A 100,701-nucleotide genomic window follows, 5' to 3' on the forward strand; every position below is an offset into this window, starting at 1 on the left:
CCCCTGTGAGAGTAGGACGTCGCTAGGCATTTATTCCGCAGTAGCTCAGTGGTAGAGCTATCGGCTGTTAACCGATCGGTCGTAGGTTCGAGTCCTACCTGCGGAGCCATTGCTTCCATAGCTCAGCTGGTAGAGCACTTCCATGGTAAGGAAGAGGTCAGCGGTTCGAGCCCGCTTGGAAGCTTAAAAAAGAGAAATTGTAAATTGGCCCGTTGGTCAAGCGGTTAAGACACCGCCCTTTCACGGCGGTAACACGGGTTCGAATCCCGTACGGGTCACCATTTTCGGAGGATTAGCTCAGCTGGGAGAGCACCTGCCTTACAAGCAGGGGGTCGGCGGTTCGATCCCGTCATCCTCCACCATTTTAAAATATATATATTTGCCGGTGTAGCTCAGTTGGTAGAGCAACTGACTTGTAATCAGTAGGTCGTGGGTTCGACTCCTATCGCCGGCACCATCTTCATTTAATGATGGAGGGGTAGCGAAGTGGCTAAACGCGGCGGACTGTAAATCCGCTCCCTCCGGGTTCGGCGGTTCGAATCCGTCCCCCTCCACCATTTACATATGCTCATAAGCCTTTATTCTTTCTTTGGACAAGTTCAAAAGGTTGAAGTAGGCTATTTTTATGAAGTTACTTATTTATTTCCTTAGATTACACATAATTTATGTGCTAACTGAGCAAGATACTAGGGTAATAAAATAAATATAATTCCGTGTTTTGATAACATTTGAAGATTATGAAGTTTAATTAATGGGCTATAGCCAAGCGGTAAGGCAACGGACTTTGACTCCGTCATTCGTAGGTTCGAATCCTGCTAGCCCAGCCATTTTCGAGCCATTAGCTCAGTTGGTAGAGCATCTGACTTTTAATCAGAGGGTCGAAGGTTCGAGTCCTTCATGGCTCATCTCAAGCGGAAGTAGTTCAGTGGTAGAACACCACCTTGCCAAGGTGGGGGTCGCGGGTTCGAATCCCGTCTTCCGCTCCATGAACTACTTCTTTTTCATATGTGGGGCCTTAGCTCAGCTGGGAGAGCGCCTGCCTTGCACGCAGGAGGTCAGCGGTTCGATCCCGCTAGGCTCCACCAATTACATATAAGTAATAATAAACCTATCGAGGTTTATTTTTTTTTGCATAAACCCCACATTTGGGTCTATTCTGTTCCCTTTATTCCTGCATATATATACATGATTTTGTTGAGTTGAGTCATTCTATTAAAAGTAGGTACAATAGTGTATGGGAGAAGGAGGTTCATAAAAAATGAAGAAGGATATTTCCATTATTGGTGTACCCATGGACTTAGGCCAAATGCGCAGAGGCGTTGACATGGGGCCAAGTGCCATCCGTTATGCGGGTGTAGTTGAACGATTAGAGAGACTTGATTATGATATAGATGATTTAGGTGATATTGAGATTAAACGCCCTACCCGTGAAGAAATTGCTAACGATGAAAATCTGAAGAACCTTGAGAAAGTATCTGAGGCGAACGAAAAGCTTGCTGCAACAGTAGATGAAGTCATTCAAGGTGGAAGGTTCCCACTTGTCCTAGGTGGTGACCATAGTATTGCGATCGGTACACTCGCGGGTGTAGCGAAGCATTATCAAAACCTGGGGGTTATTTGGTACGATGCTCATGGAGATTTAAATACAGCAGATACTTCACCAACCGGTAATATACACGGAATGCCGCTTGCTGCAAGCCTGGGAATTGGTCATAAGAGATTAACAGAGATCGCTGGCTATGGTCCTAAAGTAAAGCCTGAAAACATTGTCATTATTGGTGCAAGATCACTTGATGATGGTGAAAAGGAGTTAATTAAAAAGTTAGGAATCAAAGTATATACCATGCATGAGATTGATCGTTTAGGTATGACAAAGGTCATGGAAGAAACCATTGCTTATCTAAAAGAAAAAACAGATGGTGTTCACTTATCGTTGGATTTAGATGGACTGGATCCTCATGATGCACCAGGTGTAGGAACTCCAGTTCTTGGGGGTATTAGTTATCGCGAGAGCCATCTAGCAATGGAAATGTTAGAGGAATCAAAATTGATTACTTCTGCTGAAGTTGTAGAAGTTAATCCAATTTTAGATGATAAAAATAAAACGGCTTCTGTAGCGGTAGCTTTAATGGGGTCTTTATTCGGAGAAAAACTATTATAATACCATACAGTATCTCAAAACAAGGGATACTGTTTTTTTATTTTAAAGATTTGAATTTCTTAGCACATAAACCAACCAAAATTTGTTAAAATGAAAATTATGGAGAAAATGAAACCTTTTAAGAAATGAATCGTAAATAATGATACCCGCGAGTAGAGCGGAGGTATACAAAATGGAGACAATCATTAAAAACAGAATAAGACAGTTAAAAAATGGAGATCAGAATGCATTTGCGGAAATAGTAGAATTTTACAAAGACAAGGTTTTTCAGATATGCTATCGTATGCTTGGGAATCGACATGAGGCAGAGGATATTGCACAGGAAGCCTTTATTCGGGCATATGTGAATATCCATAGCTATGATTTGAATAAAAAGTTTTCGACATGGCTATACCGAATTGCAACGAATCTGTCGATTGACCGCATTCGAAAGAAAAAACCCGATTATTACTTGGATGCCGAGCTTGCAGGGTCAGATGGACTAACTATGTATTCCCAAATTGCTGCAGATGTAACACTACCAGAGGACGAGCTTGAGACGATGGAGCTACAAGAATTAATCCAAGCGGAGATACTGAAGCTTCCAGATAAGTATCGTTCGGTTATTGTTTTAAAATACATCGAGGAGTTTTCACTAAAGGAAATTGGTGAAATTCTTGACCTGCCAGTGGGTACGGTAAAAACAAGAATTCATAGGGGCCGAGAAGCTCTACGAAACCAACTTCGACATGTATAGGGGTGAGAAAAAATGAACTGTTCAGAAAAACACATGGTTACGTTAATGCATAATTACCTAGATGAAGACATTTCTGAAGAGGAAGAGAAGCTACTACGTGAGCATTTGCATGCCTGCGAATCCTGTAATCAACATTTTCATGAGCTAAAGAAGACAATTGCGTTGGTACAAAGTACTTCTCATATTTCTGCACCTGATGATTTTACATTAAAGGTCATGCAAAATCTGCCGAAGGAAAAACGCACTGTAAGCTTTAGACGTTGGTTCAGGGAGCACCCAATGCTATCAGCTGCTGCTCTCTTTCTTGTATTAATGGCAGGGAGTCTCTTTTCCGTCTGGAATGAAAGTGAGCAATTCTCTGTATCAAAACAACCTAACTTAATTGTTGAAAACAATACCGTCATTGTTCCTGAAGGTGAAACAGTGAAGGGGGATGTTGTTGTCAAGAATGGTAAGCTTGTGATAGAGGGAGACGTAGACGGAAATGTCACTGTGATAAACGGTGAGAATTATATGGCTTCTGCTGGAAATGTTACAGGGGAGGTCAAGGTAGTCAATCAAATGTTTGAGTGGCTTTGGTACCACATAAAAAAGGTAGGTATAGATGCCATCCACATTTTTGATAATGAAGAATAGGCCATCGGACGCGGTGGTCTTTTTTTTGAGGGTAAAATTAAGCTTATTCACCTACCGATTTGTAATCGGTTAAGGAAAGATATATGATATAATATTATAGCTAACTATGCATGTTTGGATTATTTCATAGAGGAAGTGTGAGAATGTCATTTAATGAACTCCCATTACTAGGTTACCTTGGCATTTTTCTAGATGTTCTCCTTGTCTGGTATGTGATATATAAAATCTTATCCCTTATCCGCGGAACAAAGGCTGTACAGCTTTTGCAGGGGATTATTGTTATCGTTTTTATCCGCTTATTAAGTAGCCTGTTAGAGTTACATACTTTGTTTTGGTTAGTAGACCAGGTAATGGACTGGGGATTCTTAGCGATTATCGTTATTTTCCAGCCTGAATTACGAAGGGCACTGGAACAGCTTGGCCGTGGTAAAATATTTTCAAGAAGTGGTAATGATGAAGAAGATCATCAGGTAAAATTAATTGAGGCAATTACAAAAGCCACTGATTATATGGCCAAACGCCGCATTGGTGCACTCATCTCGATTGAACGACAAACGGGGATGGGGGACTATGTGGAAACAGGGATTCCATTAAACTCAGCCATATCATCTGAGTTACTAATCAATATCTTTATTCCAAATACGCCTTTACATGATGGAGCTGTGATTATACAACGAAACCAAGTAGCGGCTGCTGCATGTTATTTGCCACTATCAGAGAGCCCATTTATATCAAAGGAATTGGGAACTCGACACAGAGCAGCACTTGGAATTAGTGAGGTAACAGACAGCATTACGATTGTTGTATCAGAAGAAACAGGAAGTGTGTCTTTAACAAAGAACGGCGAACTACACCGTGATTTGAAACCTGATGCATTTCGAGATTTACTAAAACAAGAACTAATAACAAATGAAAGCATTACCTCTCATTCACTATGGCAATGGAGGGGGAAAAAGAATGGATAGATTAATCGATAACCGTTGGGTTACACGGATTATTGCATTGTTCCTTGCGCTACTCTTATTTGCATCTGTCAGCTTTGAGAACCAACCTGCTACAAAGAGTCCTGCAGGGTTGCCATTATTTTCAAATTATACGGAAACATTAACGGAGATTCCGGTAAATACATACTATGACGATCAAAATCTAGTTGTATCTGGAGTTCCCCAATATGTAAACGTAACGATAGAAGGTCCATCAGGCGTAACTAAAAGAGAAGGTCTCCAAAAGGAAATTGAAGTATATGCAGACCTAACTCAGTTATCAGTTGGTACCCATAAGGTAAAACTACAATATAGGAATATCTCTGAAAAAATAAAAGTAAAAATTGATCCTGCTGAAATTACCGTTGTCATTCAGGAAAAAGTAACAAAGGAATTCCCGGTTGAAGTTGACTTTGTCAACCGTGACCAAGTAGTTGAAGGGTATACAATCGAAGAGCCAGTGGTCTCACCTCGAGTAGTCAAAATAACTGGAGCTTTAGAGGAAATTGAAAGAGTAGCTATCGTAAAAGCTGTGGTCGATCTAAAGGGAGTAACGAAAGATTTTACACAGGAATCAAGGGTAGCTGTTTATGATAAAAATCAAAATGTATTGTCGGTAACAGTGGAACCAAATGTTGTGGAAATTGCGGTTCCGATTGTCAGCCCTAATAAAACAGTATCTTTTACCCTTAAGCAAAAAGGAAAACTTCCGGATGGGTTAAGCTTAGTCAATATTACACCAACGCCAAATCAAGTTACGATATTTGGTCCGAAAGATGTGATTGACGAAATTTCATCTATTGAAGCTGAAATTGACCTAGATAATATAAGAGAAGACTCTACGATTGAAGTGAAGGTTCCGGTACCAAAAGGGGTTTTCCAAGTATCACCTGAAAAAATTGAAGTAGCAGTTGATATCGAAGAAGAGATATCGGAAACCTTCTCGGATTTATCAATTAGAAGTTTAGGCTTAGGAACCCAATTTGCACTTGCGTTTTTAGACCCTGAAGCAGGGACACTCAATTTAGATGTGCAAGGTGCACCAAGTGTCTTAGAAGGGACAAGCCCTACAAATTTTGATGTGTTTATTGATGTGACCAATCTCGGGGTTGGTGAGCATGATATAGATATAGAAGTCAAAGGCCCAGACAATGTTACGTGGGCATTACCTCAAGAAAAGGCAAAGATACGAATTACGGAAATTGAAGAGTAATTGAAGTATCAGCAAAAGGAGAGATCATTTAAAATGGGAAAATATTTTGGTACAGATGGTGTACGAGGTGTTGCAAATAGTGAACTAACTCCAGAGCTTGCATTTAAGGTTGGAAGATTTGGAGGTTATGTGTTAACAAAGGATAAAGAACGACCAAAGGTATTAATTGGCCGCGATACTCGTATTTCAGGTCATATGCTAGAAGGTGCACTCGTTGCAGGTCTATTATCAATTGGAGCAGAAGTCATGCGTTTAGGTGTTATTTCCACTCCAGGTGTTGCTTTTTTAACAAAGGCTCTAGGAGCTGAAGCGGGTGTCATGATTTCTGCTTCACATAATCCAGTACAAGACAATGGGATTAAATTCTTTGGTCCAGATGGCTTTAAGCTTTCTGATGAACAGGAAAATGAAATCGAGGCACTTTTAGACTTACCAGAAGATCAGTTACCACGTCCAATTGGAGCTGATTTAGGTCAAGTGAATGATTATTTTGAAGGTGGCCAAAAATATCTTCAATTCCTAAAACAAACAGTGGAAGAGGATTTCACTGGAATCCATGTAGCACTGGATTGCGCCAATGGTGCGACATCATCCCTAGCTACGCATTTATTTGCTGACTTGGATGCGGATATTTCTACAATGGGAACATCTCCAAATGGTTTGAATATTAATGATGGTGTAGGTTCTACACATCCTGAAGCCCTTGCAGCCTTTTTAAAGGAAAAAGGAGCAGATGTTGGACTAGCCTTTGATGGTGATGGGGACCGACTCATTGCGATCGATGAAAATGGAGAAATTGTTGATGGTGACCAAATCATGTACATATGTGCAAAGTATATGAAAGAACAAGGCCGTTTAAAGCATCAAACTGTTGTATCAACGGTTATGAGTAATTTAGGCTTTTATAAAGCATTAGAAGAAAACGGAATTGAAAGTGTTCAAACAGCGGTAGGCGATCGCTATGTTGTAGAAGAAATGAAGAAGAGTGGTTATATTCTAGGTGGAGAACAATCAGGACATATCATTTTCCTTGATTACAATACAACTGGTGACGGACTATTATCAGGTCTACAATTAGTGAATATTATGAAGAGCACAAAGAAACCTTTATCCCAACTTGCAAGTGAAATGAAAAAATTTCCGCAATTGCTAGTGAATGTAAAGGTAACAGATAAATATCATGTAACGGATAATCCAGTCATTAAAGAGGTTATCGAACAGGTTGAAGTTGAAATGAATGGAAATGGTCGTATTTTAGTACGTCCTTCCGGAACCGAGCCGTTGGTAAGGGTAATGGCCGAGGCTTCAACAGAAGAGCTTTGTAAAAAATACGTAGAGCGTATCGTTTCTGTAGTAAAAACAGAGATGGGAATCGAATAAGAACCATATAATACATTTTCATTAAAAATATGCGTACTTGGCACAAATTGGACCAAGTATGCATATTTTTTAGTATACATGGAAAATAAATGCCATGTTATGATTGACGAGTTTAGAGATTGTGTTGTATTATTGTTCTTGTTCAAATTTTTGTAAAGGAGGGTTAAAAGTAGTATTCTTAATTAAAGCGCCAGAACTAAACCATGAACGGAAGAAATAACAATGCATAGGCTATTGTTATAGGTTTAGTTGACGAGGTGGAGGTTTATCGAAAATTCGGCGGATGCCTCCCGGTTGATTTCAATCACGACCGAAAGTCCTTTTAGTCAAAACAGAGGGGTGACTCTCTGCACAAACGGAAGGATATGATTGAGTAAAAGAGATAAATATGGAAAAAAAGGGGCGAGATAGCCCCGTGCTTTCTTGTTCCCTTTTTTAGGGAGGAAACTTATTATGTGCGGAATTGTAGGTTTTATTGGACATCAAGACTCTAAAGAGATTTTACTAAAGGGACTAGAAAAGCTTGAGTATCGCGGCTATGACTCAGCTGGAATCGCAGTAATGAATGATGAAGGTGTACATGTTTTTAAAGAAAAAGGTCGTATTGCGATTCTTCGTGAGGCTGTAGATCAAAGTTTATTTGCTACTGCAGGGATTGGACACACTCGTTGGGCTACACATGGTGTGCCAAGTAGAGTCAATGCACACCCACATCAGGCGTCTACTGGACGATTCACTCTTGTTCATAATGGCGTAATTGAAAATTACAGTCAGCTTAAGAATGAGTATTTACAAAACGTTGAGTTACTAAGTGATACAGATACAGAAGTTGTTGTTCAGGTATTAGCGCAATTTGTAAACCAAGGGATGGAAGTAGAAGCGGCTTTCCGAAAAACATTAAGCCTACTAAAAGGTTCCTATGCAATTGCAATGCTTGATGAGCAAGACAACGAAACAATCTATGTAGCGAAAAACAAAAGTCCCCTTCTTGTAGGTCTAGGCGACAACTTTAATGTTGTAGCAAGTGATGCAATGGCAATGCTACAGGTAACCGATCAATATATCGAGTTAATGGATAAAGAAATTGTCATTGTTAAAAAAGAGTCTGTCACAATTAAAAATTTAGCGGGTGAAACAATCAGCCGTGACCCATATACAGCAGAGCTTGATGCAAGCGATATTGAAAAGGGAACTTACCCACACTATATGCTAAAGGAAATTGACGAGCAGCCTTTAGTCATGAGAAAAATAGTGCAAGAATATCAAGCTGAGAGCGGCAAGTTAGCGATTGATCCTTGTATTGTTGAAGCGATGAAGGATGCAGATCGAATCTATATTATCGCTGCCGGAACTAGTTATCATGCTGGTCTTGTTGGGAAACAATTCATTGAAAAAATGGCGCACATTCCTGTAGAGGTTCATATTTCTAGTGAATTCTCATACAATATGCCGTTATTATCGGAGAAACCATTATTCATCTTTATTTCACAAAGTGGTGAAACAGCAGACAGCCGTGCTGTGTTAGTACATGTAAAGGAAATGGGTCACAAGTCCATTACCATTACAAATGTACCTGGTTCAACCCTTTCACGTGAAGCTGATTACACATTGTTATTACATGCAGGACCAGAAATTGCAGTTGCTTCAACAAAAGCTTATACAGCACAGTTAGCAGTACTTGCAATCCTTGCGTATGTAACAGCTGAATCAAAGGAGATAAAGGTTGGGATGGACCTTATCAAAGAGCTTGGGATTATCGCCAACAGCATGGAGGCTCTATGTGACGACAAAGAAGTAATGGAAGCTATTGCTTGGGAGTACTTCACTACTACCCGTAATTGCTTCTTCATCGGTCGTGCGATGGACTTCTTCGTTGGACTAGAGGGTGCCTTAAAGCTTAAGGAAATATCCTATATCCAAGCAGAAGGTTTTGCAGGAGGAGAATTAAAGCACGGAACAATTGCCTTAATAGAAGAAGGGACACCGGTTATCGCTCTAGCTACTCAAGAGCATGTTAACTTAAGCATTCGCGGAAATGTGAAAGAGGTTGTAGCGCGTGGCGCACACCCATGTATCATTTCAATGAAGGGCTTAGAAACAGAGGAAGACCGATATGTGCTCCCAGAAGTTAATGAAATGTTAACACCACTTATCTCTGTTATTCCGTTACAGCTTATCTCTTACTACGCAGCACTGCACCGTGACTGTGACGTTGATAAGCCACGTAATTTGGCGAAGAGTGTAACGGTTGAATAAAGTATATACACTATAAATTTAGGTGTTATGTGTTGAATCGGAATAAAGTTTGCAGGGTGAGAAAAAGTCTGCATAAGAAGAAAAAAGTTTGCACAAAGTCTCGTGGGTGTATCCATAGTATGGGTATATTCACGGGGCTTTTTTATGTGTAAATGTGGTGGTACTGAGGTTTCCCGTGTTTGAAGGGTTAAAAATGATGTCCTTCCTGAAGTCAAGTCATTCGCTGTTTAGGTCAGGAAAAAGTGAAACGACTAGGAAGTGGGTACAGGTTATGGGTGATAATGCTATGCCTATTGGTATTAGTAATCCAAGTATAAAAGATGTCTATTGGGGATGTTGAATGCTGGTAAGAGGAAGTAAAATGGTTTTTTTATGTGGACCTTCTGAAAAACCGGTCCATGGCAGTGAAGAAAAGCGGTATTCTATTGAAGGGAAAAATGTATATGAATATTTATCCCGCGATTTGACCTGCAATAAAAATAAAGTTGGAGTTTTGGCAGGTATGTTCTGTACAAGACTCCAACTTTTTATACCTTATTGATATTTCTTAATTAATTCAACGAATTCATTAACGAAGCCTTGTAGGAATTCTACTGTTCCTTCATTTAACTTACCATTTTCATCTAATAATTCATGTACAGAACCGATATATGCTTCAGGTTGTTGAACAACGGGCATATTTAAAAATGAAAGTACTTGACGTAAGTGATGGTTTGAACCGAATCCAGCAAGAGCACCTGGAGATTGGCTAATGATTGCTGCAGGTTTTCCACTCCAAACACTTTCTCCATAAGGGCGAGATGCTACATCAAGTGCATTCTTTAAAACAGCGGGGATAGAACGGTTATATTCAGGTGTTACAAATAATACTGCGTCTAATTCTTTGATTCTATTACGGAATGCAGTATATTCTGCAGGAGTTCCTAGGTCTCCTTCAAAATCTTGGTTAAATAATGGTAGGTTGCCAATTTCAACAAACTCTGTTACATATCCTTCTGGGAATAAAGGTGCTACGTTATCAGCAACTTGTTTTGAAAAAGAATTTTTACGAAGACTACCAAGGATAATACCAACTTTCGTCATACTATTCATCCATCCTTCTTTTTTATTCTGAATTCAATATATTTATCTTGAATTAAAGGTAATTATATTGAATTCAAGATAAATTGGCAAGAGAAATGCTTTAATTTAAAACTTGATATTACTCATAATTAAAAAAGAGGAAACTCTCACTGTATATACGGTTAGAGTTTTTTATTTAATAATATCTTGAATTCGAGATATTTTTCTTGACTATAAATAATTCGATGGTTATTATTGTTTACATAAAGTAAAATTAGTTACTAATAGTAACCTTGAATAAAGTGTTACACAAAATAAATATTTTTTATATAGGAGTGAATCATATGGTAGAGGTAACGTTGACTCTTGAATATAAAGGGAAAAATTATCGAACGAATGTCATTGTTAAGAAGGACACACCTCAAAATGAAATTAACTGTATTGCACATGAACAAATTATGAAACAATGGTCAAATTAATAATCTCCTTTTTTGAAAGGAGAATGATTCCTTTGAATGAGAAAAAATTGGTTAGAGAAAAAGCGATAGATTATATAAAAGATGGAATGGTAGTTGGTCTAGGGACTAGAATAAACGGAATTCATTCCGATAAGCGAGCAACTAATGAGTGATTCATTGCCGCATAGTTCAGTTCGACAGGTCTACCAAAACGAGATTTCTTCGTTGCCACAGCGAAGATTGGTGAATGTTGATAGTAGAGAAAATAGCTTCAAAACGTTGGGGAGGTTCTAAATCATATAATTCTGAGTATCAAATAGGCTTCCGTATCGTTTAATAGCTACAGGGAGTCTCTCTTCAGTCTTATAAGTTTGTATTGGTGACTACTGATTTCGACATTTTGGGAAGGTACTCCTTTTTTGATTCAAAAAAATCCTTAAGCCCGTAGGGTTCAGGTTTATGAAATTGATTCAACTGGATTGATATTAAATTTTCTGTATCACTTTTATAACCTGGAAATAAAGTGAGACTAACAAAAGTACCATATTTTTAGGAGGATATGTCAATTTGGATAAAAAATACTTAGATTTGCTGGCCCAAAAATATGATAGTGAAGAAAAAGTAGTAACAGAAATTATTAATCTTGAAGCAATCCTTAATTTACCAAAGGGAACAGAACATTTTGTCAGTGACTTACATGGGGAATTCCAATCTTTTCAACATGTATTGAGAAATGGATCTGGTAGAGTAAAAGAGAAAATCGAAGAACTTTTTATGGATATATTATCTGAGAAGGATATCAATGAATTGACGATATTGGTTTATTATCCTGAAGATAAATTACAGTTAATTAAGAATAGATTTGACAATAAACAGGAATTAAACGGGTGGTATGCCACAACGATTAATCATATGATTAAGCTTATTTCTTTTGCCTCTTCCAAATATACACGCTCGAAATTACGTAAAGCATTGCCTGAACGGTTTGTTTATATTATAGAAGAGTTATTATACAAAACGGAAGAAGAATCCACAAATAAGGAACCTTATTACACCAAAATTGTTCAGCAAATTATTTCTCTTAATCAGGCAGATAAGCTTATTATTGGTCTTGCATATTGCACGCAGAGATTGGTAGTGGACCATCTTCATGTAGTGGGGGATATATATGATCGCGGACCCGAGCCTGATCAAATTATGGATACACTCATTAATTATCATTCTGTTGATATTCAGTGGGGAAATCATGATGTATTATGGTTAGGTGCGTATGCCGGTTCCAAGGTTTGTCTAGCTAATATTCTTCGTATTAGCGCCCGGTATAATAATTTAGATATTATTGAAGATGTGTATGGAATCAATCTTCGACCACTTCTAAATTTAGCTGAGAAATACTATAAGGATAACCCGGCTTTTAGACCAAAGAAAACTTCCGGAAACAATCTAACGGAGGAAGAAGAATTACAAATCACAAAAATTCATCAAGCAATTGCTATGATTCAGTTCAAGCTTGAAATTCCCATCATTAAGAGACGACCATTCTTTAATATGTCAGGAAGGTTATTACTTGAGAAAATTGATTATGATAAAAACGAAATAGTGCTTCATGGAAAGACATATCCATTGGAAAATACTTGCTTTTCAACTATTAATCCAGATAACCCAAGTCAATTGTTAGAGGAAGAACAGCAGGTAATAGATAAATTATTATTTTGTCTTCAACATTCGGAAAAGTTGGCAAGACATATGAACTTCCTTATGAAGAAAGGCAGCCTATATTTGAAGTATAATGGTAACTTATTGATACATGGCTGCATTCCTTTAGATGATAAAGGAAATATGGAAAAAATGGTGATTGAAAATACAACGTATGATGGTCGAGAGTTATTAGATGTTTTTGAACATCATCTACGATACTCTTTTGCACACCTTGAAGAAACCGATGATCTTTCGACAGATATGGCCTGGTATTTATGGACAGGCGAATATTCATCACTCTTTGGCAAGAGGGAAATGACAACCTTTGAAAGGTATTTTATTAAAGATAAAGAAACTCATAAAGAGAGGAAGAATCCATATTACTATTTACGGGAAAAGGAAGAAATCTGTCGCAAAATTTTAGCAGAATTTAATCTAAATCCCGATGATGGTCATATTATAAATGGGCATACGCCTGTTAAAGAAATTAAAGGGGAAGACCCAATTAAAGCAAATGGAAAAATGCTTGTTATTGACGGTGGCTTCTCAAAGGCCTATCAATCAACTACCGGGATTGCGGGATATACTTTATTATACAATTCATTCGGTATGAAATTGGTTGCTCATCAGTATTCTAATTGCAAAGAATTTGTCTTGCATAATGGCATGGATGTTTTATCAATGAAAAGAATAGTGGACAAAATGGTAGAAAGAAAAATGGTAATGGAAACAAATGTTGGGAAGGAATTATTAAAGGAAGTCTCTGCTTTGAAGAGTTTGATGGAGTATCGTTATATGAAGTGATTTTTTTGTAACCATCACTTGACTCGTAAAATGAAAGAACTCTCACTATTAAAAACGGTGAGAGTTTTTTTGGAAAAAATATCTTGAATTCGAGATATTTTTCTTGACTATGAATAATTTGAGGGTTATTATTGGTTACATAAAGTGCAATTGGTTACTAATAGTAACTTTGAATAAAGCGATACAAAAAGATAAATATTTTTAAGATAGGAGTGAAACATATGGTAGAGGTAACTTTGACTCTTGAATATAAAGGGAAGAAATATAGAACGAATGTCATTGTTAAGAAGGACACACCTCAAAATGAAATTAACTGTATTGCAAATGAACAAATTATGAAACAATGGTCAAATTAAGAACCTCCATTTTTTGAAAGGAGAATGAATCCTTTGAATGAGAAAAAATTGGTTGGAGAAAAAGCGATAGATTATATAAAAGATGGAATGGTAGTTGGTCTAGGGACTGGATCGACAGTTTTATATACCATTTATAAGCTTGGAGAATTGGTTGAAAATGGACTTTCGATTAAGGGAATTCCTACTTCAAAACAAACTGAAAAACTAGCTAATGAAGTTGGAATCCCACTTGTTACATTTAACGAGGTTGAACAAATAGATGTGGCAATTGATGGCGCTGATGAGGTAGATTCTGACTTAAATCTCATAAAAGGGGGCGGTGGTGCCCTATTAAGGGAAAAAATCATCGCAAATGCAGCTAACACTTTTATTGTAGTTGCTGACCCAGATAAAAACGTTACAAAATTAGGATCTTTCCCATTACCGGTAGAAGTATTACCATTCGGCATTGAACTGACAAGGAAAAAGTTAATTGAACTAGGGCTCATACCCCATTTAAGACAAGTTCAGGGAAATCCATTTCAAACGGATAATGGTAACTACATTTTTGACTGTCGTTTACCAGATATAACGAATCTTAAAGAATTGGAAAGAGAGCTTAACCTAATACCTGGAATTATTGAGAATGGGTTATTTCTCGGAAAGACTGATATCTACATTACCTTAGATCGTGATAAGAATAACTCTATTGTAGTCAGACATAGAAACAATGTGTAAATGATTTACAACAATAGAATGAATCTTACTACCAGATTTACATGTATTAGGAGGACTTAAATTGGAATCAATGACTTTTGTATTATTTGGCTCAACAGGTGATTTAGCAAAAAGAAAGATTTTTCCTGCTCTGTACAACCTGTTTGTTGATAATAAATTACCACAACCTATATCCATAATTGGTCTCGGACGAGCTGAACTTTCTCAAAGAGACTTTCAAGAAAGAGTGAAAGAATCAATCTTTTCTTTCTCGCGTCGTCTTGAACATGATCCTGATGATCTGGAGGAATTTCTGGATTCTTTTCGATATCAGGCCCTCGATGTTACCAATAAACAAGGGTATAAACCATTACTCGAAATGGTAAAACAACGAGAAGCAGAACTGAAAATAAAGGAAAATCGAGTATTTTATCTTTCAGTAGCTCCAGAATTTTTCGACGTTATTGCTTTAAACATCAAAGAAAGCGGGCTTGGAAATACAACTGGCTGGAAACGATTGATGATTGAAAAGCCATTCGGCCATGATCTCGGGTCAGCTCGTGAATTAAATGAAAGGCTCAGCGGTGCATTTGAAGAAGAAGAAATCTTTCGAATTGACCATTACCTGGGGAAGTCAATGGTTCAGAATCTCGAAGCTCTTGAATTTGCAAACCCAATCTTACAATCTATTTGGAACAAAGATCACATTGCTAATGTTCAAATTACAGCGAGTGAAACAGTTGGTGTAGAGACAAGAGCTGGCTATTATGACCAGGCAGGAGCGATACGTGATATGGTTCAAAATCATATGCTTCAACTATTGATGATGACGGCCATGGCGTTACCTAAAAAGATGAATGCTTCAGAAATCCGAAATGAAAAGCGTAAGGTAATGGAAGCGATTCGTCCAATGAAAAAAGAAGATGTTCACCTGAATATCATTCGTGGGCAATATGGGCCAGGGGAGAGTAATGGTAACCAGGTTCTAGGGTATAGAGACGAACCAGGAGTAAATCCTTCCTCTAAAACAGATACATTTATCGCGGCTCGTATCTGGATCGATAATCCATTCTGGAAAGGCGTACCTTTTTATATCCGAACTGGGAAAAGAATGAAGGAAAAATCAACTCGTATCGTCATTGAATTTAAAAACACATTGAATTCACATTATGAAAATACGAATCAAGAAATTGAGCCTAATTTATTAATAGTTGAAATCAGTCCGAATGAAATTATCTCTCTTCAGTTAAATAGTAAAAACCCGACTAATAATGGGAATATCGAGCCTGTCCGAATTGAATTTTCAAGTGAAGCTAAAGGAAGTGGAATACCAGAAGCATACGAAAGAATTATTCATGATGCTTTCGTTGGGGATTCAACATTCTTTGCACATTGGAAGGAAGTCGAGTTGTCATGGGAGTGGGTTCAAGCTATTCTTGATGGATTTGAAGAAGACCTTGTTCCAATATATGAATACCAGTCAGGTTCAAATGGGCCAATGGAATCCGATTTATTGTTAGAAGAGCATGGATTTAAATGGTGGTTAGATGAAAGAAAGCAAGAAGCCAAAGAATTAGTAGAAATGAAATAAAAAAATTCAGGGGGAAACCATGACACAAAATATTGAGAACTTAGCCGTTACAACAATACGAACTTTATCTATTGATGCTATCAATGCAGCAAATTCCGGTCACCCAGGATTGCCAATGGGCGCAGCACCAATGGCTTATGCATTATGGTCAAAACATATGAATCATAATCCTGAAAATCCAAAATGGTTTAACCGTGATCGATTTGTTTTATCAGCCGGACACGGATCTAGCTTATTATACAGTTTACTTCATTTAGCAGGATATAATGTCACTATTGATGACTTAAAGAACTTCAGAAAATTAAACAGCAAAACACCAGGACATCCTGAATTTGGCCATACTTCTGGTGTAGAAGCGACAACTGGGCCATTAGGACAAGGGATTGCTAATGCTGTTGGAATGGCGATGGCAGAGGCACATCTCGCCGCGAAATTTAATAAGAAGAACTACCCTGTCATTGATCACTATACGTATGCTTTGGTAGGAGACGGTGATCTTATGGAGGGGATATCCTATGAGGCTATGTCAATGGCTGGGCATATGAAACTAGGTAAATTAATCGTCCTGTATGATTCAAATGATATATCCCTTGATGGTGACTTGAACGTTTCTTTTTCTGAAGATATTGAGAAAAGAGCAGAATCTGCAAATTGGCACTATGTGAGAGTAGATGATGGAAATGATCTAGAAGCGATTTCAAAAGCAATCGAACTAGCAAAACAGAATCCTGAACAACCAAGCATTATTGAAGTCAGAACAATCATTGGGTATGGAAGTCCGAAAGTAGCGGGTAGTAATAAAGCACATGGCGCACCGCTAGGGCTTGAGGAAGCAAAGGCAACGAAGCGAGCTTATGGCTGGGATTATGAAGAGGACTTCTTTGTTCCAGAAAACGTGAAAGCTCATTTCAAGGACTTAAAGAGTAAGGGAATGGATGTTGAAGAACAATGGAATAGTTTATTCCTTTCTTATCAACAAGACTACCCAGAATTAGCAAATCAACTAACCGATGCGATACAAGGAAAAGTTCTAATTGACGCAAACGACATTTTAACTTTTGAAACAGGTAAAGGTGTTTCCACTCGTGTCGCAAGCGGTGAAGCGATAAACCATTACGTAAAATCAGTTCCTGCCATTTTTGGAGGAAGCGCAGACCTGTCTGGATCTACTATGACAGACATTAAGGGAGAACAAATTTTTGCGGTAGAATCCTATGGTGCTCGAAATGTGTACTTTGGTGTAAGGGAGCACGCAATGGGTGCAGCTGCAAACGGTATGGCCTATCATGGTGGGGTGAAGCCTTTCGTAAGTACATTCTTTGTATTTAATGATTATCTTCGTCCGTCTATCCGTCTGGCAGCACTATCGAAACTTCCAGTCACATATGTATTTACACATGACTCAATAGCTGTAGGTGAAGACGGTCCTACACATGAGCCAGTTGAACATTTAGCAGCACTTCGTTCAATACCTGGGCTTAAGGTTATAAGACCAACTGATGCAAATGAAACTGCAAGTGCTTGGGCTTACGCTCTTCAACAAACAGAGGGACCAGTTGCATTAATTTTAAGTCGTCAAAACCTACCGGTATATAACGAAACAAGAGCAAATCTAGAAAATGTTGCAAAAGGGGCTTATGTTCTGACTGAAACAAATTCAGCTCCAGAGGTTATTCTAATTGCGACAGGCTCTGAAGTGTCATTAGCCGTAAGTACAAAAGAAGAGCTTGAGAAAGAAAATAGATCTGTTCGAGTAGTAGCAATGCCAAGTTGGGAACTGTTTAATAAACAATCATCTGATTATAAAGAAACTATTTTACCATCATCCATTTCAAAACGGATTGCAATTGAATCTGGAATCTCCATGGGGTGGGAACGATTTGTTGGTACGGAAGGGAAAATTGTATCAATAGAATCATTTGGTGCTTCGGGTTCAGGTCCTGAAGTTATGGCACAGTTTGGTTTTACAACTGAAAATGTAGTTCAAATAACTAAAAGTCTATTACACTCTTAAAAAAATGACAAAACAATTGGGGGAAAACAACATGAAGGTTGGATTAATAGGTTTAGGAAAAATGGGTTTAAACTTAGGACAAAATCTTATCGATAACAATCACGAAGTAGTTGCATTTGATGTAAACCCAGGTGCTGTTGATGAAATGAAGAAATATGGAGCTTCAGGAGTATCAAGCTATAAAGAACTAGTTGATTCTCTAGATAAGCCAAGAATCATTTGGATTATGGTTCCTCATGCTGTGGTGGATTCTGTCATTGACGAAGTTGCGCCATTTTTAGACAAAAATGATATTGTGATCGAAGCGGGTAATTCTCACTATAAGGAATCCATCCAACGTTACAATGATTTAAAGAAAATTGGCGTACGATTTATGGATGCAGGTACTTCCGGTGGAATGGAAGGAGCACGAAATGGTGCTTGTTATATGATTGGCGGTGATCCTGAAGCATGGGAACAAGTTGAACCTATATTCAAAGATACGGCTGTAGAAAATGGTTTCTTGTATGCCGGCGAAGCGGGAAGCGGGCACTTCTTGAAGATGGTTCATAATGGCATTGAGTATGCAATGATGGCAGCAATCGGAGAAGGCTTTGAAGTATTGGAAAAAAGCGAATTTGATTTTGATTATGAAAAGGTAGCAAGAGTTTGGAATAATGGTTCCGTTATTCGTTCTTGGCTCATGGAATTAACAGAGAATGCATTTTCAAAGGATGCCAAGTTGGATGAAATTCAAGGAATAATGCACTCATCAGGTGAGGGTAAATGGACCGTTGAAACGGCTTTAGATTTACAAACGGCTACTCCAGTTATTGCGATGTCGCTATTGATGCGCTACCGCTCATTAGATAATGATACCTTTAACGGTAAAGTTGTAGCTGCATTACGAAACGAATTTGGTGGACATGCTGTCGTAAAAAAATAATGTAAATGGAGGAAACGAAAAATGAAATTCTTTATAGATACTGCTAACCTAGATGATATTAAAAAAGCGTATAAGATTGGGGTTTTATCAGGCGTTACAACTAACCCTTCATTAGTTGCAAAAGAAGGAGTTAAATTTGAAGACCGTATTGAAGAAATTTTAATTGCTGTTCCTGATGTTGAATCTGTTTCAGCAGAAGTTTCGCCTAATGCGATTACAGCTGATCAAATGATTGCCGAAGCAAATGAGCTACTTAAAATAAATGGTGGTGATAAGAACATTACTATAAAACTTCCAATGACATTGGATGGACTAGAGGCTTGTCGCTATCTAACAAAAAAAGGTGTTAAAACCAATGTGACTCTTATATTTACAGTTAACCAAGCATTGCTAGCGGCTCGTGCAGGAGCTACCTATGTTTCGCCATTTTTAGGTCGATTAGATGATATTAGTGAGGATGGGGTGCAGCTTGTTGCAAAAATTGCTGAGTTGTTCCGTGTTCAAAATATCGATTCTCAAATCATTGCTGCATCTGTTCGTCATCCAGACCATGTTACTCGTGTTGCATTAGCAGGTGCTCATATTGCAACGATTCCTTTCAATGTAATTGAACAACTATCAAAACATCCTTTGACAGATCAAGGCCTTGAAAAATTTGCAGCTGATTGGAAATCTGCATTGTAAGAAAAAATTAAAAACATTACATCAGAATGGAAGGACTTCAGTTTTATAGTCCTTCTATACAAATAATTTAGGAAGAATAGGAGAAATTTATATGACTATTACTTTTGATTATTCTAACGCTCTATCATTCATGCAGGAGCATGAGGTTGAATATTTAAGTGAATTTGTAAAGGTAGCACATGATATGCTTCATGAGAAAAGAGGACCAGGTTCTGACTATCTTGGTTGGGTTGACTTGCCGCATAACTTTGATAAAGAAGAATTTGCTAGAATCAAAGCAGCCTCCGAACGAATTCGAAGTAATTCAGACGCTTTAGTTGTAATCGGGATTGGTGGTTCATACCTTGGTGCAAGAGCTGCAATTGATGCCTTGTCACATACATTCCATAACCAAATGGAGGACAAAACGCAAGTTTATTATGTTGGACAAAATATTAGTGCCACATATGTTTCGCACTTATTTGATGTGCTTAAGGACAAGGATATTTCGGTGAACGTTATTTCAAAATCAGGTACAACAACAGAACCTGCTATTGCATTCCGTATCTTCCGAGAGTATATGGAGAAAAAGTACGGAAAAGAAGAGGCAAGAAAACGTATCTATGCAACAACAGATCGCGCAAGAGGTGCTTTAAAAACTCTTGCAGATGAAGAAGGGTATGAAACCTTTGTCATCCCTGATGATGTCGGCGGCCGATACTCCGTATTAACAGCAGTAGGGTTATTGCCAATTGCTACGGCAGGGCTAGACATTGATAAAATGATGGCTGGTGCTGCAGCTGCAGCAGATAAATATAGTAATCCTAACTTGGCAGAAAACCAGAGCTATCAGTATGCGGCAGTTAGAAATGCACTTTATAGAAAAGGGAAATCCATTGAACTGTTAGTTAACTTTGAACCATCTCTACATTATGTTTCTGAATGGTGGAAACAATTATTTGGGGAAAGTGAAGGAAAAGACCAAAAAGGACTTTATCCAGCTTCTGTTGACTTCTCAACTGACCTGCATTCGATGGGACAATATGTTCAAGAAGGTCGCCGAGACCTAATTGAAACAGTTGTAACCATAAAAGAACCTAAGCTTGATATTACAATCAAGGAGGAAGCATCTAATCTAGATGGCTTAAATTATTTAGCTGGAAAAACGATGGACTATGTGAATAAGAATGCAGCACAGGGAACAGTGTTGGCTCATGTAGACGGAGGAGTTCCTAACCTATCTGTAGAACTTGACAGACTAGACGAATTTACATTTGGAGAGATGGTTTACTTTTTCGAGAAGGCTTGTGGAGTTAGTGGGTTATTAATGGGCGTAAATCCATTTGATCAGCCTGGAGTAGAAGCATATAAAAAGAATATGTTTGCATTACTAGGTAAACCTGGGTATGAAGAAGAAAGAGCTGAATTGCTAGAGCGTATTTCTAAGTAAGGCTATATAAAATGAGGGTACTAATATGCATAGTATCCTCATTTTTATTTCAAAAAAAATACTGCTTGATCATAACAAGCAGTATGAGTAGAAATCATTATAACCATTTATCAGCCCAAGCCTCAACGGTTTTTAAAGCCTTTCCCAATTCATGTCCCTTTTTTGTTAGGGAATACTCTGTTCGTACGGGACGATCCGTAATTACATTTCGTAGCACTAAGCCGCAATCTTCAAGTTCTTTTACCCGTTCGTTTAGCATTCTTTTACTTAAATCAGGAATAAAGGCATGTATTTCACTAAAGCGTTTTGGTCCTTCCATTAGGGTATGAATGATTAATCCCATCCACTTTTTACCGATTATATGATAGGATTCTTCAACTTTTGAGCATAATCTTTCCTGAGTATCTTTTTCCTCCATGCTTCAACACCTCCTATAGTAGTTATTATTTATATATAAACAAAAAGTAACAAGGTAATATAATGTACTATTTAATTATATCCTAAAGATAACCTTTTAAAAAGGGGAATATATGGAGGTATTGTGACAATACGAGATTATAATCTAAATGGTTACCTGTTGACTAAAAGTAACCTATAGTGTAATATGTGTTACATAAAGTAACCTTATGCTTTCACCACCAAATAAATAAAACTGATTTGAAAGAAAAGGAGAGATTAAAATGAAGCAAATACTAGACGCTAAGATAATTAATACTAAGTATGGATTAGAAACGTATTTAGATATTCAAAAAAATGTGTATATAGCGGATTTGAAGACCCCTACAGTAGACAGTCCCTTTTTCGATATAAAGATAGGTATTGAATATTATCGTCTAATAGATCAAAACTATTATGATAGTCAGGTTAACTACTTTTGGTTAAGAATTCATCCAGAAATGAAAACAATTACTCTATTAGAACCTGAAATACAAAATATCTTTAGTATAAAAGATGTGAATGAGAGAGTAGCAACCAAAAAATTAATCGGAGAATGGTTAATCAAAACAAATGCATTTAAGTCTTCCATAAAAAATCTGATTAAAGAAAAGAAGTCTGCAAATGTAGAAACAGAAAAAGACATTCGAGAAACATTGCGTACCATAGAGTTATTAGAAAAAACACTTGAACTAAAAACGGAAGATATATTAAAAGCTGAAGTAAAAAAGGCTAGTTAAGTTGTTGACACATGACCCTTTATGTAATATTATTATCTTGAAGTCAAGATAATTTATTTTAAGATGTTTTTCGAGGAGGTGTAAGTGTGGCAAGAAAGTGCACAAACCAACCATTTTTGATCTTAATGCAAACATCAAGAGCGCTCCAAGAGAGAATTAGAGACGATATGATGAAAAACAACTTAAGCATAACTGAGTTTTCAGTACTAGAAGTACTTTTTCATAAAGGTAAGCAAACCATTCAACAAATTGGTAAGAGTATCCTGATAACAAGTGGCTCAATGACATATGTAATAGATAGGTTAGAGCAAAAAGGATTTTTAAAGCGAAGTGCTTGTCCGGATGATCGACGTGCTATACATGTAACGTTGACTGATGCTGGGATTGAAATAATGAATAAAATAATGCCTGAACATGAGGATTTTGTAGATCGGGTTTTTGATTCACTAAATCCTAATGAGATAGACACTCTAGTAGACCTATTAAAAAGAGTAAAAGAAAAGGTGGATAATTAAAGTCTAGTCAATATAGTAATGATATTTTTTTGATAATATATCTTGAAATAAAGATACTTTAATTGAAGATTTTGTGTGGAGTTTTAATGAATGATTTTATCTATTTAGTAAAACCTGAAAGTAAATTTGTCAAATATAAAAAACTAAAAATAGGAGTGAGTCAAAAATGAGTAAAAAGACAATGGGGATTCACCACATTACAGCAATAGTTGGTCATCCACAGGAGAATGTAGATTTCTATGCTGGGGTGTTAGGCTTGCGTTTAGTAAAACGAACTGTAAATTTTGATGATCCTGGTACTTATCATCTGTATTTTGGAGATGAAGGTGGTAAACCAGGGACAATCATTACGTTTTTCCCTTGGGCAGACGCTTATCAAGGAAAAATTGGGGACGGTCAAGTAGGTGTAACTTCTTATGTTGTTCCTAAAGGAGCATTGGATTTTTGGGAATCAAGATTAGAAAAGTTTGATATTCCTTTCACTAAAATCACTCGATTTGGAGAAACATATTTGGAATTTGATGATCCACATGGACTTCACCTAGAAATCGTTGAGAGAGAAGAAGGCGAAATCAATACTTGGACATTCGGTGATGTAACACCTGAAGTTGCAATAAAAGGTTTTGGCGGCGCTACATTATTCTCAGCAAAGCCAGATAAAACAGCAGAAACACTCGAAAAAGTAATGGGTCTTGAAAAAGTAGATGAAGAAGGAGATTTTGTTCGTTATCGTTCTTCTGCAGATATTGGAAATATCATAGATTTGAAAGTAGTTCCAACTGGCAGAGGCCAAATGGGTGTTGGAACAGTTCACCACATCGCATGGAGAGCTAGTGATGACAAAGACCAATTAGATTGGCAAAAACATGTTGCTCAAAATGGCTACGGTGTAACTCCAGTACAGGACAGAAATTATTTCAATGCCATTTATTTTAGAGAACATGGAGAAATCCTATTCGAAATCGCAACAGATCCTCCTGGATTCGCACATGATGAATCACACGAAACAATGGGAGAACAATTAATGTTACCTGCACAATATGAGCAATATAGAGAGCAGCTCGAACACAGTTTAATTCCTATTAAGGTGAGAAAACTAGATTAATTTGAAAAGGAATGAATCCGATGCTTTCAATTGACCCTACTTCCATATCAGAAAGAGAAAATTATAAGTTTCTAATTGGAAGTATTATTCCGAGGCCTATTGCATTCGTTACAACTCTTTCTGAAGAGGGAGTCTTAAATGGAGCACCTTTTAGTTATTTTAATATTGTATCCTCAAATCCTCCGATGATTTCATTGTCAATACAACGTACAGAGGGCAGACAGAAGGATACTGCTAGAAATATTACATCGTTAAAGTAATTTGTAGTCCATATTGTGGATGAACAGAATGTTGAGAAGATTAATAAGACAGCTGCGACTTTACCTCAAAATCAAAGTGAGATCGAGATAGCGGGTTTAACTTCGGTTGAAAGTGTTAGAATATCGGTTCCTGGAGTGAAAGAAGCAAAGGTTCGATTGGAGTGCGTCCTGGAACAATCTATAGAATTGGGCGGGGTTAATTCTCCAGGTTGTGATTTTATCATAGGAAGAGTTGTTCAATATCATATAGAAGATGATATCTATGCAAAAGGGAGAATTGATCCTCGAGGGTTAGCTGCCGTGAGCCGATTGGCTGGTGCCAATTATGCGAAAATCGGAGAACTATTTGAGATAAAACGACCTAAGTAAAGACTAGAGGACAGGTAAGTTTAACACCACCGATATTGGAAAAACGGGACGAGGGACCTGTCCCTCTGTCCCAAGGAGGAAATGAGATGCAAAGAACATCGGGCATTCATCATATAACAGCAATGGTTAACGATGCACAAAGAAATATTGATTTTTATGCAGGTGTACTTGGGCTTAGGGTTGTAAAAAAAACTATTAATTTTGATCGCCCAGAAGTCTATCACCTCTATTTTGGGAATGAAGCAGGTGAACCAGGAACAGTCATTACCTTTTTTCCATGGCCAAAACAGCTAAAAGGTCGAATTGGAATGGGACAAGTTGGGGTTACAAGCTACTCCATACCACCCGGTTCGTTAGAATTTTGGGAAGAACGTTTGAGTAAGTTTGGTGTTGATTTCAGATCTTCCATCCGGTTTGGTGAAAGAAATATTGCATTTAATGATCCAGATGGACTTGAGCTTGAACTAATAGAACGAAACGAAGGACCCATTAATAATTGGAGTTTTGGCGGGATAAAATCGGAGAATGCAATAAAAGGCTTTGCTGGTGCTACTTTAATTTCTGCACAACCCAATAAGACTGCAGATGTACTTGAGAATGTATTAGGTCTCACATGCATTGGTGACGAAGAAGGTTTTCTTCGATTCAAGTCCGATGCTTCACTTGGAAATATCATAGACATTAAGTTAACTCCATCTGTTAGGGGGCTTATGGGAGCAGGAACTGTTCACCATATTGCATGGAGGGCAAAGGATGAAGAAGATCTGCTTAGATGGAGAAATCTTCTTCAAGAGAAAGGGTATCACCCAACAGAAGTCCGCGATCGAAACTACTTTAAAGCTGTGTATTTTCATGAAGAGGGAGGAATCCTTTTCGAAATAGCGACCGACCCACCAGGTTTTTCGGTAGATGAGCCAACTAATGAGCTAGGTAAAAAGCTCATGCTTCCTACATGGTTAGAGTCAAAACGAGAAGAATTAGAAGAAAGCTTACCTTCTGTTGAGGTTCGCGTATTGGAAGGAGATAAATAATGAAGCACATATTTAATAAGGGTACAAATCCAGAAAAACCTACATTATTAATGCTTCACGGTACAGGAGGAAATGAATTAGATTTGTTACCTCTTGCAGGAAGGATTGATGATGAGGCCTCTGTATTAAGTGTTCGAGGAAATGTTTTAGAAAATGGCATGCCACGTTTCTTCAGAAGATTGGCTGAAGGAGTTTTTGATATAGAAGACCTTATATTCAGAACAAAAGAATTAAATGAGTTTCTTGATGAAGCAGCTGACAAATATGAATTTAATCGCAATAACATCCTTGCAATTGGATATTCAAATGGAGCAAATATAGCAGCTAGTCTTTTATTTCACTATCAAGATGCATTAAAAGGGGCAATTCTTCATCATCCAATGGTTCCTCGCAAAGGAATTGATCTTCCTGATTTAACAGGGACGTCCGTATTTATTGCTGCTGGAACTAATGATCCAATTTGCTCTCCTATGGAATCTACTGAGCTACAATCTTTATTAGAAAAGGCAAATGCAGATGTAGAAATTCATTGGGAAAATAGAGGTCATCAGTTGACAGTAACAGAAGTAGAAGCTGCTGCACAATGGTATAAAAAATTATAATCTAAAAAATATTTTATAGGAGAAGAGAAAATGACACAAAAAAACGAAGTTGGAGCACTTATTTTACGAGTTACACTGGGAATACTATTTTTTATACATGGATTAGTTAAGTTCCAAGGAGGAATTGAAAATACTGTCGGATGGTTTGAGAGTATTAATATACCTGGATTTATGGCATATGTAGTTGCTTTAATCGAACTAGTTGGAGGTATAGCACTAATTATTGGATTTGCTACTAGACTGGTATCTATTTTAATTGCTCTAATAATGGTTGGAGCAATCATTACGGCTAAACTTCCTGTTGGTTTATTAGGAAATGGTCAAATGGCAGGTTATGAATTAGATTTAGCTTTTTTAGCGATAGCAGTTTATCTTGCGATTAATGGTAGTAAGTTATTATCCCTAAATCGAGTACTGTTCAATCAAAATTCTAATGAGATAAAAAGAGCCGCCTAACAAGGAATGCAAATTTTAGAGAGTGGAATAATAGGAGGTGTACTAAATGGGCTTTTTATCAAAAATATTTGGTAAATCATCAGAAAAGGAGATAGTAAATATGTCAAATGTTAAATTAGCAGTCATTTTTTACAGCATGGGTGGAACAAACTATCAATTAGCAAAATGGGCTGAAGAAGGTGCAAAAGAAGCTGGAGCAGAAGTCAAAGTTTTAAAAGTACAAGAATTAGCTCCTGATTCCGTAATCGAGGGAAATGAAGTATGGAAAGGGACTGTTGAAGCAACGAAAGACGTTCCAGTGGCAACATCGGCTGATGTAGAATGGGCAGATGCTATTATATTCAGTGTACCAACAAGATTTGGTAACATGCCATCACAAATGAAACAATTCCTTGATACCCAAGGTGGACTATGGGCTACTGGAAAAACGGTTAATAAAGTTGTAAGTGCAATGACTTCTGCACAAAATCCACACGGTGGACAAGAGGCAACACTTCTTTCGTTATACACAAGCATGATGCACTGGGGTGCTATTATTGCTACTCCAGGTTATACCGATCCAGTTTTATTTGGAGCAGGAGGAAATCCATACGGAACAAGTGTTACTGTAGGTCAGGATGGAAAGATGATTGAGGATGTACAGGCAGCTGTAAAACACCAGGCAAAACGTACTGTTAATGTTGCTGAATGGGTTAAAAAAGGAAATCAGTAATTAATGTAATCCTAGGAGCTAATCAGGTATAGCTGATTAGCTCTTTTTTAATCATTTTAGAAAGGAATCAACATCTTTTGTGAGTAGGGGGGACCAGAATGAGGAATTCATATACAAGAATGGCGATCGGCTTATATACAAATTACTTCCTTTTAGGAATGATTAATATTCTTTTTTCCTCAAATATGAGCTTTCTTACTGAGCAATTAAAAACGGACGAAGCTGGTATTAGCTTCTTAGTTTCAGGAATAGGCATAGGAAAATTAATAACTCTAAGTGTGTCAGGAAGGATTTCGGATAAATTCGGAAGGAAGCCGCTTGTCATAACAGCTTCATTTCTTTATATCGTTTTCTTGATTGGGATACCGCTCGCGCCGAGCTATCAATTCGCATTTGTTATGGCTGTTATTGCTGGTATATGTAATTCTATAATGGACTCTGGAGCTTACCCTGCCTTACTTGAAGCATTTCCAAAATCAACAGGTATATCAGCGGTATTAATAAAAGCATTTATATCATTTGGTGCTATGATTCTACCAATTATGGTTTCATTTTTAATAGATAATAATGTTTTTTATGGTTATTCGTTTTTTATACCTGCTTTCATTTTTATGCTAAATGGGATATTCCTATCAACCGTTCGTTTTCCTACTTATTTTAAAGCTTCGAATGTAGTTAGCATGAATAAGGAAAGTAGATATATATCTAAACCAAGGATCTGGGTTGAAGGAATGGCTATCATATTAATCGGATTTACATCAACAGCGTTACTTATGGTTGCGCAGGTTTGGTTACCAGAATACGGGTATAGTGTAATAGGTTTGGGTAGAGTTGAATCCATCTATTTATTAAGTTATTACAACGTCGGTGCTTTCGTTTCCGTTTTACTTCTTGCAGTGGTTTTAAATCGGTTTATTAGTCCTATTTTGATTTTGGTTATATATCCATCTTTAGCTACTATTTCTCTAGTGCTATTATTATTTGTTCAACAACCTGTTATGACATTAATAAGTTCGTTCCTAATCGGTTTTTCGACCGCAGGATTATTCCAATTGTGTATAGCGGTGATCGTAGAATTCTTTCCAAGGAAGAAAGGTACAACAACAGCTTATGTAAGCACTGCTTCAAGTTCTGCGTTTATTATTATTCCGATGATAACAGGATTAATAAACAAAAACATCAATGTGACAGCCGTTTTCTTTCTTGACCTAATCATTGCAATAATAAGTATTCTTTTATCTTTAAATGTTTGTTTTAGGTATAAAAAGATATTTAATAAAAAATTATTATATAGAAATCTAAAAAAAGCTTCATAAAAATATTTAAAGCAACGAGGATCGTCTTATTATGGGAGGGAAATACAATCTAATGGTTGATATAAAAAATGTTGGTGATCAAGTTTTTGAACTAATTTGGCAAAATACAAATGATGCGATTTTTACAATTGGTCAGGATGGAGCGATTTTACATGCTAATCCTACATTTACTGATATATTAGGATGGGAAATGAAAGATTTAGAAGGGGTAACTCCTCCACCATTCTTTGTAGATATGACGAAGGAACAGCACCAGGATTTTTTAAACATGTTAAGAGATGGTGAAAATATAAACTATAGTGTGACAAAAAGAAGAAGCAAGGATGGGGAAATTCTAGATATTTTAGCAAGCTATCGTGTAATCAATAAAGATGATGTACTTGCTGTTGGCATGTATAAGGATTTTACAGAGCTAATGGAAATCCAAAGGCAACTCGAGGCAAGTGAGGATTGTTATCGTAGTCTTGTAGATTTTCTTCCGGATGCTGTTATCGTTCAAAATAAGCACCATATCGTATTTGTTAACCCTACTGGTGTAAATTTACTAGGTAAGGAACATTCAGGTGATATTATTGGTAGATCCTTATGGAATTTTATTTATTCCGAACAAAAGGAAAGGATTGAACAGAAGCTACAGGAAATAATGAGTAGCAACCAATCTAGCAAGCCAACTCCTATTATTGAAAAGTTCATTAGATATGACTATAAGATTTTTTACGTAGAAATCACTGCAATTCCTATTGAATTTAATGGTGAGCCGGTAGTTCAGCTACTGATCAGAGATATAACCGAGAAGAAAAAATATGAATTACAACTAGAATCAATGGCTTTTCATGATCCATTAACAGGGCTTAAAAATAGGAGAGGCTTTACTGAAATTATGGAGCAATCTATATCTGTTGCAAGTAATAATGGAGAACAACTTGCATTGATGTACATGGATTTAGATAAGTTTAAAGAGGTAAATGATACGTTTGGCCATGAAATTGGAGATGAACTATTGAAACAATTTGCCAAAAGACTTGAAGACAATATGAGAGACAGTAGTGTTCATTGTCGTATTGGAGGAGATGAATTTCTTATTCTGATTAACGATATCGGTAACGTAGACGATATTTCTCGAATAGCAGAAAGATTGTATAACGTATTGCAGGAACCATATTATATCAATGGTCATACACTTAAAACTACTGCAAGTATCGGAATCTCTTTGTATCCTCAAGATGGAGATAATAGTAGAAGACTTATTAAAAATGCAGATAAAGCATTATATATTGCTAAAACTAATAGAAATGAATTTCAGTTATATGGATTAGGTGAAAATTGACAGAATGGGCTTTTTCTTATATATTTATCTTGAATTCAAGATAATTAGGGGTGAGATAAATGATTCAGAAGTATCCGGCAGCATCGCGTTACTCTGTAAAAAATGATTGGTTGGAGAGTAATCTTAGTTTTTCATTTGGTGAGTACTATGATGAGGAAAATATTCAATTTGGTCCACTTCGTGTTTTTAATGATGACGTAGTGCAAGGAGGAAAAGGATTTGGCATACATCCGCATAGGGAGGCGGAAATTGTTTCGATTGTATTGCATGGACAATTAAAGCATGAAGATAGTCTGGGGAATAGTGGGATATTACAATTTGGGAATGTTCAGCGTATGACTGCTGGAACTGGTTTACTCCATTCCGAAATGAATCCTTCTTTAGAAGAGGAAGCAAGCTTTTTACAGCTATGGTTTAAACCTTCCAAAAAGCAATTACCACCTTCCTATGAGGATATTTCCTATAATGTTGATTCAATGAGGAATAAGTTGTTACCAATCGTTTCTTCAATTCCAACCAATGGAGCTGCGAAGATTCATAGTGATGTTACATTATACTTATCCAAATTAGATGCAGGAGAAGAGATCTTCTATCAACAAAAACAAGGAAGAAAGATGTATGTTTTTGTGATTGATGGGGAACTTGTTCTAGACAATGATGTTATCGTTGGAAAAAGAGATAGTGCACGTATAACTGAAAATAACGAACTTACGTTAAAATCAACAAAAGAAACCTTCTTTTTATTGATAGATTTGGGTGGTGTCTAATATGTTGTTAATTCGTCATTCAATTGGAAGCAGACTATTTTATCAAACAGATGAATATGATATTCATCCAGAACAAGATAAGTGGGTTATTTCTATCAAAATTTCCGAAGAAAATGCTAAAGAAATCATCAAATTTAAAGAGGAATTAAATTTATTTAATGTAGAGAAAAACCAAAAGACTTGGTATTATACATCAGGTGCAAATGTTGAGTTTAATAAGGAAAAGTCTACACTTACTATCATTGCAGACCATAAAACAGTATATCCGGTTAATTAAAATAATAACTTTTTATCTATTTCCTATTTTCCAGGCTTTTCTTCTTAGAAGGCAGTGAATATCCTTGAAAAGGTACTCACTGCCTTAATTGTTTATTTTAAAATCAACGCAACTATATTAATATCATAATAAGCCGAACAAAATAACACCCAATTTATTTGCAACTTTACCTACATCTTTTTCCGTTTCCCATAGGGCAGAGGGGAGGACACTGTCTCGATTTTTTTCATCATTGAAGCGATCTACTTGTATAGGTATCTCTTAGATTGCTTCCAGGAATTAAATCTGGTAAGATTTTCATTATTGGGCACTTATTAAATACGTTTAATAAGTCGCAAAACTTTTTAAAGGTCTTTAATAAGTTTGATAGATAGGGAGGAAACAGTTATGAATACCACTCCAAAATCAATGAAAAGGACGATTCTTATAGGTATTCGTAAAGTTCTTTTAGAAAAAGCGAGTGCAACAAAGGTTGAACTAAGTAACAAATTGGGGATCAGTTTTCCTACAATCAGTAAGTTCTTAGCAGAGATGGAGCGAAATGGGGAAATTCTTTCAGTCGGCTTAGATCAATCAAACGGTGGGAGAAGAGCAAATAGGTATTCGTACAATTCTGAGTACATGTTTGGCCTAGCCCTTTTCTTAGAGAAGACAGAGACAAATTATATTGTTTTTAATTGTGTGGGAGAAATAAAAGAACAAGGAATACTTCCGAGTGTATTAATAGATGATGGATTAGATTTATTGACTACGTGTATAGAAAATATGATAACTAAGTATCCAAAAATCAGCTCAATTGCAATCGGCGTTCCAGGTTCGGTCGACAGTGGTCAAATTTTTTATATTCCAGGTTACGAACGGTTTCAAGGTTTTGATTTAAAAGGATACTATGAGGAACGTTTTGCTGTACCAGTTGTGGTAGAGAACGATATGAACGCTGCAGTTCTGGGTTATCATACAAACAGAGGTATTAGGGAAAATGAATCTCTTATCTATTTGTATTTTGGTCAGAATGGCCCGGGTGCAGGAATTATGATAAACGGTGACATCGTTCGAGGAAGTACTTTTTTCTCTGGAGAGGTTTCATTTATCCCACAGTATAATGATCGAAATTTTGGAGAGGTAATGGTAATTGATAGTAGTTCTAAAAATCAACGCATATTTGATGAAAATCAGATTGATGCAATAACTAGATTAGTAGCATCATTTGTAGCTATTATTAACCCCCATACCATCATTTTTTGTAGAGATGAAGTTGAAAACGAAGTATTAGAAAGAGTTTTAATCGTAAGCTCAAAATATATCCCTTCCAAACATCTTCCAAAGCTTACAATCAGTGATTGGAAACAAGATTATTTATTTGGATTACAAAGTCTTGGACTTGAGCTTTTGATTAGTGAAACGAACAAGTAAAGTATATCCGAGATTGTTTTAACACAAAAAATATTGTGAGGTTTACATATGACTACATTCCTTTTATTAATCATCTACTTGGCATTTATCAGCTTAGGTTTACCTGATTCGATCTTGGGGGCAGCGTGGCCAGCGATGCGGCCAGACTTTGGGGCACCCCTGGAGACTGCTGGATACCTTTTTATGACAATTGCCGGTGGTACAATTATCTCCAGTTTAGGTAGCGGCAAGGTACTTAAACGCTTCGGCGCAGGCAAGGTGACATTTGTCAGTGTCTTAATGACTGCTGGTGCTTTGCTAGGATTTCATTTTGCTCCATCGGTTGCTTGGTTAATTGTATGTGCAATCCCACTTGGGTTAGGAGCAGGAGCAGTTGATGCAGGACTAAATGATTATGTGGCTACGCATTATAAGGCACATCATATGAGTTGGTTACACTGTTTTTGGGGAGTAGGCGCTACACTTGGACCGATCATTATGGCTCAGTTTATTTTAGAGGAAAACGCTTGGAGAAGTGGATATCTTGTTATTTCTGTTCTTCAGTTTGCGTTAGTTATTATCCTTCTCTTTACATTGCCTTTATGGAACAGAGTGACAAAAGGCAACAATATCACCTTAAATGAAGGGCAGGAAGCCGCAAAAGTTGCACAATATGATGAAGAAGATGTAAAAGACGTAAAACCATTACAGATAAAAGGGGTCAAGCTGGCTCTTGCATCCTTCTTGTTTTATTGTGCGGTTGAAGCAACTGTTGGGCTTTGGGGAAGTAGTTTCTTAGTAAATGTCAAAGAGTTAAGCCCAGCAACTGCTGCAAAATGGGTTTCCTTGTATTATGCAGGGATAACAATTGGTAGATTGATAACAGGTTTTATTACCTTTAAAATGACGAACCGTACTCTAATGCGGGTGGGACAAATAATTGCTTTAACAGGTGCCATTGTATTAGTATTACCGTTGCCATCCATTTTCTCACTTGTAGGTTTTATTATTGTTGGGTTAGGATTAGCGCCGATATTCCCGTGTATGTTACATGAGACACCTACACGTTTTGGAAAAAAACATTCTCAAACAATAATGGGCTATCAAATGGCAGTGGCATATACAGGCACTACATTCATGCCACCACTCTTAGGTTTTATTGCATCTCAATCAACAATTGGAATCTTCCCAATTTGTGTTGCTATGTTTGTATTAGCGATGATTCTAAGCTCAGAAAAACTTAATAGTCTATTGAAAACCAAACTTTTACTGACAGCTCGACAGTAATCTATTCATAAATCAGGCTGGATCCAAGAATGGGTCCAGCCTGGTTCTTGTTCTATAGGAATTAAGTTCCTTTTAAACAGGGCGAACGGTTATTTCGTTTACATTTACATAATCCGGTTGAGTTACGGCGTATACCACGGCTTTTGCAATATCCTTTGGTTCTAGTTTTTTCCGTTCGTTATTCCGTGGACTACCGTTACCTAAAGAAGTGTCGACCATACCTGGAGATATATTGGTTACCCGGACACCGGTTTTAGCTAGTTCTTTTTCTAGTCCTGCGGAAATTGCGCGGACCGCAAATTTCGTTGCACTGTAGACAGTACTGGTCTTCGTTACTTCAAATCCTGAAACAGACGCGATGTTAATAATATGGCCACTTGAGCGCTCAAGCATGGAAGGTAGTACGGAATGAATACCGAAAAGTACTCCTTTTATATTCACGTCAATCATACTTTCCCATTCTTCTACTTTTCCTAAACGAATTTGCGATGAAAGCATTTGGCCTGCGTTATTCACAAAAATATCAACGTGGTCGTATGCTTCCTCAGCTTTTTTGACTAAGTCTTCAACATTTTGTTTATTTGTTACATCCGTCTGTATTGTTAAGACCTTTCCATTTCCTTGTTCATTTATTTCTCTTTCTACTTCAGCTAGTTTCTCTATACTACGGGCAGCCAAGACAACATTTGCGCCTTCCCTAGCCAGTTCTTTTGCAATGCCTGCACCAATTCCACTGCTCGCTCCTGTAATAATTGCTGTTTTTCCTTGTAATTGAGCCAACCTTACAACCTCCTACATGGATATAAAATACCGATTATTTTCATCCCAGTCTAAATTTCTATACAATAATAACTAATTAGTTTATATATAAAATTATACCATATTTAGGGAAAAGTAATTTTAGAGAGTGGGACAGTGTACCTGTCCCTGTGCCCCGCGGGTTAATTTGAGCTCGTTTTTTCTTTGTGTAGAAAGTAATAGAAAGATGAAAAAGAAATAGTAAAATAGTAACGAATTTTACGTTTTGTAAAATTACCTGGGGATATTTTTTTACATTACAACCAATGAATTGATAACGCTTACATGTTAAGTTTAACTATATTTAGATTATTGAGAAAATTAATACAAAGTGGGGTGATAGCGTATATAAAAAATTTTCCTTTATTTTAGTGATATTTTATTTAATGCATTGATATTGAGAAAAGTTTTTTGTACATATCGACCTTAACAGAAGTGTTGTGTATTTTGAAACAAAACTAATAAAAAGTGGGGTGTTTGATAATTTGGAAACGAAAGTAGAAAGAACGTATGAACCTTTAGCTAATCCACCATCAACTTTAAAAGGGAAATTATCAGTTATTGGTCCAGGGATTGTTGTTGCTGCAACTGGTGTAGGAGCAGGGGACCTAATTATGGCTTCTATAGCAGGTGTTAATTATGGGTTAATGTTATTGTGGGCAGTATTCGTAGGAGCATTCATTAAATTTATTCTAAGTGAAGGGATAGGAAGATTATATCTAGCGACAGGTACTACATTTCTACAAAGTTGGCATTCGTTAGGGTGGGTTGCTACTTCTTATTTTGGAGGGTATGCCATTTTATTTGGGATTATTTATGGAGTTGCAGCACCCACTGTATGTGGAATGGTTTTAGCCGCATTGTTACCTGGTACGCCTGTCTGGTTAGGAGCGATTGTATCCTCGATCGCTGGATTTATATTAGTTTGGTTTGGTAGATATCAATTATTAGAAAAAGTCATGATGGTATTTGTTGGCATAATGTTTATTACAGTGGTTGGATCGGCAATTATTATTTTGGCTAGTTCGAACGATGTCACGTATCAAGTAATCCCTTCTGTGCCAAAAGGTTCATTTGCGACAATACTCGGATTAATCGGTGGAGTAGGTGGTTCGATTACATTAGCTTGTTATGGGTATTGGTTACAGGCAAAGGGTTGGAGCGGTAAGCGTTGGATGCCAACAATGAGGATAGATAATGGCGTAGCCTATACAGTTACTGGGATTTTTGCAGTTGCAATCATGATTATTGCAGCTGAATTATTATTTGGCACTGGCACGACCATTAATGGAAACCAGGGACTTCTTGGGCTGGCAGATGCTTATGGTGAGAGGTTCGGAAATGTAGCACGTTGGATTCTATTGCTAGGATTCTACGGAGCGGTGTTTACATCGGTTTTAGGGCCATGGCAAGGTATTTCTTATCTTTTTGCTGACTTTGTACGAATAGTACGAAATGGTGGAAAGAAGAATAACAAACTAAATCAACCAATTTCGGAAAAAGATCCAGCTTATCGCGCGTATCTTGTTTGGATGACATTCCCGCCTATGTTACTTTTATTATTTAATGAACCCGTTGCAATTGTTTTTATTTATGGCATTCTTGGATCCATATTTATGCCAGCACTTTCATTAGGCTTATTATATTTATTAAACTCTAAACAAATTGACCCTGTTTATCGTAATGGAAAAGCTTCTAATCTATACTTAGTATTAATTATTTTACTCTTTGTATACCTTGGTGGCAGTGAGCTCATTGATATGCTTTTTTAGCTTCCGTATATGTTAGATTCACACTTTAGGGTTCAAAGTTATTCTTTATTTCACAAAAAAAGCAAGGGGAGCGCCCCTTGCTTCTTTTTATATTACACGTGCTGAAATGATTCCGTTAATTTGCTTGATTCTTTCTAATATGCTAGGAACGATTTCGCCATTTACTTCATTATCAATGTCAATCATCGTATAGGCATATTCACCACGGCTACGGTTTACCATGTCTGCGATATTTAACTCATAATTAGAGATTGCAGATGTGATTTGCCCCACCATGTTTGGTACGTTTTTATGAAAAGCTGTTACGCGTGTTTTTCCTGTATAAGGAAGAGCTGCGTTTGGAAAGTTCACAGAGTTTTTAATGTTTCCAGTTTCTAAGTATTCCTTCGTCTGACGAGCTGCCATAATCGCACAGTTTTCTTCGGATTCATTTGTAGAAGCACCAAGGTGTGGAGTACAAATGGTGTTTTTCATTTTTAACACATTTTCATTAGGGAAGTCTGTCATATACTTTCCAACGATTCCATCTTCAAGTGCCACTGCCATATCGATTTCGTTCACAAGCTCTCCGCGTGAGAAGTTAATGATGTGAACGCCTGGCTTCATAATGCTGAAAGTTTGTTTATTAAACATTTCTTTTGTGTCCTTGGTTAAAGGTACATGAACGGTAATATAGTCTGACTCTGCAAAAAGCTGTTCAAGTGACATGGCACGCTGTACATTACGTGATAAGTTCCAAGCCGTATCAACTGAGATAAATGGGTCAAACCCGATAACATCCATATCTAAATCAAGCGCATCGTTTGCAACAAGTGCACCAATCGCACCTAAACCGATAACTCCAAGAGTTTTACCTTTGATTTCTTTTCCAACGAATTGTTTTTTCCCTTTTTCAACAAGTTGAGGTATTTGCTCACCTTTATCTTCTAATGTCTTTGTCCAAGCAATCCCTGAAAAAACATTACGGGATGTAGCCATTAATGCAGTTAATACCATTTCTTTTACTGCGTTTGCGTTGGCACCAGGTGTATTAAAAACAACAATCCCTTTCTCCGTACATTTTTGGATTGGAATATTGTTAACACCAACACCAGCGCGTGCAATTGCTTTTAAGTTATCGCCAAACTCAAGGTCATGCATATCGAAGCTACGAACAACAATCGCATCTGGGTTCTCACTTTGATCATCAATTACAAAACGGTCATTTTTGAACACCTTTAGTCCGCTTTCAGAAATATTATTTAATGTTTTAACCGTTTTTACCTGATTTTCAATAAGTGTGCTCATCTCGTCTACCTCACTTTTGATTAAGATTTTAACTAAAAAACTATTAATATAAAAATTTATGAATGTCTGGATCTGTTAAAAGGATTGGCTTTTCGCCTCACGATAAACAGAAAGAGGCAAGGGACTTTCCCTTACCTCTGCCCAGGCGAACGGCTCCGACACTATATGCTCCCTCGCGGTAATCCGCGTGCGCCAGTTACATATAGTCCTTTTGATTTGTAAGTATGATACCAAGTTTTTTGATATATTTCAAGTTTTAATTAATTAAAATTTTTTGACGATAAATGTTTCTTAGAAAAAGTGAAAATAACGGGGAGAGGAGTGTGGGGAGAGTGATTCAGGTAAAAAAAGAGGGAAACCTACGTTTCCCTCAGCTACTTGTTATTACCAGCCAATATTTTCTAGTGGAACAAAGGTTGGAATCAGTGCTCCGCCATATTCTTTGTTGATGAATTCAGCTGTATCTTCTTCCTGGAATAGCTCAGCAATGCGTTTATATGTTTCATTATCTTTGTCTTCTTTGTTCACTGCAATAATGTTGAGGTAGTCAATTGCTGTTTCACTTTCATGGAAAATGGAGTCATTAACCGGATTTAAACCAGCATCTCTTGCAAATCCGTTATTGATGATACCCGCATCGACATCAGGCAAAGCTCTTGGGATTTGAGCAGGAGCCGTTGGAATTAATTCGATATTTTTAGGATTTTCAATTACAGCTTCCTCAATTGTTCCGAGACCATCATAATCATCCACTAGTTTGAGCAGTCCAGCCTCTTGTAACAAGAGAAGAGCTCTTCCTTGGTTAGATACATCGTTTGGTAAGGCAATTTTCGCACCATCTTTAATTTCATTTACATCCTTAAGATTGTCAGAGTAAATAGCCATTGGCGCAAGATACGTAGTTGCAATTGGAACTAGGTCTAAATTGTGCTCTACAATAAATTGGTCAAAGTAGGCAACAGTCTGGAATGAATTGGCATCCAATTCGCCATCAGCAAGTGCATTGTTTGGAAGAACATAGTCACTAAATGAGACAAGTTCAATCTCGATTCCTTCTTTGGCTGCTTTTTCAGATACAAAGTCCCAAGTGCGAGTGTCTGTACCAGTGATACCGATTTTAACGTGTTTTGTTTCAGAATCTTTTTCTTTTCCACTTGCGCTATTGTTAGAGCAAGCAGCTGTGAATGCTACTAATACCACTAGTAGAACTGTTAATGCAAATTTTTTCATGTTGTGTTTCCTCCTAAGTTATCTTCTTCGTATTTTTTTAGATAAGGTGTTGCCGAATGATTGTAAGCCTTGAACCATTATAATCAGAATGACAACAGTGATAATCATTGTAATAGTGTCAAAGCGCTGATAGCCATAGTTAATGGCCAGGTCGCCAATTCCTCCGCCACCGACTGTACCAGCCATGGCAGATGCACCAATCAGCCCGATTGTTGCAATGGTGAAGTTTACAACTAATGAACTGAGCGCTTCTGGAAGCAAGAACCGGAAAATCGTTTGGAAGGGAGTAGCCCCCATCGCATTGGCTGCTTCCAGCACACCCTCGTCCACTTCAAGTAGTGAGCTTTCTACTAATCTCGCAATATATGGCCCGGCGTAAAAGACGAGTGGAACAATCGCGGCAGGTGTGCCAATAGATGTTCCGACGATCAATCGGGTAACCGGAATTATCGCGACTAGTAAAATGATGAACGGGACGGAGCGAAAAATATTAATAATTGCATTTACAATGGTAAAAACGGGTCGATTTTCAAGCATCTGTCCTTTACGGGTGACAAAAAGCAGAATTCCTAATGGCAGCCCGAGTACAATTGAAAAGATAAAGGAAAACCCGACCATTTGGATCGTTTCAATGACCGCTTCGATGATCTGATCTGAATTAACTAGCATGGGATGTCACTTCCTTGAAGCTGATTTGTTTGGACTGCAGATACGTTAAGGCGCGTTTTACTTCGGCATCAGGTCCCTGAATTTCTACAATTAGGTTACCAAATGGAATCCCTTGAAGCTCTGTGATACTACCGTAGAGCACGTTGATATCAATATCCAGTTTCTTGGCGAGTTGCGATAAAAACGGCTTGCCTGTTGACTGGCCGATAAAGCTAATGCGAAAAATATTCTGGGAACCTTGATTTTCTTTAATCATGTTTAAGATAGATTCAGGAATTTGATCATGCATTACCGTGCTGACAAAGTTTTGTGCGGTTTGAGTCTTTGGAGCGGAAAAGACATCAAAGACGGTTCCTTCCTCAATAACTTGTCCTGCTTCCATGACAGCTACGCGGTCACAGATTTCTCTAATCACGGACATTTCATGGGTAATCATTAAAATCGTAATATTGTATTCTTGATTGATTTTTTTCAATAGCTGCAAAATCGAGCTGGTTGTCTGAGGATCCAACGCAGAGGTTGCCTCATCGCAAAGCAGAATCGAAGGTTGAGTTGCCAAGGCTCTGGCGATGCCAACCCGCTGCTTTTGCCCACCGGAAAGCTGATCCGGATAGACATCCGCCTTATCGCCTAATCCTACGAATTCAAGTAGTTCTGTAACCCGATTTTTTATTTGCTCTTTTGGAGTCTTACTTAAGATAAGAGGCATTGCGACATTTGCGTAAACTGTTTTTGAGTTTAAAAGGTTAAAGTGTTGGAACACCATTCCAATATTTTTCTTTACCTCACGGATTTTCTTTTCTGGGAGTGTCATTAGGTCATGGCCATCAACAATCACTTTTCCAGAGGTTGGGCGTTCAAGGAAATTCACACAACGGATTAATGAACTTTTGCCGGCACCACTATATCCGACTACTCCGTAGATTTCCCCTTTGTTAATTTTTAAATTGACGTTATTTAAAGCGTGAACTTGTTTGCCGCCGCTGTCATATACCTTAATCAAATCCTGAAACTCTATCACTTTATGATCTCCTTTCGTCTTTCCCTTAAAAAGTTCTTCTTCATGGAGAAGAAGGACATTATTCTCTAAATTAGGATCAATCTCTCATTGGATAAGAAAAATATTATATTATAAAAATATAAAAGCCCTCTTCAGACAGAAGAGGGCAGAAAGTTAATTCCGATATCCTCTTCTTATCTCTCAAGATCACTTGCTGGAATTGGCACGGTACAAATCGTCCGTTGCCGAGGTTTCACAGGGCCAGTCCCTCCGCCTCTCTTGATAAGAAGTATTTTTAATATGTTTTACACTATACATCTGGAATTTGTTATTGTCAATATATTTTATATAATTATATTATTGTTACTTTCAGAAAAGAGTTATTGTATGATAATTTAAACATTATTATGGATAAAGTTATTTATTTGGTCCATAAACACGACTTTCAATTGATTTGGATTCACCTTTTAGTCGTTTAACTAGTGTTTCTTTCCAATTCGCTGCAAGGTAATTGCAGTCTGCAAGTTTCGCAGCTGCCTCCATATCCTCTTTCTTTTCATGCATGACTTCATTGCAACGAGCAATGGTCCATTCAGGGTATGGGCGTTCCACTAACTTGATTTTATCCTGCTCTTTAACAATGCCTTCTTTGACAACGCGGAAATACCATCCGGTTCGTCCGCTATTTTGAATCCGTAATGCAAAATCTAGTACTTTAAAGCGGCGAGCAGGCTTCCAGCACGGCTGACGTGGTTGTGAAACTTGAACCAAAGCCTCTCCAACCTCATAAATATCCCCGATGCAAACATTGGATTCATCGAGCCCCACAATAGAGAAGTTTTCTCCCATTGTTCCAGCCACAATTTGATCATGATTCAATTCACTTTGCCATTTTTCATAATGAGTTGCTGCATAGGCCAGAACGGCTTTTTCAGGTCCGCCGTGATTTTTTAAATCAGCTTGACCATCACCGGTTAAACTCTCTTTACCAAGCATTACCGGATTATGAATGGGTTCTTTAAAAATACCACTTGTCCATTCTTTATCCATAAGCTTTTTCGCATTTGGGTCACCCATAGTTTTGGGTTTGCCAATAAATAATTGGTTTATGTATGGTTGGTTGGCCATTTTCGTTATCACCTCTAGTTTTAGTTTACCACGGTTGAATAGAGGAAATCTGTCCAATTATGGCTGAAGTGATGGTAATTTCTTTTAATTCAAACTATTGAAACAAGCGGTGGCGAGTTATACTATTGAATTAAAAGCTTCTAATGGTTGTTTTAGATTGAGGAGGGTAACCATGGATAAGAAAAAAATCATTATGTTAAGTACAGGTGGGACAATTGCCAGTAAACGAAATCCAGAAACGGGGCTGTTAACAGCTGGTGTGATGTCTGGTGAAGAACTATCTGAAATGTGTGATCTCCCTTCATATATAGATGTTGATGTGATATCTGTCTTTCAGATACCTAGTAATCATATGACGTTTGGTCATTTAATTACTTTGAAGGAAAAGATTGAAGAGGTCTTTGAAAGCCCAGATATAGATGGAGTAGTAGTCACTCATGGGACGGATACATTAGAAGAAACGGCATATTTCTTAGATTTAGTTATTGCTGATGAAAGGCCAGTTGTGATTACTGGTTCACAGCGGGGACCTCAAGTGAATGGAACGGATGCCTTTGTTAACTTGCGCCAATCCATTCTATTAGCTGCATATCCAGAATGTAGGGGGCTTGGAACGGTTGCTTTATTTAATGAGAGGATTTTTTCTGGGCGATACATCAAGAAAAAACATGCTTCAAACGTAGATGGATTTACGTCTTTTGGCTTCGGTTACCTAGGAATTGTGGATCAAGATACAATATTTATCTACCAAAAACCAGTAAAACGAGAAACATATACTTTGAAAACCTCATTACCTACTGTTGAGCTTGTAAAAACCTCACTTGGTTCAGATGGTAAGTTTATAGATTGTGCCGCTGATCATGGGGCTAAAGGAATAATTGTAGAAGCCCCTGGTAGAGGTCATGCACCACCATATATCCTCGATAGTGTTAAAAGAGCGGTTGAAAAAGGAATATATGTACTTCTTACAACAAGTGCAGAGGAAGGGGAAGTAAAGACAGTTTATGACTTCCCAGGAAGTGCTTGGTCCTTACAAAATGCGGGAGTCCTATTAGCTAGTGATTATGACAGCAAGAAGGCAAGAATTAAATTAGCGGTTCTGATAGCTGCGGGCATTAAAAATATTAATGAAGGTCATTTTCATCATTAAATTCTAGGAAAAGGATAGGTTCATTTGTTATTTGCAAACTATGCAAAGACGGTGGACCTGTCCTTTTTGTCGGTTTTAGTAGTAGTTTGTAACATTTTGGGACGAGGGACCTGTCCCCTTGTCCCACTAACTGGCAAATTATTGGCTCAGGCATGTTTTGAGCGGATAAAAGGTGGTTTGATGTGATTAGCTCGTTTTGGTAGCGTTTACACTCGCTAATTGAATCATATGCATATGACTTTCCGAGATACCCTTGATAATGGTTTTAAAGATGTTACGATAAATACGTTGTTAAAATATTTACCACAAGGGAGACATTTGATGTTACATGAAAAAACAATCGCTTTTATAGGGGCAGGATCAATGGCAGAGGCAATGATTTCAGGTATTGTTGCAGCTGGAAAAGTCCCTTCGAATCAGATTTTTGTTACCAACCGTTCGAATACAGTACGACTACAACAGCTTGAAGAAAATTATAAAATAAAAGGTTTAACAAGCCAACATCTAAACCTACGAAATATCGATATGATCGTCCTCGCAATGAAGCCTAAGGATGCAGAAATTGCATTACAGTCCATCAAAGATTCACTTCAACCGAACCAACTCGTTTTATCCGTTCTAGCGGGTATTACCACAACCTACATGGAGCAGCATTTACCAGCGGGGCAACAGGTGATTCGGGTGATGCCGAATACATCTAGCATGATTGGAGAGTCTGCAACAGCAATTTCAGCTGGTTCCACGACTACTACTGAAAATATGTTACTAGCAAAAGACCTACTCGAATCAATTGGAGAAGTTTACGAAATTCCAGAGGACCAAATGGATGTGTTTACAGGAGTAGCGGGTAGTGGACCTGCTTATATTTATTATCTAATGGAACATATGGAAGCAACAGTGAGAAAAGCAGGATTACAGGAAAATGTGACAAGAGATATTATTGCTCAAACGATTGTCGGGGCAGCAAAAATGATTCAGCAACAGAATGAGACACCGACCACATTACGAGAAAATGTGACTTCCCCAAATGGAACCACAGCTGCGGGTTTAGCAGCCTTAGATAAAAACGGTGGCGGTAAGGCGATCTCACAAGCTATTAAACATGCAGCAAAGCGTTCCCAAGAAATCAGTTCACAGCTTGAAGGCGCTACTGAGAAAAAAGTTCAAGCTGTTTAACATAAGCATATAACCCTTTTACGGGCGATAAGCGCTTGTAAAAGTATTATCGTCCGGCAATCAAAAACAAAACAGATAAGGATTGATCGGATGTCCATAGAAAAAAGAGTTGTTATTAAGGTCGGAAGTAGCTCGTTAACGAGTCGTCACGGAGAAATTAGTAAGATAAAACTAGAAAAACTGACGAATGAAATTGCCGAGCTGAAGGATGCGGGGCACGAGGTTGTCCTTGTATCATCAGGGGCGGTCGCTGCTGGATATAGAAAGCTTGGTTGTCTTAAACGCCCAGATTCATTACCGGAAAAACAAGCAGCTGCATCGATTGGTCAAGGATTATTAATGGAATCGTATTCCCACCTCTTTTTATCGCACGGCTATGTGGCTTCGCAAATCTTAATTTTAAGAAGCGACTTTTTGGATGAATCACGTTATCAAAACGTTCGTAACACGTTGAATGTTTTATTAGAACGGGGGATTATTCCAATCGTTAATGAAAATGACACGCTTTCGACAGAGCGTTTGAACTTTGGTGATAATGATACATTGGCGGCTAAAGTTGCTGGATTAGTGGATGCCGACCAACTGGTCATTTTATCTGATATAGATGGTTTATATGATAAAAACCCGACCGCACATGAGGATGCTAAGCTAATTGAGCGAGTGTCTGAAATTACGGATGAAATCGAGAATGCTGCGGGTGGTTCTGGAAGTGCTGTTGGTACAGGTGGCATGAAGTCTAAAATTGAAGCCGTGAAGATTGCAATGGCTTCTGGGATTTCCACCTTTTTAGGAAATGCGAATAAAGAAAATATCATCGTGGATGCCGTGGAAGAAAAGGCGACGGGTACGTATTTTGATTGTAAAAAATCTGTGACAATACTTAATCAAAAGAAAAAGTGGATCGCTTTTCACTCAGGGTCTAAGGGAGAAATAATCATAAATGCGGATGCAACAGAGAGAATTGTAAAGAACAGAAAGAGCCTACGGCTAAAGGAAGTTCTTCAGGTCGAAGGTAGGTTTGAAAAAGGTGCTGTTGTTCGTGTAGTGGGATCGGATGAAGAAGAAATAGCCAGAGGTTTGGTGAAAATCTCTTCAGAGGATTTAGGACGGATGCTACAGTCTCAAAGAGATCAAGTAATCGATTCCACTGTCATTATGGAAATAGGAGATTTTGTTTGTCATATTGATGCACCAATCACGATTGGGGTTTAAGAGGAGGAATTAGGTGACTTTAGTAAAAGAAAATGTAGATATTAGAAATCAAGCACGTGAAGCAAAAAAAGCGGCTAAACAAGTGGGTATTCTTTCAACTGACGATAAAAATAGGGCATTATATATATTAGCTGAACATTTGGAAGCAAGCTTTGAAACCATTTTAGATGCAAATAAGGTTGATTTACAAAAAGGGAAAGACGCCGGATATACGCCAGCATTCATGGATCGGCTAACCCTTTCAAAGGAACGTATTTTTGATTTTGCAGAGGGACTTCGCCAAGTTGCTGCTTTGGAGGACCCGACAGACCAAGTCATCTCAGATTGGACATTAGAAAACGGCCTACAGGTGAAAAAAGTAACCGTACCTTTGGGTGTTATTGGAATGATTTATGAGGCACGACCAAATGTAACGGTTGATGCAACTGGGCTCGCGTTGAAATCAGGAAACGCGATTATTTTAAAAGGTGGCTCATCAGCGATTCACACAAATAAGGCAATCGTTGAGGTGATTCAATATGCGCTAGAGCATACGATGATACCAAGGGAAGCGGTTCAGTTTATTGCAAGTACGGATCGAGAAGCTACAGGACAACTTTTTACGATGAAGGAATATATTGATGTGCTTATTCCACGCGGCGGGGCCTCTTTGATTCAAACGGTTGTTAAACAAGCGACAGTTCCTGTACTTGAAACAGGTGTTGGAAACTGCCATGTCTATATTGATGCTGAAGCTGATGTCAATAAGGCATTGCCTATCCTCGTGAATGCAAAAACGGATCGACCGGCTGTTTGTAATGCTGCGGAAACAGTCCTTATCCATAAGGATTGGTTGCTGAAACATAAGGATGCACTTGTGAAAACATTACAGGAACATTCAATTACAGTGCATGGGGATGAAGAGGCATTATCAATTATCCCAAACGCTATCCCGGCAGGTGAAGAGGATTGGGCAAATGAATACTTAAGTTTGCATATTGCGATGAAGATTGTTGATGATGTGCACGAAGCAATTGACCATATTGAACAGTACGGGACAAAACACTCAGAAGCGATTATTACAGAAAATCAAGAAGTAGCAGATGTGTTCATGAAACTTGTCGATGCATCTTCTCTTTATCATAATGCTTCAACTCGATTTACAGATGGTGGAGCCTTAGGGTTTGGAGCGGAGATTGGTATTTCAACACAAAAGCTTCATGCACGTGGACCAATGGGACTACCAGCATTAACTACAGTAAAGTTCTTAATGACCGGAAATGGCCAAATAAGATAATAGAAACGAAACACGACAGAATGCTCAGCATCCTGTCGTGTTTTTTGATGTAAGCGACAAATTCATTGTTCCTCAAAATGAGTACTTAGTAAATGAGTGATCCATTTACAATGTGGATGGTTCCGGATGTTTTCCAAGAGTCCGTTAATAATCGCAGGGCTATATGTTCGTTCATCCACCTGTTCTTTTAATAGCAGCAGGGATTCCTTTTCAATGGAATCCTCCATTTCTTTTACTTTCTCCTCAATTAACGAAATCATTTGTTCCTTGGTAACCTCACCCTGAGTGGATGATGATTCCATAAGCTCTTTTTTTAGAAAAGGAAGGGTTATGCCATGAGCTAATAAATCTGTTTTTTCCACTAGGGACTGACAAAGGAGGTCAATATCCAATGGAACAAGCTGATACAAAAAAAGCTCCGAATACATTCTCATAAAACCTTTTATACAATAGAGTAAGTCGTATTTTATATGCTCCGCTTTTTCTCCATAAATGCGGTCAATCATCATGAGGATCACTGTATTACCTAGTTTGTCATAATAATGCATTTTAAGAATTAATTTTTCGTTAAGAGACTGAGTATACTCTTTCATTAAGATATTCGCAAAATGTGAGTGTTCTTTAAATGACTGGAAACTTACATAATAATATTCAAACAGAAGATTTTCTGTATTCTTTTTATTTCTGACTAAGTGGTCAATATCAGAAAAAATTTGCTCCATAAACTGGTCGATTAGGGCGATGATTAATTCATCCTTTGACTTAAAGGAGAGGTAGAAAGCTCCCTTTGAAATCCCACACTGATCAGTTATTTGTTGTACGGATGTTGCCTCAAAACCTTGCTTTGCGAAAAGCTCTAGCGCCTTTTCCATTATAAGTTGTTTTTTCACCATTTCGTGGTTCTCTCCCGTTTTCTTTCATTGACAAATGACTGATTGGTCATTATTATAAATAAATGGGTTTAATAAGTCAATCTAGGGTAGGTGTAAGTGTGAGAGGTATAGCCAACTTTGTATTAAAAAACAAACTAGCAGTTTGGTTATTAACAATTATTATAACGGTTTCTGGGATTTATTCAGGTACACAAATGAAGACAGAAACGATTCCTGATATATCCATTCCTTTCCTAATGGTTATGGATGTATATCCTGGTGCAACTCCTGAACAGGTGATGGAAGATGTCTCGATGCCAATTGAAAAAGCAGTCGAGGGACTGGATGGGGTTAAATCGGTTTATTCCAATTCCTATTCGAACATGGCTAATATTCAAGTTGAATATGAGTATGGCGAGGATATGGACGAGGCAAAGCGTGCCCTACAATCTGCGTTAGACGCAGTTACATTGCCAGAAGCTGCACAAGAGCCTGTTATTACGGCAATTAGCATGAATATGATGCCGGTTGTGGCATTAAGTGTAAGTAGTACAACAGAAGATATTGTGGAATTAACTTCAACAGTTGAAGACGTTATACTTCCAAAGATTGAAAAGCTTGATGGGGTTGGTTCTGCAACGATCACAGGTCAGCATATTGAGGAAGTACAACTTACTTATAACACTAAAAAAATGGCTGAGCTTGACTTAACAGAGGATACAGTCAAACAGATGATCCAAGCAAGTGATATGTCAGTATCACTAGGACTTTTTGAATTTAAAGAAGGTGAACAGGCTGTTGCGATTGACGGAAAGTTCATGACAGCAGATGAGTTAAAGGAAATGTTAATTCCTGTTACACCTACTGAAAATAATCCACAGCCATTCGTGAAGCTTGGTGATATTGCTACAATTGAAGAAGTAGGACGCGTTCAATCCGTATCTCGTACGAACGGAAAAGACGCTATTGCCATTCAAATTGTTAAAGAGCAACAAGCAAACACAGTGGATGTGGTAAACGAAGTAAAGGATCTTATTGATGACGAGCAGGAAAGAGTTGAAGGGCTCGTTATTGATGTTTCACTAGACCAAGGAGAGCCAATTGAAAAATCTGTTGCAACAATGGTAGAAAAAGCACTATTTGGTGGCTTAATCGCGGTCTTAATTATCCTTCTTTTCCTTCGTAATTTTAGATCAACAATTATCTCAATTGTTTCGATTCCAGTTTCCATTTTTATGGCATTATTGCTACTGAAGTGGATGGATATTACGTTAAACTTAATGACATTAGGAGCAGTTACAGTTGCAATTGGACGTGTAATTGATGACTCTATTGTCGTTGTTGAAAATATTTATCGAAGACTACATTTAAAAGAAGAAAAGCTAAATGGTCGTGCCTTAATTCGTGAAGCAACGCTTGAAATGTTCAAGCCGATCCTCTCCTCCACATTAGTTACGGTTGCGGTATTTGCACCGTTAATTTTTGTAGGTGGCATGGTTGGAGAATTGTTCATGCCGTTCGCATTAACAATGACTTTTGCTTTAGGGGCTTCTTTACTAGTTGCGATTACAATCGTTCCAGCTTTATCACATACGTTATTTAAGAAACAGCTCTATGTGGAAAAAACAGAGTCAAAGCATAAAGAAGTAGGTAAACTTGCAAACTGGTATAAAGGTATTTTAAATTGGTCGCTAAATCACAAAATTATTGTGTCAGTACTGTCCGTATTATTATTAGTCGGTAGCTTAGCATTAACACCGCTTATTGGTTTTAGTTTTATGGGTAGTGAAGAAGAAAAGGTAATGTATCTAACTTACACACCAGGTACTGGTGAGTTAAAGGATGAAACCTTAGATAATGTTGCAGCAGTTGAAGAAGAGCTATTAAAACGAGAAGATATTGATATTCTTCAGGTTTCTGTTACGGAAAGCGGCGACCCAATGGCAGCGATGATGGGAGGCGGCGGTGACGGTGCGCTCATGTACCTCATTTTTGATCCAGAAATGGATAACTTCCCAGAAGTCCGCGAAGAAGTCGAAGAGTATGTGTTTAATATTGGCCAATCAGGTGAGTGGAAGAGCCAGAATTTCTCTTCTATGTCAATGAGCACAAACGAAGTAAGTTATACATTATACAGTGAAGATTTAGATAAGCTTTATGATGCGGTTGATATGGTTGAAGGCGTCATGAAAGATGCAGACGGCTTAGAGGATGTATCGTCAAGTGCTGAGGATGCATATGTAGAATACACATTCAATGTTGAGCAGGATGAATTATTACAATATGGACTTACAACTGGTCAAATTGTGATGATGCTAAATCCAGACCGCTCACAAGAAGTTATCACTACTGTTGAAAAAGACGGAAATACATTAGAGGTTGTTGTCCAGCAGGAAGAAGTAGCTACACCTGAGTCAATAGACGATCTTCTTGCAACACAAGTACCTACAGCAATGGGTACAGCTTTGCCTCTATCTGATTTAGTAACGGTTAAAGAAGGTACAGCCTTAAATACACTTGCTCGTAGTAAAGGTGAGTACTATGCTTCCGTTTCAGGAACTATTATTGGCGATGATATTTCAAAAGTAACAGCTAAAGTTGGAGAAGAAGTTGATGAGCTAGACCTTCCAAAAGGCGTAACACTTGATATTGCTGGTGTTCAAGCAGACATGGTTGAAACATTTACTCAACTAGGTCTTGCAATGCTCGCAGCGATTGCCATTGTGTACTTCATCCTTGTTGTAACATTTGGTGAAGGAGTTGCACCATTCGCAATTCTATTCTCCCTTCCATTTGCAATTATTGGTTCGTTTGTTGGATTATTGATAGCAGACGAAACCATTTCGGTATCGGTTATGATGGGTCTGTTGATGTTGATCGGTATAGTGGTTACAAACGCCATCGTTCTAGTAGACCGAATCATTCATATGGAACGTGATGGATTAACAATGCGTGAAGCTGTTCTTGAAGCTGGTGCAACACGTTTACGTCCAATCTTAATGACGGCAATTGCCACAATGGGTGCGTTAATTCCGTTATTATTTGGCGAAGGTGGCGGAGGTTTAATTTCGAAAGGGCTTGGTATTACCGTTATCGGTGGACTCGCTAGTTCGACTCTATTAACACTTTTAGTCGTGCCAATCGTCTATGAAATTTTGTCTAAAATCTTTAAGAAAGACCGTAAAAACATTCAAGAAAACTAATTCTTTTGGCCCTACAAGGTTAAACATATCTTGTGGGGCTTTTTGTTTTGAAAGTCATTTTGTGTTCGGTTAAAAAGTTTTTTTTGAATATGTGTTGACCTTGACGTTGCGTAAAGGTGTAAATTGAAATTATCAGGGGGTGATGAGGTGGAGTATACGGTCCAAAAGCTAGCGAAACTAGCAGGAGTAAGCACAAGAACTTTAAGGTACTACGATGAAATTGAGATTCTTAAGCCGGCAAGAATCAATTCATCGGGCTACCGAATTTATGGAAAAAATGAAGTCAATCGTCTTCAACAAATTCTTTTTTACCGTGAACTCGGGGTCAATCTAACAGATATCAAACAAATTATGACCAATCCTGCCTTTGATGAATCCAAAGCACTCAAAGAACATCGAGAGCAGCTCCTTGATAAACGAAAACAAATCGATCTACTCATTGCCAATGTCGATAAAACCATTGCGCAAAAAGAAGGGAGAGGTATTATGTCTGATCAAGAAAAATTTGAAGGCTTTAAAAAGAAAGCCCTCGAAGAAAATGAGAAAAAATATGGAAACGAAATCCGTGAAAAATATGGCGATGAAACAGTTAAACAATCAAACGAGAAATTCATGAATATGTCTAAAGAGGACCATGAGGCGGTGACCCGTCTTTCTGAGGAATTAATGGAGACCTTAAGTGATGCGATGAAGACTGGCGATCCAGCTGGAGAACTCGGCCAGAAAGCGGCTGAACTGCATAAGCAGTGGATCAAGTATTTTTGGCCACAATATAGCAAAGAAGCGCATGCGGGCTTGGCACAAATGTATGTCGATGACGAGAGATTCACAGCTTATTATGACAAGCAACAGCCAGGAACTGCAGAATTCTTGAGAGATGCGATATTTGTGTACACAGGGCAAAAGACTGAATAAGGTGACTGAGTATTTTAGGGGCGAGACCATTGGATCTTGCCCTTTTTTTGTTCTGGGCGAGGATTAGTTCAGTTCGTACGTGGTCGCAGAAGAATTCGATTAGGAGTTTTCTGAATGTAGTGTTGTACTTGGACAGAGATGTGGGGATTAACAGTGTTGTATTCGAACAAAACAATAATTGCGACAAAGGAGTGGGAAAGCAGTGGAGGAGAGTCAGAATGCAGTGTTGATTGCGACTAAGGGAGTGAGAAATCAGTAGAGGAGAGTCAGAATAGAGTGGTGATTGGGACAGAGGGAGTGGGGAATCAGTAGAGGAGAGTCAGAAAAGAGTGCTGATTGCGACAAAGGGAGTGGGAAATCAGCAGAGGGGAGTCGGAATGCAGTGCTGATTGCGACAAAGGGAGTAGAAATCAGCGGAGGAGAGTCAGAATGCAGTGCTGATTGCGACAAAGGGAGTGGGAAATCAGTAGAGGAGAGTCAGAATGCAGTGCTGATTGCGACAAAGGGAGTGGGAAATCAGTAGAGGAGGGTCAGAATGCAGTGCTGATTGCGACAAAGAGAGTGGTAAATCAGCAGAGGAGAGTCAGAAAAGAGTGCTGTTTGCGACAGAGAGAGTGGGAGATCAGTAGAGGAGAGTCAGAAAAGAGTGCTGATTGGTACAAAGAGAGTGGGAGATCAGCACAAGTGAGTCAAAATGCAGTGCTGATTGCGACAAAACTTTGGAAATAAAGTAATTACTACCACAATTTTACTTATTTATATTACAATAGAATGTAAGGGATTACACGAGGTGAAGGGGACAGGAATGCTTGTCCCAATCGCTCAATCTAGGGCTATAAAGGAGAGGTAGAAATGGAGAAAGTGAATAAAATTCCAGGTGCACTCATGGATTGGATTATTAAAACGTTAAACAGTGGCGTTAACCCTGAAGCGATTGTCGATGCAATGATTCGAAAAGGCTATGACCCTAAATTATCATATACCACTCTGTTTCGAATCGTTGGAAATAAACCAATAAACACACCAGGTGTGCATGCTCCATATGAATATGAACAGCCCGAAATTGCGAAAAAGGGAAGTGTTTTACACACAAGTGACCGTGAAATTAAGGTCCTCTCAAAAGTAGAAAAGCCTTTTATTTTACATTTAGATAACTTCCTAAGTTATGAGGAATGTGACCAGTTGATTGAAATATCACGAAGCCGCCTTAAGCCTTCAACTGTCATTGACCCGAAGACTGGTGAAGAAAAAGCAGCTACTGGTCGAACTAGCAAAGGTATGTATTTTTATCTGCGAGAAAATGAGTTTATTAAGAAAGTAGAAAATAGAATTGCGGAATTAACGGAGTTTCCGATTGAAAATGGAGAAGGGCTCCAGGTATTGAATTATGAAATTGGTGAGGAATACAAAAGTCATTTTGACTATTTTCCACCAAGTAAGGTAGACCCTGATAAAGGTGGTCAGCGGGTGGGAACATTCCTCATCTATTTAAACGATGTACCTGCAGGGGGAGAGACTGTTTTTCCTAAAGCAGGCGTTTCGATTGTTCCGAAGAAAGGATCTGCTGTCTATTTTCAGTACGGAAATAGTAAGGGCGAGGTAGACCGGATGTCCCTTCATTCGAGTATTCCTGTATCTGAAGGTGAAAAATGGGTTGCGACGAAATGGATTCGCCAAGGGAATATCTACCCCGCATTAACGGGCAATAAACCTCTCTTTGCTCAAAACTTAAGTGAGCACGAAGAAATTTAGGTGTGGGGATAACTGCCCGTAAAAGCCCGATCATTGAACAAAGACTAAGAGCGCCACGTCCTGTGGCAACGTCTTTGTGACACACATCCTATGTGCCTCAACTAACAATCAGTGGAGGATGAAGTAAACCACCACTGATTGAAGTTTCACTTTATAGGCACTAAACGAAATGCATTCAATTAGAATTGTCACTGTAATCATGATATAGTTAAACTAATAAAATTAAGTAAGCTGAAATTAAGATTTTGAAAATACTAAAGTCAAGTGTGTCAGTGCATAGAAAGGTGTGTGAACTTTGGATAAAGTACAAACTTTTAAAGACGTCATGGGGAATTATCCGACGGGTGTAACGGTTGTAACGACGACTGATGAAAATGGAGTACCACTTGGTCTCACAGTAAACTCATTTGCCTCTGTTTCATTAGATCCAACATTGATTTTATGGTCAATTGATAAGCGAGTGTCCACTTACGATATTTTTACAAATGCCGATAAATTTGCGGTTCACGTATTAGCTGGGGACCAAGGGGATATTTGTGCTCTTTTTGCAAGCAAGGGAACAGATCGATTTGGTAATTGTGAATGGGAAATGTCTGATAACAATCTTCCAATCCTTAAGGGAACTGCGGGAGTATTACATTGTAAAACCCATAAGACGATTGAAGCGGGTGACCATACAATTCTAATCGGTGAAGTGGTAGAGATTGAAAATTATAGTAAGCCACCACTTCTTTATCACAACCGTAAATTCGGCAATATTCCTGATGAATTTTATAAATAATCATTTGGGTACCTTTCCTTATTTGGAAAGGTATCTTTAAGTTAAAACAACTCTTAAATGAAGCGAGTGGCTTTATGTGAAACTCATGTCAACATTTATGGATAGTTTGCGTTTGCCGAATAAGGCAGCAATGAAGCGACTGAATAGGTTGGAAATGAGGAATACGATCCTTTTCCTTCTTTTATTATTGTTTATTGTCGCACTTCCTATTGAAATTAACTTACTTTTGGACGACTCCTATAAGGACAGCGGTATTCCTCAAAATATTTATATCATTCAAGTCCTCCTTTTTTACCCATTTTTAATGCTATTTTTAGGAATCGCAGGGATTTCCGCTTTAGCAGGAGCGGGTGTAGGAGTCAGTAAGGTTACACATCGCCATTTAAAATTTCAATTTCTGTGGAAGATGTGTGCGTTTGCGTTAACAAAACCAATTATCATTTTTGCGGTTGCCAATATCCTGATTGGTACCCATTGGATTGTGAATACCATTATATTTATTTTGTTATTTTACACGATTCTACGGATGATTTTTCATTATCCGAGTCGAGTGAAGAAACATACGTAAAAAGAATCGGTGTGCCGGTTCTTTTTTTATTACAGGAAAATATTTGAAACTTTTTGTGTGAAAAACCGTACATACATAATGGGTTAGATTAAGAGATTTGGTTTCAATTTGTTTGCCGATCTCCTAGGGAATTGATTAAGTAGGAGGAATATCATTATGGATGCTTTTCTGAAAGTAGATCATTTAAAGAAGTCTTTTAAAAATGTAGAGGTGCTAAAGGGTATTTCCTTTGAAGTTTATAAAGGAGAAATTATGGCGATTCTTGGCCCAAACGGTGCTGGGAAATCAACCACGATCAGAAATATCATGGGAATCATGTATCCGGATGAAGGCTCTATTACTTTCCAAGGACATATGGAAATACCACGAAATAAAATCGGATATTTACCAGAGGAACGTGGACTCTATAAAAATGTCAAGGTAATGGATATTCTTCTATATTTGGCTGAATTAAAGGATTATCCCGTAAATAAGGCCAAGGAACGTGCTCTTACCTACTTGAAGAAATTCGGGCTAGAGGGGAAAGAAAATTCATCCGTTGAGGAACTATCCAAAGGTATGGGACAAAAAGTACAATTTATTGCATCCATCTTACATGAACCGGAGTTTCTCATTTTGGACGAACCATTTTCAGGACTCGATCCAGTAAGCCAAGAATTATTTAAAGAAGAAATTAGGAATCTGGCTAAAGGCGGCACTGCAATTCTATTATCCTCTCATCAAATGAACCTAGTTGAGGAAATGTGTGATCGGTTATTTCTGATCCACCGTGGACAAAAGGTCATCTATGGATCGATGGATAATGTAAAGAAAGAATATGCCAATTTTAAATGTACCATTCGCGGTAAAAACGATTTGGAAACTCTGCAAGGCCTTCCTGAGGTTCAACGGATAGAACAACAGGAGGAAACATCAATCTTGTACCTGACAAAGGATGTTAAAGTTGCAAGTTGGTTAAAGCATTTACCGGATCAACTGGAAATCAATGAGTTATCCATTGACCGAATCTCCCTACATGAGATATTTATTGATATTGCAACGGATAAGAACATGCTGCGAGAGGAGGTTGTTATAGATGCGTAACGCCATGAAAGTAGCCAAATGGGAAGTAAGAAGAAATATGAAAAATAAGTCCTTTTTGATTGGCTTATTCCTAACACCCGTTTTATTCTTAGCTTTTATGTTCTTAGGAAGTGTTTTTGGAGGTTCAGAGCCCGAAGAAGAAATTTCAACACGTGTTTTGATTAGTGATGAGCTTGGAGTTACTGAAGTCATTGAAGAAACAGTCACCGCACATGAACTGAATTGGGAGCTCGAGACAACAGAAAAAGGGTTTGAAGAAATCTTAGAAGAACTGAAAGAGTCGGAAAATACAGCGTTTATCATGTTCGAGCAGACAGGCTTTGATAATGGTGTGATTCCAGTTCATACAAGTGAAGAAATAAGTCCATTTTTTATGAATCAGGTTCAAGTATTAGAAGTTCCATTAAAGACCATGCAAATGAAAAAACTAGGGCTCTCAGAAGAACAGTTAGCTGCATTCTCTAAACAGCTAACGTTTGAGGAAACATTCGTTGATGAGACAGAGGAAGCTGTTGAAGAAGAGTCAGAATCCGACTTGGTAGGAGAGGATCCTCTTGAACGAATTATACCTGGGGCTTTTGCAGGAATTATTCTACTTTCGATTATTTTCTCAGGAATGTATATTTTTCAAAGTGCTTCTCAAGAGAAGAAAGATAAGGTTGCAGAAATTGTATTATCATCCCTTACTGCAGCTGAGTTGATGCAAGGAAAGATTATCGGGTATTTCATATTAGGTATGATTCAAGCAGTTGTATTTCTTGGCTTTGGAATACCGATTGCACTTTGGAAGCTGGATATTCCTATTTTAAACTACTTAGTGGGACCAGAGATTTTATTATTCGTTTTAATTGCAATTTTAGGGTATCTCTTATTTGCGGCACTGTTTGTAGGTGTCGGTGCAACGATGGCTGATATGTCGTCAGCGGGTAATTTTCAAGGTATGGTTATGATGCTACCATTTTTGCCTTTTGTATTTATTGGACCAGTAATTGGAGATCCAAGCGGTCTAATTGCACAAATCGGAACCTATATCCCGTTTACAGCTCCGGGAGTGTTATTATTGCGTCTCACGTTTTTAGAAGAATGGCCATGGATAGAAATTGTTATTTCTTTATTTATTTTAATTGTGAGTATATGGCTATTTATGAAACTTGCAGGGAAAATTTTCAAAACAGGTATTCTTATGTATGGTAAAAATGCAACTCCGAAGGAAATTTGGAAGTGGATTCGTTCCTAAGTGAAGTACTACAAAGTGGGGTGTGAAAATGGGTCTTTTATTTTTGGCTATAGGAATCGCAGTTGCAGGTTATTTCATCGGTGATGGCTTAAAAAACTTTAAAAATCCTGAAGCGAAGGGTGTAATGGAAAAGCTTGAGGAAGATGATTTATATGAACTGATTAAAGAGAAGGATATCGCTTATCATATTGGGGTCTCCAAAGAAGATGCAAAGCAATTGATAAAGGAGCATCCAGATATTCCTCATATCGTATTAAATGGAACAGTGTATTACCCAAAGAGTAAATTAAAGCAATGGTTATCAAACTTGGGTGAATAGCGCAACAGTCCTTCTCGATAAAGTGAAACTTCAATCAGCGGGGATTCTTTATGGCCCGTTGATTGTTAGTTGAGGCACATAGGATGTGTGTCACAAAGACGTTGCCACAGGACGTGGCGCTCTTAGTCTTTGTTCGATGATCGGGCTTTTACGGGCAGTTTCCCGTTTAAACTTCTATGTTTTCACTAAAGTTTTGAGTGTGGATATACTGCCCGTTAATGCGGGATAAATAAATTACTAATCCTGTGAAACACTATCACTAGGTGAATGTGTAAGGAGGATTTTAATGGAAAAGGACATGCAATACGGAAGTGATTATAAATTTATTCCGGCAACCTCTATAGGTAGCGGAGTCGGAATGCAGGTAGTACCGGATATTTATTCGCATACCATCCAAATCGTGAACTTTATGCTAGTTGGTGAGCCGGGTACATCGGAATATGTGATTGTAGACGCGGGAATGCCAGGTTCTGCAGAGGAAATAATTGCAGTATGTGAGGAACGCTTTGGCAAGGATAGTCGACCGAAGGCAATTCTTTTAACACATGGCCATTTTGATCATGTAGGTGCAATCGTTGAGTTAGTTGAGCACTGGAATGTACCTGTTTACGCTCATGAATTGGAGATGCCATTTTTAACAGGGCAAAAAAGCTATCCTGAACCAGACTCGTCGGTTGAAGGGGGGATGGTGGCGAAAATGTCACCATTATTTCCGAATGAGCCAATCCAGTTAGGAAGTCATGTCGAAAAGCTTCCAGTGGATGGAACTGTTCCTCATTTGCCGGAATTCCGTTGGATCCATACGCCAGGCCATGCACCAGGTCATGTATCTTTTTTTCGAGAAAAGGATCGCGCTCTTATCGTGGGTGATGCATTTGTGACAGTGAAGCAAGAGTACTTGTATAAGGTGTTTACGCAAGAACTGGAAATCAGCGGTCCGCCAAGATATTTAACAACAGATTGGCAGGCAGCAAAGAAATCGGTTGAAACTCTAGCTAAGTTAGAACCAAGTGTTGCCATTACGGGACATGGTTTGCCGATGACCGGTGAGCTGTTAGAAGAATCCTTAACAAGATTAGTAAGAGACTTTGACCAAATTGCAATTCCGGACTATGGACGCTATATAGATAAAAATATCCATTAGAAAAGAAACCTGGCTGTCTTAAAAAGCCAGGTTTCTTACACTTAGCTGGGACACGGGGACAGGTCCATTGTCCCAGCCTTAGGTATAAATGGTGGGACAAGGAACCTGTCCCTCTGTCCCGGAGTAAGTTAATTGTTTCATAAACAATCTTTTATATAGTATATTTTAAAGTAGAATGATTTGGTGAGAGAGGGGAATATGGTGAATATCTCTTCGTTGTTATTAGGGTTGGTTATGGTCTTAAACATTGTTTTCGCCGTAGTTGTAATCTTTCGTGAAAGAAGAGATGCCAGTTCGACTTGGGCATGGTTATTAGTACTTTTCTTTATACCAGTAGCCGGCTTCATTTTGTATTTGCTATTAGGTCGAAATTTAACACGTGACCATCTCTTTCAGTGGGATGATTTAAAGAAGAGTGGGATTGAAGAGGTTCTAGAAAAACAGAAAGAACTGATACGTACACAAAAATTCCACTTTAATAATCATGTTACAAAAGATAATCAAGACCTCATTTACATGAATCTTAAAAATGACCAGGCCTTGTTTACAAAAAACAACGCCGTGGAAGTTTTTACGGATGGACAACAAAAATTCAGACGTCTATTTCAGGATATTGAGGACGCAAAGGAATCCATTCATTTGCAATATTATATTATTAAAAATGATAATCTAGGTCGAAAATTAATGGCGCATTTAACCAAGAAGGTTAAAGAAGGTGTTATGGTCCGCGTTCTTTATGATGAGCTAGGATCCAGGACATTGACGAAACGTTTTTTTAAAGAGTTTCGTGAAGCTGGTGGTCTAGTTGAGGTCTTTTTCCCTTCAAGGCTACGGTTTATCAATTTACGGATGAACTTTCGAAACCATCGGAAATTAGTCATTATTGATGGAAAGGTTGGTTACGTAGGCGGATTCAACGTCGGTGACGAGTATTTAGGTTTGAACACGAGGTTTGGATATTGGCGAGATACGCATTTACGCATTAGGGGAAATGCTGTTGACACCATGCAGGCTCGCTTCATTTTAGACTGGAATCAAGCATCCCGTGATTATGATATTATGTATGATCCAGAACTTTTTCCGATTGAGAATGTCAGAATAGGCAATGTCGGGATTCAAATTGTTACAAGTGGGCCGGATTCGGAGTTTGAGCAGATTAAGAATGCGTATATTAAAATGATTTATTCCGCGAAAAAATCGATTTATATGCAGACACCATATTTTATCCCTGATAAAAGCTTACTCGATGCACTTAGGGTGGCATGCCTTTCAGGGGTCCAAGTGAACATCATGATTCCAGATAAACCGGACCATCCATTCGTTTACTGGGCGACCATCTCGCATATCGGAGAATTGCTACCAGTTGGAGCAAATGTTTATATATACAGCAATGGCTTTATTCATTCAAAAACACTTGTTGTTGATGAGGAAATTTCTTCAGTTGGTACAGCGAATATTGACGTAAGAAGTTTTAGACTAAACTTTGAGGTCAATGCGTTTTTATATGATGAAAATATTTCTAAAGAGCTAACAGCTATTTTCAAAGAAGACATAAAGCTTTCTAAATTACTGACATTTGATGAATATGGAAAAAGAGGCGCTAATATTAAATTTAAGGAATCCATTTCAAGACTTTTATCTCCCATCCTATAGTCGACAAAATATCGGTGTGGCTTATCTTAAAAAAAGTGTAAGTTGCACCGATTTTTTTATATTTGAAATTGCCTAAAATTAGGGTAGGATTGATTTTGGGGGGAGATTCTTTGAATTTAATGGACATGAATACAGAAGTGTTTTACAAAATTAATGGGTTAAGCGAGGAATTATCATTTTTAAATCAGCCAATGATTTATATAGCGAGTTATACCTTGTATGTCCTTATCCTAGCAGTGATTTGTTATCTAATTAAAGGCTCACAAAACCGTATTATGGCGGTCAGTGCTTTGCTTTCGGTAGGGGTAGCGGTACTACTAGGAAGAGTGGCGGGAATGTTTCATTCCAATAATCAGCCTTTCGCTGAACTGACAAATGTCCATCAATTGATTGAAAAGGCAGTTAATAATTCATTTCCAAGTGATCATACGATGATCTTTTTTTCGGTTAGTTTTACTTTTTTCTTGTTTAAGAAACCGGGAAGATATCTTTGGATGGCACTTGCATGCATAGTAGGTTTTTCACGAATTTGGGTGGGGGTACACTATCCTGGTGATATTATCGTAGCAGCCATTCTAGCCATGCTTTCGGCGTATCTTTTATTCGTGACAGGATCGAAGATCAAATTACGAAATCGAAATGATCAGCTTGAGTTTCCAATAACAAATGAAAAAGACTTCTGATAACGAGTAATATCGGTTATTTTTACAGATGCTTTCGTTAGAATAAAAGCGGATATTTTACAAGCATTAGGGGAAATATAGAGTGTGAATTTTTTCGTCTAAGTGAACGGCGATGTAAGAGGGGACCACGTCCTTATCGTATTTTGATAATGACGTGGTTTTTTGTTTTTTGATAACAAGCCTTCCTGGGATAGAATAATAAAAGATGGAGGTATAGGTATGAATAATCATTTAGTATTGCAGACCGATTTTGGAACGAGTGATGGGGCTGTAAGCGCAATGTACGGTGTTGCTCTATCGGTTCACCCAGCGCTTCCGATATTTGACCTAACCCATGACATCTCGCCATTTAATATTTGGGAAGGCTCCTACCGGCTTTTTCAGACTATAAAGTATTGGCCGGAGGGGACTGTTTTTGTTTCTGTTGTGGATCCTGGAGTTGGTTCTGATCGATTAAGCATCGTGGTGCAGACAGAGACGAACCAATATCTTGTGACACCTGATAACGGAACAATCACTCATATCAAGCGGGCGTTTGGAATTAAAGAAGCGAGAATGATTGATGAAAGTAAAAACCGTTTGCCTTTTTCAGGTGAATCATACACCTTTCATGGAAGGGATGTGTATGCCTATACAGGGGCTAGACTAGCTTCACGAGTGATCACTTATGAAGAGGTCGGGCCAACAGTTCCGGTAGAGTCCTTGGTAGAGTTGCCTGTTTTTGAAGTGAAAGTTGATAATGACGCAATTATTGGGAATATTGATATCCTAGATGTCCGCTTTGGTAACCTTTGGACCAATATTGACAGATCCCTTTTTAATCAACTTGGTAATGGGTATGGTGATATCTTCGAAGTCATCATTGATCGTGAAGGAAGTATTGTATATAAAAGTACAATGAAGTATGGACGTTCTTTCGCTGACAGTGAACTTGGGGATCCACTGCTCTATATTAATTCTTTAGACAAAATCGGAGTGGCTCTTAATCAGGAGTCCTTTGCTGAAAAATTTTCAATAGGTACTGGTGCAGAATGGATAATTAAAATCCGGAAAACAAACTAAAACACCGTTCAGATAATGAACGGTGTTTTTTTACGTATTATGTTAAAGGCTTGTTTTGCTTTAATAGGTTTGAAGCGGGAAGCGTGATGATTTTTCCTCCGATTTGGACATGGATGGAATCATTAAATATTGCTTTTACTATCCCTTTTAGCTGGACAGTCGAATTAACCGCGATCTCTTTTTTGGATTCATTATTGGTGGTCATGGCAATTCCCCTCTCAGGTTTTTATATTTAGAGGCTTTAAAATAAAAACATTATATCCCATAATTATGAAAACTATACGTGTAAAATTATTATTTTATCTTATTTTACCTTGAAAATTTTGTCTTGTGCAAGTTTGACGAATTGGTTATTATTACTTTTTTGGCGACCCTCGATAAACTGCTTCTCGAAGCTCTACTGCATACTTATCAAAGTACGGCACCCCCATTTCGGCAGCGATACGTAATTCTTTTTCGATGTCATATGGAACACGAACAATTTCGATTGAAAAAGGTGCGACTTCCCTTGATTGGTAGTTCCCGTGTAGGATGGCAAAGGTTGCATGTATTGTATCAAGCGGGTTACCGACACTTCCTACATTTAGAAGGGTTTGCTCTGTATTCATTGGTTCAATCAAGGCAGCATGAATATCTCCGAAACCAATAATGTCTGGTGTCTTTTCCTCTAAAGGAGTAATCCATTCAGAGTAATCAAACATTGCCCTTTTCTCCTCGTCGGAATGAATCATGGGGACAACACGGTGGTGGACACTTTTTGAAGAGGCATGGTACAACCGAATGTATTTCCCACTCATATAAAAATCAAAATGGAAGGGAAGGGTTCCTAAGTATGAAAGGCGTTCTTTGCCAAGCTGATTTCGGTGCCATGTGATTCCGTCATCAGGATGTTCATTTTGAATAAAGTCATCCCAATTTCCCAAAAGCACAACCTCACACACATCTTGAATCCGGTCAACTGCGGCGGCTGAGTTTGGCCCTTTTCCTACAAGGTCTCCAAGACAAATGATGGTCTTGATTTCACGAACTTTTATATGTTCCAAGACAGCTTCAAGTGCTGTCATATTTCCGTGTATATCGGAAATGAGCGCAATGCTCATGCTAAAGCCCCCTTGGTTTTAGTTATAGTAATCTAATAATAAAATAGATTGAAAATTTTGTCATTATTAAATTAACTAAAATTGCTAAATATTCTTTCCATCTATGTTTCGTGTGTTTAGAATGAAGAAAAGGGGGAGAGCGCTGTCATGATTCAAAGGGTGATTTTATTTAGTATTATATGTTCGGCTTTTTTGTTAGCTTCTTGTTCATCTAAAGAAATGAAAGAAGTTGGGGGAGTTGCATACGGGAATCACAATATTGAACAGAAAGAAGAAACGATTCCAAACGCAAGATTTTCCGTTGATCGATCCTGGAAAAATGAATACCTTCTTGAAATAAAAGGGGAATCTCCTTACCTAGAAAAAAAGACCGTAACGTCTATGCAAAAATGGCGGGAGGAGATTATTGAATTCTCAAAAACTCAAGAAAATGTGTATATCAATGGTCCTAATAAAAAACAAGTGTCTTTAACGTTTGATGATGGGCCAGATAGTACGGTGACATCAGCTGTGATTGGAGTCTTGGATCAATACGGGGTTAAGGGGAATTTCTTCTTTTTAGGAAGTGAAGCCGAGAAGCATCCAGAGGTAGTGAAAGAAGCCTATGAAAAGGGGCATCTTGTTTTAAGTCATAGCTACCATCATGTTCAATTAGATAAGTTGTCTGAACCCGAAGTCCGTAATGAAATAGAACAGGCAGGAACTGCGATTGAAGAGATCATTGGTCAAGCGCCCGCATTAGTAAGAACACCGTACGGCTCAACAAATGAATTGGTGGCAGAGGTTGCAAAAGGGAATAATGTCTCAATCATTCTCTGGTCAATTGATTCACTTGATTGGGCTCAAAGAAGTACGGATGTCATATCCTCCAATGTACTTTCAAACATTCGAAACGGTGACATCATACTCATGCACACAGACGCAGATGAGTACGATACATATGAGGTCTTGCCAAGTATCATTGAAGAATTGCAAGAGCAGGGCTATGAAATAGTGGACCTCGAAACATTGCTTGGTCTACCAGCATATCAATAAAAAAAAGAATCGTAGGCATCATTGTAAATGAACCTACGATACTTTTTATTTTATTATCTGATGTCTACTTTCCCGCTATTCACTTCAATTTTCACATCATAGGTACCTGCACCATGTTTACCTTCAATGCTTCCTTTATTTCTTGTGGAGTCATCAAGGGAAAAATCATTAGAAATGTAGCCGCTATTTGCTTTACCGTCTAATGTAAAATCAGCATCATTTGGTAAGTCAAGGTCAAGTAAGCCTGATCGAACATCTGCATCAATGGAATCAGTAAGTTTCGAAATGGTTGCTTTTAATCGTCCAGAGCGCACTTCAGCTTCAAGTTTTCCCTCATACTCATCAATCGTTACATTCCCGGAACGAACATCAATTTCACCACTTTTTGTTGTAAGCTTCTCAATTCTAGAATTTCCCGAAGCTACATTGTGTGTAAAATGTTCAACAGAAAGGTTTTGCAAACGTAAATTTCCAGAATGGACATCGGCTGAGAGTTCTTTGATTTCCATAGGTTTTCCATCAAATTCCAAATGACCTGATCCAACTCTAAGTGAGAGTTCTTTGTCAAAGTCTTCGGGGATATAGACGGTAAGTTTCGTATTGTCAAAGAAAGGGAACCCGTTCCAGTTAAAGAACCCACGTTCATATGTAACTTCTATTGAGTCACCGCTTTTTGAAACATGAACTTCACCTTTCCCTTTTAATTCTGCTTTTACGTCATCACGATTTTCAGGGATAACGGTCGTGCTAATGGATGTTATATCGATTTTGATTTCATCAATTCTTTCTGTTACCTTAGCTGAGTCCCCAGAATTCCCAAAAGGAAGCCCTGGAATTCGGTAGAGGTTTGTCATGACGAGATAAACCCCAATAAGAATGAAAAATATAATTAAGATTTTCTTCATTTTTCTAACCTGCCTTTATCATTTATTCTATCCTTATCATAAAAGAGGAATAAGAATTAAGTAACGCACCACCGATATATTTCCAAATAGGACCTGAGGCTTATTAAAAGAAAAAAGCAGATTGTTTTCCATACAATCTGCTCTACGTTGGTGATTTATGATTCTATTTTAACCCAGTCCTGCGACCATTTTTGAATTTCATCCATCAAAGGTTTTAAGGCGAGCCCTTTTTCGGTTAACGAATATTCAATGCGTACCGGGGTTTCTGGGTACACATGCCTTTTTACAATACCTTGATTCTCTAGATCTTTGAGCCTTTCTGAAAGAACTCTTCCACTAATTCCAATCGATGATTCAATTGTACAGAAACGCTGTGGACCTGAAAGAAGTTGATAAATAATGAGTCCTGTCCAGCGTTGGCCAAGTAAACTCATAGCTTTTTCAAATTTAGGACAAATTACATTTGAATCCATATTTCCTTCACCCCTATACCTATATTATAGCGCATTGTAAGAAATAATAAACTTACTTGACATAATCTAATTACTAAAATATAATTACTTACATAAAGTAAGTTAGTGAATATGAAATTTAGGAGGCATAAAAATATGAAATATCAACGCCCACCATATACATTTGTAGAACTTGTAGAGTTAAAGGTAACAGACATACAGCGTTCTTTAACGTTTTATCAAAATATAATTGGATTCAAGGTATTAGAGCAATCGGAGACAAAGGCGCTATTAACTGCAGACGGTAAAACAGCATTGTTATCAATTGAACAGCCTGAGAACATAACGCCTAAAGAGCCACGCCGTACAGGGCTTTACCATTTTGCATTGCTTTTACCATCCCGTGCAGAGCTTGGTAAAGTACTTTATCATTTAGTCCAAAATAATATACCAATTGGCGCCTCTGATCACGCAGTGAGTGAAGCCCTCTATTTAGATGATCCAGATGGAAATGGAATTGAAATTTATGCAGACCGTCCGGACACAGAATGGGAATGGTCAAATGGCGAAGTGAAAATGGTGACAGAACCACTTGACGGGCAAGGTGTACTTGCATCTGCGAATGGTGAAAAATGGACCGGACTACCAGAAGGAACGGTCATGGGCCATATTCACATGCATGTATCTGAACTAGCAAAGACAGAAGAATACTATACCAAAGGTCTTGGTTTTGATGTTGTAACTCGTTACGGAGGCATGGCATTGTTTATCTCAACAGGCGGATATCATCACCACATTGGTCTCAATACATGGAATGGCGTAGGGGCACCTGCACCATCTGAAAATAGTGCAGGGATTAAGAGGTTTACACTTGTATTACCAACTGAAAATGCATTACAAACAACTATTGAAAACCTAAAGAAAATTGGCGCATATGTTCAAGAAGAAGATGGAGTCGTGGTTACAAAAGACCCTTCAGACAATAAAATAAAACTTGTTGTTGCATAGGTGACAATGGATAAAGTAGCTATCTTCGGGTAGCTGCTTTTTTATTAGGATGACATAAGTTATACCTAAACAACTGCTAGGTTGCTAGTTTTGTAGGAATGAATATGATATAATTGGAAATGTATGGTAGGCCTTTCTGCGTTTAAGGAAGGCCTCTATTTTTATATGCAAAAAGGAAGGGGAAATAAAAATGAAGGTGAAAATGAAATTTTGCAGAGTGTTTGATCCTAGCAAGGAGGATATCTACTATGAGCCATAAGGATTATTTTAATGATCAGCTCCATTATATCGACCAACATTTGCAGGAATTAAACAATCTCTATTCTTCCTCCACACCACTTAAGGAGAGGAATCAGACTTTCTTTCGTTCATATGTCAGTGAACTTAAAAGCTATGTAGAAAGTGGTGCGGTAGAACCCATACCTAAGGTTTTTATTGGAACAAAGGTAACGGTCATGTTTGATGGGGAAGACGATACAGAGGATTATTATATATGTTTGCCGAAACAATCGGACCCGGATGCCGGATGTATCTCATTTTTATCACCGGTTGGAAGACAATTATTATTGTGTAAAGTAGGCGACAAAGTACTGCTGAGTACACCAGCGGGAGGCCTTCCGGTCATGATCCAAGATATAGCATTTGCAGGAAATTTAATTTTGCAGTAATAGTGCTGAAAATATAATTAAGCGCTTACAATCCACTTCTTTTAATATGTGTATAAAAGGAAGTGGATTTTTGCTTGTTAAAAAGTGAATTATTCGTTAAAATAGCCTTTATATTGAATAGAAAAGTGATGATAGGAATCAGTAGCAGCTTATCTCCCTGTAGCAGAGAGCCGGTGGTTGGTGAAAACCGGAACAAAGATAAATGTGAATTACCTCCTTGAGCTTTCTTTGTGAACTCACGTTTAGTGAAAATTAGCAAAGAACGGACGAGCCGTTATTCGAATGAAGCGGAAGATACATATCTTCAATCAAGGGTGGTACCGCGTGCAACCACGTCCCTTTTTTAGGGGCGTGGTTTTTTGTGTTTTCTACTATAACAAACAGGAGGCAAACCAATGGAGAACTTTATCGAACAGTTAACAGACGAACAGAAAATAGAATTGGAAAGACAATTTGCTATTTACACAAATGGGGTACAAGAGGTTGTCCCAGCACATGAATTAAAACAAAAAATTGCAAAGTCCATTGTGACCAACCAACCATTAAAAGTGAAGCTCGGGCTTGATCCATCAGCGCCAGACGTTCACTTAGGTCATACAGTGGTGTTAAATAAATTAAAACAATTTCAGGAAAATGGTCATGTGGTCCAGCTTTTAATTGGTGACTTTACAGGGAAGATTGGGGACCCAACTGGAAAATCCGTTGCCCGCAAGCAGTTAACTGATGAAGAAGTTAAACATAATGCAAAAACATACTTTGAGCAATTTGGAAAAGTATTAGACACGGAGAAGGTTGAGCTTCATTATAATTCCAAATGGCTGTCTACATTAAATTTTGAGGATATTATTAACTTAGCGGCAAGTATTACGGTCGCCCGTTTACTTGAAAGAAATGATTTCTCTGAGCGTTTAGAGACTGGAAAACCGATTTCTCTTCATGAATTTTTCTACCCACTTATGCAGGGGTATGACTCAGTTGAACTAGAAAGTGACATTGAACTAGGTGGTAATGACCAGCATTTCAATGTGTTAATGGGAAGACATTTACAAGAGCATTTTGGTAAAGAAAAGCAGGTTGTGATCCTTCTACCACTATTAGAAGGACTTGATGGCGTTGAAAAAATGTCTAAGTCAAAAGGAAATTACATTGGTGTGGACGAGGCACCTAATGATATGTATGGCAAAACAATGTCCATTCAGGATGAAATGATGGCCAAATACTTTGATTTAGTGACAGACCTTTCTTTAGAAGAAAAGAATGAAATCAAGGCTAATATAGAAAACGGCACGTTACACCCACGTGATGCAAAAATGCTTCTTGGAAGAACAATCGTGAGAATGTATCATGGTGAAGAGGCAGCTCAGCAAGCGGAAGAACATTTTAAAACAGTCTTCCAAAAAGGTGTCATTCCGGAAGACATTCCTGAAGTAACTTGGTCAGGAGAGAATAACATTTCGATTATTGACTTACTTGTTCACTTGGATTTACAAAAGTCCAAAGGAGAAGCCCGGAAAATGATTCAAAATGGCGGCGTCAAACTAAATGGTGAAAAAGTTGAAGATATTCATCTAGAGCTTGAAATAACAAACGACATGATTGTTCAAGTTGGAAAGCGTAAGTTTGTAAAAATTAAAAAGTAACAAATAAAAGCGGGGCGACAATCCATTGATGTCAGCCCCGTTTTTTATAAGAGCGCCAAGTAAAGCGCGCTTTTCTTTTTTATTTTCCAATAAACATTTGTGACCAGTAATTACCGCTAGCTTGGTGCCCAACTCCGATATGAGTAAAGTTTGGACTTAGGATGTTTTTACGATGTCCTTCACTGTTCATCCAAGCGTTTACTACGGCCTCTGGTGATGCTTGTCCTTTTGCGATATTTTCACCAGCTGTCTTGTACGATACGCCGAAATCCCTCATCATATCAAACGGAGATCCGTAAGTCGGACTTGTATGAGAGAAATAATTTTTTTGCTGCATATCATTAGCTTTTGTTTTCGCTACTTTACTTAATGTTGTATCGGCTTTAAGGGCAGGTAAGCCGTTTTTCGTACGTTGTGCATTCGTAAGGTCAATAACCTGTCGTTCAAAATTACTAATTCCAGCGGCAGGGGCTGGGGCCGGAGCAGGTTGCTGTGTAGCAGGCTGACGGTTTTGTTCAACAGGCGCTGTGTCACCTGTCGGGTAATTAGGTGCCGGAGTCACATTATTTGGTGCTGGTGCAGCATTATTACCATTACCACGACCTATAAAACGATTTAAATCATTTGGAATTGCGTTTGTACCGTCAGGCGTACGAACAACAACTTTTTTATTGATAAACCGATAATACTGTTGTTCTCCTTTTGCATGTTGTACGCTTGTAGTATGTGGATATCTATCACTGGACGTTGTAGTACGATAGGGACGGTCTTGTTTAATGATATAGCCGTTATTCACACTTTCAACGTTTGCTGACCGGTTATTGTCATCTGCAGCATTGTCGTTATTATTATTACATGCGGACAATAAAAGCATTGCAGAACCAAGAATCGCGATACCTGTTTTTGTAAATCTTTGCAATGTAAATTCCTCCTTCGCATGATTGGATTTACTTTTATATTTTGCTTCTGCAGTTGCGAAAGTATTGGTGGTAATTAAAGAGAATCGAATCGGCAAAAAACCCATCGAACCCCTTAAAGAAAGTAACAACTTCCAATAAAATAAAGGAAGAAAGCAAATACAAAATACATGAGGTGAAAGCGATGAAAATCATTGATATTTCTCAGCCTTTAAGTCATAAAACCCAAGAGTGGCCCAGCGATACCCCCTTTAACTACGCTCTCACATGGTCCATTGAAGAAGGTTCAACCGTTAATGTAGGACAAATCACAACAAGTACTCATATTGGAACTCATATTGATGCTCCATTTCACTTTGATAATGAAGGAAAAAAAGTACATGAACTAGACCTTGACTTATATGTAGGAAAAGCAAGGGTGATCGAAGTATCAAGAAAAAAGGAAATTAAGATTGAGGATTTAAAGAAGTTTGACTTATCCGGTGTTAAGCGGCTCTTAATCCGTACTAATTCATGGGAAAATCGGAACCGATTTCCGACCTCTATTACAAGTTTAAATCCAGAAATTGCATTATATTTAGCTGAAAAAGGAATTCAATTAATTGGAGTGGACACTCCGTCTGTCGATCAATTGGATAGTAAAGACTTACAGGCCCATCATCAATTACATAAGCGTGGAATCCATATACTTGAGGGAATTGTCTTAGAACATGTTGATCCTGGAGATTATGAATTAATCGCACTGCCACTTCCAATCGTTGGTGCTGATGGGAGTCCTGTTCGCGCCGTTTTGAAGAAATTATAGGGAACGAAGAAAAATCCATTGTCATAAGACAATGGATTTTTTAAACCCTCTAGGTGAAGGGAAAACATGCAGGATTAACAAGCAGCAGGTATGAGGTCATTTTGATTAACAAGCTCTACCTTAAATAGTAATTCCATTTGTTTGATCTCATACATTCCATTTTCATAAACGTACAGAACTTCATACAAATCGTCTTTATAAACGACTTTATCGCCCAATTTCACGGAATACTACCTCCTAATGAATGCTTATCCCCAGTTTAATATATAAGAATTCTAACTTCTATACACCTTTAGTTATATTCTGGTAGATAAAAATGCTGATTTTCATTTAAATAATCGAAATATTTGATGTAAAACAACTTTTAAAAGTGGTATAGACAACTACACAGCCGGGTGTTAAAATGAGTTGCAGTAATTAATCTGACTATCCTTTGGTTACACTAACGTGTAAGCGTTAACCATTTTGAAATCATTCTTGAAATATTGAAGTAGTTAAAAACCAGAGAATAGAAGGAAATCACAAAAATATAGGAGGAATTCATCATGATGAAATATCTTCAAAAAATTGGTCGTTCGTTGATGTTACCGGTTGCAGTATTACCAGCGGCAGCTATCTTGATGGGTATCGGTTACTGGATTGACCCTACTGGTTGGGGAGCTGACAGTGCAGTAGCTGCATTTCTAATCAAAGCTGGGTCTTCAATTATCGACAATATGTCAATTCTCTTTGCTGTCGGTGTTGCATTAGGTATGTCGAAGGATAAAGACGGCTCTGCTGCTTTGAGTGGTCTTGTTGCATACCTTGTTATTACTACACTACTTGGTACCAACACAGTTGCAATGCTTCAAGGGGTTGACCCAGCTGAGGTAAACGCGGCATTCGGAAAAATTGGTAACCAATTTATTGGTATCATTTCTGGTCTTGTTGCAGCATCTATGTATAATCGTTTCAGTGAGGTACAATTACCGGATGCTTTAGCATTCTTTAGTGGGAAACGTCTAGTACCAATTATGACGTCTGTAGCGATGATTGTTGCTTCGGCTATTCTTTTCTTTGTATGGCCAGTAGTTTATACAGGATTGGTATCATTCGGTAAAGGCATCAGTGATTTAGGCTCAATTGGTGCTGGGCTATACGGATTCTTTAACAGATTATTAATCCCAACTGGATTACACCATGCTTTAAACTCCGTTTTCTGGTTTGATGTTGCAGGAATCAATGATATCGGTAATTTCTGGTCTGGAAAAGGGGAAAAAGGAGTTACTGGTATGTATCAAGCTGGATACTTCCCAGTGATGATGTTTGGTTTACCAGCAGCTGCGCTTGCGATGTATCACACTGCAAAAACAGCTCGAAAAAAACAAGTTGCTTCTTTAATGATGGCAGCAGGTTTCGCATCATTCTTCACAGGTGTTACAGAGCCGCTTGAATTTGCATTCATGTTCGTTGCACCTGCATTATATGTTGTTCACGCAGCATTAACGGGTATTTCATTATTTATCGCGACAACATTCCATTGGACTGCAGGTTTCGGTTTCAGTGCAGGTCTAGTTGACTTTGTATTAAGTTCTAGATTACCACTTGCAAATATGCCATATATGCTATTGCTACAAGGTTTAGTGTTCTTCGTGCTTTACTATGTTATCTTCCGCTTCTTAATTAAGAAGTTTGACATTAAAACTCCTGGTAGAGAAGAAGATGTTGAGGAAGGTCAAGCTACTCAAGCGGATGGAAAAACAAAATTCGCATCTATGGCCGCTCAAATCTATGAAGGTTTAGGTGGAGATGAGAACGTAACATCAGTTGATAACTGTGTAACTCGTTTACGTTTAGAAGTTAAGGACATGGATAAAGTAGATCAGCAAAAGATTAAAGCAACAGGGGTTCCTGGAATTAATATTGTTGGTAAAAACAGCATTCAAGTTATTGTCGGAACAAACGTACAATTCGTTGCAGATGAAGTCAATAAAATTCGTAAAGAGAAATAAGAACGAAAAAGAGGGCTGTCCCAAGTTGGACGGCCCTTTAATTTATAGAAAAACACAATAATATTATGAGAAAAGGGGAAAAGTAAGGTAAAAATAACAAAGTATTAAGTGGTATAGACAACTAGCTTTCACTCGAGATATAATGAATGAGATGAAACATAAAAGGAGTCCTTGACATGTTTATTACAAACCTAACAATATACGCAGAAGACGGAATCATCGAAAAAGGGTTTATTGAAATCGATGGAGACAAGATTAAAAGAGTAGCGCCAATGGCTGACTTCCAAGCAAGTGATAAAGACGAAGTGATCAACTTTGATGAATCTTACTCATTAATTCCAGGTATGATTGATTTACATATTCACGGAGCAAGCGGGGCAGATGTGATGGACGCAACCCTTGATGCATTAGAAACAATGGTAACAACATTACCTAAGGAAGGTACAACAAGCTTTCTTGCAACAACGATGACGAAATCGAAGCAAGATATTGAACAGGCAATCGGCAATATTGCTGATTTTATACCGAACCAAAATACAGGTCATGCAGAAATTTTAGGAGCACATCTAGAGGGCCCATTTTTATCTCCAAAAAGAGCGGGGGCACAACACCCAGATAATATTATTAACCCCGATGTGGAACTGTTTAAACAATGGCAAACCTTATCAGGCAACAATATAAGGCTTGTTACATTGGCACCAGAAGAACCAGGTGGACTAGAATTAACAGCCCATTTAAAAAATACAGGTGTTGTTGCTTCTATTGGTCATTCTGATGCTGTATACGATGAGGTTGAGGCTGCGATAAAAGCTGGAGTTTCTCATGCTACGCATTTATTCAACGGGATGCGTGGAATCCATCACCGTGAACCAGGTGTAGCTGGTGCTGTTCTATTACATGATGAAGTAAAATGTGAAATGATCGTGGATGGGATTCATATTGCGCCAAAAATGGTGAAGTTTGCCTATAAAGTTAAAGGGAGTGAAGGTTCCATTCTTGTAACCGACGCTATGCGTGCAAAATGCCTTGGTGCAGGTACGTATGACCTAGGGGGGCAAGAGGTAATCGTAAATGGCGAACGTGCTGTATTAAAAGATGGAACCTTAGCGGGAAGTATCTTAAAATTGAATGATGCAGTTCAAAACATGATGAAATTTGCTGATTGCTCTCTACAAGATATTACACAAATGACGGCGGTTAACCCAGCGAAGCAAATTAATGTGTTTGATCGAAAAGGAAGTATTAGGGCTGGTAAGGATGCAGATGTTGTGATCGTGAATGATCAATTAGAGGTAATCATGACTTTTTGTCGTGGGAAACTTGCGTATTCAAATAGGGAGGGATAATAGATGAAAGTTGTAGCAGTTAAGAATTTTGATGAAATGAGCCAATACGCTGCGGCTATAATTTCACATCAAGTAAAAGAAAAACCAAACTCGGTATTAGGTCTTGCGACTGGGGGTACCGTAGTTGGAACATATAAAGAGTTAATTAAGGACCATGGGCAAAATAAGACATCTTATGAGAATATTCATACCGTCAACCTCGATGAATACTTAGGGATTGAAAAGAACCATCCTAATAGTTATCACCATTTTATGATGGAGAACCTTTTTTCACAAATAAATATTAATCAAGACAATATTCATATTCCAAACGGGCTGGCAGAGGATTACGAACAAGAAAGTAAGGCGTATGAAAAGGTGATTTCGGATTTAGGTGGAGTCGATCTTCAATTGCTAGGAATTGGGGTTAATGGCCATATTGGGTTTAATGAACCTGGAACACCTTTCAATTCAGAAACACATGTTGTTGAGCTTGAAGAATCAACACGCCAAGCAAATTTGCGCTTCTTTAATAGCATTGATGAAGTACCAACACATGCAATTACAATGGGAATTTCCACGATAATGAAAAGTAAGAAAGTTCTTTTACTCGTATCAGGAAAAACAAAAGCAGAGATTCTCGAAAAGGTAATCAACGAGGGAATTACTGAAACGATTCCTGCAACTGTTCTCAAGAATCACCCTGACGTAACGATTATTGCGGACGAAGAGGCGCTTTCATTGGTGGATGATGAAGTGAAGAGGGGCTTTGCTCATGATAAAGAAGAATTCACCCGTACCTATTTACTTTCAGATTGAGCAACATATTCGTGAAAAAATCGATAAAAAAGAGCTTAAGCCTGGTGAAATGATCCCATCTGAAAGAGAATTTGCGGAGAAGTACCAAATTAGTCGTATGACTGTACGACAAGCCATCACTAATCTTGTAAATGAAGGTTACCTACAAAGGGAACGAGGAAAAGGGACCTTTGTAGCAGTTAAGAAATTTGAAAAAAATGTACGTGGATTAACGAGCTTCTCTGAGGATATGCGCTCTAGAGGGCTCGAGCCAGGAACACAAGTGTTAGATTTTATCATAATTGAAGCAGATTCACTAATCGCCTCTAACCTACAGATAGAAGAAGGGGCTAAGGTCTACCAAATAGAACGTTTGCGATTAGCCGACAAGCAGCCGATTGCGTTTGAGGTTTTTTACATGTCGGAAGATCTAGTACCCGGCTTAACAAGTGAAGTGGCTGGGCACTCTATCTATCGATATGTAGAGAGTGAAATTGGGTTACATCTTACTTCTGGGGTTCAGGAGCTAGAAGCAACCACTGCTCACAAGCGGGAGGCTTCTGCTTTAGGCATAAAGGTAGGAGCACCTGTTCTTTACATTCAGCAAATTACATACCTAGAAGGTCAACAGCCGCTCGAATTTGTAAAATCCTATTATAGAGCTGACCGGTATAAATATAAAGTCGAAATGGTTCGAACATAAATTAGGAGGTAACATCATGAAACGTTTATTAGATTGCACAGCCTCAGACTTCAAAAAAATGAACGGCCAGGACTTAAAGCAAGCTATAAAAGCTTCAGAGGGAAGGACCATTTTATCCGAAGTGATTGGTTCCTTCCAACCCATGTATCCAGCAGTGACGAACGCAGAAATGGCATCAGCATTTGGTGCCGATTTGTTAATCTTTAATTATTTTGATGTGTTTTCTCCTTTTGTAGAAGGTTTTCAAGCACAAGAGGGTGAATCCATTGTCGAGAAATTAAAGGAGTTAACAGGCAGACCCATTGGATTGAATTTAGAGCCAGTTGATCCGAATGCGATGCAACTTGAAACGTTAAGCCAGCTTCCGAAAGGGCGTTTAGCAACAGAAGAATCCTTAAATGAAGCAAAAAAGCTTGGCTTCGATTTTGTCTGTTTAACGGGTAATCCGAAAACAGGTGTTACAAATAATGAAATTGTCGTTGCTATAAAGAAGGCTCGTGAGGTATTCGGAAGTGAGGGCCTTATCATTGCTGGCAAAATGCATGGTGCAGGTGTTGCCAATGAATCAGGAAGCGGAATCATTTCAGAGACAGCTTTAGACAGTTTTATTGAAGCAGGAGCAGACGTTATTCTAATGCCAGCACCTGGAACGGTTCCGGGAATTACTCTTGAAGCAACCGAGAAAAATGTCCGTTTTGTTCATGCAAAGGGGGCGATGGTTATGCTGACAATTGGTACAAGCCAAGAGGGCGCTGATGAAGCAACTATCCGTCAAATTGCATTAACGAGTAAAATGGCAGGTGCGGATATTTACCATATTGGAGATGCCGGGTATCATGGAATTGCTGTCCCAGAAAACATTATGACCTATTCAATCGCTATTCGCGGAAAACGTCATACATATATAAGAATGGCAGCTTCTGTTAATAGATAAAGTGAAACTTCAATCAGTGGGGGGTTCTTCATCCTGCACTGGTTGTTAGTTGAACCAATCGGGCTTTACGGGCAGTGATTATGGAGAAATTTCTTTATATCATTGTTTTATATTAAAGATTTAAATTGTGGAGTATACTGCCCGTTAATGCGGGATGAAGGAGACGAGGTTCCAAATACATGAACGTATTTGACCTCATCTCCTTTTTTTGCGTCTTCTTTTACGAACTCTCATAATTTGCAATAAAATAAAACCAATCACAGCCCCGACTGTATTCAGAATAATATCATCTACATCGAAACTACCGAGCATACTAAAAAGCTGTAGAACCTCAAGAGATGTGATCCCGATGACAAAAGCGAAGATAAATAAAAAGAAATTTGAAAGCTTTGGAAAAAGAATCGGCAACACGATTCCAAATGGTATAAAAACACCTATATTTCCGGCAATATTAATGATCCAAATGTGAAAAGGAAAATGATCATAATACATAAAGTAATTTTTGATTGTTGAAAAGGGTGTGAGATTATACCTGAATTCCCCACTTTCTGTCCGGGAAAATGCGAAAAACATCCAATATACAAGAAATAATGAATAAGTGATAAACACTGTACCAGCCAAAAACCGTTTCATTGCGTGCCCCAATTGAATAAAACTCCAATCCTTAAAACTATTACCTCATCTACAATAACGCAAAAAGAGTGCGATGTCACACAGGTTTTTCGTTTCTATTCTTTTTCGCTTATAATAGGATTAACTTATGAAAAGGATGTTGGAAAATGGATACGATTACAGTGCTTCAAATAGGTTTAGGAATTATCTTCATTATTTTAGTTTTCGATACCTTTAGACCGGTAAAGGACCTCAAACAATTATCGGAAGCTGATTTTAAAGAAAAGATGAAAAATTCAAAGGATATTGCAATCATTGATGTGAGAAACCCTTATGAATACCAAACAAATCATATTAAAGGTGCCATTAATCTCCCATTATCTAAAATTAAACGAAAGAAAGTGGAGATTCCAACAGATAAAGACATTATTTTATATTGCCAAACAGGTATACGTAGTAAACAAGCAGCCAAAGTCTTAAGAAGAAGACATAAGAACCTGCCTCTTGCACATATCAAAGGAGGACTCTATAGCCTAAAAACAAAAGCGACATCAAGTGAGAGGGAAAAGTAACATTGGGGTTAAATCGTACCGAAAAACCATCACGTTTGACTGTACGGTTTATTATACATATAATAGAAGAGTAGAAGACTGATAGAAGGGGTGAAGCCGTTGGGAAGTTATACCGAATTGGAGAATTAGCAAAAGAAGCAAATGTATCAAAGCGTACGATTGATTATTACACACAACTTGGTATTTTAACGCCTGAACGCTCAGACTCTAACTATCGATTCTATGGTGACGAAGCTGTGGAAACTCTCCATCTTGTAGCACAGTATAAGGAGTTAAACATTCCTTTACTTGAAATCAAGGAAAAGGTAGAGCTATTTAAAACAAGTCGTGTAGAGCAAGAGAAAGTCTTGAAATACACACAGGATTTATCAAAGCGAATGGAATACCTAGAAACTGAACTTAAAGAAATAAAGCCGATGCTTGAGGGATTATCCGCAGAGCAACAAAAATCGGTATTGAATAAGATGTCTTCACAAAGCATGGCACTTGCAAAATTAATTATGGTTCTGTTTACTTGAGTTAAAGAATCATATAGTTATGAAACTTACAGAATAAAAATTCATTCTAAGAGAATAAAAAATCATTGTCATAAATACTTTATATAAACAACAATCTTTGTAAATTAATTAAAAAAATAGTAAAGAAACTAAAAATCTAAAAACTTACCTATTTAGGAGGTGTAATCCTTACTCGCCTCTCGCGTGTAAGGAAACTATTTGGAGATATTTAATTTGGTCATGGTTGCAATTTTGATTGCGTTAACTGCCTTTTTCGTAGCGTCGGAGTTTGCGATTGTAAAAGTAAGAAGCACTCGCATCGACCAGCTCGTAGCAGAAGGGAGGAAAAGCGCAACTGCTGCTAAGACTGTCATCTCAAACCTGGATGAATACCTGTCTGCATGTCAATTAGGTATTACAGTAACAGCTCTAGGACTTGGTTTTCTTGGAGAATCAACTGTGGAGGCTTTACTTCATCCGTTATTCGGTATTTTAAATATACCGGATTCGTTTTCATCTGTTTTATCAATCGCTTTAGCTTTCTTGACCATTACCTTTTTACATGTAGTTGTCGGGGAACTCGCACCTAAAACAATTGCGATTCAAAAAGCAGAAAGAATTACCTTGTTTTTTGCTAGACCATTAATCTTTTTCTATAAATTGATGTTTCCGTTCATTTGGGTATTAAACGGCTCTGCTCGTTTGTTAACTGGATTATTCGGCTTTAAAAGAATTTCAGAACACGACATTGCCCATACCGAAGAGGAATTGAGACTTATTTTGTCTGAAAGTTATAAAAATGGTGAAATTAACCAGTCAGAATATAAATATGTGAATAATATCTTTGAATTTGATGATCGCGTAGCAAAAGAAGTCATGGTACCTCGTACCGAAATCATCGCGCTTGAAAACGACAAATCAGTCCAAGAAATTTTAACGATTATGACGAGTGAAAAGTACACACGTTATCCAGTCGTTGACGGGGATAAGGACCATATCATTGGATTGGTTAACCTAAAAGAACTATTAACCGACGTTGTGACAGGTACAGGTGCAGAAGGAAAAACAATTGAGGATTATACGAGACCTATTATCCATGTGATCGAATCAATTCCCATTCAGGAATTATTAGCGAAAATGCAAAGAGAACGCGTACACATGGCGATTTTAATAGATGAATATGGTGGAACTTCAGGTTTGGTTACGGTTGAAGATATTATCGAAGAAATCGTTGGGGAAATCCGTGATGAATTCGATACAGATGAAAAACCAGCCGTTCAAAAAATTAACGATACGACTACCATCGTGGATGGTAAGGTCTTAATCGGTGAAGTTAATGATTTGTTCGGATTAAAAATTGATGATACTGATGTCGATACGATCAGTGGTTGGATCTTAACAGAGCAAATTGATATCCACCCTGGTGACAAAATTCCGTTCGGGGATTATGAATTTAGAATTATCGAAATGGATGGTCACCATATCAAATCACTCGAAATCAAAAAAATAATCCAACAAGAACATGTCTACACCATTGGCCAAAGCGCCAGCGCATTAGAATAGATGCAAAAGCCTTGACGATTTTTTCGTCAAGGCTTTTTATGTGGGCTAAATTGGGTAAAATGCGATTTTTCTGGTTAAAGCGCAATTATGTGGAATAACGAGCAAATCCGCCGGCTAAAGCGCAATTACTCAAAATAACACGCAAATCTGCCTGATTAACACGCAATTACCGATAATAGAGCGCAAATTCCACACACAACAGATTCTAAAAATTAGGTTCAAGCCTAGACAGACACATTTCTAGACTCATGTAATAAATTATAGAAATGTTATGTAATTGTTATATAATATATAAGCGTTAATGTTAAAATAAAGGGTATACGAATTTTTAGGAGGAAGCTTAATGAAGGTAAAACTAGGCTTGCTATACGGAGGGAAATCAGCTGAGCATAAGGTTTCCTTACAAACCGCATTAGCTGTAATCAAAGCATTAGATCACTCAAAATATGATATTCATCCCATTTATATATCAGAACAAGGCGAATGGATTCGTGGGAATCAATTGACAGGTCCAGTTGATGACGTAAAGAAATTAGTATTAAAAGAGGCTGGAACACCCATTTCACCTGTTTCATTAAACGCAGAACTTTTTCCTGCGCAGCAATCTACTCAGAATCAGAATGAATCAATCGATGTTGTGTTTCCATTGCTACATGGACCAAATGGTGAGGATGGAACGGTTCAGGGACTGCTTGAGCTTATGAATATCCCGTACGTTGGCAATGGCGTACTTGCTTCATCAGCAGGTATGGATAAAGTAATTATGAAAAACATCTTTGGCCAAGCTGGGCTGCTTCAAGCAAAATATGCATCATATATTCGTAGTGAATGGAAGAAAAATCCGGAAGATGCGTACGCTAAAGTTGAAGAAGAACTTGGCTACCCTTGCTTTGTAAAACCAGCAAACCTTGGCTCAAGCGTTGGTATTAGCAAAGCAACAGACCGTGAAAGTCTTGAAAAGGCATTCGAAGAAGCTTTCATGTTTGACCGTAAAGTTATTATTGAAGAGGCAATCATTGGCCGTGAAATTGAAATCGGTGTCCTTGGAAACGACAATCCGAGCTGTTCGGTTGTTGGAGAAATCGTACCAAAGAAAGATTTTTACGACTATAAAGCAAAATATGAAGATGGCGATACAGCTCTCATCATTCCTGCTGATATCACAGATGAGGAATATGAAAATGTCAAGACAGAGGCAATTAAAGCGTTCAAAGCACTTGATTGCTCAGGATTAGTTAGAGCGGACTTCTTCCTAACAAAAGAGGGGAAAGTCATCATTAATGAAGTAAATACGATGCCTGGATTTACCCCATTCAGTATGTTCCCGTTACTTTGGCAGGAGGCTGGAGTGAGCTATCCAGAACTTATTGAAAAATTAGTCGAGCTTGCAATCGAGCGCCATAACGAAAAACAAACGATTAAATACACCATCTAAAAAACTTTATTCAATACAATTCTCACTCTTTTGGGTGGAATGAATGTAATTAAGGTATACAATTTTGTAAGGGCTGAGACCTAGATTGAATAAAGTTTAGCCTCCGGCGGATGCCACGATTTTTCAAAGGAAAGTTTTCGAGCAAGCTCGAAAAAATCGGGCGCAAATACGCCAAGGCGCATTTGATTAAAAAACACTATTCTTCCTTCTGAATAGTGTTTCTTTATGAAAGGAGAGATTTTCATGATAAAAAAGACGTTGGCACAAATCGCACTGATGGCAAACGGTGAAAAGCTTGATCCACAATTCCAAAATGTCGTGATTGAAGGTGTATCCATTGACACAAGAACGATCTCACCTGGAAATCTGTACATACCAATCATTGGCGAGACCTTTAATGGCCATCAATTTGTGGAGTCGGCGATTGATAATGGTGCAGCAGCGGTACTTTGGGGTAGTGACCAGCCAAATCCACCACAGCAAATTCCTGTTATTTTTGTAAAGGACACATTAGAAGCTCTTCAAACTCTAGCAAAAAACTATCGTGATGAACTTTCGATAAAAGTCGTCGGGATTACAGGAAGCAATGGAAAAACAACAACAAAAGATATGGTCACAGCTGTTTTATCAACGAATCTGCGTGTTCAAAAAACAGAAGGGAATTTCAATAATCATATCGGCTTGCCTTTAACTCTTTTACGATTAAAAGAAGATACGGAAGTTGCTGTACTTGAAATGGGAATGAGTGCTTTTGGCGAAATTGAATTCCTTACATTATTAGCACGACCTGATGTGGCAGTTATAACGAATATTGGTGAATCCCATATGATGGATCTCGGTTCTCGTGAAGGAATTGCCAAGGCGAAGCTTGAAATTGTTGATGGGTTAGCGAAGGATGGCTTGCTTATTTATCATGGAGACGAACCACTTTTAACAGAACGGGTTAAAGCAATGGATATCCATACGACAACCTTTGGTGAGTCAACAAAAAATGATCTGTATCCATTAAGCATTAAACAAGAAAATGAGGGTACCTATTTTTCCATTAATGAGCAAGAAAACAAGGAATTTTATGTGCCGGTTTTAGGTAAACATAATGTTAATAATGCAATGGCTGCAATTGAAGTTGCTCGTCATTTCGGGTTATCCTGGGACCAAATCGAAAGTGGCTTGCAACAAATAAAGATTACGAATATGAGGCTTGAGCTAATTGAGGGAGTCAAAGGGACAAAACTAATTAATGATGCATACAATGCAAGCCCACTATCCATGAAAGCTGCCATCAACCTAATTCATGATTTAAAGACTTCTGGTAAAAAAATAGTTGTATTGGGTGACATGTTAGAGCTTGGAGACAAAGAAAATGAATACCACGAAGAAGTGGGGCGCTTCATTCAGCCAGACAAGGTTGATTATGTATTCACATACGGCGCATTAGGTGAGCATATCGCCAATGGGGCAAAAGAACAATTTCCTGAAGAACGTGTTTCCGCGTTCCTAGAAAAGGAAAAACTAATAGAAGCATTACAAAACCTATTATCAGAAGGGGATATCCTTTTAGTAAAAGGTTCAAGAGGGATGAAGCTCGAAGAAGTTATTTTTGCCTTCAAAAAATAAGAAAAAGCTCGGCGTGCACCTGCCGAGCTTTTCTAGTTTATAAATGGTAATATAATTAGAATAGTCAGTAAGATTCCTAAGGAGTATGATAATAATTCTTTCATAAAATCTGAGTTTTCATTGAATAGCTTGTCCATTTAAAACCCTCCCAAATATGTTTCTTACTTATTAGTACGTTTGAAAACGATAAATGTTACAAAAACATTACAATTATTTCAAAAATATTTTTACTTTATTCAGCCTCGACTGAATAAAGTAAAAAGGCCCCGGCGGATGCCACGATTTTTCAGAGGTAATTTTCGAGTAGTAAGATCAAAGACTAAATACGCCACTTCCTGTGGCAACGTCTTTATGACCTACTTCCTGTAGGCCTAAAAATCGGGCGCAAATACGCCAAGGCGCATTTGATTGAAAGGAGTAATTTTGATGATTGGCTGTTTGTTCATCCATGGTTTTACTGGGGCTCCATATGAGGTTGAGCCACTTGCAGAGCATATCCGCCATTCAACAGATTGGGTCGTCCGAACACCAACCTTGCCCGGTCATGGCGAGACCTTGAATTTAAAAGGAACCCATTACTCAGAATGGATTGAATATGCGGAAAAAGAACTAGTTGAGCTCCTTCATATTTGTGATCAGGTTTTTGTCATCGGTTTTTCGATGGGAGGAATCATCGCTGGTTACTTAGCAACGCGTTTTCCAATTCAAAAACTCGTCTTACTAAGTGCTGCTGCTTACTATATCAATCCAAAGCAACTCGTTACCGATATAAAACTTATGCTTCGTGATGGTCTAAACAAAAATCTCCATAAAAATGAACTGTATTTACGGTATAAAAAGAAAATCGTGGACACTCCTCTGTCCGCAACAATTGAATTTCGAAAGCTTGTGCAAAAAATTAGGCCGTTACTAAACCAAATTAATGTGCCTACCTTAATTGTACAAGGCGAATGTGACGGGATTGTTCCAGTTAAAAGTGCACATTACTTAAATCAAGTCATCTCATCAACACAAAAAAGACTCCTTTTTTTACCATGTGCAAAGCATCATGTTTGTTATGGTGGGGACCGGGAAACACTATTTAAAGAGGTAGATTCATTCTTACATGAAACAACAAAAGAGTGTATATACTAATCATTGAAAATTCAGCTTTATTGCATTTATAAAGGGGTAGTGGTAAGATTACAAATACAGTGTTAAAAAGGGCATAACTTGTTAATTAATTGGTAACGCCCTTTTATTAACTTTTTGGACGTGAACCCTGAGGGCATTACTTCCGTTATTTCACGGAATATGTCCTTTTTTTAAGCAGAATTTGATTCTGATCTACTATAAATACTAGGCAGTTGCCTACCTACCGCGCATTTTCATCATGTGTAGGTTTTGCGATCATGGTGCAAACATTTGTATCCAGCTTAAAAATCGTATTTAACTTTATTCAGAAAATCCCCCACATCACCTTTATAAGTGGGATGAATGCAAGAAGAGCACCTAAATTAATCAGGGGTACAATAAACCCCATTTGAATAAAGTTAAGGCCCTTGGTAAATGCCGCGATTTCCCAAATGAATTATTCGAGATAACGAAGACTAAGTACGCCATGTACTGTGGAACGTCTTTATAATCCTCTTCCTTTGGGTAAAGAAATCGAGCACAAATATACCAAGGCGCATTTGATTAGAGGCGAAAAGCCCAGTGTCTATACAGATTTCCCGTCTAAATAGTCAATTTTGTCATTGTACAAATAGATTAGCAAAAAGGAGTATGAAAAAATTGGCAGTATTTAACGAACTAGGGATTAGTCAAGACCTAATGAAATCAATTAGTAAAATGGGGTTTGAAGAGGCAACTCCGATTCAAGCACAAACGATTCCATTAGCATTAAAAGGGCATGACGTTATTGGTCAAGCTCAAACAGGAACAGGAAAAACAGCAGCATTTGGAATTCCGCTTATCGAAAATGTCGATGTAAAAGACGACAACATTCAGGGAATTGTCATTGCACCAACTCGTGAACTTGCGATTCAGGTATCGGAAGAACTTAATAAAATCGGGCACTTCAACCGCGTTCGAATTTTACCAATCTATGGTGGCCAGGACATCTCTCGCCAAATTCGTTCACTGAAGAAACACCCTCATATCATTGTTGGTACGCCAGGGCGTGTAATTGACCATATTAATCGTAAAACTCTTAAGCTTCAAAATGTAAAAACGGTTGTCCTAGATGAGGCAGATGAAATGTTGAACATGGGCTTTATCGAGGATATTGAGGCGATCTTAAAAGGAGTTCCCGATGAGCGTCAAACTTTGCTTTTCTCTGCAACTATGCCGGGTCCAATCCAACGCATTGCTGAGCGTTTCATGAAAGACCCACAAATTGTGAAAGTAAAAGCGAAAGAAGTAACAGTACCAAATATCCAACAATACTACCTAGAAGTACAAGAAAAGAACAAGTTTGATGTCCTAACGCGTTTATTAGATATCCAATCACCGGAATTAGCGATTATCTTTGGACGTACGAAGCGTCGTGTTGATGAGCTTTCAGAAGCATTAACTTTAAGAGGTTATGCGGCAGAGGGAATCCATGGTGACCTAAGTCAAGCAAAACGTATATCTGTTTTGCGTAAATTCAAAGAAGGATCTATCGAAGTATTAGTTGCGACAGATGTTGCAGCACGTGGACTAGATATTTCCGGTGTTACACATGTATATAATTTTGATATTCCACAAGACCCTGAAAGCTATGTACACCGAATTGGACGTACAGGTAGAGCAGGAAAACATGGTATGGCGATGACTTTCGTAACACCACGAGAAATCGGCCAACTTAAAAACGTGGAAAATACAACAAAACGTAAAATGGACAAAATGAAGCCACCTACATTGGATGAGGCTTTAGAAGGTCAACAAAAGATTACGATGGAAAAAATCGTATCTATGATCGAGTCCAATAATTTATCATACTATACTCGTCTCGCTGAAGAGCTATTAGAGGAGCATGATTCAGTTTCTGTTGTTGCAGCAGCAATTAAGTTAATGACTAAAGAGCCAGATGCAACACCAGTCAAACTAACTGACGAAGCACCTCTTCGCGTTAAGAGAGACAATCGAGATAATAACCGCGGTGGTGGACGTGACCGTGGGCGTTATAAAGGTAGTCGTGACCGCGGTCGTGGAAATGGTGGACGACAAGGTTCAGGCGGTCGTCAAGGATCAGGCGGAAATCGTTACTCTTCAAGTAGCAATCGTCGCGGCAACTTCCGTAAAAACGAAGAATAATTATATCAAACCAAAAAAGGCGTGCAAACTGACACCAGTTTAGCACGCCTTTTTGTATGAATGAATGATGAACGATTTAGAGTAGATGAAAGGGAAAAGCTGTAAAGATGTAAAGAATCTGATTGGAATCCCCTTCATAGCGATATATGAAGAGGAAAAGTAGAAAAAATCCTAGTCGAAGTCCTCTTCATAACCTAGATGAAGGGGAAAAGTGTAAGAGAATCTGGCTGAAATCCTCTTCATAACGAAGATGACGGGGAAAAGCGTAAGAGATTCTGGTCGAAGTCCTCTTCATAACCTCTAGAATGTACTTGTGTATTAGATTAGTCCGATTATTACTGGAGTGTCACACTAAAAGTACTGTTTTTTCTTATGTCAAATTTTCTCAAAATCATTTATACTGAAAAGGTTGGTAAGAATAATATTCCAATTGAGAAGGGTTTGTTGGATTATGAGGGACATCCCAAAAAATCGGATTAGTACACGTGCCTTAACAGTATGGAAAACATCTGCAATCATTTCGTCTATGATTGGTTGGAGTTTAGCCATAACTGTCTTAGTCCTTACGATTATTTTTGATTGGACGTACTGGATTTTAACAGGCCTACTAATACTTTGCATTATTGAATCAATATTAACGATTTTCATTTTACCGAAGCTAAAGTGGAAGCGTTGGAGATATGAGGTACATGAACATGAAATTGACCTCCAACGTGGCGTTTTCATTGTGAAAAGAACAATTATCCCAATGAACCGCGTCCAACACGTTGATACCCAGCAAGGACCGTTGTTGCGTAAACATCGTTTAGCTACTGTTACCATTTCGACAGCGGCAACAGTTCATGAAATACCAGCACTTGATTTGGAGGAAGCAGACCAGTTGCGTGACTCAATCTCAAGATTAGCAAGGGTGGATGAAGATGATGTTTGAATCACGCCGAATGCACCCGGTTGCTGGCATTTTAAGTTTCTTAAAGCAGCTTAAGGAGATGATACTCCCTTTAATATTCCTCTTTTTTGTAGGGCCGGGCGATGATTTTGAAAAATATTATATATTAGGTGCTTTTGCTTTTATTCTATTAATGTTGATCTATGGGATCTTGCATTGGTATCGATACACCTATCGGATTGAAAACGGAGAGTTACGAATTGAATATGGAGTGATTATCCGTAAAAAGCGCTATATACCTATTGAACGAATTCAAACGATAGATGTTTCCGCTGGTATTATTCAACGAATCTTTGGATTGGTAAAACTACAGGTTGAAACAGCCGGTGGGGGCATGCAGGCTGAGGCTGTTCTAACGGCTATTAAAGAAGAAGAAGCCAATCAATTACGTGAAATCTTATCTCGTTCGAAAAAGCAACAGGAAGAAGAAACCGAAACTCAAAAAATGAGATTTACCTATCAAATTACACCAAAGGAACTGCTTGTCCTTGCATCTACCTCAGGGGGAATCGGGATTGTTATTTCCGGTGTACTTGCATTTCTGAGTCAGTTTGCAGAATATTTACCATTTGAAAAACTATATAATACGATTGAAAAATATGTCAGTCTATCAATTTTATTCTATATCTTTGTGTTAATTGCGTTGTTCTTATTGATCGCGTGGTTAGTTGGAATTTTAATTATGACCCTTCGCTACGCCAATTTTACAGTCGTAAAACGAGAAGATGAGCTTTTTATAAGTAGAGGATTGATTGAAAAAAAGCAGACAACCATCCCGTTAACACGGATACAGGCGATACGTATTGGTGAGAATTTAATCAGGCAGCCTTTAGGCTATGCAACGGTGTATATTGAAAGTGCGGGTGGCTCGATTAATAAAGGAGAAGATTTCTCAACAGTGCTTTTTCCTTTAGTAAAGAAAGATGCTATTAATCATTTGTTACATCATTTTGTTCCTGACTATCAGATGCAAGAAATTGAAAATTACGCACCTTCCAATGCAAAGTGGAGATATATGTTTAGGGGGATGTTGCCTTTTCTAGCACTTGTCCCGGCAATTGTCATGTTGTCCTATGTCTTTAGTTCTTGGGGCTACCTAGGTCTGCTTCTTTTACCAATTGGGGCAATGCTTGGCTATAGCCGCTATAAAGTAGCTGGCTGGAAGATAGAAGAGGACCAGTTAACATTGCAGTTTCGCTTTTTTAGCAAAGTAACCGTTCTTCATCACAAAAAGCGTATCCAATCCTTGGACAAGAAACAATCCCACTTCCAAAGGAAAAAAGACCTTGGATCAGTTAAGACCTTTATTAAATCAGCAGTCGCAGGCAAAGGGTTTGAAGTGAAGGATCTGCAGATTTCCGATTGCTGGATCATTTGGGAATGGTACAGAAAACGAAACAAGACAATAACAGAAGATATATCGATGAATGATTAAAAAGAGCTAAAGCCATTCCGCTTTAGCTCTTGAATTTTTTAGAGGAAAATTCCGAGAATTACTAAGATAATAATAATCAACCAAATAATGTGTTTGGTAGAAAATTGTCTAGGAATCCTCATTCGTGGTCTGTAAGATGAATTTCCTGCCATAATGACCTGTGGCTGACCTGAGGTATTCGGTAAAATGAGTGGTGCAACAATAGCGCCAGCAAGGAATCCAAAGATATGGGCGATAATATTGACATTTGAATTTATAAATGTCATGACTAGACCAATAATTAAAATCGTCATGATGAGCTGCGAATTCATTTGATTAATCAAGTCTTTGCGGAACAAGACCATATATAAGTAAATACCAAACAATCCAAAGATAGCCCCTGAAGAACCAACATGGGCAAACTCTAGTGGCTCTATGTAAAAGGTTGCTAGGTTTGCAGCTATCCCCGTTAAAAGATAGGCAACGATAAATTTGAATTTACCTAACATGCTTTCTAACGCAGGCCCAAACAAGACAAGTGAAAATGAATTAAACAACATATGGCCAAACCCACTATGGACAAAAATGGGAGTGACTAATCTCCAATACTCGCCTTCAGAAATTAAGAAATTAAACCCAATCATGTGCTGCATAAGAGTTGTTCCAAATGGAAGAGATAAAAAAATCAGCAACCAAAGAAAAATATGAATCCCGATTAATATTGATATAATAGGATATAATCGTAAAAATTGACGAAAGCTTTCAGTTCTTATAAACATCTTATAACTCCTTTGTGTAGTTATCTTATCGTACTATATTCTTCAAAAGATGGCGAACATCCTTTAACGGTTTGTACCATCTTATGATTGAAAGCTTTTTTATAGAAGAAAGGATTTTGAAATGATCATTGGAACAGGTATTGATATTGTGGAGCTTGAAAGAATTAAAAAAATTTTACATAGACAGAAAAAGTTCGTAGATCGAATATTAACAAATGCAGAGAAAGAAAAATTTTTTCGTCTTTCTGAGTCCCGCCAGGTTGAGTTTCTTGCAGGTCGGTTTGCCGTAAAGGAAGCATATTCAAAGGCTGTTGGAACTGGAATTGGTGAGAATTTGAGTTTTTTAGATATTGAAGTTTTATCAGATGAAAAAGGTAAGCCAGTCCTTACAAAACCAATGAATCAAAAGGCCCATTTATCCATTACGCACAGTAAAGATTATGCCGTTGCGCAAGTAATTCTTGAAAGCTTGTCAAGCTAGTCTGCATATTACACAACTTTGCCTCATATATTTTTAGTGCGGTAGGTGAGACAAGGTGTATGAATATGATGAACGGTGTGATTTTCACTTAGTTTACATGCTTTAGTAAGTAAGCTGCAAAGTTGAGTTGGAAAGAACACTAGGAAAATGATGGGGTCCTAATACGCACGGAAATGATTCCTTACCTGTTCGTCACATAATACACTTTGTCTCAACCAATAGGCGATAAGAGGCAAAGGGGTTGAAGAGGAAATGAAGAAAAAAGTATTTTTGTTGTTATTAGGGCTACTCATTGCCCTTGTACTCGCAGCATGTGGGGAAAAATCACAGGAAGATGTGGTTAGTGCATTAGATGCAAAGGTCCAAAAAATGACTGGCTATAAGGCAGATGCGAAGATGACGCTTCAAACAGGCAATGATCCACAAGTATACGAAGTGGAAATTTGGCACAAGGAGCCGACATTCTATCGTGTAAACCTTAAGAATGCAGAAAAAGACCAAAGCCAGATGATTTTACGTAATGAAGAAGGCGTATTTGTTCTGACACCTGCTCTTAACAAAAGCTTCCGATTCCAAAGTGACTGGCCAGAAAACAGCAGCCAAGCTTATCTTTTTGAATCTTTAGTACATGATGTTCAGGAAGATCCAGAAGCGAAATTTACAGCTACAAAGGATCAATACATCTTTGAAACAAAAACAAATTACAAAAATAATAATATGCTGCCAAAACAAGAAATTACATTTAGCAAAAAGGACTTAGCTCCAGTATCTGTAAAGGTAATGGATCCTGATCGTAAAGTATTATTGTTAGTTGAATTCACTAAGGTTGAATTTGATGCAAGCTTTGATAAGTCAGCATTTGATGTTGAGAAGAATATGTCTTCTGCCAATATAGGTGAAATTCCAGTTATGGGTGAGGTTGATAAACAACCACTTGAAGTTCTATATCCTTCAGAGGATGCACTTGCTGGTGTTGAGTTAAAAGAAGAAAAGAAAATCGAAACGGAAAACGGAACACGAGTCATTATGACTTTCGGTGGAGAGAAGACCTTCACATTGATCCAAGAAAATGCCCGGGTTGCTGAGGTTGCTACAACGATTTCATTAAGCGGTGAGCCTGTTGACCTTGGATTCACAGTTGGTACTCTTACAGATAAGGCTATTTCATGGACACACAACGGTGCAGAATTTATGATTGCATCAGATGATCTAACTCAAGAAGAGTTAATCTCAGTTGCACGTACAGTACAAGGCAAGGCTGTAAAATAAACTCCGAACCCAGGCCCGAATAATCGGGTCTGTTTTTTTGTCTCTAAATATCGACAGCATCCTTTGGAATTTATTTCAGAAACCGAAAGATGCTGTCGGATGAAGTTGATAGAACGTAGAATTTAACGAACGAAAAAAGTTCTATATATTGAATTTCTACAAATTTTTTTAAAAGACTCTGTTACATTATTTAAGCGAGACATGTCCAAGTATGGAAGGGAGCTGGGATCGTAAGAAACTTAGGACAAAGTGTACGGAACTAAAAACAGATATTTGGAGGGGTATAAAATTGAAGAAAAAAAAGATTTTTTCCACAGCACTTGCATTATCATTAAGCGTTGGACTATTAGCAGGTCCAGCCATGTCACCAAACGCTAGCGCATCAGATGTATCCTCAAAACTAGCTTCACAAGGCTCACCAATCGACTTAGGAATCGCAAACGATGAAAAACTCATTGAAATGCTCAAGAAAAATGGCAAAATTGCAAAAGACGCTACCCCAGCAGAAGCGGAGAAGGTGTTGGGGGCTTTCTTAAGGGCAAAAGCTGAAAATGCTTATAAAACAAAACCAAAAGTAGTCGGAAAAACACTTAAAGTGGGTATGAAATCAGATGATAATAAATCTGAGAACGGATTGAAAAATGGCAAGGGTAACAAGTTGGGACAAGCTAAGAAAAATACGGTTGATTCAGTCCAAGAAGAATCTTACAATGGTGAAGTTCGTACTGATAAGGTCCTTGTCCTGAAAATTGATTTTCCTGATTACGCTCATAATTCAATTAAACCCGGTGAAACGGACATGTATTATGAAGACTATAAAGACGAACACTTTCAAAATATGATCTTTGGAGATAACGGATTTGTAGGACCAAGTGGAGAAAATGTGATCTCTATGAAGCAATATTATGAGCAACAATCAGGTGGTAGTTATTCAGTAGAGGGAGAAGTAGCTGGTTGGTATACAGCAGACTTGCCTGCTGCTTACTATGGTCATAATGATCCTGCTCCTGATGGAAATGATTACTTCCCACAATTACTTGTATATGAAGCACTTAGCAAAGCAGCACAAGATCCTAATGTAGACTTAAGTGAATACGATGTTTGGGATCGTGATGATTATGATGGTGACGGAGTTTACGATGAACCAGATGGAATTATTGATCACTTAATGGTTATTCATTCAGGTGTAGGAGAAGAAGCGGGCGGAGGAGCTCTTGGTGCAGATGCTATTTGGTCACATCGCTCCAAACTTGGTACTGATCCTGTTGGTGTACCCGGAGGAGTATCAAAAAGTGGCCGCTGGGGTGGAGCGTTAGCTGCTTGGGATTATACAATTGAACCTGAGGATGGAGCAGTAGGTGTATTTGCACATGAATACGGTCACGACTTAGGTCTTCCAGATGAATATGACACGATTTATAGCGGAGCAGGAGAAGCCATTGAATTTTGGTCACTTATGGCTGCTGGAAGCTGGGCCGGAGCTATCCCTGGAACAGAACCACCTGGTATGAGTGCCTATGCTAAGGAACAGTTACAAGGGTGGCATGGTGGAAACTGGTTAAGTGGAACAACACTTCATGCGGACGACATCACGAATAAAGGAGAAACAGTACTTATAGACGAAGCGGTAACTAAAGGTACGAACAATGATGCTGTTCGTGTAGACTTGCCGGAAAAGTTAAATAAGTTAAATACTCCTGCTGAAGGTGCATTCCAATATTTTGGAGGTAAGGGAGACGAAGTAGACCATAAAATGTCAGCAACGGTTGACTTGACAAATGCTAAAAATGCAACTCTAGATTTCGATGCGTGGTATAACATCGAACAGGATTGGGATTATGCAATGGTTCAAATCTCAACTGATGGTGGTGAAACATGGGAGTCACTTTCAAGTGAAAGAACATCAACAACTCTTGATCCTGATGGCTACCCCGCAATTAAGGAAAACCTACCAGGCTACACTGGTTCAAGTAACGGTTGGGTTCATGAGACTATTGATATTAGTAAGTATGCTGGTAAGGAAATTAAGCTTCAATTCCGCTCTATGACAGACTGGTATACAAGTCTCGATGGCTTCTTTGTAGATGGCATAAAAGTTACTGCTGATAATCAGGAAATCTTTTTTGATGGAGCGGAGGAAATAAAAAAATTTACATTAGACGGTTTTGAGAAACACGATGGTACTTATTTGACTAGCCACTACTACCTATTAGAATGGAGAACTCATAATGGTGTAGACAAAGGTCTTTCCAATATCCGTCGTGGTGCAAGCTTAATGTCATACGATAAAGGTTTATTAGTATGGTATGTAGATGAAACCTACGATAACAACTGGACTGGCGAACATCCTGGTGACGGTTTCTTAGGCATAGTTGATGCTGATCAACATACAAATTACTGGAGTGATAAGGAAGTGGGTTCATCACGCTACCAGCTCCATGACGCTACATTTAGTTTAGATAAATCTGAAAAAATGTTACTAGATTATACTGAATTATTGGGGATAACAATGAAGGACAACTTCACCCAACGCACACCTTTATTTGATGATAGTGCCGACTACAGTAACCCAGGCTTAGTCGACGCAGGACGAAACATTCCTGAATACGGTCTGAAATTCCGTGTTGTTGGCCAAAGTGCTGATGGCACAGTAGGTAAGGTGTTAATTTTTAAATAAAAATATTTTAAGACCCCTTTGACCACCCAAAGGGGTTTTTGCCATGTATTGAGATTTTTCTTCAACATATTTTCTTTTTTTCGTCATATGTTAAGATGGGTATGATGAAAAACTACCATTGACATGGACACAACTAAGTTTAATAATCGAATTCATATAGTAGTTAATAATCTAAGAAGGTGTTTATTCATGGACTCTACCCATTTTTATCGTGATACTTGGGTTGAAGTGGATTTAGATTGTGTTTTTGAGAATGTAAAAAACATGAAAGGGTTTTTACCAGAACAAGTGGACGTAATGGCAGTCGTTAAGGCAAATGCATATGGACACGGAGACGTGGAGGTAGCAAAAACGGCCCTTGAAGCGGGGGCTACCTATCTTGCAGTTGCTTTTATTGATGAAGCAATCTCTCTACGCCATGGAGGAATAGATGCACCGATTCTGGTACTTGGAGCATCACGTCCAACTGACGTTGTGATTGCAGCAGAACACAATATTTCGCTCACCATTTATAGCGAGGAGTGGCTTGATGAGGTATTAAAAAACTATCAAGGCAATACTCCACTTACCCTTCACTTAAAACTTGATACAGGAATGGGACGCCTTGGAGTTAAAGAAAAAGGGGAAATACAAACGATTCTTAAGAAAGTTGAACAAAGTCCTCAACTTCAACTCGATGGTGTTTTTACTCATTTTGCAACAGCAGACGAAATTGATACATCTTATTTTGATCAACAATATCGGAATTTCCTGGAAATGCTTGAGTGGATTCCAAACAAACCGAAGCTAATTCATTGTGGAAATAGTGCAACTGGCTATCGTTTTCCTGATAAAGTATTCAATGTGGTAAGACTGGGAATTGGGATGTATGGAATGACCCCATCACCGGAAATAAAAGATCAACTGCCTTGCGAGCTCGAGCAAGCCTTTTCTTTCCATAGCAAACTCGTCCATGTAAAACAAATTTCAAAAGGCGAAAAAGTAAGCTATGGGGCAACTTTTACAGCAGATGAAGATATGTGGGTCGGGACAGTTCCAGTCGGCTACGCCGATGGTTGGATTCGAAAACTACAAAATACGAACGTTTTAATTGACGGTGAACTCTGTCAAATCATTGGCCGTGTCTGCATGGACCAATTTATGGTTCGACTTCCAAATAAACTTCCGGTAGGCACAAAAGTCACTTTAATCGGGGAGCAAAATAACAGATTTATTAGTGTAGACGATGTGGCAAGTGCTCTTGAAACGATCAACTACGAAGTTACATGCACGATAAGTTTTCGGGTTCCACGTATTTTTTTAAGAAATAAGAGAATAATTGAAGTGAGAAATCCGTTATTAAGACATTACTAGTAGAGAAAATAGTACAATGGTTGTACACGTTGGATCACTTTCTTTTTTTATGCGCGAAAATAAATGCAGGTTCTGGAAACCTTGTAAATCCTATGCATAAAAACCAATTGTATATGTCGATAATAATTAAGAATTAATGGATTAAGCTTTGCATCCAATCATAATAATGGTATTATTAAGATTGGAGTAGAATATTGGTGGCAAGTTGGTGGAGGTGTATGTTTGTGTCTGAATCCAGCGCAACAACAGAAATTCTAGTACGATTACCACAAAACCTAATTAGTGAGTTGGATGGCCTAGTGAAACAAGAAAACGGTAACCGTAATGAACTGATTTATCAAGCTACAAAAATGTATCTACGTGAGAGAAAGAAGCGTCAAATTACAGAATCTATGAGACGCGGTTACATGGAAATGGCAAAAATCAACCTTACTATTGCATCGGAGGCTTTTTTAGCTGAATCTGAGGCTGACCACACCGTAGAACGCTTAGTTAGCGGGGGGTAATCATTTGATTGTAAAACGTGGCGACGTTTATTTTGCAGACCTCTCCCCAGTTGTTGGCTCAGAGCAAGGAGGCGTTCGTCCTGTTCTTGTCATCCAAAACGATATCGGGAATCGGTTTAGTCCCACAGTCATTGTCGCAGCCATAACTGCACAAATTCAAAAAGCGAAGCTCCCAACCCATGTTGAGATCGATGCGGAGCGTTATGGATTTGAGCGCGATTCAGTTATTCTGTTAGAACAAATTCGTACAATCGATAAGCAGCGTCTAACCGATAAGATAACACATCTCGATGAAGAGATGATGGACAGAGTGGATGATGCCTTACAAATTAGTTTAGGACTCATCGATTTTTAATTCATTTATTTATATGTGATACGCCTATGAGAAGTTACCCCGTGGTAGCTTCTTTTATTTTATTTATTAGTCCCGCAGGATGTGACGTTCTTAGTCTTTGATCCTATAAATACCGGCTACATAATATATTGCAAAAACATTTTACTTATGTAACAAATCCTGAAATGTGAAGGATATCACATCTTTTCTATCGAAGTACATAATAAGGGATTATCCTTAAATACCTTTCGAAAAAAATAAAGAGAGAGCGGTGAAAAATAATGGAAAGGCAATCTACAAATCCGAAACGAGACGAAGTAGAAAGGCTGATACAGGACTTCCAAAAAACTGGCTCAAATGCAATAGAAAGGGAAATCGTTGAGAAGTATGAAAATTTGATTCATTCAATTGCTTGGAAATACTCTAAAGGCAGAGCGTTTCACAAAGATATTGTCCAAGTAGGAAGAATTGGGCTTTTAGGTGCGATTCGAAGATTCGACCAAACGGTTGGAAGGAGCTTTAATAGCTTTGCTATACCAACAATTATTGGTGAAATTAAACATTATTTACGAGATAAAACATGGAGTGTACATGTGCCAAGAGGGGCAAAGGAACTCGGAATTAAAATAAAAAAGGCAACAGAAGAACTTACAGTAGCCTTGCAAAGGACACCAGAGGTACATGAAATCGCAAATCATCTTCATGTAGATAAAAAGGAAGTCCTAGAAGCAATGGAACTTGGACAAGCTTATTATTCAAAATCAATTGAAATGCCGATTGACCAAGAGTCTGAAGGCAAAGCGATCATAGAAACAGTAGGTAAGAAGGATAGAGCTTACGAGAGAGTATTGAAAAGATTAGATGTAAATAATGCTCTCCATGTGCTTTCTAATCGTGAAAAGAGAATTCTCTACTACACGTATATTCAAGAGAAGAGTCAAAGAGAGACGGGAAGTATAGTTGGGGTTTCACAAATGCATGTGTCACGCATCCAACGAAATGCCATTAAAAAGCTTCGAGAAGCAGTACTTGGATGAGTTAATTTTGGTAGAATAGATAAGGGTTAGAAGTGAAAGTAGGAGGAAAACAGTTTTGACACAAACATTGCAATCAAATGAAATGATGGTAAAAACCATCGCCAAAGAAATTGGAATTACAACAAAGCAAGTGCATAGTGTGATTAACCTCTTAGATGAAGGCAATACCGTACCTTTTATAGCGCGTTATCGTAAAGAACTGACAGGTTCTTTAGATGAAGTACAAATTAAAGATGTACAAGAAAAATGGACGTATTTACAGAACCTTGAGACACGAAAAGAAGAGGTCATTCGACTCATTTCTGAACAAGGAAAGCTAACTGATGAGCTTCAAGCAGAAATCATGAAATCGACAAAGCTACAACAAGTTGAGGATTTATACAGGCCATATAAGCAAAAGCGTCGTACAAAAGCGACCGTGGCAAAAGAAAAGGGACTCGAGCCACTTGCAGAATGGTTATATACCTTCCCAATGAATGTAGATGTCTTACAATATGCTACCGGGTTCATTTCAGAGGAAAAAGAAGTACTCAGTGCTGAAGATGCTATCCAGGGGGCTAAAGATATTATTGCTGAGTGGATTTCGGATGACGCGACTTTCCGCCAATGGATCCGCAATGAAACCTTCAAACAAGGCACAATTGAAACAGTGGTAAAGGATCAAGAAAAAGACGAAAAAAATGTCTACGAAATGTACTATGAATACAAGGAGCCTATTCATAAGGTAGTTCCACACCGTGTACTAGCGATGAATCGCGGTGAAAAAGAGGGAATCTTACGTGTATCAATTGAACCACCTCTTGACCGAATTGTAACCTTCTTACATCGGAAAATCGTAAAGAAGGAAAATTCACCAGTAACTCCATATATCGTAGAAACAATTGAAGATAGCTATAAACGCTTGATTCAGCCTTCAATTGAAAGAGAAATCCGAAAAGAGTTGACGGAGAAGGCAGAAGATAGAGCCATTCACATTTTCTCAGAAAACCTTCGTAATCTACTCTTACAGCCACCACTAAAAGGTAAGGTTGTTCTAGGAGTTGACCCTGCTTATCGAACAGGATGTAAACTAGCTGCTGTTGATGAAACTGGGAAAGTTTTAAAAATAGATGTCATTTACCCTCACCCGCCAGTGAACAAAAAAGAAGAGGCGGTTAAGAAAATCAAATCCATTCTCCAAGAATTTAAGGTTGAAATGGTGGCAATCGGAAATGGTACAGCCTCAAGAGAAACAGAGCAATTTGTCACTGATGTTTTAAAAGAAGTAAATCAAGAAATCTTCTATATTATCGTGAATGAAGCGGGTGCAAGTGTGTACTCAGCATCCGATATAGCACGAGAAGAGTTTCCTGATTTCCAAGTTGAAGAAAGAAGTGCGGTATCCATTGCAAGAAGACTTCAGGATCCATTAGCAGAACTAGTGAAAATTGATCCGAAGTCAGTGGGAGTAGGTCAATACCAGCATGATGTTTCTCAGAAAAAACTAAATGACCAGCTAACCTTCGTCGTTGAAACGGTAGTTAACAAGGTTGGAGTGAATGTGAATACAGCATCCCCATCTTTATTACAATATGTAGCTGGCCTATCCAAAGCTGTTGCAAACAACATCGTCAAAAAACGTGAGGAACAAGGGAAGTTCACGAACAGAAGCGAGTTAAAGAACATTCCACGCCTAGGTGCAAAAACGTATGAACAATGTATTGGTTTCCTTCGTATTGTTGATGGTAATGAACCATTAGACCGTACAGGAATTCACCCGGAAAACTACAAGGAAGTGAAAAAACTTCTTGCGAAATATGGTTTAACGAGTAATGACCTTGGTACGGATAGTTTAAGAGAAGCCATTTCATCTATCGTAGCAGAGGAAGTGGCTGCTCAAATGGGAATTGGCGAAATCACCATTCACGATATTACAGAAGCGTTAGTAAGCCCTGAACGTGATCCACGTGATGAACTGGCAAAACCATTACTTAAAAAAGACATCCTTAAGCTTGAAGACCTTGCGAAAGGAATGGAGCTTGAAGGAACTGTTCGAAATGTTGTAGATTTTGGAGCGTTTGTTGATATCGGAGTGAAGCAGGATGGTTTAGTCCATATCTCAAAACTTAGTAATAACTTCGTAAAACATCCACTTGATGTAGTATCAGTCGGAGATGTTGTAACGGTCTGGATAGATGACGTAGATGTTAAAAAAGGAAGAGTGGCATTAACAATGCTACCGCCACAAAACTAATAAATCTAAAAACACTGCTTACGAGCAGTGTTTTTTTCTATAAAAATACCAGCATTGATTCAATAATTTAATTTGGTATCGATTTTTCTCATAGTAGGCACGTTTCATTTGGTTTTGAAGCCAAGTAGGCATGGGTTAAACCTCCTCGTTAATAAACTTTTACCCTCCAAAAAATAAAAAAATGATACTATAGTGATGAAGTTACCAAACTATAGGTTTGAGTATATATAGTGTATGCAGATACAGTACGTCCTGTTCGAAAAGGATAGAAAGGATGAAAAAAACATGGAACAGTTTGAACTACAAAAAATAGTGGAAGAGGTTTCTTTAGAACTGTTCGGCAAACCATTTCTTCACAAAGCCACTTTTAACAATCGATTACAAACTACAGGTGGCAGGTATCTTCTAAAATCTCACAATATTGAACTGAATCCAAAATATTATCAAGAACGTGGAATCGAAGAACTAGTCGGGATTATTAAGCATGAACTGTGCCATTATCATTTGCATCTTGAGGGAAAAGGATATCAGCATCGCGATCGTGACTTTCGCAATCTCTTAAATGCAGTGGACGCTCCCCGATTCTGTAAACCATTAGAATCTGTCACAAGGAGAAAAATGTCAAAGCAATACTTGTATACATGTACAAGCTGTGGGCTAGGATATGTAAGGAAAAGAAGGATCGATACAAAACGGTACGTTTGTGGAAAATGCTCAGGGAAATTAATGGAAGCAAAAAAAGTTTGACTCAGGATTAATCATGTGATAAATTATAAAAGTCGCCGCAAAACGGTTGAACAAGAAAAAAATAGATGCTCTTGACAACAAGGAAGTCTGTTTTTATAATAAGTAATGTCGTCACATTATTCCGCAGTAGCTCAGTGGTAGAGCTATCGGCTGTTAACCGATCGGTCGTAGGTTCGAGTCCTACCTGCGGAGCCAATGGGGAAGTACTCAAGTGGCTGAAGAGGCGCCCCTGCTAAGGGTGTAGGTCGCGTAAGCGGCGCGAGGGTTCAAATCCCTCCTTCTCCGCCAGATTCTAAATGGCCCGTTGGTCAAGCGGTTAAGACACCGCCCTTTCACGGCGGTAACACGGGTTCGAATCCCGTACGGGTCATACTAATGATGGGATGTAGGATTGATAAAATCTTACCTCCCATTTCTATCTCTAAAACATGGAGGATTAGCTCAGCTGGGAGAGCACCTGCCTTACAAGCAGGGGGTCGGCGGTTCGATCCCGTCATCCTCCACCATTATTTAAGTTGCGATTGCTACTTAGTAATGTCGATGATATTTCGTGTTATTTCCTACTGAAATAACCCAAAATATCCTCTTGCGGTGAAAGTTCATGAAGCATATTCGAAGAAGAAATTTCATGAAGTTTATTCAATGGGCTATAGCCAAGCGGTAAGGCAACGGACTTTGACTCCGTCATTCGTAGGTTCGAATCCTGCTAGCCCAGCCATTTTGATTACGAACAGTTATCAAAAAACATTGCACGAGCCATTAGCTCAGTTGGTAGAGCATCTGACTTTTAATCAGAGGGTCGAAGGTTCGAGTCCTTCATGGCTCACCATTTATATCAATAAATGCGGGTGTGGCGGAATTGGCAGACGCGCTAGACTTAGGATCTAGTGTCTTTGACGTGGGGGTTCGAGTCCCTTCACCCGCACTGTGTTTAATGTATTCGCGGTCGTGGCGGAATGGCAGACGCGCTAGGTTGAGGGCCTAGTGGGAGTTGATCCCGTGGAAGTTCGAGTCTTCTCGACCGCACCAAAAAAAGTTTTTTAAAAAAGTACTTGCAATTAAGTTTGCAAGATGCTATTATAGAAAAGTCGCTGATTTCAAATCACCGATGAATATGCGCCCGTAGCTCAATTGGATAGAGCGTCTGACTACGGATCAGAAGGCTATGGGTTCGACTCCTTTCGGGCGCGCCATTTTATATCGGGAAGTAGCTCAGCTTGGTAGAGCACTTGGTTTGGGACCAAGGGGTCGCAGGTTCGAATCCTGTCTTCCCGACCAGACGAAATTTAATATATGCGGGTGTAGTTTAATGGTAAAACCTCAGCCTTCCAAGCTGATGTCGTGAGTTCGATTCTCATCACCCGCTCCAAATTAGTTCTTTGAAAACTAAACATAATACAAGCGTCAACGTTTAATTCTAAAG

Annotated in this window: 94 protein-coding genes, 21 tRNA genes, 2 pseudogenes, 2 riboswitches and 1 other annotated feature; of the genes and pseudogenes, 98 read left to right on the top strand and 19 right to left on the bottom strand. The window is 38.2% G+C overall.

Annotated features, from left to right (window positions below; all coding sequences use genetic code 11):
- Window positions 1–34: 34 nt before the first annotated feature.
- The 17 genes from CKK03_RS17310 to glmS all read left to right on the top strand — a co-directional run bounded on the left by CKK03_RS17310 (window position 35) and on the right by glmS (window position 9,365).
- Window positions 35–109 (top strand) — tRNA-Asn (locus tag CKK03_RS17310).
- Window positions 110–111: 2 nt separating this feature from the next.
- Window positions 112–184: transfer RNA gene (locus CKK03_RS17315), tRNA-Thr, on the top strand.
- Window positions 185–206: 22 nt separating this feature from the next.
- Window positions 207–281: transfer RNA gene (locus CKK03_RS17320), tRNA-Glu, on the top strand.
- Window positions 282–286: 5 nt separating this feature from the next.
- A tRNA-Val gene (locus tag CKK03_RS17325) sits at window positions 287–362 on the top strand.
- Between the two features lie 19 nt (window positions 363–381).
- Window positions 382–457 (top strand) — tRNA-Thr (locus tag CKK03_RS17330).
- Window positions 458–472: 15 nt separating this feature from the next.
- Window positions 473–557: transfer RNA gene (locus tag CKK03_RS17335), tRNA-Tyr, on the top strand.
- 195 nt (window positions 558–752) lie between these two features.
- Window positions 753–827: transfer RNA gene (locus CKK03_RS17340), tRNA-Gln, on the top strand.
- Between the two features lie 5 nt (window positions 828–832).
- Window positions 833–905: transfer RNA gene (locus CKK03_RS17345), tRNA-Lys, on the top strand.
- 6 nt (window positions 906–911) lie between these two features.
- A tRNA-Gly gene (locus CKK03_RS17350) sits at window positions 912–986 on the top strand.
- A gap of 23 nt (window positions 987–1,009) precedes the next feature.
- A tRNA-Ala gene (locus CKK03_RS17355) sits at window positions 1,010–1,085 on the top strand.
- A gap of 173 nt (window positions 1,086–1,258) precedes the next feature.
- Window positions 1,259–2,161 (top strand): arginase, encoded by a 903-nt coding sequence (gene rocF / locus CKK03_RS17360; RefSeq protein ID WP_099363804.1) that lies wholly within the window; start codon window positions 1,259–1,261, stop codon window positions 2,159–2,161.
- Between the two features lie 172 nt (window positions 2,162–2,333).
- Window positions 2,334–2,897: an RNA polymerase sigma factor SigW gene (gene sigW / locus CKK03_RS17365; RefSeq protein ID WP_099363805.1), complete on the top strand. Its 564-nt coding sequence runs from the start codon at window positions 2,334–2,336 to the stop codon at window positions 2,895–2,897.
- A gap of 12 nt (window positions 2,898–2,909) precedes the next feature.
- On the top strand, window positions 2,910–3,533 hold the full coding sequence (locus CKK03_RS17370) for an anti-sigma factor family protein (RefSeq protein ID WP_099363806.1): 624 nt from the start codon (window positions 2,910–2,912) through the stop codon (window positions 3,531–3,533).
- A gap of 143 nt (window positions 3,534–3,676) precedes the next feature.
- Window positions 3,677–4,498 carry a diadenylate cyclase CdaA gene (cdaA, locus tag CKK03_RS17375; protein ID WP_099354661.1) on the top strand — a complete coding sequence of 274 codons (822 nt, stop codon included), beginning with the start codon at window positions 3,677–3,679 and terminating at the stop codon, window positions 4,496–4,498.
- Entirely contained in the window at window positions 4,491–5,729 is a 1,239-nt protein-coding gene (locus CKK03_RS17380; protein WP_099363807.1) for a CdaR family protein, read from the top strand. Before cdaA ends, CKK03_RS17380 begins: the two co-directional genes overlap by 8 nt.
- Window positions 5,730–5,762: 33 nt before the next feature.
- Window positions 5,763–7,109: a phosphoglucosamine mutase gene (gene glmM, locus CKK03_RS17385; protein WP_099363808.1), complete on the top strand. Its 1,347-nt coding sequence runs from the start codon at window positions 5,763–5,765 to the stop codon at window positions 7,107–7,109.
- Between the two features lie 453 nt (window positions 7,110–7,562).
- Complete coding sequence (gene glmS, locus CKK03_RS17390; protein WP_099363809.1) at window positions 7,563–9,365, top strand: glutamine--fructose-6-phosphate transaminase (isomerizing); 1,803 nt, start codon at window positions 7,563–7,565, stop codon at window positions 9,363–9,365.
- A 534-nt stretch (window positions 9,366–9,899) separates the two neighbouring features.
- On the opposite strand, the gene CKK03_RS17400 is transcribed toward glmS, so the two are convergent.
- Window positions 9,900–10,448, bottom strand: a complete 549-nt coding sequence (locus CKK03_RS17400; RefSeq protein WP_099363811.1) for an NADPH-dependent FMN reductase — start codon at window positions 10,446–10,448, stop codon at window positions 9,900–9,902.
- A gap of 323 nt (window positions 10,449–10,771) precedes the next feature.
- Between CKK03_RS17400 and CKK03_RS17405 the strand changes: the two genes are divergently transcribed.
- Entirely contained in the window at window positions 10,772–10,906 is a 135-nt protein-coding gene (locus tag CKK03_RS17405) for a BA3454 family stress response protein (RefSeq protein ID WP_099363812.1), read from the top strand.
- A gap of 124 nt (window positions 10,907–11,030) precedes the next feature.
- On the opposite strand, the pseudogene CKK03_RS24270 reads toward CKK03_RS17405, so the two are convergent.
- Window positions 11,031–11,262, bottom strand: a pseudogene (locus tag CKK03_RS24270) (hypothetical protein); the annotation flags it as partial.
- 190 nt (window positions 11,263–11,452) lie between these two features.
- Here CKK03_RS24270 and CKK03_RS17420 point away from each other — a divergent pair.
- The 8 genes from CKK03_RS17420 (at window position 11,453) to CKK03_RS17455 (ending at window position 21,082) form a co-directional block, all read left to right on the top strand.
- Complete coding sequence (locus CKK03_RS17420; RefSeq protein ID WP_099363813.1) at window positions 11,453–13,387, top strand: fructose-1,6-bisphosphatase; 1,935 nt, start codon at window positions 11,453–11,455, stop codon at window positions 13,385–13,387.
- Between the two features lie 221 nt (window positions 13,388–13,608).
- The gene (locus CKK03_RS17425; protein ID WP_099363814.1) at window positions 13,609–13,743 is read left to right on the top strand and encodes a BA3454 family stress response protein; all 135 of its coding nucleotides are present in this window, start codon (window positions 13,609–13,611) and stop codon (window positions 13,741–13,743) included.
- 33 nt (window positions 13,744–13,776) lie between these two features.
- On the top strand, window positions 13,777–14,460 hold the full coding sequence (gene rpiA, locus CKK03_RS17430; protein WP_099363815.1) for a ribose-5-phosphate isomerase RpiA: 684 nt from the start codon (window positions 13,777–13,779) through the stop codon (window positions 14,458–14,460).
- A 61-nt stretch (window positions 14,461–14,521) separates the two neighbouring features.
- Complete coding sequence (gene zwf, locus CKK03_RS17435; protein WP_099363816.1) at window positions 14,522–16,030, top strand: glucose-6-phosphate dehydrogenase; 1,509 nt, start codon at window positions 14,522–14,524, stop codon at window positions 16,028–16,030.
- Window positions 16,031–16,049: 19 nt separating this feature from the next.
- Window positions 16,050–18,044, top strand: a complete 1,995-nt coding sequence (gene tkt, locus CKK03_RS17440; RefSeq protein ID WP_099363817.1) for a transketolase — start codon at window positions 16,050–16,052, stop codon at window positions 18,042–18,044.
- 31 nt (window positions 18,045–18,075) lie between these two features.
- The gene (gene gnd / locus CKK03_RS17445; RefSeq protein WP_099363818.1) at window positions 18,076–18,969 is read left to right on the top strand and encodes a phosphogluconate dehydrogenase (NAD(+)-dependent, decarboxylating); all 894 of its coding nucleotides are present in this window, start codon (window positions 18,076–18,078) and stop codon (window positions 18,967–18,969) included.
- A gap of 21 nt (window positions 18,970–18,990) precedes the next feature.
- Window positions 18,991–19,653: a fructose-6-phosphate aldolase gene (fsa, locus tag CKK03_RS17450; protein WP_099363819.1), complete on the top strand. Its 663-nt coding sequence runs from the start codon at window positions 18,991–18,993 to the stop codon at window positions 19,651–19,653.
- Between the two features lie 91 nt (window positions 19,654–19,744).
- Window positions 19,745–21,082, top strand: a complete 1,338-nt coding sequence (locus CKK03_RS17455; RefSeq protein WP_099363820.1) for a glucose-6-phosphate isomerase — start codon at window positions 19,745–19,747, stop codon at window positions 21,080–21,082.
- 97 nt (window positions 21,083–21,179) lie between these two features.
- Here the strand turns inward: CKK03_RS17455 and CKK03_RS17460 are convergent, their stop codons facing one another.
- A complete protein-coding gene (locus tag CKK03_RS17460; protein WP_099363821.1) occupies window positions 21,180–21,500 on the bottom strand; it encodes a winged helix-turn-helix transcriptional regulator in 321 nt (106 codons plus the stop codon).
- 262 nt (window positions 21,501–21,762) lie between these two features.
- Between CKK03_RS17460 and CKK03_RS17465 the strand changes: the two genes are divergently transcribed.
- The 14 genes and pseudogenes from CKK03_RS17465 (at window position 21,763) to CKK03_RS17530 (ending at window position 33,673) form a co-directional block, all read left to right on the top strand.
- A complete protein-coding gene (locus tag CKK03_RS17465; RefSeq protein ID WP_099363822.1) occupies window positions 21,763–22,257 on the top strand; it encodes a hypothetical protein in 495 nt (164 codons plus the stop codon).
- Between the two features lie 86 nt (window positions 22,258–22,343).
- On the top strand, window positions 22,344–22,772 hold the full coding sequence (locus CKK03_RS17470) for a MarR family winged helix-turn-helix transcriptional regulator (protein ID WP_180271296.1): 429 nt from the start codon (window positions 22,344–22,346) through the stop codon (window positions 22,770–22,772).
- A gap of 166 nt (window positions 22,773–22,938) precedes the next feature.
- Window positions 22,939–23,877 carry a ring-cleaving dioxygenase gene (locus CKK03_RS17475; RefSeq protein ID WP_099363823.1) on the top strand — a complete coding sequence of 313 codons (939 nt, stop codon included), beginning with the start codon at window positions 22,939–22,941 and terminating at the stop codon, window positions 23,875–23,877.
- A gap of 20 nt (window positions 23,878–23,897) precedes the next feature.
- Window positions 23,898–24,506: pseudogene (locus CKK03_RS17480) on the top strand (flavin reductase family protein).
- An 86-nt stretch (window positions 24,507–24,592) separates the two neighbouring features.
- The gene (locus CKK03_RS17485; RefSeq protein WP_099363824.1) at window positions 24,593–25,537 is read left to right on the top strand and encodes a ring-cleaving dioxygenase; all 945 of its coding nucleotides are present in this window, start codon (window positions 24,593–24,595) and stop codon (window positions 25,535–25,537) included.
- Complete coding sequence (locus CKK03_RS17490) at window positions 25,537–26,139, top strand: alpha/beta hydrolase (RefSeq protein WP_099363825.1); 603 nt, start codon at window positions 25,537–25,539, stop codon at window positions 26,137–26,139. The genes CKK03_RS17485 and CKK03_RS17490 overlap by 1 nt, the downstream gene beginning before the upstream one ends.
- 30 nt (window positions 26,140–26,169) lie before the next feature.
- The gene (locus CKK03_RS17495) at window positions 26,170–26,595 is read left to right on the top strand and encodes a DoxX family protein (RefSeq protein ID WP_099363826.1); all 426 of its coding nucleotides are present in this window, start codon (window positions 26,170–26,172) and stop codon (window positions 26,593–26,595) included.
- 100 nt (window positions 26,596–26,695) lie between these two features.
- On the top strand, window positions 26,696–27,307 hold the full coding sequence (wrbA, locus tag CKK03_RS17500) for an NAD(P)H:quinone oxidoreductase (RefSeq protein WP_099363889.1): 612 nt from the start codon (window positions 26,696–26,698) through the stop codon (window positions 27,305–27,307).
- Between the two features lie 98 nt (window positions 27,308–27,405).
- Complete coding sequence (locus tag CKK03_RS17505) at window positions 27,406–28,623, top strand: MFS transporter (protein ID WP_099363827.1); 1,218 nt, start codon at window positions 27,406–27,408, stop codon at window positions 28,621–28,623.
- Between the two features lie 52 nt (window positions 28,624–28,675).
- Window positions 28,676–29,950, top strand: coding sequence for a diguanylate cyclase domain-containing protein (locus tag CKK03_RS17510; protein ID WP_180271297.1), 1,275 nt, complete (start codon window positions 28,676–28,678; stop codon window positions 29,948–29,950).
- 59 nt (window positions 29,951–30,009) lie between these two features.
- Window positions 30,010–30,717 carry a pirin family protein gene (locus tag CKK03_RS17515; RefSeq protein WP_099363829.1) on the top strand — a complete coding sequence of 236 codons (708 nt, stop codon included), beginning with the start codon at window positions 30,010–30,012 and terminating at the stop codon, window positions 30,715–30,717.
- Window position 30,718: 1 nt separating this feature from the next.
- Complete coding sequence (locus CKK03_RS17520) at window positions 30,719–30,994, top strand: hypothetical protein (RefSeq protein WP_099363830.1); 276 nt, start codon at window positions 30,719–30,721, stop codon at window positions 30,992–30,994.
- A 387-nt stretch (window positions 30,995–31,381) separates the two neighbouring features.
- On the top strand, window positions 31,382–32,407 hold the full coding sequence (locus tag CKK03_RS17525) for an ROK family transcriptional regulator (protein WP_099363831.1): 1,026 nt from the start codon (window positions 31,382–31,384) through the stop codon (window positions 32,405–32,407).
- A 48-nt stretch (window positions 32,408–32,455) separates the two neighbouring features.
- Window positions 32,456–33,673, top strand: a complete 1,218-nt coding sequence (locus CKK03_RS17530; protein WP_099363832.1) for an MFS transporter — start codon at window positions 32,456–32,458, stop codon at window positions 33,671–33,673.
- A 72-nt stretch (window positions 33,674–33,745) separates the two neighbouring features.
- On the opposite strand, the gene CKK03_RS17535 is transcribed toward CKK03_RS17530, so the two are convergent.
- Window positions 33,746–34,453, bottom strand: a complete 708-nt coding sequence (locus CKK03_RS17535) for an SDR family oxidoreductase (protein WP_099363833.1) — start codon at window positions 34,451–34,453, stop codon at window positions 33,746–33,748.
- Between the two features lie 503 nt (window positions 34,454–34,956).
- Here CKK03_RS17535 and CKK03_RS17540 point away from each other — a divergent pair.
- Window positions 34,957–36,243 carry an Nramp family divalent metal transporter gene (locus tag CKK03_RS17540; protein WP_099363834.1) on the top strand — a complete coding sequence of 429 codons (1,287 nt, stop codon included), beginning with the start codon at window positions 34,957–34,959 and terminating at the stop codon, window positions 36,241–36,243.
- 87 nt (window positions 36,244–36,330) lie between these two features.
- On the opposite strand, the gene CKK03_RS17545 is transcribed toward CKK03_RS17540, so the two are convergent.
- From CKK03_RS17545 to CKK03_RS17565, 5 genes are all read right to left on the bottom strand, one after another.
- Window positions 36,331–37,530 carry a phosphoglycerate dehydrogenase gene (locus tag CKK03_RS17545; protein WP_099363835.1) on the bottom strand — a complete coding sequence of 400 codons (1,200 nt, stop codon included), beginning with the start codon at window positions 37,528–37,530 and terminating at the stop codon, window positions 36,331–36,333.
- Window positions 37,531–37,662: 132 nt separating this feature from the next.
- Window positions 37,663–37,740, bottom strand: a riboswitch (ZMP/ZTP riboswitch).
- A gap of 174 nt (window positions 37,741–37,914) precedes the next feature.
- The gene (locus CKK03_RS17550; RefSeq protein ID WP_099363836.1) at window positions 37,915–38,760 is read right to left on the bottom strand and encodes a MetQ/NlpA family ABC transporter substrate-binding protein; all 846 of its coding nucleotides are present in this window, start codon (window positions 38,758–38,760) and stop codon (window positions 37,915–37,917) included.
- A gap of 18 nt (window positions 38,761–38,778) precedes the next feature.
- The gene (locus tag CKK03_RS17555) at window positions 38,779–39,429 is read right to left on the bottom strand and encodes a methionine ABC transporter permease (protein WP_099363837.1); all 651 of its coding nucleotides are present in this window, start codon (window positions 39,427–39,429) and stop codon (window positions 38,779–38,781) included.
- Window positions 39,419–40,450 (bottom strand): methionine ABC transporter ATP-binding protein, encoded by a 1,032-nt coding sequence (locus CKK03_RS17560; RefSeq protein WP_099363838.1) that lies wholly within the window; start codon window positions 40,448–40,450, stop codon window positions 39,419–39,421. Before CKK03_RS17560 ends, CKK03_RS17555 begins: the two co-directional genes overlap by 11 nt.
- A 170-nt stretch (window positions 40,451–40,620) precedes the next feature.
- Window positions 40,621–40,718, bottom strand: a riboswitch (SAM riboswitch).
- A gap of 128 nt (window positions 40,719–40,846) precedes the next feature.
- On the bottom strand, window positions 40,847–41,557 hold the full coding sequence (locus CKK03_RS17565; RefSeq protein ID WP_099363839.1) for an MOSC domain-containing protein: 711 nt from the start codon (window positions 41,555–41,557) through the stop codon (window positions 40,847–40,849).
- Window positions 41,558–41,729: 172 nt separating this feature from the next.
- On the opposite strand from CKK03_RS17565, the gene CKK03_RS17570 reads away from it, so the two are divergent.
- The 4 genes from CKK03_RS17570 to CKK03_RS17585 all read left to right on the top strand — a co-directional run bounded on the left by CKK03_RS17570 (window position 41,730) and on the right by CKK03_RS17585 (window position 46,371).
- Window positions 41,730–42,707 carry an asparaginase gene (locus tag CKK03_RS17570; RefSeq protein ID WP_099363840.1) on the top strand — a complete coding sequence of 326 codons (978 nt, stop codon included), beginning with the start codon at window positions 41,730–41,732 and terminating at the stop codon, window positions 42,705–42,707.
- Between the two features lie 321 nt (window positions 42,708–43,028).
- The gene (gene proC, locus CKK03_RS17575) at window positions 43,029–43,883 is read left to right on the top strand and encodes a pyrroline-5-carboxylate reductase (RefSeq protein ID WP_099363841.1); all 855 of its coding nucleotides are present in this window, start codon (window positions 43,029–43,031) and stop codon (window positions 43,881–43,883) included.
- Window positions 43,884–43,973: 90 nt separating this feature from the next.
- Window positions 43,974–45,095, top strand: coding sequence for a glutamate 5-kinase (gene proB / locus CKK03_RS17580; protein WP_099363842.1), 1,122 nt, complete (start codon window positions 43,974–43,976; stop codon window positions 45,093–45,095).
- A gap of 13 nt (window positions 45,096–45,108) precedes the next feature.
- Window positions 45,109–46,371, top strand: coding sequence for a glutamate-5-semialdehyde dehydrogenase (locus CKK03_RS17585; RefSeq protein WP_099363843.1), 1,263 nt, complete (start codon window positions 45,109–45,111; stop codon window positions 46,369–46,371).
- A 62-nt stretch (window positions 46,372–46,433) separates the two neighbouring features.
- Here CKK03_RS17585 and CKK03_RS17590 read toward each other — a convergent pair whose 3' ends face one another.
- Window positions 46,434–47,264: a TetR/AcrR family transcriptional regulator gene (locus tag CKK03_RS17590; protein WP_099363844.1), complete on the bottom strand. Its 831-nt coding sequence runs from the start codon at window positions 47,262–47,264 to the stop codon at window positions 46,434–46,436.
- Window positions 47,265–47,362: 98 nt separating this feature from the next.
- Between CKK03_RS17590 and CKK03_RS17595 the strand changes: the two genes are divergently transcribed.
- From CKK03_RS17595 to CKK03_RS17665, 14 genes are all read left to right on the top strand, one after another.
- A complete protein-coding gene (locus CKK03_RS17595) occupies window positions 47,363–50,446 on the top strand; it encodes an efflux RND transporter permease subunit (protein ID WP_099363845.1) in 3,084 nt (1,027 codons plus the stop codon).
- Between the two features lie 147 nt (window positions 50,447–50,593).
- Window positions 50,594–51,361 (top strand): MerR family transcriptional regulator, encoded by a 768-nt coding sequence (locus CKK03_RS17600; protein WP_099363846.1) that lies wholly within the window; start codon window positions 50,594–50,596, stop codon window positions 51,359–51,361.
- A 283-nt stretch (window positions 51,362–51,644) separates the two neighbouring features.
- Complete coding sequence (locus CKK03_RS17610) at window positions 51,645–51,884, top strand: hypothetical protein (RefSeq protein WP_099363848.1); 240 nt, start codon at window positions 51,645–51,647, stop codon at window positions 51,882–51,884.
- 17 nt (window positions 51,885–51,901) lie between these two features.
- Window positions 51,902–52,090: a hypothetical protein gene (locus tag CKK03_RS17615; protein WP_099363849.1), complete on the top strand. Its 189-nt coding sequence runs from the start codon at window positions 51,902–51,904 to the stop codon at window positions 52,088–52,090.
- A 123-nt stretch (window positions 52,091–52,213) separates the two neighbouring features.
- The gene (locus CKK03_RS17620) at window positions 52,214–53,113 is read left to right on the top strand and encodes a 2OG-Fe(II) oxygenase (protein ID WP_099363850.1); all 900 of its coding nucleotides are present in this window, start codon (window positions 52,214–52,216) and stop codon (window positions 53,111–53,113) included.
- Window positions 53,114–53,438: 325 nt separating this feature from the next.
- Window positions 53,439–53,894: a flavin reductase family protein gene (locus tag CKK03_RS17625; RefSeq protein ID WP_099363890.1), complete on the top strand. Its 456-nt coding sequence runs from the start codon at window positions 53,439–53,441 to the stop codon at window positions 53,892–53,894.
- 85 nt (window positions 53,895–53,979) lie between these two features.
- The gene (locus CKK03_RS17630) at window positions 53,980–54,462 is read left to right on the top strand and encodes a DUF1189 family protein (RefSeq protein WP_142354036.1); all 483 of its coding nucleotides are present in this window, start codon (window positions 53,980–53,982) and stop codon (window positions 54,460–54,462) included.
- A 156-nt stretch (window positions 54,463–54,618) separates the two neighbouring features.
- Window positions 54,619–55,545 carry an ABC transporter ATP-binding protein gene (locus CKK03_RS17635; RefSeq protein ID WP_099363852.1) on the top strand — a complete coding sequence of 309 codons (927 nt, stop codon included), beginning with the start codon at window positions 54,619–54,621 and terminating at the stop codon, window positions 55,543–55,545.
- Window positions 55,538–56,782 carry an ABC transporter permease gene (locus CKK03_RS17640; RefSeq protein ID WP_099363853.1) on the top strand — a complete coding sequence of 415 codons (1,245 nt, stop codon included), beginning with the start codon at window positions 55,538–55,540 and terminating at the stop codon, window positions 56,780–56,782. Before CKK03_RS17635 ends, CKK03_RS17640 begins: the two co-directional genes overlap by 8 nt.
- A gap of 28 nt (window positions 56,783–56,810) precedes the next feature.
- Window positions 56,811–57,101 carry a DNA-binding protein gene (locus CKK03_RS17645; protein WP_099363854.1) on the top strand — a complete coding sequence of 97 codons (291 nt, stop codon included), beginning with the start codon at window positions 56,811–56,813 and terminating at the stop codon, window positions 57,099–57,101.
- Window positions 57,102–57,387: 286 nt separating this feature from the next.
- Window positions 57,388–58,245, top strand: coding sequence for an MBL fold metallo-hydrolase (locus CKK03_RS17650; RefSeq protein WP_099363855.1), 858 nt, complete (start codon window positions 57,388–57,390; stop codon window positions 58,243–58,245).
- 201 nt (window positions 58,246–58,446) lie between these two features.
- Complete coding sequence (cls, locus tag CKK03_RS17655; protein WP_099363856.1) at window positions 58,447–59,898, top strand: cardiolipin synthase; 1,452 nt, start codon at window positions 58,447–58,449, stop codon at window positions 59,896–59,898.
- A 119-nt stretch (window positions 59,899–60,017) separates the two neighbouring features.
- On the top strand, window positions 60,018–60,581 hold the full coding sequence (locus CKK03_RS17660; RefSeq protein WP_245864185.1) for an undecaprenyl-diphosphatase: 564 nt from the start codon (window positions 60,018–60,020) through the stop codon (window positions 60,579–60,581).
- Between the two features lie 219 nt (window positions 60,582–60,800).
- Window positions 60,801–61,643: an SAM hydrolase/SAM-dependent halogenase family protein gene (locus CKK03_RS17665; RefSeq protein ID WP_099363858.1), complete on the top strand. Its 843-nt coding sequence runs from the start codon at window positions 60,801–60,803 to the stop codon at window positions 61,641–61,643.
- A gap of 37 nt (window positions 61,644–61,680) precedes the next feature.
- On the opposite strand, the gene CKK03_RS23790 is transcribed toward CKK03_RS17665, so the two are convergent.
- The gene (locus CKK03_RS23790) at window positions 61,681–61,848 is read right to left on the bottom strand and encodes a hypothetical protein (RefSeq protein WP_165918242.1); all 168 of its coding nucleotides are present in this window, start codon (window positions 61,846–61,848) and stop codon (window positions 61,681–61,683) included.
- 151 nt (window positions 61,849–61,999) lie between these two features.
- Window positions 62,000–62,743, bottom strand: a complete 744-nt coding sequence (locus CKK03_RS17670; protein WP_099363859.1) for a metallophosphoesterase family protein — start codon at window positions 62,741–62,743, stop codon at window positions 62,000–62,002.
- Between the two features lie 147 nt (window positions 62,744–62,890).
- Between CKK03_RS17670 and CKK03_RS17675 the strand changes: the two genes are divergently transcribed.
- Entirely contained in the window at window positions 62,891–63,778 is an 888-nt protein-coding gene (locus CKK03_RS17675; RefSeq protein ID WP_099363860.1) for a polysaccharide deacetylase family protein, read from the top strand.
- 53 nt (window positions 63,779–63,831) lie between these two features.
- On the opposite strand, the gene liaG is transcribed toward CKK03_RS17675, so the two are convergent.
- Window positions 63,832–64,683 carry a LiaG family protein gene (gene liaG / locus CKK03_RS17680; protein ID WP_099363861.1) on the bottom strand — a complete coding sequence of 284 codons (852 nt, stop codon included), beginning with the start codon at window positions 64,681–64,683 and terminating at the stop codon, window positions 63,832–63,834.
- A gap of 155 nt (window positions 64,684–64,838) precedes the next feature.
- Window positions 64,839–65,156 carry a winged helix-turn-helix transcriptional regulator gene (locus CKK03_RS17685; RefSeq protein ID WP_099363862.1) on the bottom strand — a complete coding sequence of 106 codons (318 nt, stop codon included), beginning with the start codon at window positions 65,154–65,156 and terminating at the stop codon, window positions 64,839–64,841.
- A 135-nt stretch (window positions 65,157–65,291) separates the two neighbouring features.
- Here CKK03_RS17685 and CKK03_RS17690 point away from each other — a divergent pair, with 135 nt between their 5' ends.
- The 3 genes from CKK03_RS17690 (at window position 65,292) to tyrS (ending at window position 68,451) form a co-directional block, all read left to right on the top strand.
- Window positions 65,292–66,143 carry a VOC family protein gene (locus tag CKK03_RS17690; RefSeq protein ID WP_099363863.1) on the top strand — a complete coding sequence of 284 codons (852 nt, stop codon included), beginning with the start codon at window positions 65,292–65,294 and terminating at the stop codon, window positions 66,141–66,143.
- 248 nt (window positions 66,144–66,391) lie between these two features.
- Entirely contained in the window at window positions 66,392–66,811 is a 420-nt protein-coding gene (locus tag CKK03_RS17695) for a GreA/GreB family elongation factor (RefSeq protein WP_099363864.1), read from the top strand.
- A 119-nt stretch (window positions 66,812–66,930) separates the two neighbouring features.
- Window positions 66,931–67,154 (top strand) — a binding site (T-box leader).
- 52 nt (window positions 67,155–67,206) lie between these two features.
- Window positions 67,207–68,451 carry a tyrosine--tRNA ligase gene (gene tyrS / locus CKK03_RS17700; protein WP_099363865.1) on the top strand — a complete coding sequence of 415 codons (1,245 nt, stop codon included), beginning with the start codon at window positions 67,207–67,209 and terminating at the stop codon, window positions 68,449–68,451.
- Window positions 68,452–68,530: 79 nt separating this feature from the next.
- On the opposite strand, the gene CKK03_RS17705 is transcribed toward tyrS, so the two are convergent.
- Window positions 68,531–69,370 carry a CAP domain-containing protein gene (locus CKK03_RS17705; protein ID WP_099363891.1) on the bottom strand — a complete coding sequence of 280 codons (840 nt, stop codon included), beginning with the start codon at window positions 69,368–69,370 and terminating at the stop codon, window positions 68,531–68,533.
- Between the two features lie 173 nt (window positions 69,371–69,543).
- Here CKK03_RS17705 and kynB point away from each other — a divergent pair, with 173 nt between their 5' ends.
- Entirely contained in the window at window positions 69,544–70,173 is a 630-nt protein-coding gene (gene kynB, locus CKK03_RS17710) for an arylformamidase (RefSeq protein ID WP_099363866.1), read from the top strand.
- A gap of 74 nt (window positions 70,174–70,247) precedes the next feature.
- Here the strand turns inward: kynB and CKK03_RS23795 are convergent, their stop codons facing one another.
- A complete protein-coding gene (locus CKK03_RS23795; RefSeq protein ID WP_180271298.1) occupies window positions 70,248–70,397 on the bottom strand; it encodes a hypothetical protein in 150 nt (49 codons plus the stop codon).
- 321 nt (window positions 70,398–70,718) lie between these two features.
- Here CKK03_RS23795 and nagE point away from each other — a divergent pair, with 321 nt between their 5' ends.
- The 5 genes from nagE to CKK03_RS17735 all read left to right on the top strand — a co-directional run bounded on the left by nagE (window position 70,719) and on the right by CKK03_RS17735 (window position 75,924).
- Window positions 70,719–72,164 carry an N-acetylglucosamine-specific PTS transporter subunit IIBC gene (gene nagE / locus CKK03_RS17715; protein ID WP_099363867.1) on the top strand — a complete coding sequence of 482 codons (1,446 nt, stop codon included), beginning with the start codon at window positions 70,719–70,721 and terminating at the stop codon, window positions 72,162–72,164.
- A 176-nt stretch (window positions 72,165–72,340) separates the two neighbouring features.
- Entirely contained in the window at window positions 72,341–73,510 is a 1,170-nt protein-coding gene (gene nagA, locus CKK03_RS17720) for an N-acetylglucosamine-6-phosphate deacetylase (protein ID WP_099363868.1), read from the top strand.
- A 3-nt stretch (window positions 73,511–73,513) separates the two neighbouring features.
- Window positions 73,514–74,308, top strand: a complete 795-nt coding sequence (nagB, locus tag CKK03_RS17725; protein WP_099363869.1) for a glucosamine-6-phosphate deaminase — start codon at window positions 73,514–73,516, stop codon at window positions 74,306–74,308.
- The gene (locus CKK03_RS17730) at window positions 74,265–74,990 is read left to right on the top strand and encodes a GntR family transcriptional regulator (RefSeq protein ID WP_099363870.1); all 726 of its coding nucleotides are present in this window, start codon (window positions 74,265–74,267) and stop codon (window positions 74,988–74,990) included. Before nagB ends, CKK03_RS17730 begins: the two co-directional genes overlap by 44 nt.
- 16 nt (window positions 74,991–75,006) lie before the next feature.
- Window positions 75,007–75,924, top strand: coding sequence for a DUF7916 family protein (locus CKK03_RS17735; RefSeq protein WP_099363871.1), 918 nt, complete (start codon window positions 75,007–75,009; stop codon window positions 75,922–75,924).
- A gap of 195 nt (window positions 75,925–76,119) precedes the next feature.
- Here CKK03_RS17735 and CKK03_RS17740 read toward each other — a convergent pair whose 3' ends face one another.
- A complete protein-coding gene (locus CKK03_RS17740) occupies window positions 76,120–76,557 on the bottom strand; it encodes a VanZ family protein (protein WP_142354037.1) in 438 nt (145 codons plus the stop codon).
- Window positions 76,558–76,703: 146 nt separating this feature from the next.
- Between CKK03_RS17740 and CKK03_RS17745 the strand changes: the two genes are divergently transcribed.
- The 9 genes from CKK03_RS17745 to CKK03_RS17785 all read left to right on the top strand — a co-directional run bounded on the left by CKK03_RS17745 (window position 76,704) and on the right by CKK03_RS17785 (window position 87,883).
- On the top strand, window positions 76,704–77,108 hold the full coding sequence (locus CKK03_RS17745; RefSeq protein ID WP_099363873.1) for a rhodanese-like domain-containing protein: 405 nt from the start codon (window positions 76,704–76,706) through the stop codon (window positions 77,106–77,108).
- 116 nt (window positions 77,109–77,224) lie between these two features.
- A complete protein-coding gene (locus CKK03_RS17750) occupies window positions 77,225–77,626 on the top strand; it encodes a MerR family transcriptional regulator (RefSeq protein ID WP_099363874.1) in 402 nt (133 codons plus the stop codon).
- A gap of 219 nt (window positions 77,627–77,845) precedes the next feature.
- Window positions 77,846–79,168 (top strand): hemolysin family protein, encoded by a 1,323-nt coding sequence (locus tag CKK03_RS17755; protein WP_245864188.1) that lies wholly within the window; start codon window positions 77,846–77,848, stop codon window positions 79,166–79,168.
- A gap of 343 nt (window positions 79,169–79,511) precedes the next feature.
- Window positions 79,512–80,603, top strand: coding sequence for a D-alanine--D-alanine ligase (locus CKK03_RS17760; RefSeq protein ID WP_099363876.1), 1,092 nt, complete (start codon window positions 79,512–79,514; stop codon window positions 80,601–80,603).
- A gap of 243 nt (window positions 80,604–80,846) precedes the next feature.
- Complete coding sequence (locus tag CKK03_RS17765; protein WP_099363877.1) at window positions 80,847–82,220, top strand: UDP-N-acetylmuramoyl-tripeptide--D-alanyl-D-alanine ligase; 1,374 nt, start codon at window positions 80,847–80,849, stop codon at window positions 82,218–82,220.
- A 426-nt stretch (window positions 82,221–82,646) separates the two neighbouring features.
- Window positions 82,647–83,354: an alpha/beta hydrolase gene (locus CKK03_RS17770; RefSeq protein ID WP_099363878.1), complete on the top strand. Its 708-nt coding sequence runs from the start codon at window positions 82,647–82,649 to the stop codon at window positions 83,352–83,354.
- A gap of 639 nt (window positions 83,355–83,993) precedes the next feature.
- Window positions 83,994–85,499: a degradosome RNA helicase CshA gene (gene cshA, locus CKK03_RS17775; protein WP_099363879.1), complete on the top strand. Its 1,506-nt coding sequence runs from the start codon at window positions 83,994–83,996 to the stop codon at window positions 85,497–85,499.
- Window positions 85,500–85,950: 451 nt separating this feature from the next.
- Window positions 85,951–86,430, top strand: a complete 480-nt coding sequence (locus CKK03_RS17780; protein ID WP_099363880.1) for a PH domain-containing protein — start codon at window positions 85,951–85,953, stop codon at window positions 86,428–86,430.
- A complete protein-coding gene (locus tag CKK03_RS17785; protein WP_180271300.1) occupies window positions 86,420–87,883 on the top strand; it encodes a PH domain-containing protein in 1,464 nt (487 codons plus the stop codon). The genes CKK03_RS17780 and CKK03_RS17785 overlap by 11 nt, the downstream gene beginning before the upstream one ends.
- Before the next feature lie 38 nt (window positions 87,884–87,921).
- On the opposite strand, the gene CKK03_RS17790 is transcribed toward CKK03_RS17785, so the two are convergent.
- The gene (locus CKK03_RS17790) at window positions 87,922–88,641 is read right to left on the bottom strand and encodes a rhomboid family intramembrane serine protease (protein WP_099363882.1); all 720 of its coding nucleotides are present in this window, start codon (window positions 88,639–88,641) and stop codon (window positions 87,922–87,924) included.
- 121 nt (window positions 88,642–88,762) lie between these two features.
- Here CKK03_RS17790 and acpS point away from each other — a divergent pair, with 121 nt between their 5' ends.
- The 8 genes from acpS to CKK03_RS17830 all read left to right on the top strand — a co-directional run bounded on the left by acpS (window position 88,763) and on the right by CKK03_RS17830 (window position 98,531).
- Window positions 88,763–89,122, top strand: coding sequence for a holo-ACP synthase (gene acpS, locus CKK03_RS17795; RefSeq protein ID WP_099355758.1), 360 nt, complete (start codon window positions 88,763–88,765; stop codon window positions 89,120–89,122).
- Between the two features lie 252 nt (window positions 89,123–89,374).
- On the top strand, window positions 89,375–90,391 hold the full coding sequence (locus CKK03_RS17800; RefSeq protein ID WP_099363883.1) for a LolA family protein: 1,017 nt from the start codon (window positions 89,375–89,377) through the stop codon (window positions 90,389–90,391).
- A 289-nt stretch (window positions 90,392–90,680) separates the two neighbouring features.
- On the top strand, window positions 90,681–93,068 hold the full coding sequence (locus tag CKK03_RS17805; RefSeq protein ID WP_099363884.1) for an immune inhibitor A domain-containing protein: 2,388 nt from the start codon (window positions 90,681–90,683) through the stop codon (window positions 93,066–93,068).
- A 189-nt stretch (window positions 93,069–93,257) separates the two neighbouring features.
- The gene (gene alr / locus CKK03_RS17810; protein WP_099363885.1) at window positions 93,258–94,421 is read left to right on the top strand and encodes an alanine racemase; all 1,164 of its coding nucleotides are present in this window, start codon (window positions 93,258–93,260) and stop codon (window positions 94,419–94,421) included.
- A 224-nt stretch (window positions 94,422–94,645) separates the two neighbouring features.
- A complete protein-coding gene (locus CKK03_RS17815; RefSeq protein ID WP_010284645.1) occupies window positions 94,646–94,927 on the top strand; it encodes a CopG family ribbon-helix-helix protein in 282 nt (93 codons plus the stop codon).
- 4 nt (window positions 94,928–94,931) lie between these two features.
- Complete coding sequence (gene ndoA, locus CKK03_RS17820; protein ID WP_010284636.1) at window positions 94,932–95,282, top strand: type II toxin-antitoxin system endoribonuclease NdoA; 351 nt, start codon at window positions 94,932–94,934, stop codon at window positions 95,280–95,282.
- A 260-nt stretch (window positions 95,283–95,542) separates the two neighbouring features.
- Complete coding sequence (gene sigB / locus CKK03_RS17825; protein WP_099363886.1) at window positions 95,543–96,298, top strand: RNA polymerase sigma factor SigB; 756 nt, start codon at window positions 95,543–95,545, stop codon at window positions 96,296–96,298.
- A gap of 82 nt (window positions 96,299–96,380) precedes the next feature.
- Window positions 96,381–98,531 carry a Tex family protein gene (locus tag CKK03_RS17830; RefSeq protein WP_180271301.1) on the top strand — a complete coding sequence of 717 codons (2,151 nt, stop codon included), beginning with the start codon at window positions 96,381–96,383 and terminating at the stop codon, window positions 98,529–98,531.
- 18 nt (window positions 98,532–98,549) lie between these two features.
- Here the strand turns inward: CKK03_RS17830 and cmpA are convergent, their stop codons facing one another.
- Window positions 98,550–98,663, bottom strand: coding sequence for a cortex morphogenetic protein CmpA (gene cmpA, locus CKK03_RS17835; protein ID WP_087947091.1), 114 nt, complete (start codon window positions 98,661–98,663; stop codon window positions 98,550–98,552).
- A 153-nt stretch (window positions 98,664–98,816) separates the two neighbouring features.
- Here cmpA and CKK03_RS17840 point away from each other — a divergent pair, with 153 nt between their 5' ends.
- The 12 genes from CKK03_RS17840 to CKK03_RS17895 all read left to right on the top strand — a co-directional run bounded on the left by CKK03_RS17840 (window position 98,817) and on the right by CKK03_RS17895 (window position 100,647).
- Window positions 98,817–99,278 carry a SprT family protein gene (locus CKK03_RS17840; protein ID WP_099363887.1) on the top strand — a complete coding sequence of 154 codons (462 nt, stop codon included), beginning with the start codon at window positions 98,817–98,819 and terminating at the stop codon, window positions 99,276–99,278.
- A 120-nt stretch (window positions 99,279–99,398) separates the two neighbouring features.
- A tRNA-Asn gene (locus CKK03_RS17845) sits at window positions 99,399–99,473 on the top strand.
- 2 nt (window positions 99,474–99,475) lie between these two features.
- Window positions 99,476–99,566 (top strand) — tRNA-Ser (locus CKK03_RS17850).
- A gap of 10 nt (window positions 99,567–99,576) precedes the next feature.
- Window positions 99,577–99,648: transfer RNA gene (locus CKK03_RS17855), tRNA-Glu, on the top strand.
- A 60-nt stretch (window positions 99,649–99,708) separates the two neighbouring features.
- Window positions 99,709–99,784, top strand: a tRNA-Val gene (locus tag CKK03_RS17860).
- A 137-nt stretch (window positions 99,785–99,921) separates the two neighbouring features.
- Window positions 99,922–99,996 (top strand) — tRNA-Gln (locus CKK03_RS17865).
- 35 nt (window positions 99,997–100,031) lie between these two features.
- Window positions 100,032–100,107, top strand: a tRNA-Lys gene (locus tag CKK03_RS17870).
- A gap of 15 nt (window positions 100,108–100,122) precedes the next feature.
- A tRNA-Leu gene (locus CKK03_RS17875) sits at window positions 100,123–100,203 on the top strand.
- A gap of 17 nt (window positions 100,204–100,220) precedes the next feature.
- Window positions 100,221–100,307: transfer RNA gene (locus CKK03_RS17880), tRNA-Leu, on the top strand.
- Between the two features lie 87 nt (window positions 100,308–100,394).
- Window positions 100,395–100,471 (top strand) — tRNA-Arg (locus CKK03_RS17885).
- 8 nt (window positions 100,472–100,479) lie between these two features.
- A tRNA-Pro gene (locus CKK03_RS17890) sits at window positions 100,480–100,556 on the top strand.
- Between the two features lie 17 nt (window positions 100,557–100,573).
- Window positions 100,574–100,647: transfer RNA gene (locus tag CKK03_RS17895), tRNA-Gly, on the top strand.
- The last annotated feature ends 54 nt before the right edge of the window (window positions 100,648–100,701 follow it).

Source organism: Fredinandcohnia onubensis (assembly GCF_002734215.1).
Taxonomy (GTDB): domain Bacteria; phylum Bacillota; class Bacilli; order Bacillales; family Bacillaceae_L; genus Ferdinandcohnia; species Ferdinandcohnia onubensis.

Bases quoted from the DNA above. Each gene is read 5' to 3' on its own strand.
- rocF (WP_099363804.1), top strand. From the start codon at position 1,259: ATGAAGAAGGATATTTCCATTATTGGTGTACCCATGGACTTAGGCCAA.
- sigW (WP_099363805.1), top strand. From the start codon at position 2,334: ATGGAGACAATCATTAAAAACAGAATAAGACAGTTAAAAAATGGAGAT.
- CKK03_RS17370 (WP_099363806.1), top strand. From the start codon at position 2,910: ATGAACTGTTCAGAAAAACACATGGTTACGTTAATGCATAATTACCTA.
- cdaA (WP_099354661.1), top strand. From the start codon at position 3,677: ATGTCATTTAATGAACTCCCATTACTAGGTTACCTTGGCATTTTTCTA.
- CKK03_RS17380 (WP_099363807.1), top strand. From the start codon at position 4,491: ATGGATAGATTAATCGATAACCGTTGGGTTACACGGATTATTGCATTG.
- glmM (WP_099363808.1), top strand. From the start codon at position 5,763: ATGGGAAAATATTTTGGTACAGATGGTGTACGAGGTGTTGCAAATAGT.
- glmS (WP_099363809.1), top strand. From the start codon at position 7,563: ATGTGCGGAATTGTAGGTTTTATTGGACATCAAGACTCTAAAGAGATT.
- CKK03_RS17400 (WP_099363811.1), bottom strand. From the start codon at position 10,448: ATGACGAAAGTTGGTATTATCCTTGGTAGTCTTCGTAAAAATTCTTTT.
- CKK03_RS17405 (WP_099363812.1), top strand. From the start codon at position 10,772: ATGGTAGAGGTAACGTTGACTCTTGAATATAAAGGGAAAAATTATCGA.
- CKK03_RS17425 (WP_099363814.1), top strand. From the start codon at position 13,609: ATGGTAGAGGTAACTTTGACTCTTGAATATAAAGGGAAGAAATATAGA.
- tkt (WP_099363817.1), top strand. From the start codon at position 16,050: ATGACACAAAATATTGAGAACTTAGCCGTTACAACAATACGAACTTTA.
- gnd (WP_099363818.1), top strand. From the start codon at position 18,076: ATGAAGGTTGGATTAATAGGTTTAGGAAAAATGGGTTTAAACTTAGGA.
- fsa (WP_099363819.1), top strand. From the start codon at position 18,991: ATGAAATTCTTTATAGATACTGCTAACCTAGATGATATTAAAAAAGCG.
- CKK03_RS17455 (WP_099363820.1), top strand. From the start codon at position 19,745: ATGACTATTACTTTTGATTATTCTAACGCTCTATCATTCATGCAGGAG.
- CKK03_RS17460 (WP_099363821.1), bottom strand. From the start codon at position 21,500: ATGGAGGAAAAAGATACTCAGGAAAGATTATGCTCAAAAGTTGAAGAA.
- CKK03_RS17465 (WP_099363822.1), top strand. From the start codon at position 21,763: ATGAAGCAAATACTAGACGCTAAGATAATTAATACTAAGTATGGATTA.
- CKK03_RS17475 (WP_099363823.1), top strand. From the start codon at position 22,939: ATGAGTAAAAAGACAATGGGGATTCACCACATTACAGCAATAGTTGGT.
- CKK03_RS17485 (WP_099363824.1), top strand. From the start codon at position 24,593: ATGCAAAGAACATCGGGCATTCATCATATAACAGCAATGGTTAACGAT.
- CKK03_RS17490 (WP_099363825.1), top strand. From the start codon at position 25,537: ATGAAGCACATATTTAATAAGGGTACAAATCCAGAAAAACCTACATTA.
- CKK03_RS17495 (WP_099363826.1), top strand. From the start codon at position 26,170: ATGACACAAAAAAACGAAGTTGGAGCACTTATTTTACGAGTTACACTG.
- wrbA (WP_099363889.1), top strand. From the start codon at position 26,696: ATGTCAAATGTTAAATTAGCAGTCATTTTTTACAGCATGGGTGGAACA.
- CKK03_RS17505 (WP_099363827.1), top strand. From the start codon at position 27,406: ATGAGGAATTCATATACAAGAATGGCGATCGGCTTATATACAAATTAC.
- CKK03_RS17510 (WP_180271297.1), top strand. From the start codon at position 28,676: ATGGTTGATATAAAAAATGTTGGTGATCAAGTTTTTGAACTAATTTGG.
- CKK03_RS17515 (WP_099363829.1), top strand. From the start codon at position 30,010: ATGATTCAGAAGTATCCGGCAGCATCGCGTTACTCTGTAAAAAATGAT.
- CKK03_RS17520 (WP_099363830.1), top strand. From the start codon at position 30,719: ATGTTGTTAATTCGTCATTCAATTGGAAGCAGACTATTTTATCAAACA.
- CKK03_RS17525 (WP_099363831.1), top strand. From the start codon at position 31,382: ATGAATACCACTCCAAAATCAATGAAAAGGACGATTCTTATAGGTATT.
- CKK03_RS17530 (WP_099363832.1), top strand. From the start codon at position 32,456: ATGACTACATTCCTTTTATTAATCATCTACTTGGCATTTATCAGCTTA.
- CKK03_RS17545 (WP_099363835.1), bottom strand. From the start codon at position 37,530: ATGAGCACACTTATTGAAAATCAGGTAAAAACGGTTAAAACATTAAAT.
- CKK03_RS17550 (WP_099363836.1), bottom strand. From the start codon at position 38,760: ATGAAAAAATTTGCATTAACAGTTCTACTAGTGGTATTAGTAGCATTC.
- CKK03_RS17555 (WP_099363837.1), bottom strand. From the start codon at position 39,429: ATGCTAGTTAATTCAGATCAGATCATCGAAGCGGTCATTGAAACGATC.
- CKK03_RS17565 (WP_099363839.1), bottom strand. From the start codon at position 41,557: ATGGCCAACCAACCATACATAAACCAATTATTTATTGGCAAACCCAAA.
- CKK03_RS17570 (WP_099363840.1), top strand. From the start codon at position 41,730: ATGGATAAGAAAAAAATCATTATGTTAAGTACAGGTGGGACAATTGCC.
- proC (WP_099363841.1), top strand. From the start codon at position 43,029: ATGTTACATGAAAAAACAATCGCTTTTATAGGGGCAGGATCAATGGCA.
- proB (WP_099363842.1), top strand. From the start codon at position 43,974: ATGTCCATAGAAAAAAGAGTTGTTATTAAGGTCGGAAGTAGCTCGTTA.
- CKK03_RS17590 (WP_099363844.1), bottom strand. From the start codon at position 47,264: ATGGTGAAAAAACAACTTATAATGGAAAAGGCGCTAGAGCTTTTCGCA.
- CKK03_RS17620 (WP_099363850.1), top strand. From the start codon at position 52,214: ATGGAGAAAGTGAATAAAATTCCAGGTGCACTCATGGATTGGATTATT.
- CKK03_RS17625 (WP_099363890.1), top strand. From the start codon at position 53,439: ATGGGGAATTATCCGACGGGTGTAACGGTTGTAACGACGACTGATGAA.
- CKK03_RS17630 (WP_142354036.1), top strand. From the start codon at position 53,980: ATGTCAACATTTATGGATAGTTTGCGTTTGCCGAATAAGGCAGCAATG.
- CKK03_RS17635 (WP_099363852.1), top strand. From the start codon at position 54,619: ATGGATGCTTTTCTGAAAGTAGATCATTTAAAGAAGTCTTTTAAAAAT.
- CKK03_RS17640 (WP_099363853.1), top strand. From the start codon at position 55,538: ATGCGTAACGCCATGAAAGTAGCCAAATGGGAAGTAAGAAGAAATATG.
- CKK03_RS17645 (WP_099363854.1), top strand. From the start codon at position 56,811: ATGGGTCTTTTATTTTTGGCTATAGGAATCGCAGTTGCAGGTTATTTC.
- CKK03_RS17650 (WP_099363855.1), top strand. From the start codon at position 57,388: ATGGAAAAGGACATGCAATACGGAAGTGATTATAAATTTATTCCGGCA.
- CKK03_RS17660 (WP_245864185.1), top strand. From the start codon at position 60,018: ATGGACATGAATACAGAAGTGTTTTACAAAATTAATGGGTTAAGCGAG.
- CKK03_RS17665 (WP_099363858.1), top strand. From the start codon at position 60,801: ATGAATAATCATTTAGTATTGCAGACCGATTTTGGAACGAGTGATGGG.
- CKK03_RS23790 (WP_165918242.1), bottom strand. From the start codon at position 61,848: ATGACCACCAATAATGAATCCAAAAAAGAGATCGCGGTTAATTCGACT.
- CKK03_RS17670 (WP_099363859.1), bottom strand. From the start codon at position 62,743: ATGAGCATTGCGCTCATTTCCGATATACACGGAAATATGACAGCACTT.
- CKK03_RS17675 (WP_099363860.1), top strand. From the start codon at position 62,891: ATGATTCAAAGGGTGATTTTATTTAGTATTATATGTTCGGCTTTTTTG.
- liaG (WP_099363861.1), bottom strand. From the start codon at position 64,683: ATGAAGAAAATCTTAATTATATTTTTCATTCTTATTGGGGTTTATCTC.
- CKK03_RS17685 (WP_099363862.1), bottom strand. From the start codon at position 65,156: ATGGATTCAAATGTAATTTGTCCTAAATTTGAAAAAGCTATGAGTTTA.
- CKK03_RS17690 (WP_099363863.1), top strand. From the start codon at position 65,292: ATGAAATATCAACGCCCACCATATACATTTGTAGAACTTGTAGAGTTA.
- CKK03_RS17695 (WP_099363864.1), top strand. From the start codon at position 66,392: ATGAGCCATAAGGATTATTTTAATGATCAGCTCCATTATATCGACCAA.
- tyrS (WP_099363865.1), top strand. From the start codon at position 67,207: ATGGAGAACTTTATCGAACAGTTAACAGACGAACAGAAAATAGAATTG.
- nagE (WP_099363867.1), top strand. From the start codon at position 70,719: ATGATGAAATATCTTCAAAAAATTGGTCGTTCGTTGATGTTACCGGTT.
- nagA (WP_099363868.1), top strand. From the start codon at position 72,341: ATGTTTATTACAAACCTAACAATATACGCAGAAGACGGAATCATCGAA.
- nagB (WP_099363869.1), top strand. From the start codon at position 73,514: ATGAAAGTTGTAGCAGTTAAGAATTTTGATGAAATGAGCCAATACGCT.
- CKK03_RS17730 (WP_099363870.1), top strand. From the start codon at position 74,265: ATGATAAAGAAGAATTCACCCGTACCTATTTACTTTCAGATTGAGCAA.
- CKK03_RS17735 (WP_099363871.1), top strand. From the start codon at position 75,007: ATGAAACGTTTATTAGATTGCACAGCCTCAGACTTCAAAAAAATGAAC.
- CKK03_RS17740 (WP_142354037.1), bottom strand. From the start codon at position 76,557: ATGAAACGGTTTTTGGCTGGTACAGTGTTTATCACTTATTCATTATTT.
- CKK03_RS17745 (WP_099363873.1), top strand. From the start codon at position 76,704: ATGGATACGATTACAGTGCTTCAAATAGGTTTAGGAATTATCTTCATT.
- CKK03_RS17755 (WP_245864188.1), top strand. From the start codon at position 77,846: ATGGTTGCAATTTTGATTGCGTTAACTGCCTTTTTCGTAGCGTCGGAG.
- CKK03_RS17760 (WP_099363876.1), top strand. From the start codon at position 79,512: ATGAAGGTAAAACTAGGCTTGCTATACGGAGGGAAATCAGCTGAGCAT.
- CKK03_RS17765 (WP_099363877.1), top strand. From the start codon at position 80,847: ATGATAAAAAAGACGTTGGCACAAATCGCACTGATGGCAAACGGTGAA.
- CKK03_RS17770 (WP_099363878.1), top strand. From the start codon at position 82,647: ATGATTGGCTGTTTGTTCATCCATGGTTTTACTGGGGCTCCATATGAG.
- CKK03_RS17780 (WP_099363880.1), top strand. From the start codon at position 85,951: ATGAGGGACATCCCAAAAAATCGGATTAGTACACGTGCCTTAACAGTA.
- CKK03_RS17785 (WP_180271300.1), top strand. From the start codon at position 86,420: ATGATGTTTGAATCACGCCGAATGCACCCGGTTGCTGGCATTTTAAGT.
- CKK03_RS17790 (WP_099363882.1), bottom strand. From the start codon at position 88,641: ATGTTTATAAGAACTGAAAGCTTTCGTCAATTTTTACGATTATATCCT.
- acpS (WP_099355758.1), top strand. From the start codon at position 88,763: ATGATCATTGGAACAGGTATTGATATTGTGGAGCTTGAAAGAATTAAA.
- CKK03_RS17800 (WP_099363883.1), top strand. From the start codon at position 89,375: ATGAAGAAAAAAGTATTTTTGTTGTTATTAGGGCTACTCATTGCCCTT.
- alr (WP_099363885.1), top strand. From the start codon at position 93,258: ATGGACTCTACCCATTTTTATCGTGATACTTGGGTTGAAGTGGATTTA.
- sigB (WP_099363886.1), top strand. From the start codon at position 95,543: ATGGAAAGGCAATCTACAAATCCGAAACGAGACGAAGTAGAAAGGCTG.
- CKK03_RS17830 (WP_180271301.1), top strand. From the start codon at position 96,381: ATGATGGTAAAAACCATCGCCAAAGAAATTGGAATTACAACAAAGCAA.
- cmpA (WP_087947091.1), bottom strand. From the start codon at position 98,663: ATGCCTACTTGGCTTCAAAACCAAATGAAACGTGCCTACTATGAGAAA.
- CKK03_RS17840 (WP_099363887.1), top strand. From the start codon at position 98,817: ATGGAACAGTTTGAACTACAAAAAATAGTGGAAGAGGTTTCTTTAGAA.